At 63.4% G+C, this 81,888-nt stretch carries 77 protein-coding genes, 1 tRNA gene and 5 pseudogenes; 50 read left to right on the top strand and 33 right to left on the bottom strand.

Annotated features, from left to right (window positions below; genetic code table 11):
* Positions 1-92: 92 nt before the first annotated feature.
* Positions 93-467: pseudogene (locus H4P12_RS18920) on the top strand (DNA cytosine methyltransferase); the annotation flags it as partial.
* Positions 468-669: 202 nt separating this feature from the next.
* Positions 670-1,089: a hypothetical protein gene (locus H4P12_RS18915; RefSeq protein WP_246449360.1), complete on the top strand. Its 420-nt coding sequence runs from the start codon at positions 670-672 to the stop codon at positions 1,087-1,089.
* Here the strand turns inward: H4P12_RS18915 and H4P12_RS17420 are convergent.
* Both H4P12_RS17420 and H4P12_RS17415 read right to left on the bottom strand, forming a co-directional pair.
* The gene (locus H4P12_RS17420) at positions 1,068-1,598 is read right to left on the bottom strand and encodes a DUF3489 domain-containing protein (RefSeq protein WP_187794902.1); all 531 of its coding nucleotides are present in this window, start codon (positions 1,596-1,598) and stop codon (positions 1,068-1,070) included. The genes H4P12_RS18915 and H4P12_RS17420 overlap by 22 nt on opposite strands.
* A 97-nt stretch (positions 1,599-1,695) precedes the next feature.
* On the bottom strand, positions 1,696-1,923 hold the full coding sequence (locus H4P12_RS17415) for a hypothetical protein (protein WP_187794901.1): 228 nt from the start codon (positions 1,921-1,923) through the stop codon (positions 1,696-1,698).
* A gap of 258 nt (positions 1,924-2,181) precedes the next feature.
* Between H4P12_RS17415 and H4P12_RS17410 the strand changes: the two genes are divergently transcribed.
* Positions 2,182-2,942, top strand: a protein-coding gene (locus tag H4P12_RS17410; RefSeq protein ID WP_187794900.1) for an IS5 family transposase whose coding sequence is annotated in 2 segments (ribosomal slippage) — positions 2,182-2,509 and positions 2,509-2,942 — 762 coding nt in all. Because the reading frame shifts where the segments join, the coding sequence is not laid out codon by codon here.
* Positions 2,943-3,046: 104 nt separating this feature from the next.
* On the opposite strand, the pseudogene H4P12_RS17405 reads toward H4P12_RS17410, so the two are convergent.
* Both H4P12_RS17405 and H4P12_RS17400 read right to left on the bottom strand, forming a co-directional pair.
* Positions 3,047-8,146 (bottom strand): annotated as a pseudogene (locus tag H4P12_RS17405) (RecQ family ATP-dependent DNA helicase).
* A gap of 393 nt (positions 8,147-8,539) precedes the next feature.
* Positions 8,540-9,724, bottom strand: coding sequence for an acyl-CoA dehydrogenase family protein (locus tag H4P12_RS17400; protein ID WP_187794899.1), 1,185 nt, complete (start codon positions 9,722-9,724; stop codon positions 8,540-8,542).
* 112 nt (positions 9,725-9,836) lie between these two features.
* On the opposite strand from H4P12_RS17400, the gene H4P12_RS17395 reads away from it, so the two are divergent.
* Positions 9,837-10,853 (top strand): AraC family transcriptional regulator ligand-binding domain-containing protein, encoded by a 1,017-nt coding sequence (locus H4P12_RS17395; RefSeq protein WP_187794898.1) that lies wholly within the window; start codon positions 9,837-9,839, stop codon positions 10,851-10,853.
* Between the two features lie 182 nt (positions 10,854-11,035).
* Here the strand turns inward: H4P12_RS17395 and H4P12_RS17390 are convergent, their stop codons facing one another.
* The 8 genes from H4P12_RS17390 to H4P12_RS17360 form a co-directional block, all read right to left on the bottom strand.
* Positions 11,036-11,272, bottom strand: a complete 237-nt coding sequence (locus tag H4P12_RS17390; protein WP_187794897.1) for a DUF6489 family protein — start codon at positions 11,270-11,272, stop codon at positions 11,036-11,038.
* 14 nt (positions 11,273-11,286) lie between these two features.
* On the bottom strand, positions 11,287-12,537 hold the full coding sequence (locus H4P12_RS17385) for a DUF445 domain-containing protein (protein WP_187794896.1): 1,251 nt from the start codon (positions 12,535-12,537) through the stop codon (positions 11,287-11,289).
* Positions 12,534-13,361 carry a poly(3-hydroxyalkanoate) depolymerase gene (phaZ, locus tag H4P12_RS17380; RefSeq protein ID WP_187794895.1) on the bottom strand — a complete coding sequence of 276 codons (828 nt, stop codon included), beginning with the start codon at positions 13,359-13,361 and terminating at the stop codon, positions 12,534-12,536. The genes H4P12_RS17385 and phaZ overlap by 4 nt, the downstream gene beginning before the upstream one ends.
* A gap of 28 nt (positions 13,362-13,389) precedes the next feature.
* Entirely contained in the window at positions 13,390-15,024 is a 1,635-nt protein-coding gene (locus H4P12_RS17375; RefSeq protein ID WP_187794894.1) for an alpha/beta fold hydrolase, read from the bottom strand.
* 9 nt (positions 15,025-15,033) lie between these two features.
* Complete coding sequence (locus H4P12_RS17370) at positions 15,034-15,501, bottom strand: MaoC family dehydratase (RefSeq protein WP_187794893.1); 468 nt, start codon at positions 15,499-15,501, stop codon at positions 15,034-15,036.
* 10 nt (positions 15,502-15,511) lie between these two features.
* On the bottom strand, positions 15,512-16,369 hold the full coding sequence (locus H4P12_RS19300; RefSeq protein WP_223115880.1) for an AMP-binding protein: 858 nt from the start codon (positions 16,367-16,369) through the stop codon (positions 15,512-15,514).
* Positions 16,366-17,148, bottom strand: coding sequence for an AMP-binding protein (locus H4P12_RS19295; RefSeq protein WP_223115879.1), 783 nt, complete (start codon positions 17,146-17,148; stop codon positions 16,366-16,368). Before H4P12_RS19295 ends, H4P12_RS19300 begins: the two co-directional genes overlap by 4 nt.
* Positions 17,149-17,213: 65 nt before the next feature.
* A complete protein-coding gene (locus H4P12_RS17360) occupies positions 17,214-17,594 on the bottom strand; it encodes a phasin family protein (protein WP_187794892.1) in 381 nt (126 codons plus the stop codon).
* Positions 17,595-17,961: 367 nt separating this feature from the next.
* Between H4P12_RS17360 and H4P12_RS17355 the strand changes: the two genes are divergently transcribed.
* Positions 17,962-19,617 (top strand): GMC oxidoreductase, encoded by a 1,656-nt coding sequence (locus H4P12_RS17355; protein WP_223115878.1) that lies wholly within the window; start codon positions 17,962-17,964, stop codon positions 19,615-19,617.
* 23 nt (positions 19,618-19,640) lie between these two features.
* Positions 19,641-21,632, top strand: coding sequence for an alkyl/aryl-sulfatase (locus H4P12_RS17350; RefSeq protein ID WP_187794890.1), 1,992 nt, complete (start codon positions 19,641-19,643; stop codon positions 21,630-21,632).
* A gap of 67 nt (positions 21,633-21,699) precedes the next feature.
* Here the strand turns inward: H4P12_RS17350 and H4P12_RS17345 are convergent, their stop codons facing one another.
* Positions 21,700-23,133: a coniferyl aldehyde dehydrogenase gene (locus tag H4P12_RS17345; protein WP_223115877.1), complete on the bottom strand. Its 1,434-nt coding sequence runs from the start codon at positions 23,131-23,133 to the stop codon at positions 21,700-21,702.
* Between the two features lie 215 nt (positions 23,134-23,348).
* Between H4P12_RS17345 and H4P12_RS17340 the strand changes: the two genes are divergently transcribed.
* Entirely contained in the window at positions 23,349-24,338 is a 990-nt protein-coding gene (locus H4P12_RS17340; protein ID WP_187794889.1) for an AraC family transcriptional regulator, read from the top strand.
* Positions 24,339-24,415: 77 nt separating this feature from the next.
* On the opposite strand, the gene H4P12_RS17335 is transcribed toward H4P12_RS17340, so the two are convergent.
* On the bottom strand, positions 24,416-26,365 hold the full coding sequence (locus H4P12_RS17335) for an alkyl/aryl-sulfatase (RefSeq protein ID WP_187794888.1): 1,950 nt from the start codon (positions 26,363-26,365) through the stop codon (positions 24,416-24,418).
* 256 nt (positions 26,366-26,621) lie between these two features.
* Here H4P12_RS17335 and H4P12_RS17330 point away from each other — a divergent pair, with 256 nt between their 5' ends.
* A complete protein-coding gene (locus H4P12_RS17330; protein WP_187794887.1) occupies positions 26,622-27,215 on the top strand; it encodes a Crp/Fnr family transcriptional regulator in 594 nt (197 codons plus the stop codon).
* A gap of 517 nt (positions 27,216-27,732) precedes the next feature.
* Here H4P12_RS17330 and H4P12_RS17325 read toward each other — a convergent pair.
* The gene (locus H4P12_RS17325) at positions 27,733-28,173 is read right to left on the bottom strand and encodes a MerR family transcriptional regulator (protein WP_036702658.1); all 441 of its coding nucleotides are present in this window, start codon (positions 28,171-28,173) and stop codon (positions 27,733-27,735) included.
* Positions 28,174-28,260: 87 nt separating this feature from the next.
* Between H4P12_RS17325 and H4P12_RS17320 the strand changes: the two genes are divergently transcribed.
* Complete coding sequence (locus H4P12_RS17320; protein WP_187794886.1) at positions 28,261-30,543, top strand: heavy metal translocating P-type ATPase; 2,283 nt, start codon at positions 28,261-28,263, stop codon at positions 30,541-30,543.
* A 345-nt stretch (positions 30,544-30,888) separates the two neighbouring features.
* On the opposite strand, the gene arsJ is transcribed toward H4P12_RS17320, so the two are convergent.
* The 5 genes and pseudogenes from arsJ to H4P12_RS17295 form a co-directional block, all read right to left on the bottom strand.
* Complete coding sequence (gene arsJ, locus H4P12_RS17315) at positions 30,889-32,148, bottom strand: organoarsenical effux MFS transporter ArsJ (RefSeq protein ID WP_343069853.1); 1,260 nt, start codon at positions 32,146-32,148, stop codon at positions 30,889-30,891.
* On the bottom strand, positions 32,145-33,152 hold the full coding sequence (locus H4P12_RS17310; RefSeq protein WP_036702653.1) for an ArsJ-associated glyceraldehyde-3-phosphate dehydrogenase: 1,008 nt from the start codon (positions 33,150-33,152) through the stop codon (positions 32,145-32,147). The genes arsJ and H4P12_RS17310 overlap by 4 nt, the downstream gene beginning before the upstream one ends.
* Before the next feature lie 4 nt (positions 33,153-33,156).
* Positions 33,157-33,996, bottom strand: coding sequence for a metalloregulator ArsR/SmtB family transcription factor (locus tag H4P12_RS17305; protein ID WP_036702652.1), 840 nt, complete (start codon positions 33,994-33,996; stop codon positions 33,157-33,159).
* A gap of 128 nt (positions 33,997-34,124) precedes the next feature.
* Positions 34,125-34,253: pseudogene (locus H4P12_RS17300) on the bottom strand (arsenical resistance protein ArsH); the annotation flags it as partial.
* 241 nt (positions 34,254-34,494) lie between these two features.
* Positions 34,495-36,858, bottom strand: a complete 2,364-nt coding sequence (locus H4P12_RS17295) for a heavy metal translocating P-type ATPase (RefSeq protein WP_223115876.1) — start codon at positions 36,856-36,858, stop codon at positions 34,495-34,497.
* A gap of 100 nt (positions 36,859-36,958) precedes the next feature.
* On the opposite strand from H4P12_RS17295, the gene H4P12_RS17290 reads away from it, so the two are divergent.
* The 5 genes from H4P12_RS17290 to H4P12_RS17270 all read left to right on the top strand — a co-directional run bounded on the left by H4P12_RS17290 (position 36,959) and on the right by H4P12_RS17270 (position 38,908).
* Positions 36,959-37,240, top strand: a complete 282-nt coding sequence (locus H4P12_RS17290; protein ID WP_036702648.1) for a metal-sensitive transcriptional regulator — start codon at positions 36,959-36,961, stop codon at positions 37,238-37,240.
* Positions 37,240-37,563 carry a hypothetical protein gene (locus H4P12_RS17285; protein WP_136650133.1) on the top strand — a complete coding sequence of 108 codons (324 nt, stop codon included), beginning with the start codon at positions 37,240-37,242 and terminating at the stop codon, positions 37,561-37,563. The genes H4P12_RS17290 and H4P12_RS17285 overlap by 1 nt, the downstream gene beginning before the upstream one ends.
* 94 nt (positions 37,564-37,657) lie before the next feature.
* Complete coding sequence (locus H4P12_RS17280) at positions 37,658-38,137, top strand: DUF411 domain-containing protein (RefSeq protein WP_080621549.1); 480 nt, start codon at positions 37,658-37,660, stop codon at positions 38,135-38,137.
* A 3-nt stretch (positions 38,138-38,140) separates the two neighbouring features.
* The gene (locus tag H4P12_RS17275) at positions 38,141-38,596 is read left to right on the top strand and encodes a c-type cytochrome (RefSeq protein ID WP_080621548.1); all 456 of its coding nucleotides are present in this window, start codon (positions 38,141-38,143) and stop codon (positions 38,594-38,596) included.
* 39 nt (positions 38,597-38,635) lie between these two features.
* Positions 38,636-38,908 carry a hypothetical protein gene (locus tag H4P12_RS17270; protein ID WP_036721734.1) on the top strand — a complete coding sequence of 91 codons (273 nt, stop codon included), beginning with the start codon at positions 38,636-38,638 and terminating at the stop codon, positions 38,906-38,908.
* Positions 38,909-38,936: 28 nt separating this feature from the next.
* Here H4P12_RS17270 and H4P12_RS17265 read toward each other — a convergent pair whose 3' ends face one another.
* The 4 genes from H4P12_RS17265 to H4P12_RS17250 are packed head-to-tail and all read right to left on the bottom strand — an operon-like array spanning position 38,937 to position 42,300.
* Positions 38,937-39,587: a L,D-transpeptidase gene (locus tag H4P12_RS17265; protein ID WP_036702644.1), complete on the bottom strand. Its 651-nt coding sequence runs from the start codon at positions 39,585-39,587 to the stop codon at positions 38,937-38,939.
* A gap of 54 nt (positions 39,588-39,641) precedes the next feature.
* On the bottom strand, positions 39,642-40,127 hold the full coding sequence (locus tag H4P12_RS17260) for a DUF305 domain-containing protein (RefSeq protein WP_036702642.1): 486 nt from the start codon (positions 40,125-40,127) through the stop codon (positions 39,642-39,644).
* A 60-nt stretch (positions 40,128-40,187) separates the two neighbouring features.
* Positions 40,188-40,802, bottom strand: coding sequence for a DsbA family protein (locus tag H4P12_RS17255; RefSeq protein WP_036702664.1), 615 nt, complete (start codon positions 40,800-40,802; stop codon positions 40,188-40,190).
* Positions 40,803-40,815: 13 nt separating this feature from the next.
* Positions 40,816-42,300 carry a multicopper oxidase family protein gene (locus tag H4P12_RS17250; RefSeq protein ID WP_080621546.1) on the bottom strand — a complete coding sequence of 495 codons (1,485 nt, stop codon included), beginning with the start codon at positions 42,298-42,300 and terminating at the stop codon, positions 40,816-40,818.
* A gap of 654 nt (positions 42,301-42,954) precedes the next feature.
* On the opposite strand from H4P12_RS17250, the gene H4P12_RS17245 reads away from it, so the two are divergent.
* The gene (locus H4P12_RS17245) at positions 42,955-44,217 is read left to right on the top strand and encodes a tyrosine-type recombinase/integrase (RefSeq protein ID WP_147101066.1); all 1,263 of its coding nucleotides are present in this window, start codon (positions 42,955-42,957) and stop codon (positions 44,215-44,217) included.
* A 56-nt stretch (positions 44,218-44,273) separates the two neighbouring features.
* On the opposite strand, the gene H4P12_RS17240 is transcribed toward H4P12_RS17245, so the two are convergent.
* Positions 44,274-44,870 carry a hypothetical protein gene (locus tag H4P12_RS17240; protein ID WP_187794884.1) on the bottom strand — a complete coding sequence of 199 codons (597 nt, stop codon included), beginning with the start codon at positions 44,868-44,870 and terminating at the stop codon, positions 44,274-44,276.
* A gap of 493 nt (positions 44,871-45,363) precedes the next feature.
* Here H4P12_RS17240 and H4P12_RS17235 point away from each other — a divergent pair, with 493 nt between their 5' ends.
* The 8 genes and pseudogenes from H4P12_RS17235 to H4P12_RS18895 all read left to right on the top strand — a co-directional run bounded on the left by H4P12_RS17235 (position 45,364) and on the right by H4P12_RS18895 (position 50,807).
* Complete coding sequence (locus H4P12_RS17235) at positions 45,364-45,624, top strand: helix-turn-helix transcriptional regulator (protein WP_147101045.1); 261 nt, start codon at positions 45,364-45,366, stop codon at positions 45,622-45,624.
* Entirely contained in the window at positions 45,621-45,884 is a 264-nt protein-coding gene (locus tag H4P12_RS17230) for a hypothetical protein (protein WP_223115875.1), read from the top strand. Before H4P12_RS17235 ends, H4P12_RS17230 begins: the two co-directional genes overlap by 4 nt.
* Positions 45,881-46,315 (top strand): VRR-NUC domain-containing protein, encoded by a 435-nt coding sequence (locus tag H4P12_RS17225; RefSeq protein WP_187794883.1) that lies wholly within the window; start codon positions 45,881-45,883, stop codon positions 46,313-46,315. The genes H4P12_RS17230 and H4P12_RS17225 overlap by 4 nt, the downstream gene beginning before the upstream one ends.
* Entirely contained in the window at positions 46,312-47,322 is a 1,011-nt protein-coding gene (locus tag H4P12_RS17220) for a helix-turn-helix domain-containing protein (RefSeq protein ID WP_187794882.1), read from the top strand. The genes H4P12_RS17225 and H4P12_RS17220 overlap by 4 nt, the downstream gene beginning before the upstream one ends.
* The gene (locus H4P12_RS17215; protein ID WP_187794881.1) at positions 47,319-48,011 is read left to right on the top strand and encodes a hypothetical protein; all 693 of its coding nucleotides are present in this window, start codon (positions 47,319-47,321) and stop codon (positions 48,009-48,011) included. The genes H4P12_RS17220 and H4P12_RS17215 overlap by 4 nt, the downstream gene beginning before the upstream one ends.
* A gap of 407 nt (positions 48,012-48,418) precedes the next feature.
* Positions 48,419-49,671 (top strand): annotated as a pseudogene (locus H4P12_RS17210) (site-specific DNA-methyltransferase).
* 4 nt (positions 49,672-49,675) lie between these two features.
* Positions 49,676-50,185: pseudogene (locus tag H4P12_RS18900) on the top strand (DNA cytosine methyltransferase); the annotation flags it as partial.
* Between the two features lie 202 nt (positions 50,186-50,387).
* On the top strand, positions 50,388-50,807 hold the full coding sequence (locus H4P12_RS18895) for a hypothetical protein (protein WP_246449359.1): 420 nt from the start codon (positions 50,388-50,390) through the stop codon (positions 50,805-50,807).
* On the opposite strand, the gene H4P12_RS17200 is transcribed toward H4P12_RS18895, so the two are convergent.
* A complete protein-coding gene (locus tag H4P12_RS17200; protein WP_166331129.1) occupies positions 50,786-51,316 on the bottom strand; it encodes a DUF3489 domain-containing protein in 531 nt (176 codons plus the stop codon). The two genes, H4P12_RS18895 and H4P12_RS17200, sit on opposite strands and share 22 nt — an antisense overlap.
* 97 nt (positions 51,317-51,413) lie before the next feature.
* A complete protein-coding gene (locus H4P12_RS17195; RefSeq protein WP_187794880.1) occupies positions 51,414-51,641 on the bottom strand; it encodes a hypothetical protein in 228 nt (75 codons plus the stop codon).
* A 124-nt stretch (positions 51,642-51,765) separates the two neighbouring features.
* On the opposite strand from H4P12_RS17195, the gene H4P12_RS17190 reads away from it, so the two are divergent.
* The 9 genes from H4P12_RS17190 (at position 51,766) to H4P12_RS17150 (ending at position 59,954) form a co-directional block, all read left to right on the top strand.
* Positions 51,766-52,359, top strand: a complete 594-nt coding sequence (locus H4P12_RS17190) for a hypothetical protein (protein ID WP_166331127.1) — start codon at positions 51,766-51,768, stop codon at positions 52,357-52,359.
* On the top strand, positions 52,307-54,370 hold the full coding sequence (locus tag H4P12_RS17185; protein ID WP_166331125.1) for a phage terminase large subunit family protein: 2,064 nt from the start codon (positions 52,307-52,309) through the stop codon (positions 54,368-54,370). The genes H4P12_RS17190 and H4P12_RS17185 overlap by 53 nt, the downstream gene beginning before the upstream one ends.
* A 3-nt stretch (positions 54,371-54,373) precedes the next feature.
* A complete protein-coding gene (locus H4P12_RS17180; protein WP_166331123.1) occupies positions 54,374-54,586 on the top strand; it encodes a phage head-tail joining protein in 213 nt (70 codons plus the stop codon).
* Positions 54,587-54,589: 3 nt separating this feature from the next.
* Positions 54,590-56,110, top strand: a complete 1,521-nt coding sequence (locus tag H4P12_RS17175) for a phage portal protein (protein ID WP_166331121.1) — start codon at positions 54,590-54,592, stop codon at positions 56,108-56,110.
* Entirely contained in the window at positions 56,110-57,495 is a 1,386-nt protein-coding gene (locus H4P12_RS17170; protein ID WP_166331119.1) for a S49 family peptidase, read from the top strand. The genes H4P12_RS17175 and H4P12_RS17170 overlap by 1 nt, the downstream gene beginning before the upstream one ends.
* 26 nt (positions 57,496-57,521) lie before the next feature.
* Entirely contained in the window at positions 57,522-57,902 is a 381-nt protein-coding gene (locus tag H4P12_RS17165) for a head decoration protein (protein ID WP_166331117.1), read from the top strand.
* Between the two features lie 79 nt (positions 57,903-57,981).
* Complete coding sequence (locus H4P12_RS17160; RefSeq protein WP_166331115.1) at positions 57,982-59,004, top strand: major capsid protein; 1,023 nt, start codon at positions 57,982-57,984, stop codon at positions 59,002-59,004.
* Positions 59,005-59,010: 6 nt separating this feature from the next.
* Positions 59,011-59,325: a head-tail joining protein gene (locus tag H4P12_RS17155; protein ID WP_166331113.1), complete on the top strand. Its 315-nt coding sequence runs from the start codon at positions 59,011-59,013 to the stop codon at positions 59,323-59,325.
* Positions 59,322-59,954 (top strand): DUF6441 family protein, encoded by a 633-nt coding sequence (locus tag H4P12_RS17150; protein ID WP_166331111.1) that lies wholly within the window; start codon positions 59,322-59,324, stop codon positions 59,952-59,954. The genes H4P12_RS17155 and H4P12_RS17150 overlap by 4 nt, the downstream gene beginning before the upstream one ends.
* Here the strand turns inward: H4P12_RS17150 and H4P12_RS17145 are convergent.
* Positions 59,951-60,916: a hypothetical protein gene (locus tag H4P12_RS17145; RefSeq protein WP_166331109.1), complete on the bottom strand. Its 966-nt coding sequence runs from the start codon at positions 60,914-60,916 to the stop codon at positions 59,951-59,953. The genes H4P12_RS17150 and H4P12_RS17145 overlap by 4 nt on opposite strands.
* A 37-nt stretch (positions 60,917-60,953) precedes the next feature.
* Here H4P12_RS17145 and H4P12_RS17140 point away from each other — a divergent pair, with 37 nt between their 5' ends.
* Positions 60,954-61,373 (top strand): acyl-CoA transferase, encoded by a 420-nt coding sequence (locus tag H4P12_RS17140; RefSeq protein ID WP_166331107.1) that lies wholly within the window; start codon positions 60,954-60,956, stop codon positions 61,371-61,373.
* A 7-nt stretch (positions 61,374-61,380) separates the two neighbouring features.
* Here the strand turns inward: H4P12_RS17140 and H4P12_RS17135 are convergent, their stop codons facing one another.
* A complete protein-coding gene (locus H4P12_RS17135; protein ID WP_166331105.1) occupies positions 61,381-61,755 on the bottom strand; it encodes a thermonuclease family protein in 375 nt (124 codons plus the stop codon).
* 188 nt (positions 61,756-61,943) lie between these two features.
* Here H4P12_RS17135 and H4P12_RS17130 point away from each other — a divergent pair, with 188 nt between their 5' ends.
* The 13 genes from H4P12_RS17130 (at position 61,944) to H4P12_RS17070 (ending at position 74,258) form a co-directional block, all read left to right on the top strand.
* Complete coding sequence (locus H4P12_RS17130; protein ID WP_166331103.1) at positions 61,944-62,882, top strand: phage tail tube protein; 939 nt, start codon at positions 61,944-61,946, stop codon at positions 62,880-62,882.
* A complete protein-coding gene (locus tag H4P12_RS17125; protein ID WP_166331101.1) occupies positions 62,882-63,319 on the top strand; it encodes a hypothetical protein in 438 nt (145 codons plus the stop codon). The genes H4P12_RS17130 and H4P12_RS17125 overlap by 1 nt, the downstream gene beginning before the upstream one ends.
* A 68-nt stretch (positions 63,320-63,387) precedes the next feature.
* A complete protein-coding gene (locus H4P12_RS17120) occupies positions 63,388-63,537 on the top strand; it encodes a DUF7697 family protein (RefSeq protein ID WP_235931379.1) in 150 nt (49 codons plus the stop codon).
* Position 63,538: 1 nt separating this feature from the next.
* Positions 63,539-65,722: a phage tail tape measure C-terminal domain-containing protein gene (locus tag H4P12_RS17115; protein WP_166331099.1), complete on the top strand. Its 2,184-nt coding sequence runs from the start codon at positions 63,539-63,541 to the stop codon at positions 65,720-65,722.
* Positions 65,723-65,737: 15 nt separating this feature from the next.
* On the top strand, positions 65,738-66,364 hold the full coding sequence (locus H4P12_RS17110; RefSeq protein WP_166331097.1) for a DUF2460 domain-containing protein: 627 nt from the start codon (positions 65,738-65,740) through the stop codon (positions 66,362-66,364).
* On the top strand, positions 66,361-67,245 hold the full coding sequence (locus tag H4P12_RS17105) for a DUF2163 domain-containing protein (RefSeq protein ID WP_166331095.1): 885 nt from the start codon (positions 66,361-66,363) through the stop codon (positions 67,243-67,245). The genes H4P12_RS17110 and H4P12_RS17105 overlap by 4 nt, the downstream gene beginning before the upstream one ends.
* Positions 67,242-67,688, top strand: coding sequence for an NlpC/P60 family protein (locus H4P12_RS17100; protein WP_166331093.1), 447 nt, complete (start codon positions 67,242-67,244; stop codon positions 67,686-67,688). The genes H4P12_RS17105 and H4P12_RS17100 overlap by 4 nt, the downstream gene beginning before the upstream one ends.
* A 9-nt stretch (positions 67,689-67,697) precedes the next feature.
* Positions 67,698-71,696: a baseplate multidomain protein megatron gene (locus tag H4P12_RS17095; protein ID WP_166331091.1), complete on the top strand. Its 3,999-nt coding sequence runs from the start codon at positions 67,698-67,700 to the stop codon at positions 71,694-71,696.
* A gap of 20 nt (positions 71,697-71,716) precedes the next feature.
* Complete coding sequence (locus H4P12_RS17090) at positions 71,717-72,793, top strand: DUF2793 domain-containing protein (protein ID WP_166331089.1); 1,077 nt, start codon at positions 71,717-71,719, stop codon at positions 72,791-72,793.
* Positions 72,790-73,077: a DUF6127 family protein gene (locus H4P12_RS17085; RefSeq protein WP_166331087.1), complete on the top strand. Its 288-nt coding sequence runs from the start codon at positions 72,790-72,792 to the stop codon at positions 73,075-73,077. Before H4P12_RS17090 ends, H4P12_RS17085 begins: the two co-directional genes overlap by 4 nt.
* Positions 73,078-73,172: 95 nt before the next feature.
* Complete coding sequence (locus H4P12_RS17080; protein ID WP_166331085.1) at positions 73,173-73,847, top strand: YcbK family protein; 675 nt, start codon at positions 73,173-73,175, stop codon at positions 73,845-73,847.
* Positions 73,847-74,098, top strand: coding sequence for a hypothetical protein (locus H4P12_RS17075; protein ID WP_166331083.1), 252 nt, complete (start codon positions 73,847-73,849; stop codon positions 74,096-74,098). Before H4P12_RS17080 ends, H4P12_RS17075 begins: the two co-directional genes overlap by 1 nt.
* The gene (locus H4P12_RS17070) at positions 74,067-74,258 is read left to right on the top strand and encodes a hypothetical protein (RefSeq protein WP_235931376.1); all 192 of its coding nucleotides are present in this window, start codon (positions 74,067-74,069) and stop codon (positions 74,256-74,258) included. The genes H4P12_RS17075 and H4P12_RS17070 overlap by 32 nt, the downstream gene beginning before the upstream one ends.
* Before the next feature lie 9 nt (positions 74,259-74,267).
* Here the strand turns inward: H4P12_RS17070 and H4P12_RS17065 are convergent, their stop codons facing one another.
* Positions 74,268-75,230 carry an SOS response-associated peptidase gene (locus H4P12_RS17065; protein ID WP_235931375.1) on the bottom strand — a complete coding sequence of 321 codons (963 nt, stop codon included), beginning with the start codon at positions 75,228-75,230 and terminating at the stop codon, positions 74,268-74,270.
* A gap of 111 nt (positions 75,231-75,341) precedes the next feature.
* On the bottom strand, positions 75,342-77,159 hold the full coding sequence (locus H4P12_RS17060; protein WP_187794879.1) for an ATP-dependent nuclease: 1,818 nt from the start codon (positions 77,157-77,159) through the stop codon (positions 75,342-75,344).
* Positions 77,160-77,325: 166 nt separating this feature from the next.
* On the opposite strand from H4P12_RS17060, the gene H4P12_RS17055 reads away from it, so the two are divergent.
* The 4 genes from H4P12_RS17055 to H4P12_RS17040 are packed head-to-tail and all read left to right on the top strand — an operon-like array spanning position 77,326 to position 80,826.
* The gene (locus H4P12_RS17055) at positions 77,326-78,018 is read left to right on the top strand and encodes a hypothetical protein (protein WP_166331077.1); all 693 of its coding nucleotides are present in this window, start codon (positions 77,326-77,328) and stop codon (positions 78,016-78,018) included.
* 29 nt (positions 78,019-78,047) lie between these two features.
* Positions 78,048-79,244, top strand: coding sequence for a helix-turn-helix domain-containing protein (locus H4P12_RS17050; RefSeq protein WP_166331075.1), 1,197 nt, complete (start codon positions 78,048-78,050; stop codon positions 79,242-79,244).
* An 11-nt stretch (positions 79,245-79,255) separates the two neighbouring features.
* Positions 79,256-79,666 (top strand): very short patch repair endonuclease, encoded by a 411-nt coding sequence (locus H4P12_RS17045; protein WP_166331073.1) that lies wholly within the window; start codon positions 79,256-79,258, stop codon positions 79,664-79,666.
* Positions 79,663-80,826, top strand: a complete 1,164-nt coding sequence (locus tag H4P12_RS17040) for a DNA cytosine methyltransferase (RefSeq protein WP_223115874.1) — start codon at positions 79,663-79,665, stop codon at positions 80,824-80,826. The genes H4P12_RS17045 and H4P12_RS17040 overlap by 4 nt, the downstream gene beginning before the upstream one ends.
* Here the strand turns inward: H4P12_RS17040 and H4P12_RS17035 are convergent.
* A complete protein-coding gene (locus H4P12_RS17035; RefSeq protein WP_187794878.1) occupies positions 80,823-81,581 on the bottom strand; it encodes a GIY-YIG nuclease family protein in 759 nt (252 codons plus the stop codon). The two genes, H4P12_RS17040 and H4P12_RS17035, sit on opposite strands and share 4 nt — an antisense overlap.
* A 159-nt stretch (positions 81,582-81,740) precedes the next feature.
* Positions 81,741-81,817 (bottom strand) — tRNA-Met (locus H4P12_RS17030).
* Positions 81,818-81,888 lie beyond the last annotated feature (71 nt).

Genomic DNA, 81,888 nt, shown 5'->3' with positions numbered 1-81,888 from the left:
GAAAGGCCGCATATCGAGGCCTGACACATGACCGTACTCGATCACAGGCTCATAGGTTCAAAAATTCCTTGCATACCGGGAGGCATCCACACATGGGCCATGTCGAGCGGGAAACATATGCCGCGGCCACTCTCGTGGCACGGATGGCGGACGCGGCCCTGGATCAGGCTGTTATCTGGGACGACATTGCCACATTCGACGGCACACCTTGGCGCGGCGCGGTGGATCTCGTCTCTGCGGGCTATCCGTGCCAGCCGTTCAGCGTGGCGGGCAAGCGAAGGGGCGCCGACGATCCGCGCCACCTCTGGCCGCATGTCGCCCGGATCATCGGCGAGGTTGAGCCGCCCTTCGTCTTTCTCGAAAACGTCGCCCATCATCTCCGCCTCGGCTTCCCCGAAGTCGCCAGCGGACTGGTCGGCATGGGCTACAGGCTTGCGGCAGGATTGTTTACGGCGGCGGAAGTCGGCGCACCCCACCGCCGGGAACGGCTGTTCATCCTCGCCATCCGCGAAGGCGACGAACTGGCCGACCCCGCGCGCCTGCTCCGGCACCCGGTCGAGCGGCGGGAACCGGACGGAACTCCTGCGCCTCTGGCCGACGCCCCGGGCCAGCGCCAACGAGAACCGGCAGACCAGACCGACGCCGTCACAGGCGGCAGGCAGGCACGGGATGAACCTTGCGACGACGGCGGCACAATGGCCGACACCACTGGCGACGGACGGCGCGAAGCCGAGCGCGGGCAATCGCAAATCGGCCGATCTGACCCATGCGGCGGGCATGTGGATGACGCCGACGGCGCGGGATCACAAGGACGGGGCGACCAGCCTTGCGAACACGCCGGTGAACGGCCTGCTTGGCCGCCAGGTCCTCACGACGTCGATGGCTGGGCCCGATACCTGCGATCAGCGCCGGACCTTGAACCCGCTGTTCGTCGAGGCGCTGATGGGCTGGCCAGCAGGGTGGACAGGCTCCGCCTCTGTGGCAATGGCGTGGTCCCGCTGGTTGCCGCGCATGCGCTCCGAACTCTGGCGCATCAGTTGCTGGAGGATGGATGAGGCGCCGCCGGATCAGGAAGAACTCAGCTTGTAGACCCGGCCCCTTTCGGTGAGCTTCTCAGACGTCACGGTCAGGCCGAGCTTTTTCTTCAGCGAACCGGAAATGGCGCCCCTGATGCTGTGGTGCTGCCAGCCCGTCGCCTCGGCGATCTCTGCGATACTCGCTCCCTCCGGCGCCTGCAGCATAGCGATCAGCTGGGCCTGTTTCGTGCCGGGACGCTGGGCGGCGGCGATGGCCCCGGGCTTGGCATCCCGCAGGCCCGCCATGGTCCTGACCACCACCGGGTCGATGCCGATGGCGTCCAGTCCGCTATCGGTGGCGATCAGCGTGGTTCCGTGACCATCGCCGGTCTCGCGCCAGAGCGGTTCGTTGCGCCGGAGATTGGCATCAACCTCTTCGATGAAGCCGAGCTTGATCATCTTGCCGATGGCCATCTTCGCCGCCGCACCATGAAGCCCCTCGGGCAACGGCAGGGCGAGATTGCCAGGCCGGGCGCTGGCGCGGTTCAGGATCAGGGTCTGGGTGTCGGTGAGTTTCAGCATCATTGGCTCCTTGCATCGCCGCCGCTGGTTGCGGCTGGCTTCTACGGAGCCGGGCCCCGCATCGCGCGGGGCGTGGCGGGCGCCAGTTGCCAGCCGGTCAGGCGGCGTGTTCGCCCTCGCCGAAGGCAAAATCGCTGATCTGTTTCAGCAGATGGGCCTGATACTCGAGGCTGCCGAGGTCGCTCCAGTTCACCTGATCCGGGTCCGCCCCGAAATGGTCTTCGCTGAAGGCCTGCAGCCGGGCGAGCATGGCGTCAATTTCGGCCTTCTTCGCGATAAAGGCGGCAAGGGCGGCGTCATTGGTGCGGGCGGCTTGGCGGGTCATTTCGGTCTCCGGGGGCTGAGTTTCGTTGATGCAGCATCGCTCGGGGGCGCCCTGAAGTGTAGAGAATTCGGAGCAATAACAGTGCTTTCTGATGCAGATCACCATCATGTTCAGACGGATCCGCGATGCATGAGCGAACGTGCTTATGCGGCTCTGTCGCGCGGGACGATCCAGAAGGCGCGCTAGCTGGTGTGGACTCTTGGGATTCCTTTTTGCTTGGAAGGCTGATTCCATACTCCCGTAGCAGGGAGGTTTGCCATGGGAGCTTTGGAACGTCTGGTCTTGTCGGATGGCCAATGGAATCGGATTTCGGCTTATATCATCGGTGACAGCCGTACACGCGGAAGCAGCGGCCGTGACAACCGGATGTTCGTCGAGGCGGTGCTGTGGATCGTGCGCACCGGCTCGCCCTGGCGCGATCTGCCGGACCTGTTCGGAGCTTGGAACTCGGCGTTTCGCCGGTTCAGCCGCTGGAGCCGCAAGGGTATCTGGTGGCGGATATTCGAGGCCATGTCCGACGATCCCGACTTCGAATATCTGATCGTCGATAGCACCATTATCCGCGCACACCAGCACGCCTCGGGCGCAAAAAAGGGGCTGAAGATCAGGCCATTGGCCGCTCTCGCGGGGGCTTGAGCACCAAGCTGCACATGGCGGTGCGCGGCCTCGGATGCCCGGTTCGCTTCGCCCTGACAGCGGGACAAAAGGGCGACGCGCCCCAAGCCGAGAATCTGATCGCCGGTCTGCCCGCCGAGATCGTCATGGCCGACACGGCCTATGACAGCGACGCCCTGCGCCGGACCATTTCCGACAAGGGCGCCATTGCGGTGATCCCGAACAATCCATCGCGGGCATCGAAATATCCGCTCGACCACGACCTCTACGCCCAGAGGTACCTGATCGAATGTTGCTTTTCAAAGCTCAAGCAATTTCGCCGCGTCGCAACCCGCTACGAGAAAACCGCCAGAAACTACCTCGCTGTCATCACCATCGCCGCAATCGTCCTGTGGATCAGATAACTGTCCACAGGACCTAGAGCGGCTGGCTGGTCCTGTTCGAAGACGGTGGAATCGAACCAACATTGCTTCTGAGACGCCCTCGATGAATCCAGCGCCCCAAAAGCCTATCCGAAGACCAGCTCTGGAAGGACGGCTTCCCATTCGTCGCGGCGGATGCTGCTGTGGTATTGTTCCTCATTGTCGCTTTTGCGCCAGCGGATGACGGCGCCGATTTCACCGCGCAGGAAGGTCAGGCCTTCGGGTGGCGAGAAGGCGCTCGACATGCGGCCAAGCGAATTGCCGTCCCGATCGCGAATGAACCAGCGGCCTTCGTTGCAAATCAGTGCTACCGGGTCGCCGACCTCGCAGGTGGCAATGGCGCCAAGCGAAGGATCGCCATCTCCAAGCCGCCCGGCCCAGGACAGATCGACCAGCTTCATGTCGGGCATGACATATTGCTCGGACCGACCCAGAAGCGCGCTGCAATCGGGCGCGACCTCCCGTCGCAGCAGATCCTCATGCGACGCGAGGAACGGGTGCGCGCCTTCGGCCATCACGGCCAGACTGCGTCGGGCGCGGGTTATGGCGACATAGAACAGGCGGCGCGGGGCATCGGCATCCTCGCCCTTGGACGGTCTGTCCCAGCCGCCGTCCAGAATGATGACACCGTCGAATTCCAGCCCCTTGGCCCGATGCGCGGTCAAGAGCAGCAGCCCCCGCTGCTCGCCCCGAGTGTCGCGCGACCATTCGGCAAACCATTCAATGAGGTCCGGAACGGGAATGGTCTTCTCGGCGATCTCGCGCGCGAGCCCGGCAATGCCTTCGGCGATCAGGCCGGTCCAGCGGTTTCCGGGATGCCGGTTCAGGCATTCCAGTATACCCGCAATTCCCAATCGGGCGGCGGGATCCTCCCTCAGTGTGGCGATGAAATTCTGCATCTCGCGCAGGCGCCAGATATTGGGCAGGCTCTCATTGGCCATCTTGACCGGAATGCCCATGGCCTCGGCATAGGCGCGGACTGGCCCCAGCCCCTTCCAGTCGCGTGAGATGATGGCGGTGCGCGACCAGTTCCATTCATCGGGATCAAGACGAGCCTGGCGCAGTAGTTCATCCACCGCCGCGACGGCCTGCGGCGCCCGCCCAGGCGGGCAATGCAAAAGCTGAACCCGGCCCTGCGCAACCGGATCGGATTGCGCCATCTGCCCACCCGGCGGTAACCGTCCGCGATTGCGGTCAATGCTGATCGCCTGATCCGCCTTCATACGTGAAGATGCTGGCGCAATCGCGCGGTTCGCGGCTTCAATGATGTGGCGGGTCGAGCGGTAATTCTCGATCAGATATTCCGGCCTCGCCCGGTAATCCTCCTCGAACCTGCGGATGAAGCCGACCGAGGCACCGGCGAAGGCATAGATATTCTGATCGTCATCGCCCACCGCAAACAGGCTGAGCCGCAGATCGGGATCCTCCAGCGAGCGCCCGGCGACGGCCGCGATCAACGCATATTCCTCGGGGCCGATATCCTGATATTCATCGACCAGAATCCAGCGATAGCCCTGGATCAGCGCGTCGCGCTGCGCCTCGGCCTCGGCCCTGCTCAGCCCCTCGCCGTTCAATTGCCGCACCGCCTCCATGACGATGCCGTCGAAATCGCGATCATCCCCCGATGCGCCGACGAAACTGGCGCCGACCAAGCGCATCGCCAGTGCGTGGCAGGTCGAGACGGTGACGAAGGCGGCATCGTCACCGATCAGGTGGCGCAGTCGGGCGCGGATCTCGGCAGCGGCGTGGCGGTTATAGGCCAGCACCAGAATGCCGCGCGGATCCTCGCGCCGGACCCGGATCAGGTATGCGATACGATGGACCAGAACCCGGGTCTTGCCCGAGCCGGGGCCAGCAAGCACAAGCACATTGGTCTGCTCGCGGTCATCGGCGACGATCTTCTGCTGGACCGGGTTGCCCAGATCTTCGACGATGGATTTCCACGAGGCGCCGGTGGTCTGGCGCCGCAATTCGGTGCCGCGACCGGGCAGCCATTTTTTCTGAAACGTGTCGCGGTCAAGAACGAAATAATCCTCGGACAGCTTCTGCGCCTTATCGATGGCGGCAAGACCCTGCTCGGCATAGGCCGCCATGACATGGGTCTGGATGGTCTGTTCAGAATAATGTTCTTCCAGCGGAGTGAAATGCTCGACGGTGAAAAGGTCGCGCCCCGGGCGCAGATGCAGGGTCATGGCGGGCCGGAATACCGTCAACCCCTTGCCCAGCGTCACCACCTCCTGCTCGTGCAGCCACAGAAGCGCACGCTCCATCAGCTTGTTCATGTCCTTGACGGCGCCGCGCAGCAAAGCGTCGCCAGTCAGGCTTGCCAGCAGATCGCCCATGGTGGTTTCAACCTGAATATCCTTGCCGCGCGTGCCCTTTGCAACCTTGCCGGTCAGATGCGCCAGCAGCAATTCTGCACCCTGACGCCTAATCTCCGCGGTCTGGTCAACGACCGGCCACGAGCGTTGCAGCCTGACCATCAACGTATTGCGCGAGGCCTTGCGCAGGTGAAGGTTCCCGCGCCCGCCTTCCTGATCGCGACCATCGCGCGCCATGCCGCGCAGCAGCTTTTCGACGATATCGGGCCGCGCGCCGCCATGGCCCCGGTCGCGCAGAGCCTGGCAGGTCTCGGCCAGATGCAGCGGCATCGGTGCGTCGCCATCGGCATCGGGTGCAGTCTCGCGCATCAGGGCGATCAGGTCGGCCTCAAGCTCTGCAGCCTGCATGAAGCGGCTTTGCGAATGCCCCTCCACGCCGACATGGACGAAGACCGTCACCGCCAGATCGTTACGCGCGATGCCAAGCGCCTCCAGATCGGCCATGGCCTTGTTCAGCGCTGCCCCGCTTAGCCCACTGACGCCGGTCAACTCGTCGGTGGAAATCCCCTGATCCGGCGGCGCGTTCATCAGATGGCGCACGATGTCCAGCAACTGCTTTTGCCGCGTGCCAGTAATCGCGGCGCGTTCAAGGATCGCCTCGACCTCTTCCAGCTTGCGAATGCGCAACAAGGACGGAAAGACCTGTACCCGATTTTCCTCGCGGCTTAGCAGCGTTGCTTCCTCCAGCCAGGATACGGCGGTCTTGACGCGAGTATCGTCGGCGGCGCTGTCGCGCTCGAATTCCTGATCGCGCTCGGCGCGGACAATCTCGCCCGAAGTTGCCACGACGTCGCCAGTCTTCGCGGTTTTCTCGTTCAGCCGCCGCAGCGCCTTGAGGATCGCGCCAATCTCGTGCCGCGCCAGCCGCGAACGCGCTGAAAGCGAGAATTGCCGCTCGACATCCTCGCCCGAGAACAACAGCACGCAATCAGCATGTTCGCGGTCGCGACCCGCCCGCCCAGCCTCCTACAGATAGTTTTCCAGTGATCCGGGAATATCGCCATGCACGACCAGGCGGATATCGGGCTTGTCGATCCCCATGCCGAAGGCGTTGGTCGCAGCGATGATCCGCAATTCGCCGATGCGGAAGCGTTCCTGAACGTCGCGCTTGGCCTCGGCCGTCAGCCCGGCATGGAAATGTTCGGCAGCGAGGCCCTGCTGCTTCAGGAATTCCGCCACCCGCTCTGTCGCGCTGCGCGTCGCACAATAAACCACAGCACCCGAGGCCCCCTCGGCCGGCAGCTTGGCCTCGATCACGTCCAGAATATCGGCCAGCTTGGTGCCCTTCTGCGTTTCGCGCACCTCGAAGGACAGGTTGGTGCGCACCGCGCCGCCGTCCAGCAGCAAGAGATCGAGGCCCAGCCGGGACCGAAAGTGCTCGCGGATATCCGTCACCACTTCAGGCCTGGCCGTCGCCGTCAGGCAGAGGACCGGTGCGGGTGGCGCATCGCCCGAGGATTCCCTGATGAACCGGCCGATATAGCGGTAATCGGGCCGGAAATCGTGGCCCCATTTCGACACGCAATGCGCCTCGTCCAGCACCCAGAGCCCGATCTCGCGCTGTTTCAGGACAGACCGCACTGAGGTGCTGCGCAGCTGTTCGGGCGAGATCAGCAGCATCGCCGCATCGCCCATCCGCACCCGATCGAGCGCGTTCTGCCGTTCGGGCATCGACAGCATGCCGTTGATGGTGATCGCCGAGGATATCCCCGCCCGCTCCATCCCCTGCACCTGATCCGACATCAGCGCGACCAGCGGCGAGATGACTACGGTCAGCGCGCCAGTCTTGTCGAACTTGGTCAGCGCCGGGATCTGATAGCAGACCGATTTACCCGTCCCCGTCGGCAGGATGCCGAGGATGCTCTGGCCGCCCATAGCCTCGGAAACGATGCGTTCCTGCAAGGGGCGGCCGGTCTGCGGGTCGGCGGGTTGCGGGCGAAAGGCGTCAAAGCCGAACCAGCGGCTCAGCGCGCGGCCGGGATCACTGTGTTCGCGGCACCAGCTGCAATCGAGACTGTCGCAGGCGGTATCGCGCAGGTCCCGCACGATGCGCGCCGCATCCCGAAACTGCATCCGCACCCAAGGCGGCATGACGGAATCGCCGCCCGCGACAGAGATCCAGGACAGCGCATAGGCGAGCGGCCATCCCAACTTTGGGTCGGCCAGCCAGTCGAAGACTTTTCCAACCCGCGTTTCACAGGCATGTCCCGCCAGCAGCTTGCGGATCGCGTCATGCGCGACGGTCGCAGAGGGCCGGCCAGCACGGCGAACCAGCCTGAACAGGGCGTCAAAACCGGCGGAAGTCTCGCTCCGCGTGGTCAGGAAATGATAGGCGGTCAGCGCGTCGGGCGCTTCTGCGTTCAGCTGTCGAAGGGCCTCAAGCTGGTTGCCCAGCACCTCGAAAACCAGCTGCGCATCCAGTTCCGGGTCGTTCACATGACCTGCCTGCAAGCGCCCGTCGTGATAGTGCTTGACCAGATGGTGATAGGGGTTGCGCGGAAAGGCCAGCGGGTTCAGCCACAGCGTGTCAATCGGTGCTTGCGCCAGCGTCGCCAGCCGGTGCCGCGCCGCCGCCAGATGCGGCAGATCGTGGCGCAGGATATTGTGGCCGATCAGATGATCTGTCCGGCCGAGCGCCGTTTCCAGCCGGTCCAGCGCCTCGGTCAAGGCGCCCCGCCGGGAGACAATGGCCGGGGCATCGTCAGGCCGGACCGCCGCAAGCGCGAATATCTGGGCGGATTTCGGATCGACCTCCAGATCGACGGAAATGCAGCGCCCCAGAAATTCGCGGAAATCTTCATTCATTCAGACGGGCGTCCGGCATTGTTTTAAGTTTATGTTCCCGGTGATCGTCGTGAGAATAGTTGGCGGGGTCAATAGAGTGTGGCTCGGAGACGCAATGGGCATCTTCGTCATCGCCAGTTTCATACTCAATTTAGCCGCGATGCGCTGCCCATCCTGAAAAGCGGTCGGTCAGCCGATTGAACCGCCCCGGGTTTACCGGAGAGTTTCAGATCCTGTATCAACTTGCTCTGCCCGCGCCGTCACAAAGCTGCTCCTCGGACCCCACCTCTCGCTAAGACCTGGCGGGCACAGAACAGTCAGATAACGCGTCGCAACGTGAGGCACCGACCAACGCGTGTAGCATAAAAAGGGCCTGCCACGCATATGACAGACCCACCAGTGCGCTGACCCGGATCAGACGAATGCGCCGATGCCGGTCAATCCGCGACCTACAATCAGGGCGTTGATCTCTCGCGTACCCTCGTAGGAGTAGATTGCTTCGGCATCGGCGACGAAGCGACCGACGTTTTCTTCCAGCAGTATGCCATTGCCGCCCAGCAGTTCTCGCGCCAGCCCGACCGTCTCGCGTGCGGATACGGTGCAATAAAGCTTGGCCAGCGAGGCCGCTTCCTCGCTGCCCTGCCCCTGTTCTTCCAACTGGCTCAGCCGGTGGCACAGCGTCATCGAGGTGGTGACCCCCGCCAGCATCTTCACAAGCTGATCCTGCACCATCTGAAAGCCGCCGATGGGCCGACCGAACTGCTTGCGCTTTTTGGCATAGGCAAGCGCATGTTCGAAGGCACCAAGCCCGCAGCCCACCGCCTCCCAGGCGACGAAGCCGCGGGTCATGCGCAGCACCCGCGCGGTATCGGCGAAGCTGTTGGCACTTTCCAGCTTGTTGGCATGGGGCACGCGGCAATCGGTCAGGGTGATCATGGCATTCTGCACGACCCGCAGGGCGATCTTGTTCTTCATCACCTCGGTCGCAAAACCCGGGGTGCCCTTTTCGACGACGAAGCCCTTGACCTGGCCGTCATCGACATCGCGCGCCCAGATCACGTTGATATCGGCGAATGTGGCATTGCCGATCCAGCGCTTGGCACCGTTCAGCACCCATTCATCGCCCTCGCGCCGGCAGGTCGTCATCAACCCGCCAGCCGCGCCCGATCCGACCTCGGGCTCGGTCAGCCCGAAAGAGCCGATCTTTTCCATCCGCGCCATCGCCGGCAGCCAGCGCTGCTTCTGTTCCTCGGATCCGCAGAGATAGATCGAGCCCGCCGACAAACCGCCATGAACCCCCATGAAGGTCGCGATCGAACAATCGACCCGCGCGATTTCCAGCGCGATGAACCCGTCCAGCAGCGGCGAGCGGCCGCGAAAGCCGTAACCGTGATAGGACGCGCCAGCGATGCCCAGCTTGGCCATTTCGGGGATCAGCTGGCGCGGAAATTCGGCGCGGGTCCAGTAATCGTTGATGATGGGCGCGACATGTTCGGCCAGAAAGCCCCGCAGTTCCGCCAGCAGCGCCTGATCCTCGGCGGGCAGGGTTTCACGCAGGCGATAGAAGTCGCCGGGCCAGTTTTCGGTGGTGTCGTTCATCTTCTCCTCCTTGGTTGTGCCGGCTGTCCGGTCACTGCTGGTTGCGGCATGGCGCGAATTGCCAAGCCTGCGGTGCCGCCCTATCCTTCTCCATCCGGTCTGGGAGGGAGCGGTGAAGACGGGGCGCTATTACGTTCGGGCAACGAAGCTGGCCGGCCTGCCCCAGATGGCGGCCGGGCGGGGCGTCGATCTTGCCGCGCAGATGCTGGCCGTGGGGCTCGATCCGGCGGCGCTGCGACACCCGGAAATGATCATCGACTATCGCGGCTTCCGCGACCTGCTGCATGGCTGCGCGGTCGCCTGGGATCTGCCCGATATCGGCATCCGTATGGCGGATTATCAGGCCATTGACTTTCTTGGCCCGGTGGCGCTGGTGACGCGGATGGAACGGACCGCCCGCGGCGCGCTGAAGGCGATCATCGCCAATCTGGTGATCTACAGCAACGCCACCGTCATGGCGCTGGAAGAAGGTGGCGACACCGCCACGCTGGTCCTGAACCGGCGCGGAGATGCGCCCGACGGGCGCGAGAATGCCGAGCTGATCATGGCCCAGGGCAAGATTGCGCTGGATGCGATTTCGGGGATGCGCCTGCCGCTGATCGAGGCTGCCTTCATCCATGGCAGGGGTGCCTCGTCCCGCGCGGTCGCGACCTTCTTCGACTGCCCGATCCGCTATGATCAGGGGCGGAACGCGCTGATCTTTGACCGCGCGCATCTGGACCGCCCGATCGAGAAAAGCGACCTCGCCTATCACGACCTCATCAGGCGCTATCTGGCTGATACCCATGCCGAGCTTGCAAAAGGTGCCACCGACGCGGTCCGCGCCGAGATCGCCCGGCAGATGGAATTCGGCCAGTGTACGCTGGAAAGCGTGGCCTATGCGGTGCGCATGACCCCGCGCAGCCTGCAACGGCAATTGCGGGGCGAAGGCACGTCGCTGCGCGAGCTGGTCGATGAATGGCGCCGGGATCGGGCGCTGTCGATGGTGACGAATACCCGCCTGCCCCTGTCCGAGATCTCGCAGGCGCTCGGCTATTCCGAACAGAGCGTCTTTTCCCAGGCCTTCCGGCGCTGGTTCGGCAATGCCCCGCAGAAGCTGCGCTCGGGCGGCGCGGCTGCCGATGGTTGACGCCCGGACAGACCCGGCACCATCGCCCCCGAAAGCCAAAACCCCTCCCATCCCCTGCACTGCCCTCCGTTCAGACTGCGCCCCGCCATGCATCCGGCGGATGCAACAAACCTAGCGCGAGCGGTGCGGATCGGCTTGGGATCAGGCGCGAGGAATTTGAGATTGCGCGCCAGGCCCAAGCATCACTTTGTCCTCGCCGCGCCGGTCATCAGGTTGAACAGGCTCTGCATCTGATCGAACCCGGCGCTGCCCGGCATCCATGCCTTCATCATCTCGGCCGGGTCCATGGCCTTGACCGCGCCCAGCATGCGGTCGCGGATCTCGGCCATCATTTCCTCCTGCATGGGCTGGACATCGGGCAGGCCCAGAAAGCTGCGGGCTTCTTCGGGGGTGCAGTCGACTTCGATGGTGACTTTCATGTATTCGCTCCTCCTCAGGTCAAAATGGCGTTCAGCGCGAACAGCGCGCCGCCGATCAGCGCGCCAAGCACCGCGCCATTGATGCGAATATAATGCAGATCAGAACCGATCTCTGCCTCGAAGCGTGCGTTCAGTTCTTCGGGCTTCCAGCCCGCAATGACATCGGCGACGTAATCGGCAATCGCCGGGCGCAGATCGCCGATCACCTGCGCGGCCAGTTCGGCCGTGCGCGCATCCAGCGCCGCGCGGATGGCCGGATCGGCGGCGCTGCGGATGGCGAGGTCACGGATCATCCCGGCCAGGGGCGCAGCGAAGGTGTCGGGGTCTTCGGCCAGCCGGGTCTCCAGACGGTCGCGCAGCGCCGCGCCCAGACGCAAAGCCGCCGCGTTCAGCGCGCCCGACCGGATCAGCACCTCGCGCCCCTCGCCCACGGCGCGGGTCAGGGTGCCATCGGTGGCAAGCTGATCGACCATGGCGCTGAAGGCCTGTTCCAGATCGCGGCGCAGTTCGGAATCCTGCCTTTGCAATTCGTCCAGCAGCGACAGCACCCCGGCCACGACCGCATTGGCCAGCCGCCGATCCACGGCCGAGGCGATCCACCAGCGGCTTTGTGTCTGCACCAGATCGGCGGCGATGTCGCGGTTCTGGTCGATGGCGCGCTGCAACAGGACCAGCACCTCGGCCAATGCGGTGCTGCGCATTCCCTCTTTCACCAGCCTCGCCAGCGCAGCGGCAATCGCCGGATCATGGGCGTCGCTTTCAGCCTGCGCGCGCAGCCAGCGCCGCGACCGGGCAAGCGCGCGTGGCGAGGGATCCTGTTCCAGCAGGTGCCGCATGATCCGCGTCACCTCATGCGAGATAAGCGCCGCGTTTTCCGGGGCGCTCAGCCATTCCAGCGCATAGGAGCCGGGGCGCAACGCGATCAGCCGCACCTGAAGGCTGGCGGGTTCAAGAAAATGCGTCTGGAAGAACTGCCCGACATTGCGCGCCGCGCGCTTCTGGTTCCGGGGCAGCAGCGCGGTATGCGGAATCGGCAGGCCCAAGGGGCGGCGAAACAGCGCCTCGACCGCGAACCAGTCGGCAAGGCCGCCGATCATCCCGGCCTCGGCCATGGACTGAATCAGCCGGGTCAGGCCGGTATCGGGGAGGAAATGCGTGGCGACAAAGATCAGGGCCATCAGGCCCAGCACGCCCGAGGCCAGACTGCGCGTGCGCCGCAGGGCCATCTGCGGCGCGTCGCCCGGTTCCAGACTGGCCGCGGTCATCTGCTGGTCCGGGCCGATTCATGGTCCAGAATGAACTGTTCCACCATGTGCGCCGTCATCTCGGGCTGGGTCAGGATGAACAGGTGGCCGCAATCGACCACCTTCAGCCGGGCATCGGGCAGCCGCTTTGCCAGCAGCCGGCCATTCACCTCTGGCACGATGGGATCGTCGGCGCCCATGACGATCAGCACCGGGATCCTGATCTGCGGCAGCCACAGCCAGCTTGTCCAGCCGGCCCCGGCCAGCAGCTGATACAGATACCCGCGCGAGGTGCCCGGCCGCAGCGCGTCGATATGTTCGGCCAGAAGCGCGCGGTCCAGCCGGAACATGCCGCCATAGATGTCGGGGCCGACCTCGCGCATGTAATCCGGATCGGTATAGCGGCGCGGGGTCGCCATCTTCGTCAGCACCTTGAGATTGCCGGGAACCATGACGAACCCGGCCGAGGTCGCGGCAAGGGTCAGCGACCGGCAGCGTTCGGGGTGGTCGCGAACGAATTGCTGCGCCAGCGCCCCGCCCCAGGACACGCCGAAGACATCGACCGCGCCGATGCCCAGCTGATCCAGAAGCCGGCCAGCCAGCCGCGACAGCCAGCTGAACCGGTAGGGCAGATGCGGCGCGGGCGAGCCGCCGACGCCGGGCACGTCGAAGGTCAGGATGCGCATATGCCGGAAATGGGCGGCGAAAGGCGCGACCGATTCGAGGCTGGCACCGATGCCGTTGAACAGCAGCAGCACCCGTTCGGCATCGGCCGGCCCCATCAGCGCATAGCGCAATTCCTGCCGGCCGATACGTGTGGTCCTGATATCGGTTTTGCTTTCCATCGCCTGCCTCGCTTTCTTCGCAGCGCTCTCAGGCCGCCATCAGGACATAGGTTCCCGGCGCGTCGACGCCCGGCTGATGCGCCTTCGACCCCAGGGTCTTGGGCGCAGCGACCTTCTCGCCGCCGTGACCGGCCAGCCATTCGGCCCAGTGCAGCCACCATGTGCCCTGATGCTCCTCGGCCCCGGCCAGGAATTCCTGCGGCGTGCCGGGATTGGCGCTATTGGTATAGTAGCGCGCCTTGGGATTGCCGGGCGGGTTGATCAACGACTGGATATGACCCGACTGGCTAAGCACATATTGCCATGTGCCGCCCAGACCGTTCGTCGTCAGATAGGTGCCGTCCCAGGGGGTGATGTGATCGCTTTCGCCGCCCAGAACCAGCGTGTCGCAGGTGATCTGGCCCAGCTCCAGCTTGTGGCCGCCGATGGTCGGGCCGTTGCCGCCGGTCAGCCCGCCGAATTCCAGCAGGTCCATCATGTCGCCATGCAGCGCCGCCGGCAGGTTGGTGGTATCGGCGTTCCAGTAGAGGATGTCGAAAGCCTGCGGATCCTTGCCTAGCAGGTAATTGTTCACCCAATAGGCCCAGATCAGATCATTGGGGCGCAGCCAGGCAAAGGCACGTTCCAGATCGCTGCCGCCCATCACCCCTTTCGAGCGCGAGAACAGCCGGGCAAGCTCCAGCGTTTCCAGATTGGCGAACAGCCCCATCGAGGTGTCCTTGTTGCCCGCCACGTCAAGGATCGCGACCAGCACGGAAAAGCTTTCCGCCCGCTTGATGCCGCGCGCCCCCCACAGCGCGATGGTCAGCGCCGCCGTGATCCCGCCCGAGCAGGCACCGACAAGGTTCAGCCTGTCGGAACCAGAGATCTCGCAGGCCACTTCCGAGGCGCGATCCAGCGCCTCGACATAGCTTTCCATGTCCCAATCCGCCTGTTCGGCGGTCGGGTTGCGCCAGCTGACGATAAAGACCTGATGGCCCTGCGACAGCAGGAATTCGACGATGGACCGGCCCGGTGCCAGATCCCAGATATAGAATTTGTTGATCTGCGGCGGGACGATGAAGATCGGGGTCTTGTAGACTTCGGGCGTCGCGGGCTGATACTGGATCAGTTCCAGATGAGGCTCGGTATGAACGACCTTGCCAGCGGTGGTGCCAATATTCTCGCCCACCCGGAACTTCGTCTTGTCCACCATCGAGGGCAGGCCGTTATTGCCCGCCATGTCCTCAACGAAGTTCTGCAAGCCGGCGATCAGGTTGTTGCCGCCCTGTTCCAGCGTCGCCTTCATCGCAGCCGGGTTGCCCCCCAGCGTATTCGTCGGTGCCAGCGCATCGGTGAAAAGATTCGCCACCAGCTTGACCCGCAGCTTGTCGCGGGCGGGCACATCCAGCGCATCGACCCAATTGTCGATGCCGCGCTGCCAGGCCAGATAGGTCTGCATCAGCACCCGATAGCCGGGATTGCTGGCCCAGACCGGATCCTTGAAGCGCTTGTCGCCCTTGTCGGCTTCCAGTTCGGACGCCCCGGCAAGGCTTCTGGCGATTTCCTGATTCAGCGCCATGATGCCGCTCAGCGCGGTCATCGGCTGGCTCAGCATCTTGACGTAGAAGCGCGCGGCCGACTGGGCCAGATCCGTCGCGGTTTCAATACGATTGCGTGCCATTGGTTCCTCCTATCCCATAACCAGCGCCAGCACGTCGCCGATGATCGCGGGCTTTTCCGAGCCCTCGATATTCAGCACGGCGGACAGGCGCAGAAGCTGGCCTTTCGGTCCCTTGTCCTCGATCTCCTTCAGGACAAAGCTGGCGGTGACGCGGGCACCGGCCGGGACGGGCGCAAGGAAGCGCACATTGTCCAGCCCGTAATTGATCGCGCCCGCAGCATCGGCGGGCACGATGCCCGCCTCCTGCACGGCCGAGGCCAGTAGCGACAGCGTCAGAAAGCCATGCGCCACCGGGCCGCCAAAGGGGCTTTCCGCGCGGGCCCGTTCGACATCGACATGGATCCACTGATGGTCGCCGGTGATCCGGGCGAAGTCGTTGATATCGGACTGGCTGATGGTGACGGGTTCGGTCGCGCCGAAATCATGGCCGACGAAATCCTTCAGCGTCCGGGTGCTGTAATTGTTCGGTATGGTCATGGTCACGTCCTCAGCCTTCCGCCAGCTTGCGCAGCTCGCGGCGCAGGATCTTGCCAACGTTGGATTTGGGCAGCGCGTCCACGAAGACGATCTGGCGCGGCACCTTGTAGCCGGCGAGTTCGGTGCGGCAGTGGGCGATGATGTCATCGGCGCTTGCCTCGGCGAAGGGGGCCTTGACGACATAGACGCGCAGCGCCTCGCCGGTCTTATCGCTCGGAACACCGATACAGGCGCATTCGGCGACGCCATGGGCGGCGGTGACGGTGGCCTCGATCTCGTTGGGATAGACGTTGAAGCCCGAGACGATCACCATGTCCTTCTTGCGATCGACGATCTTCACGAAGCCGCCCGCGGTCAGCATGCCGACATCGCCGGTCTTGAAATAACCGTCGGGCGTGAAGGCCGAGGCATTGGCCTCGTCATTGTTCCAGTAACCGCGCATCACCTGCGGCCCCTTGGCGCAGATCTCGCCCGCCTCGCCTTCGGCCACTTCGCGGCCCTCATCGTCGATCAGCTTGATATCGGTCGAGGGGACCGGCAACCCGCAGGTTTCGGTGAATTCGGCGACCGACATCGGGTTGATGCACAGGATCGGCGAGGTCTCGGACAGGCCGTAACCTTCCTTGATATGCTTGCCGGTCAGCGCCTTCCACTTTTCCGAGGTGTCGCGGATCACCGCCGCACCGCCACCGATGGCGACCTTCAGCGCCGAGATATCGACATCCTTCATCGCCGGGCTGGCCAGCAGCAACTGGAACAGCGTGTTCACGCCGGGGATGACGGTGAATTTCGCGTTGCGGATCGCGCCGATGAAAGCGTCGGTGTCGCGGGGGTTCGGGATCAGAATGACCTTCGCGCCGACCGTCATAAGGCATGCATCACCATCAGTCCGAAGATGTGATACAGCGGCAGCGCCATCACCAGCACCTCGCGGCCCGGCTCGACCGCTTCGGGCATATGGGCGGTGAACTGCTGGACATTCGCGACCAGATTGCGATGGCTCAGCACCGCGCCCTTCGATGGGCCGGTGGTGCCACCGGTATATTGGAAGAACAGCGTATCATCGCCGGTCAGCTCGACCGGTTCCAGCACCAGCCCGGTGCCTTCGCTCAGCACATCGGCAAAGCGGACCGCATCCGTCAGGCGTGGATCGCGGGGCGGCGTCGGGATCGCGACCCCGGCGGCATCGCCCAGATCAACCGTGATGACGGTCCTGACCGGGGTTTCGTCGATGATTTCGGCCAGCGTCGGGGTCGAGCCGGCAAAGATGATGATCGTTTCCGCGCCCGAATCCTGCAGCTGGTGGCGCAGCTCATGCGGGGTATAAAGCGGGTTCACATTGACCTGTGCCGCACCGGCGCGGTGAATGCCCAGCATGGCCACAGGAAAGGCGAAGATATTGGGCGACATCAGCGCCACCCGGTCACCGCGCTTGACGCCCAGACGCTGTTGCAGCCAGGCGGCGACGGCATCGGCGGCGCGGTCCACCTCGGCATAGGTCATGGTCCGGCCGAAACATTCAAAGGCGGGCTTGTCCGCATATTCGGCGCAGGCCTTGCTGAACAGCGCGACGGTCGACGGATAGACATCGGCGTCGATTTCGCCAGGCACGCCGGATTCGTAGCTTCTGGTCCACGGGCGATTCATCTTTGCTCCTCCCACAAAGGTTCTGGATTGGCCCGGCCGAAGCTTTCGCCAGCCGGGCCCTGCGATCAGGCCGCCTTGTCCTGCTTCAGCAGCGCGGTGAAGGGCTCGATCACCTCTTCGGTCTTCTCGCGGGTCAGATCGGCAAGTTCCTTGGCCTGCGCGGTCGCGGTCTCGACGCGGTGCTGAACCCATCCGGCCTGCAGTTCGGCAACCTCGCGGATGCTGCGGGCGTCCAGCGTCGCTTTCGCATGCTGCCCGAATTCGGCGACGGTTTCGCGGCCAAAGCCGGCAATGGCGCTGCCAAGGGCGACGATGCCAGAAACATAGGCCTTGCCGCTGGCGCCGAACGCGCCGGAAACGAGGCCCGCATTCGCACGCACATCGCCCAGTGCGGCGGTGACGCGGGTCGAGACCGGGGCTTTGTCGGCGGCTTTCTTCGTGGTCATGATCTCTCTCCAATGGATTCGGTTGTCGATGCGCTTTTTTCGCAGCTGCCGCATTCCTGCGCTTGAGGCGAAGCGATAAAAATTTGAGCTAGCGCGCCAATATCGGCACTGCACGGCATGCAGCCGAGAACTTGGGCGGCCCCGTCGCCGCCTGCATCCAGTCACCGCATATGCGCAACCGTTGTCTGAAGAAGCTGAAGCAGACCAATTTGGCGCGTGAAATCCAAAATCTGCGCGCCTGCGGCAAAGTATCGGCTCAGAAATCGGGCATGATGGCGGGATAGGCCGATGCTGACTGAAGACCACCAGAGGCTTGAATTTACCGAAGCGCCCGATGAGCGGCGGAATAGGCGATGGGGAGATAATCTTGGAGAAATTCGACTGTGACTATCTGATTGTCGGATCAGGCTTCGGCGGGTCCGTTTCCGCATGTCGGCTGACAGAAAAAGGCTATGATGTTGTGGTGCTGGAACAGGGGCGCCGCTGGACGCCCGACAACCTGCCAAAGACCAACTGGAAATTCTGGGACTATCTGTGGAAGCCCAGTCTGAGGCTTCGGGGCTTTCTGAACCTCGCACTGTTCCGCCATGTTCTGATCCTGCACGGCAATGCGGTCGGCGGCGGATCGATTACCTATGCCCAGACCCTGCTGGTGCCGCCCGATTCGGTCTGGAACGAGGGCGATTGGGCCGATCTTGATGATTGGAACAAGGTCATGCCGCAGCATTATACGACCGCCAAGCGGATGCTGGGCGTCACCGAGAACCAGCGGCCATCGGCAGCCGACTGGAAGCTGAAGGACATGGCAAAGGCCGGTGGCATTGAGGACAGCTTTTATCTGACCGATGTCGGCGTCTTCTTTGGTGACGAAGGCGATGCGCCCGGCACTGAATATCCCGACCCCTATTTCGGCGGCGAGGGACCGGCCCGCAATTCCTGCAACAGCTGCGGCGGCTGCATGGTCGGCTGCCGCTATAATGCCAAGAACACGCTGGACAAGAATTACCTTTATCTCGCGGAAAAGCGCGGGGCGCAGGTCCATGCCGAAACGAAAGTGGTGGACATCCGCCCACTGGGTGGCGCCGCAGATGGCGCGCAGGGATACGAGGTGGTTTCCGAACCGACCTGGGGGCGCGGTCCGAAACGGACATGGCGCGCGCGCAATGTAATCCTTGCGGCATCGTCGTTGGGGACGCAGAATCTGCTGTTCAGGCTGAAGGAAAAAGGCTCGCTGCCGCGCATTTCCGATGATCTGGGCAAGCGTGTCCGCACCAATGCCGAATCGATTCTCGGCATGCGCTACCCCGGATCCAAGCAGGATCTCTCGACCGGGATCGCGATCGGATCGGGCATCTATATCAACGAGCATACCCATATCGAGGCGGTGCGCTATCCGCGCGGATCGAACCTGATGAGTGGGCTGTCCACCGTCCTCACCGGCGGCAGGCCGGGCATGACGCGTCCGCTGGCATGGCTGGGCGCATTGGGGAAACTGCTGGTTACCAGGCCGATCACCGGCATGAGAAGCCTGCTGCCGCGGCATTTCGCGAATGAGACGGTCCTATTCCTGGTCATGCAGACCATCGACGGACATCTGGATTTTCGCATGACACGGCCATGGTACTGGCCCTTCATGCGCAAGATGGCATCGCATGGGGACCGGATCCCGACCTTCATTCCCGAAGCCAACGCATTCGCGAAAATGGCCGCTAAGGCGACCGGCGGCGTGGCGCTCAGTTCGATGTCGGAAATTCTGTTCAATGTTCCCATGACGGCGCATTGCATGGGCGGTTGCGGGATGGCCGATACGCCGGAAAAGGGGGTGATCGACCGCAAGAACCGGGTCTTCAACTATGAAAACCTCTATGTGATCGATGGCTCGACGATTTCGGCCAATCTGGGCGTCAACCCCAGCCTGACCATCACCGCGCTTGCCGAACGCGCGATGTCCTTCATTCCAGACCGCGACAATAACACCCGCGAGCTGCCGGAAGCAACTGCGCAGGCAGTCGCCAATTCCTGATCTGAAACAAAAGGGAACATTCAATGAGAAGCTCAATTTCCTGGCTGGCGCTGAGTACGATGCTGGCCTTTGCCGCCCCTTACGCAGCGACGGCGCAACAGCAGCCCGGTCAGGCCACCGAGGCCACGCGCGACGCGAATGCGTCGCTGCGCGAACTTCTGCCATTCGACGACAATCAGGCATTCGAGGATGCACGGCGCGGCTTCCTTGCCCCGCTGCCGTCCGAACCCGTCACGGATGCCGCCGGAGAACCCGCCTGGGATCCCGACAAGTTTGCCTTCCTGCGCGACAGCGCCGCCCCCGATACCGTAAATCCCAGCCTGTGGCGGCAATCACAACTGGTCGAGATCGGCGGCCTGTTCGAGGTGACAGAGGGCGTCTTTCAGGTGCGCAACCTCGACCTTGCCAACATGACCATCATCGAAGGCGAAACCGGGCTGACCATCATCGACCCGCTGATATCGGCTGAAACGGCCCGCGCCGCCCTTGACCTTTATCGCCAGACAAGGGGATCGGACCGGCCTGTTGTGGCGGTGATCTATACGCACAGCCATGTCGATCACTTCGGAGGGGTGCGTGGCATCGTCGATGAGGAAGACGTGCGCACGGGCAAGGTCAGGATCTATGCGCCGGAAGGCTTCATGGAACATGCGGTGGCCGAAAATGTTCTGGCGGGCAATGCGATGGCGCGCCGCGCCTCGTACCAGTTCGGCAACCTGCTACCGGCCGGACCGACCGGGCAGGTCGGAGCGGGCCTTGGCACTACGACCTCGACCGGGGCGGTCACGCTGATCGCGCCGACCAATGTGATCTCGGAAAGCGGGCATGTCGAGGTCATCGACGGCTGGACCTATGAATTCCTGATGGCCAATGGCTCGGAAGCGCCGTCAGAGTTCATTTTTTACATGCCTGAAAAGAAGCTGCTGAACGGTGCCGAAACCGCGTCCCATATGCTTCACAACACCTATACGCTGCGCGGAGCCAAGCTGCGCGATCCGCTTGCATGGTCGAAATACCTCAATCAGGCAATCGCGGCATGGGGCGACGATATCGAGATCCTCTACAACCAGCATCAATGGCCCGTTTGGGGGAACGAACGCGCCGTCGATCACCTGAAAAAGCAGCGCGACATGTATCGATATATCAACGATGAAACGCTTCGCCTCGCCAATCACGGCTATAACAAGGAAGAGATAGCCGAGATGTTCGCCCTGCCCGAGGCGATCGAGAAGAGCTTTTCGAACCGAGGCTATTACGGATCCTACAGCCACAATGTGAAGGGCACCTATGTCTATCACCTCGGCTGGTTCGACGGGAACCCGGCAACCCTGAACCCGCTGCCGCGAACCGAGGCAGCAAAGCGATATGTCGAGATGATGGGCGGTGCCGATGCGGTCATCGAAAAGGCGCGCGCATATTACGATCAGGGCGAATATCGCTGGGTTGCTGAGGTTATCGACAAGGTAGTCTTTGCCGATCCCGAAAATCAGCAAGCAAGGGAGCTGGGCGCCAATGCCCTGGAGCAGATGGGTTATCAGGCCGAATCCGGGGTCTGGCGCAATTTCTACCTGTCCGGCGCCCAGGAACTGCGCAACGGGGTGATGCAGCTGCCCGCGCCGAAAACACTGACCCCCGACACCCTGAAAGCGATGAGCCTGGAACTGTATTTCGATTATATGGCGGTGCGGCTGAACCATCCCGCCGCTGACAGGAAAACCATCGCCCTGAACTTCAGCTTCCCCGATATCGGCGAAACCTATGCGCTTGAACTGGGCAACGGGGTTCTGAACCACACGGCAGATCTTCAGCTTGAAAATGCCGATGCGGATATCACGCTGGACCGTGAGACCCTTGACAGGATCACGCTTGGCCAGATGACGATGCGGGATGCCGTCGCAGATGGGCAGGTCACAATCGAAGGCGATGCCGCCAAGCTGCAGGAGCTGATATCCTATCTGGATGAGTTCGACTTCTGGTTCGATCTGGTGACGCCCAAAACCGCGGGCGCCAACTGATCGCCGAAGCGTCAGGGCTTAACAAGAAACGGGCCGCGCCAGGATCTCTGGCGCAGCCCGACGGCCTTCAGGAACGCCGGGAAAGAACCGATGCGACCCTACGCGCCAAAGGCCCCCATGGCGGGCCCAGCTTCTCGAACACATTGATGAATCCGATCCTGAGAACCGAACGCGCATGGCTGAAGCGGCGAAATCCCTCTTGGCCGTGATAGCCGCCCATGCCGCTGGGCCCGATCCCGCCAAAAGCCATGTCGTCCTGCGCCACATGCAACAGCGTTCCGTTCAGCGTCACCCCGCCCGAGATCGCGCGGCCTAGAATCTTCTCCTGCGTCTCTTTCCGGGTGGTGAAGGCGTAAAGCGCCAGCGGGCGGTCGCGACCCGAGACAAAGGCCAGCGCTTCGTCAAGGTCGTCATAACCGATCACCGGCAAAATGGGGCCGAAGATTTCCTCGCGCATCAGCACCCCGTCCGCGGGCGCGTCGATAACCACGGTCGGCGCGATCTTCCGCCCGTTGCTGTCGCGGATTTCACCGGCGCTCAGCACGGTCGCTCCAGCTTCGCGGGCCTGATCGACGGCCTCGACAAGCCGGCGATAATGGCGGTCAGACACGATCGAGGTATAGTCGGGGTTCTGAGCGATATCGGGATAGCTGCGTCGGGCATGCGCAATGACCGAGGTTGCGAATTCATCGACATTGCGGCGCGGCACCAGCGCATAATCCGGCGCGATACAGGTCTGCCCAGCATTCAGGAACTTGCCGAAGGCGATGCTTCTTGCTGCTTTCTGAAGATTGTAATCCTCGCACAGGATCGCCGGCGACTTGCCGCCGAGTTCAAGCGTGACCGGCGTCAGATTCTCGGCCGCGGCCTGCATGACCTTGCGCCCGACCCCGGTCGAGCCGGTGAAGATCAGATGATCGAAGGGCAGACCGGAAAAGGCCTGCGCGACCTCAGCTCCGCCGGTGACGACATGGACCTCATCCTCACTGAAGGTCCGGGCGATGGTCTGCGCGAGCAGTTCGGAAAAGCGCGGGGTCAATTCCGAGGGCTTGATCATCGCGCGATTGCCGGCAGCAAGAATGTCCACCAGCGGACCCAGCGACAGAAACAGCGGATAGTTCCAGGGGGCTATGATGCCGACCAGGCCCAGCGGCTCGTGCCGGACCCATGCGCGGGCCGGCTGGAACGCGATATCGACATGGCGACGCGACGGCCGCATCCAGCCCTTCAGGTGTTTGCGGGCATGGCGAATGCCGTTCAGGACCAGCGTGACCTCAAGCAGTCGTGTTTCGTCGGCGGACCTGTTTCCGAAATCCTCTGAAATCGCCGCCACATAGGCCGCCTCATTCGCGCGCACCATGTCCCGCAGCTTTTCAAGCCGTTCCTTGCGCTCGGCAAGGGACGGCTCGACACTGCCGCGCGTCAATGCGTGTTGGGCGGCAAATACGCGCCGCATTTCTGTCAGGTTGTGTTCGGTCGCCGAGGGGGAGGTCATGCTCATCTTCGGTCCTTTTTTGCAGACGGGTGATGCCGCGATTATCTCATGCCTGCACCGTATCGACTTTGCCGCACGGGTACCAAATTTGACCTGACGCGCCAAACCGGGGCCAGCCACACCAGCGAGACAGGCGATTGCGGCGTCAGCAGGCGTGATCTATGCTGATTTCATAGGGGGAGGCGCGGGGGTTGGCACGCTTATTCACACGTGCAAGCAAATTGACCGGTATCGCAGATATCGCGCCCGACCGGGGTGATCTGCTGGCACATATGCGGGCGGTCGGAATCGAGGCCGATGCGCTGCGTAAGTCAGATATATCAATAGATTACGCTGCTTTCTGTGCGTTACTGCATAATTGTGCGGTGGCTTGGGACATGCCCGATATCGGTCTGCGCATGGCAGGGCTGCAAGGGCTTGACCTGTTGGGCCCCGTCGCGCTGGTCGTGCGCATGGAACGCACGTTCCGCTCTGCAATGAACGCAATCTGCGAAAACCTGATCATCCATTCTAACGCCATTTTGGCAGTTCTTGAAGAGACGCCGGGAACGGATACCGCGACAGTGGTTCTCGATATTCGCTCTGACATCCCCGATAGCCGTGAGAATACCGAGCTGATCCTGGCGCAGGCCAATGTTGTCATCGACGCAATCGCAGAAATGGATGTCCCGCTTGTCGAGGTCGCATTCCGGCATGCCAAAGGCGCCTCGGCCCCGGCTGTGTCGAAGTTTTTTGGCTGTCCGGTCCGTTATGGCGCTGAACGGAACGCGCTAAGTTTCGACCGGGACATACTCGACCTGGCCGTTCAGCGCAGCGACCATGCCTTTCACACGCTTATTCAGCGCTATCTGATGACCAGCAAAGCTGAGGTCGCATCGAATTTCGTCGACGAGGCGCGGCGCGAAGTTTCCCGGCAGATGGAGCTCGGAACCTGCACGCTTGAAAATGTCGCGCGTGGCCTGAAGATCAGCACGCGCAGCATGCAAAGGCAATTGCGCACCAATAACACGACATTCGGCGATCTGGTGGATGAATGGCGGCAGGACCGGGCACTTTCGCTGGTTCTCAACACGCGCCTTCCCCTGTCCGAAGTGTCGGGCGCCTTGGGTTATTCTGAACAGAGCGTGTTCACGAAGGCATTTCGTCGCTGGTATGGTATCGCGCCGCTACGCTACCGCACTGACAGTGACAAACTGATTGCCGTGCGGTGACCACGGGGCGGCAGCGAGGATGAGTTCCACGCGGACTGGCCGCGTGGAACGGGCTGGCAATTCCGCAGCCTGTCAGATCACGGTGTTACAATGTCGAACCAGAATTCGAATGTATCCAGCAATCCGACAAAATCTTCGACTTTCTGCACATCGCCGTCGACCGATGCAGAGCCGCTCTCGATTGCACCCATCAGCGTTGTCTCGCCAAGGTTGATTTGATCAAGTATCGCACGATCAAGCGTGACAGTGGCATTCGCCGCATCGTCCTGACGTCCCAATGTATAGTTCATCACCCCATTGGTTACGGTCACGACGAACTGTTCATCGACGTCAGGCATGACGAAATTCAGTGCAATTTCCTGGCCGACGGCCTCCGGGTGGTTCAACCTGACCGCCAGATAATCCAGATAGGTTTCAAGCGGCAGGTTTCTGATGATGTCCGGTGACGCGGTCGCGGGTGTGGCCGCCTCGACAACCCCGTCGCGCAATTCCTTCGCACCCGACAGGTAAAAATTGCGCCATGGGCCGCTTTCAGCCTGATACCCCATTTGCGTCAGTGCATCGGCCAGCAGGTTCTTGGCCTCTTCATTTTCGGGCTCCGCGAAGACCAGGTGATTGAGCGCGGTTGCTACCCAACGGTATTCCCCGGCCTCATAGTCAGCGCGCGCTTTCTCTATGACTGCATCTGCGCCACCTGCATATTCGACGAACTTTCTGCCTTCCTCGACCGGAGGCAGTTCATGCAGTTCGGACGGATTGCCCGAGAACCAACCGAAATACAGTTGGTACTGCGCTTTCGCGTTATGGCTGACGCTTCCGTAATACCCGCGATTGAAGAACTTCTGCGCAAGGCTGTCGGGCAGTTCAAGCTGCTCGGCGATCTCCAGCATGGTTTCCCCGGTATTGGCAAGGCGCAAGGTCTCATCATGGATGTAGCGATAGGTGTCCCGCTGCCCCTCCCAAAGCTCGATGATGTGTTCATTACCCCAGGTCGGCCAGTGATGGCTTCCGAAGCTGACCTCGACTTCATCGCCAAAGCGGTTGATCGTATCGTTGATATATTTGGCAAACAGATCGCCCGAACGTACCTTGGCACCACGCAGGGTATAGAGATTATGCAGGGTGTGGCTGATTTCTTCGGCCTGCATCATCGCCTTGAACTTGGGAATGTAGAACATCAGTTCGGCGGGCGCCTCAGCCCCCGGTGTGTTCAGGAAGGTCATCGGAATGCCGTCGATGGTTTCCTGCTGCGGTGTTTCGTCGATGGTGATCGTCGGTTCGACGATGGTCACCTCGCCTGCAGCGGTTGTCGTGCCAAGCCCGGACCCCAGCGATCCTTCCGGCCCCTTCTCGATCACATTGCCATACATATAGGCGGCGCGTCGGCTCATCGTGTTGCCGGCGATCAGGTTTTCGCTGACGGATTCCTCGAAAAACCCTTCAGGAGCAACGACCTGAACGTTGTTGGACTCGATCTCCTCAGGTGTGAGAATCCCCTTCACACCACCGAAATGGTCAACATGGCTATGCGTCAGAATCACGGCTGAAACCGGAAGATCCTCGACATGATCGCGCAGAAGCTGCAGACCTGCCGCCGCGGTCTCGGTGGCTGTCAGAGGGTCGACAATGATCCATCCGGTTTCGCCCCGAATGAAGCTCATCACCGCAAGATCATATCCGCGAACCTGATAGATACCTCCTTCGACGACTTCGAATAGGCCGTGAACAGCGTTCAGGCGGCTCTGCCGCCAAAGGCTGGGATTGGCCGTCGCAGGCGCGTCGCCCTTCAGAAAATCAAACTGCGCGATGTCATATATTACGGTGCCATCGGGTGCAGTGATCTGATCGGCGTCCAATGTCGCGATCTGCCCACGCATTGCGTTGTCAAAATCGGTTTCGTCATTAAAGGGAAGATACTGCTGCAATGCTGCATTTGCGGATTGTGTCGCTTCGCTGGCCTCTTGTGCCTGCGCAACGCTGGCAACACCCACGACAAGGCAGCCTGTCTTCAACAGAATACGGATCATGACTTTGAAACCCTTATGTTGTTATCCAATAAAGCATGCGATCCATACCCAGCCCCAACTGAGGCAAGGATCGTTATCCAGCAGTCGTATTGCTTGATTGTTCGATCAAAAACCTCACCTGATGGGTTTGAGAAAATTGGTAAATGGTTCGGAGGGTGGGGTGCCGAGAGCATCATTGAATGAGGCCATAGAGATTCTGTCCCGGCGTGGCTGGCTCGCGAGTTGTGACGAGGAAGCGCGGTCGCAGTTCATCAGGATGGCACGTCTGCGCATGTATCCGGCAGGTGCTGTTGTATATTTGGAAGGTGACGAGCCCAACGGCCTGTACGGCCTTGTCAGCGGCGCGCTTGATGTGTCCATTCCAAGATCAGATGGATCGGATTTTACCATTCATCGTGCGCAGAGCGGTTTCTGGATTGGCGATCTCGCTACGATCTCTCAGCGGGCAAGACTCGTGTCCATCCGCACAGCCAGCGACGCAACATTGCTGCACCTTGGGTATCAGGGCCTTCAATCGCTCTTACGGAAAAATCCTACCCTTTATCGTGACCTGTATCGGCTGACATATGACAACTTCGCTATGACCAGCCATCTGTTCGCCAGCGTTTCGATGCCTTCGTCAGAAGCCCGCGTGGCATCACGTCTGCTTCTGCAGCTTGCCTGTGCCCCCAACCCTGATGGCAGGGTCATGATTTCCCAAACCGACCTCGCGGAACTCGTGGCACTTTCGCTACCCACCTTGCAGCGCACACTCCGCCGACTGACTGATCTTGGATACATTGAACAACGCTATCGCGAGATACGCGTTTCGAACCGCCCCGGTCTGTTGGAGGTGGTTGGGAGAATCTGAACACGCCGCCTGAAAGGTGCGCGGCTCCCTATACCGGATATCGAGTCTCCGTCGGGTCAGATCTCGTTCCACCCGTCTCCTCAAACGTTGATGTGGCGTTGATGTAAGTGCGCGATTTGTCGATGGTATAATGCTACCACCAATTCATCTATTTGATATATTTGCTAATTTTGGTTGCGGGGGTAGGATTTGAACCTACGACCTTCAGGTTATGAGCCGATCCGGGCTGAAAATTGGAAATCAAACGATTTCAGCAACTTACAAGACAACCGTTTGATTTCTTGCGATTTCCATTCCGGCGTTCGACCGCATTGAGCGGCTTTAGACAGCACAAGCTGCGCGAAAACTGCAGCCAAGGGTTGAGGTGGCGTTGAGGTGAGCAATTTTCAGTACCATCCATTTCGCTAGATGATCACGCAAAACGTGGTCCCGCACGAACGCAGCGACGAAAGTGCACGTTTGACTTGACAGAATTTCGTTCGGCTCACCGCCGATATGCCAATCGATCTGGCTGAGATCAGGTTGTCGCCCCGAGGTCAGGGTAACGATGATCGGTCGCGCAAAGCGAATGGTCGCCCAATGCTTCGATGACGCGGCAGTCCGCTATTTTACCGCCCGCGCATTGCGTCAGAATCCGCTGCAGTTCGACCTTGAGCGCGCCCAGCCGCGCAAGACGACTTTCAACCTCGGCCAATTGCGCGACAACGATTGCATCGGCCGCCGCGCAGGGCTGGCCGGGCTGGTCTGACAGGCTGAGGAGGTCACGGATCGCCTCGAGCGTGAAACCCAGATCGCGCGCGTGCCGGATGAAAGCCAGCAGTTCCAGCGCCTTTTGGCTGTAGAGCCGCTGGTTTCCGGCACTGCGTTCGGCCTCGGGCAAAAGGCCGATCTGCTCGTAATAACGGATCGTCGGCACCTTCACGCCTGTTGACGCCCCCAGTTTTCCAATCGTCAGCATCAGATTCCTCTTGAAGCTCTAGTTGCTAGAGACTTAGGTTCGCGAATCAATGAAGGCAATTCCCCGATCCGGGGCGAGGATAGTGACATGACAACGACAGATCCCAACAGCGGAACGGCCTGCGACTGGACTGTTTCCGGCATGGATTGCGGATCCTGCGCGGCCAAGATCAAGGATGCCGTGACACGTCTGCCAGGCGTCAGCGGCGTTGAAATCGGCATCATGTCGGAACGGCTGCGACTAACGCTGGACGAAACGCAGACCGGCCGCGACAGAGTCGAAAAGGTGGTGAAATCGCTTGGCTATGGAATCACGCCGCGTGCGGCAGGGACGAAGAAGGACTTCGTCATGCCCGTCATGAGCGATTCGTCGGCAGATGGTCATGATCAGAATCATGCCGACCATAGCCATGACCGCAGTGGCACCACCGCAGTGGCGCGGGACGACAGCGGTCATGGCAGCCCAGGCCATGTGCATGACGACCCCGCCGACCGCGGCAAGCGATGGTATCAGACCAGCAAGGGCAAGCTGGTGATCTTCACGGCGATCCTGCTGGGCTCTGCCTGGATCATCGAATTGCTGGCGCCGCAGATCGGCAAATGGGCTTTTGTCGCGGCCTGCCTGATCGGCGTGGCCCCGATTGCGAAACGCGCCTTTGCGGCCCTGCGTCTGGGCCAGCCCTTCACCATCGAAAGCCTGATGACGGTCGCGGCCATTGGCGCGCTGTTCATTGATGCTGCGGAAGAGGCGGCGTTGGTCGTGTTCCTGTTCGCGGTCGGCGAGGTGCTGGAGGGTGTGGCCGCCGGCAAGGCGCGCGATGGCATCCGGGCACTGGCCAATCTGGTGCCCAAGACTGCGCTTCTGCTGGTGAATGGTACAGCGCAGGAAGTACCGGCATCAAGCCTTGCCGTCGGGCAGATGGTGCTTGTCCGTCCGGGCGACCGCATCCCGGCAGATGGCGAGATCGCCGAGGGCACTTCGGGCGTGGATGACAGCCCGGTGACCGGCGAAAGCGTTCCCGTCACCAAGGGTCCGGGCGATCCGGTCTTCGCCGGCTCGATCAATACCGAGGCCGCGCTGCGCGTGACCGTCACCAAGGCCGCCGAGGATAACACCATCGCCCGCATCATCCGGCTGGTGGAAGAGGCCGAGGTCGCGCGCGCGCCGACCGAACGCTTCATCGACCGCTTCAGCCGCTGGTATATGCCCGCCATCGTCACCGTCGCGGCTCTGGTGGTTCTGCTGCCGCCGCTGGCCTTCGGTCAACCCTGGGACACCTGGATCTATCGCGGACTGGCGCTGCTGCTGATCGGCTGCCCCTGCGCTCTGGTCATCTCGGTGCCGGCCTCGATCGCTTCTGCGCTGTCCACGGGCGCCCGGCGCGGGATGCTGATGAAGGGCGGTGCGGTGATCGAGGCGGCGGCCAATGTGTCCCGCGTCGCCTTCGACAAGACCGGCACCCTGACCCATGGGCGCCCGGTGGTGACGGATGTTGTCACCTTCGGCGCGACGACCGAGGCCGAGCTGCTGGCCGTGGCGGCGGGGGTCGAAACCGGATCAAGCCATCCGCTGGCCGTCGCCATCCTGACCAAGGCCGACCAGGCAGGCATCGAAGCGCTGCCGTCACGCGATGCGAAAGCACTGATGGGCAAAGGCGTGGTCGCAACGGTGGGTGACGCCTCGGCATGGGTCAGCTCGCCGCGCTATGCGCTGGAAAATGGCGGGATCGACCCGTCTGACCTGCAACTGGCCACGGCCTTAGAGGAAGATGGCAAGACCGCCGTCGCCGTCTTCCGCGAAAAGACCCCGCTCGGCCTGATCGCCATGCGCGATGAGCCAAGACAGGATGCGGCCGATGCGGTTCGCCAATTGACCGCGATGGGCGTGACTTCGGTGATCCTGACCGGGGACAATCCGCGCACGGCGGCCGCAATCGCTGGCGGGCTGGGCATGGAGTTTCGGGCCGACATGATGCCCGAAGACAAGCTAACCGCGATCCGTGAAATGGGCGGGCAAGGCGGCGTGATGATGATCGGAGACGGCATCAACGACGCTCCGGCCCTGAAGCAGGCCAGCATCGGTGTCGCGATGGGATCGGGCACCGATGTGGCACTGGAGACGGCCGATGCCGCGATCCTGCGCGACCGGGTGACCGACATCCCCGCACTGATCCGCCTTGCCCACACGGCCATGGGAAATATCCGCCAGAACATCACCATCGCGCTTGGGCTGAAGGCGGTGTTTCTTGTGACCTCGGTTCTGGGGATTACCGGTCTGTGGATCGCCATCATGGCCGATACCGGGGCGACGGTTCTGGTCACGCTGAACGCTTTGCGCCTGTTGCGCTTCGATCCCGAGCGCGAGGCGTGACGCCGTGATTTCCGCTTTCGGTTGGGCGGCGCTGACCCTGCTTTCCGCCTATCTCATGCTTTTTTTTCCGGCAATGCCATGGCGGCGCAAGCGGCCGGTCGGCCGGTCTGGCTGTTCTCGTGGGCGAAACGGCGCGACTGTTATGCCGCGCTCGGCTTTCGGGCTGGTTGGCGCTGTTCGACGCCTCAGAGTGCGGGCAGAGACTCGGCTGGCTCAAGACCCCGGCTCGACTGTTGCAGGCCGCCGCCCCGCTGATCTTCGGGACGGCGCTTTCGGTCTGGGGGCTCGGGGCGCTATATGTGACCGCCGGGATCGGCGCGCTGGCCACGCGCGCGCTCCAAGCAATCAAACGAGCCTGAGGCGACGCGCGGCAAGCCAACTGGCAAGCGCCATTACCCCGGCGGTCGCAAGGCAGAGCGGCAGCCCACCAAGCTGAAAACTGACGCCCGAGAGTAAAGTCCCGATCAAGCGGCCCGCAGCGTTGGCCATATAATAGAACCCCACGTCGCGTGTGATCCGCTCGGCCGATCCGAAGGCGAGGATCAGGTAGGAATGTACGGAGGAATTCACCGCGAAGATAAAGCCGAAGACCAGAAGCCCCACGACCAGAAGAATTGTAAGCCAAGGGGCGGGTCCACCCGCGACCAACGCGGCAAGGGCCAGCACGAACGGCACCGGCACGAGGAGACCGGACCAGAAGACCGCCTTGTTGACCGTCTCAGCCTCGGGTTGTCCTTTGCCCCCCAACAGGCGCGGTGCGAAACCCTGCACAACGCCATAGGCGATGATCCAGAGCGCCATGAAGCCGCCGACAAGGAAAAAGGCCTCGCGCCGTCCCTCGGCGGTCCCGTCCGACAGCACCGCCTGGAAATAGACCGGGATGCCCACGACGAACCACACATCGCGCGCCCCGAACAGGAACATGCGCGCCAGCGACAGGCGGTTGACGCGGATGTCCTTCGACCGCCAGCCGGACCAGCTTTCGTCGGATTTCATCCGCCCGGGCAGACCCGCAGGCAGAAACAGCACGACCGCGAGCAAGATCACCGCCAGTACCGCCGCCATGCCCCAGACGGCGGCGTCGAACCCTGCAAGGCCAAACAGCGCCGCACCCAGGAAGAAGCCGAAACCCTTGACGGCATTCTTCGATCCGGTCAGAGCCGCGACCCAGCGGAACAGCCCCCCGTCCTCGGTCGGGGCCAGCAGTTTCACCGCAGATTTCGACGACATCTTGGCCAGATCCTTGGCCACGCCCGAGACGCCCTGCACCGCCATGACGAAGGCGACCGAGGCCGCAACCGACCAGGCCGGGTCAAGCTGCGCCAGGGCGACCAGCGCCCCGATCTGCAGCGACAGCCCGCCGTAAAGCGTCGCCGCCAAGCCGAACCGCGCCGCCAGCCAGCCTGCGGCAAGGTTGGTCACGATGCCCGCGACCTCATAAAGTAGGAAAAGCCAGGCCAGTTGCACGGGCGAAAAGCCAAGCGCGTTGAAATGCAACAGGACCAGCATCCGCAGCGCGCCATCCGACAGCATGAAGGCCCAATAGGCCGCCGTCACCGCCGCATAGGCGCGCAAGGGGTTCGCAGAGGCAGTCACGTCGCTCACATCGCTCCCGCAACCATGCGGGCGATATCGGCCAGTCGGCAGGAATAGCCCCATTCGTTGTCATACCAGGCGTAGATTTTCACCTGCGTGTCATTGATCACCATGGTCGACGGCCCGTCGATGATTGACGAGCGAGGATCATTGGTGAAATCGCAGGACACCAGCGGCCGCGTCTCGAACCCCAGAATGCCCTTCAGCGGCCCTTCGGCGGCGGTTTTGAACAGGGCGTTGACCTCTTCGGCGGTTGTTTCGCGCTCAACCTCGAACACGCAGTCGGTCAGTGACGCGTTCAGCAGCGGCACGCGCACGGCATGGCCGTTCAGGCGGCCTTTCAGTTCGGGATAGATCAGCGTGATCGCGGTGGCCGAACCTGTGGTTGTCGGGATCAGGTTCATCAGGGCGGACCGCGCGCGGCGCATGTCCTTGGCAGGGCGGTCGACGATGGTCTGGGTGTTGGTCACGTCGTGGATCGTGGTGATCGAGCCATGCCTGATCCCAAGGTTCTCGTGGATCACCTTGACTACCGGCGCGAGGCAGTTCGTCGTGCAGGAGGCCGCCGTCACAAGGTTCTGCGATCCGTCGTAAAGATCATGGTTGACACCGTAGACAAGGTTCAGCGCCCCGCCGTCCTTGACCGGGGCAGAGACGACGACCTTCTTCACCCCGGCGGCATAATAAGGCGCGACCTTGGCCGCTGTCTTGAAGACGCCTGTGCAATCGATCACCAGATCGACACCAAGCTCTGCCAGCAGCAAAGCCTCGATGGTCTTCTCATGGGTCAGCCTGATGCGTTTTCCGTTCAACTCCAGCGCACCCTCGGCGGCGGCAACCGGCGTGCGCCAGCGACCATGGACCGAGTCGAACTCCATCAGCAACGCGTGCTGTTCGGCGTCGCCGACAGGATCGTTCAGCAGGACGATGTCGCCACCTGCGCCTGTATCGATAAGGTCGCGCAAGACAAGTTTGCCGATCCGGCCAAGGCCGTTGAGGGCGATACGGGGCATGATCTCAGTCTTCCTTGAGGGCTTCGGTGTCTATGTCGTCGACGCGGTTTTGCAGCGATAGCCGGTTAAGGGTTGCGAAGGGCAAGGAAATGAACGTTTCGATCCTGCGACGCAGCGCACCATAGGTCTGGGCGAATACCAGTGCCTTTTCGGCGTCGGTACCCATGGCTTTTACCGGGTCCGGCAGGCCCCAATGGCCGGTAATCGGCTGGCCGGGCCATGGCGGGCATTCCTCGGCGGCGGATGTGTCGCAAACTGTAAAGACGAAATCCATGACGATGGAGTCAGGCTGCTGGAACTCGGACACATGCTTGGATCGCAAGCTTGAGGTGTCATGGCCATTTCGCTCAAGCACCTCCAGCGCGAAGGGATTCAGCGCAGTATTGGGGCGGGTGCCGGCCGAAAAGGCCTGAAACTTCCCTTTGCCAAGATCGCGCAACAGGGCCTCGGCAAAGATCGAGCGGGCGGAATTTCCTGAACAGATGAAGAGCACGTCGAAGTCGGTATCGTCCATGGCGGGATCCTTCTGAGCCGACAGGGAGGGAGAAATGAGGTCAGGTCGGGCGCGGCCTACGTCTAGCGCGAGATAGTCGATCAGCGCCTCGGTGAGTTGGCGGTTCGCGGAGTAGAAGAGTGACCGCCCTCGCCGTTCGACACTCGCGAGCCCTGCCGACGCAAGGTCCGAGAGATGGTGCGACAGCGTATTGGCCTTCAGACCTAGCGCCTCGGCAATCTCGGTCGGGCGCACGCCACGCGGGGCAAAGCGCATCAGCAGCCTGAAGACGGCGAGGCGGTCAGGGTGACCGAGGGTGGCGAATGCATGGGCGGCGCTGTTTTTTTCCATAATTCCGGAATACAGGAATTAACAATGCTGTCCAGTGAAGTTTTTATGACGCAGCCTGATCGGGCCACTCCATCCATTCGCGCAGGCTCACCCCTGCGGACTTCTGCGTCCACCGGTCGCAGTGTGCACTAGGTCGAGGCCGAGAGATTGACCCGCCGCGTCAGGGCCTCCGCGCTTTCCTTGCGCTCGGAGAAGCGATCAACAGGATAGTCAGCCCGGTCGCGGGTCAGCAGGGTGAACTTCATCAACTCCTCCAGCCACAGCGGCAGGCGAACGGGATGGCGGCCAGTACCGGGATCAAGTCCCCTCAAGTGAGGCGGGAACGGCTTCAATGCAATCGGCGCCGCCCAAATCGAGCGCGACACATGAACTCAACGGGGAGGGGGAAACCTTGGTCAAAGGCCAAGTATTGCAACTATGTCGAGCATAGGCGCCACTGATGGTGGGAGTTTCAGATCTTCGCAATGCTGTCTTTGCAATGTTACATGGCCTGCTGTGTCACAGATCGACCCGTTTCAGCCGTAGCGCGTTGGCGATGACGGACACCGAGGACAGCGACATGGCCGCCGCCGCGATCATCGGCGACAGAAGAAGGCCAAAGATCGGATAGAGCAGCCCCGCCGCCACCGGGATGCCGGCGGCGTTGTAGATGAAGGCGAAGAACAGGTTCTGGCGGATATTGCGCATGGTGGCCACGGCAAGCTTGCGGGCGCGGACGATGCCGGTCAGATCGCCGCCCAGCAGGGTCAGCCCGGCGCTTTCGACCGCCACATCGGCGCCGGTGCCCATTGCGATGCCCACATCCGCCGCCGCAAGGGCTGGCGCATCATTCACCCCGTCGCCCGCCATGGCGACCTTGTCCCCCTTGCCGCGCAGCCCGTCGATCAGGTCCTTCTTACCCTCGGGCAGCATCCCGGCGCGGACCTCGTCGATGCCCAACCGGCTGGCCACGGCCAGCGCCGTGCGTTCATTGTCGCCGGTTGCCATGATCACCTTGATTCCCAGATCATGCAGGTCACGTATCGCCGCCTCGGCCGTTGGCTTGATCGGGTCGGCAACGGCGACAAGCCCCGCCAGCCTGCCATCCAGCGCCACGAACATCGCCGTCTTGCCCTCGCCGCGCAGGCGGTCGGCGGTCTCCTCGCCCGTGTCGCAGTCGATGCCAAGCGACGTCATCAGCGCGTTATTGCCAAGCGCCACATCGCGTCCATCGACCTTGCCAATCACCCCCTTGCCGGTTACGGCCTCGAACTCCTCGCCATTGCCAAGGCTCAGCCCACGCGCCTTGGCACCCTCGACGATTGCCTCGGCCAGCGGGTGTTCGGAGGCGCGTTCCAGCGCGGCGGCGGCGGCCAGCAACTCATCCTCGGGCACATCGCCGAAGCTGGTCACATCGGTCAGTGCAGGCTTGCCTTCGGTCAGCGTGCCGGTCTTGTCGACGATCAGCGTATCGACATCGGCCATCAGTTCCAGCGCCTCGGCATTCTTGACCAGCACGCCGGCCTGCGCGCCGCGTCCCGCTGCCGTGGTGATGGAAATCGGCGTCGCCAGCCCAAGCGCACAGGGACAGGCAATGATCAGCACCGAGACCGCAGATGCGACGGCAAAGACATAGGACGGGCTGGGACCGAAGATCAGCCAGACGACAAAGGCCGCGATGGCGATCACCACCACCGCCGGCACGAAGATTGCCGAGACCCGATCAGCCAGCCCCTGAATCGGCGCCTTGGACCGCCGCGCCCCGGCCACCATCTGGACGATCTGCGACAGAACCGTATCGGCGCCGACATCTGTGGCGCGGATCGCCAGCGTCCCGTTCTTGTTGATCGTGCCGCCGGTCACGCGATCGCCCTGCACCTTCTCGACCGGCACCGGCTCGCCCGTGATCATGCTTTCGTCTAAGGACGACCGCCCCTCGACCACCTCGCCATCCACCGGCACGCTGTCTCCGGGACGCACGCGCAAGAGATCCCCGGCCACGATGTTTTCCAGCGGCGCGTCATATTCGCTGCCATCGGGCAGGATGCGCCGCGCCGTCTTGGGTGCCAGATCCATCAGCGCCCGGATCGCATCGCCGGTGCGTTCCCGCGCCCTGAGTTCCAGAACCTGTCCGACAAAGACCAGGGCAACGATGACCACGGCAGCCTCGTAATAGGTGCCGACCATGCCGCCCATCCGGTATTCTTCGGGAAAGATGCCCGGCAGGAAGGTCGCAAACAGCGAATAGAGATAGGCCGCGCCGACCCCCAGCGAGATCAGCGTCCACATGTTCGGCGAGCGGTTTTTGAAGGAATCCAGCCCGCGCTGAAAGAAGGGCCGCGCCGCCCACAGCACGATGGGCGTAGCCAGCAGGAATTCCAGCCAAGCGGCGGTGCGGTGCCCGATCCAGTCGCGGACCGGAATGCCCACCATCTCGCCCATGGTCAGGATCAACAGCGGCACGGCGGCGGCCACGCTGACCCAGAGCCGCCGGGTAAAATCGGTCAGTTCATGGCTGGGCTCGTCCGAGGGAATCATCGGCTCCAAGGCCATGCCGCAGATCGGGCAGGCGCCAGGTTCGTCGCGGACGATCTCGGGATGCATCGGGCAGGTCCACTGCGTGCCTGCCGGGGCGGATTTTTCGACCTTGACCGCCGCGCCCGAGGCGTAGAACCACGGATCGCCGTCGAACTTCGACTGGCAACCGTCCGAGCAGAAATAGAAGATCTGTCCCTCATAGTCGCGCTGGCGTGCCTCGGGCTTGATCGTCACCTGCATGCCGCAAACCGGGTCGATGGCCTTACCGGGATCAGCCTGTGCCGGTGCGCCACCGTGTGTCCCGTGATCGTGCTGCCTATGCGAATGATCGTGCTTGTGGTCCATGACTCTCTCCCGGCAGATACCTATAGGGGGTATATCAGACTTGCTCTATACCCCTTGAGGGTATAGCACAAGCTGCAGATGTTGAAGTTCGGAGCCCTCCTTGGCGCATGACAAGCAGAACCGAGACGCGATCCTGAAGCGGCTTTCCCGCCTGAACGGTCAGGTGCAGGGCGTGTCGCGCATGGTCGAGGACGGGCGCTATTGCGTCGATATCCTGAACCAGACCGCCGCCATCCGCTCGGCCCTGCGCGGGGTCGAGCGCCTGTTGATCGAGGATCATGCGCGAAGCTGCATGGAAGACGCGATCCAATCTGGCGATCAGGACCGGCAGAGGGTGATGTTCCGTGAGGTGGTTGAATTGATGGACAAGGTGCGCGACTGATGCGGTTCCTGCTGTCGGCCCTGCTTGCTGTCATGCTGGCGGTGACGATGCCGCTGGCCCTGACCGGCGCCGCAACGGCGGAAGCGTCGCAGACGGCCTCGATAGCCGAAACATCCGTGCCGCCGGCCGCGCATGAATGCTGTACCCCACAGCCGGACTCTCAGCATGGCGACTGCACAGCCTGTGCCGCCATCGGCCATGCCGAAGTCACGCCGAACGCGGCCCGTTTGCCACGCCGCATCCGGCACATTCCCGCGTTGCAGGATATGAAATCCGCCAGGCCGCGTTTGCCGCTGCCCCCTCCGCGACCCGTTGCTCTCTGACGCCGCCTGGCCCGATGGGCCTGCAAGCTGATCAATTGCGCCACGAGAGGGGCGAATGCCCCTACGGCGCGCAATATCCTGAAGGACATCAGATATGAGCAATCCCAATTTCTCGCGTCGCGGGGCGATCCTGGCGGTCGCGGCGATGCTGTCGACAACCTCTACCCTTGCCTTTGCCGCCACCGGCTCGGACGAAAAGCCGAACCTGCTGAGCATCACCAAGGACCCCGGCTGCGGCTGCTGCGGCGCCTGGGCCGATCTGGCCATCGAGGCGGGGTTCGAGGTCGAGACGACCGAAACCAGCGATTATGTCGGCATGAAGCGTGACGCCGCTGTGCCCGAAAACCTGTGGTCCTGCCACACGACCCGGATTGGCGGCTATATCGTCGAGGGCCATGTGCCCTTCGCGGCCATCAGGCAGCTTCTGGAACAGCGCCCCGATATTACCGGAATCGCCGTGCCGGGGATGCCCGCCGGATCGCCGGGAATGGGCGGCGGGGTCGAGGCCACCGCCGAGGTCATCGCCTGGGGCGGCATTGCCGGCGATGGGCGCGCCTTTCCGCTGGACGGGTAGCAGATGACGCGCAACGCACTCATCCTCGTCGCAGCGGCCGGTCTGGCCGCTGCGATCCTGATACTATGGCGCGGCAGCGGGGCCACTGAACCATCCACGCAGGATCAGGCCGTCATCGCGCTCGGCCAGCGGCTCTACGCCGAAAACTGCGCCACATGCCACGGCGCCGATCTGGAGGGCCAGCCGGACTGGCAGACCCCGCTCGCAAATGGCCGCTATCCGGCGCCACCGCATGACGAGACCGGCCACACATGGCATCATGCCGACGCGCTTCTGGAACGCATCATCCGCGACGGCACCGCCGCCGTGGTCGGCGATGGCTATGAAAGCGACATGCCCGGCTTTACTGATGTCATGAGCGATGCCGAGATTACCGCCGTTCTGGCCTATATCAAATCCACCTGGCCGGAACGCGAGCGCGCGATCCAGAGCCGCATCACCAAGGACAGCGCGCCATGACCTCCCGGCGCGTCACCACCATAGCCTAGGAGTTTCCCAATGCAGATAAGAACCGCCGCAATCGCCCTGACGCTGCTTGTCCTTGCCGGATGCGCGGCCCAGAGGCCCGATATCGCCGCCGAGGAAGCCTCGCCCTATCCGATCCCGAACGAGGTCGTCGCCATTGCCGGCCCTAACCAGGACCTGACCACGGCGCGCCTCGACCCGGCGGATGACTGCTATTGGTACTACCACGCAGGTCCGGTCGAAACGACGCTGGTGCCGCTGCGGGCCGCGAATGGCAACCAAATCTGCAACGCAAAACCGGTCTGACCCATCAGGATCGCCGGAGGGCAGCAGACTAGCTTATCGCCGTCACGCTGCCTTCCGGTGAATAGAGATAGGCGGTCGAACCGATCTGGACCCGCGGGTAGAGCCCGTTGATATGGGCCATGACCATGCGGACGCAGCCGGAACTGGCGCGGCTGCCGATCGAGGTCGGAAACGGCGTACCGTGAATGCGCAGATAGGTATCGCGGTCGCCGAGGTAGAGGTAAAGCGCGCGCGAACCCAGCGCGTTCTGGGGGCCGGGCTCGACGCCACCCTCAAATTGCGCATAGATCTCGGGCTCGCGCTTGATCATGTTCCGTGTCGGGGTCCAGTGCGGCCATTCGACCTTGCGCTTGATCGTATAGGTGCCCGGCTCATACAGATCGCCCCGGCCGATAGCGACGCCGTAGCGCATCGCCGTGCCACCCTCTTCGATGTGGTAAAGGTATCTTGCCACGGCATCGACATGAATATCGCCCGGCACCAGACCATCATTCGCGACGATCCGCTGCGGCAGGAAGCGCGGATGCAGACCCCAGGGATTGGGGCCACCGGCTTCCACCTCGGCATCCCAGGCGGCCTTCTGCGTCGCGTCGGGCCAGGTCGATGCCATTAACGGATTGGCAGCGGCAGCCGAGAACAGGGCGGTTGTCGTCCGAATGAAATGTCTGCGTGTCAGCATGTGATTGCTCCTCATTTATTTCTAACTTGAGAGAATGTGGTAAATGCAGCGAGTTCAGCGCCCATCTACCTCTGGCGTCGCCGCAGGTCCGCCTTCCAGATCGGCGATCAGCGCCTTCATCTCGGCGATTTCCAGCGTCTGGGCCTCGATGATGCTGTCCGCCAGCGCCCGCACACGAGGATCCGAGATATCGGCACGGGTGGATGTCAGGATCGCAATCGAGTGATGCGGAATCATCGCCTTCATCCAGGCGGTGTCGTCGACCGTTGCCTGACTGCGAACCAGAAACAGGCCGAGGGCAAATGCCAGAATTGAAAGGCCCGCGACGATCAAATTGGCACGCGGATTGCGGTACATCCCCAGCATGAAGGCCAACATGATCAGAGCCATGGCGCCGCCCATATACAGCGCCATCCACATCCGGGTCTGGCTGAAAAAGACATGATCCATCGCCCAGGTGTTCAGATACATCAGCCCGAACATGATCATCGTCGAGGTAGCGATCATCGCCGCGAAACGGCCATAGCTTCCGCCGCTCATGCTTCCGTGGCTCTTGTGTCGATCAGAATGATCCATAGCATTGTCCTTTCTTGAAATTTGTCAGTTCCGGCGCGAGGCCGCGACCAGTTCGGCCAATTCGGATGAAGAAATGGCGCCAAAGCGTGAATCCGATCCGGCGATGAAGGTGGGCGTGCCGACAAGCCCCATCGCCTCGGCCAGCGTATTGGACTGCTGGATATGCTGAGCAATCTCCGGGCCGTTCATATCGCGCTGCAATTGCTGCGTGTCTAAACCCATGGATCGCGCAACACGCAGGACGCTGGCCCTTTCGGCCCGGGGTTTCTGACTCATCAGGGCGCGATGAAAGTCGGCGTAGCGGTCCTGCTTGCGCGACGCCAGCGCCGCGCGGGCCGCGAAAACCGAACCCTCGCCGAAGACCGGCCATTCCCGCATCACCATCCGCAAGCCGGAATCGGCTCCTAACACGGCATCCACCACCGGCATCATCGCTCGGCAGAATTGGCAGTTATAGTCGAAGAACTCGATCAGAGATGCGTCGCCGTCTGGATTACCGAAGATCGGTGCATTCGCGTCGTGCTCAAGCTGCCTGCGGAATTCGGGTGGAAGCGAATGACCAGCCCAAGATAGGCGCGGTGCGATGGCCATCGCCGGTGCGGTAAGGGCCAGGGTCAGGATCATGCGTCGCTGAAACATCATGTCACTCCCTTCACGCCGAGACCGCGAACGTCGTCATCATGCCGCTGGCAAGATGCGGCATGTGGTGACAATGCAGCATCCATTCCGCCGCCTCGCCCGCATCCAGCGCCACCGTGACCATCGACATGGGCGGCACATATACCGTGTCGCGCAATGCACCGGAAAACCGTCTGCCATTGATCGCGACGACCTGGAAATGATGGCCATGCAGATGCATGGGATGACCCATCATCGACATGTTGTGGAACATGATCTCGACCCGCTGACCCGACTTAGCCCCGACGGGCACGCGTTCCTCGAACACGCGGTCATTGATGGTCCAGCGATAGGGCTGCATCTGCCCACCCAGCATCACCATGGGTGATGCATCGGCAACTCGTTCCGTCAGCGGAGCAACGGCCCGCAAGGCGGCTTCCTGCGCAAGGTCAATATCGAATGCAGGTGCCGCATCGTCGGCCATTCCGAGAATGACCGGCACGATGGCGCCAGCGGTCGCAAGGATCAGGCCGGTTCGTTCATGCGCCCCCTCGCGCAGCGCAAGGATTGGCCACGCGCCGCCGCCTGCGGGCAGGTCAATTTCGATATCCAGGCGCTGCCCCATGGCAAGACCGAAGCGCGTCCCCGGCAAAGGCTGCACCGGCTGGCCATCCACCGCCACAAGCCGCCCCGGAACCTCACCGCTGTCGATCCAGAACACCGTGGCAGCAGCCGCATTGATGATCTGCAGCAGGACCCGGCCACCCTTTTCTACCCGCACAACTTCCGGGTCGCTCAAGGTGCGGTCATTCACCAGATAGGCATCGAAATCGAAGTCGTTCAGGTCCATCTGCATCCCGGTCATGCCGGGCATGGACATGCCGCTCATTTCCGACATCCCATTCATGGCCATACCGCTCCCCATGTCATGACCGGCTGGTTGCGACATTTCGGCTTCGGCGGCCTCGTCATGCCCCTTTCCCGAGCGGATTTCGTCCAGCACCTCTTCCGGCGGGCGGAAGGAAAAATCATGCAGGAACATGGTGACCTCTTGCCGATCAACTCGCAGATCCTCAGGGCGGCGGACGATCAGGGGTGCGGCCAGCAACTGCATCTCCTGAATGGGCACATGGCTGTGCATCCAGTGCGTGCCTGCTGCGGCCTCAAAATCATAGGCACGCGTCTCTCCTGGCTTCAGCAGCGGCATCGGCATATCGGGAACGCCGTCCTGCGCGTTCGGCGGGATCTGTCCATGCCAATGAATGATCGTCGGCTCGGTCAGATCATTGGTCAGGTCCAGCAGGAAACGCTGGCCCGGATCCAGAATAAGCCCGGGTGTTCCGTTGCCGTTGATCAGCCCGAAAACCGTGGCGGCGCGGCCATCGATGTCAAGCGTGCGCGTCGTTGCCTGCAATGCCAGCGCGGCTGGCTGAGCAAAGCCTGCGCGCGGGATGGCAAAAGCTGCGGCCATGGCAGCGGATGCGGTCAGAAAGCCGCGGCGATTCAGTGTGCAAGTCATATGAATAATCCATCAGACCCCGTAGGGCGAACCATGTTCGGCACCTTGAAAGGTGCGGCAAGCAAGTGTTCAGATGGATTTCGGAGGGCGGTATCCGGGGCCGACCAGAAGGCCCTCACGTGTCTCCGATATAGAGTGCCATTTCAGCGAATGCTCTGTCTCAACAGGCGCAAGTTGCGCGGCAGCAAGCCAGGGCGTAGATGTGCCGACACATACAATCGCACAGGCATCGGTCATATCGTGCCGAGAGGTTTCCCCCGGAGAGCCGTGCTCATGCCCGCCTTTGTCACCGGGATGGCTGATCGAAGCGACAACGTGATCGGCCGACAGTCCGGCTGTGCCAGCACTTTGCCCATGCTGCGTCACGCCCGCGAACACGAGCAGGACAACAAGCAGAGAATATATCGCGCGGCACATCATGTGGTTGAGTTGGAACCGATGAAACTAGCTTGACAATACGCAGGACAGGCTCTCGTTGCAATTCACGGTTTAATCAACAGAGGGTGTAGGTTTCTCCCTTCAGAGCCATTGACCGGCAGCCCTCCCCCGAGGTTCTGCCACCTTCCGCCTCCCCGCCGGTCTGACCGGCGATGTATGACTTGCCATGCGCGCGAGGCTGAGCCTCATGTGGGATGCAAGTCGGAGGCACTGGGCATGGTGAAGCGATTGAGGTTGAACGAGAAATCGGTGCGCGAGGCGGCACCGGAACCGGGCCGGGACTATCAGATCTTCGACAGTGAGGTGCGGGGATTTGCCATCTGCATCTACCGTTCCGGAAACCGGGCCTTCACGCTGGATTACCGACATGCCGGGCGGCAGCGGCGGATGACGCTGGGGCGATGGCCGGAATGGTCGACGGCGGCAGCGCGGGAACGGGCGAAGGAATTGCGCCGCGACATCGATGCCGGGGGCGATCCGCTGGGCGCGAAGGAAGACGGGCGGGACGCGCCGCGCTTCAGGGATCTCATCGAGCATTATTCCGAGGTGCATCTCCCGAATCTGGCGAAGACCAATGCCTCGGATCAGCGGTCGATGCTGACCAAGCTGGTGGGGCCAGAGTGGAACAACAGGCTCGTCACCGAGATCACGCCCTATGACGTGGAAAAGCTCCTGAACCGAATCGCGGAGGGGCGCGCCCGCCCGCACAAGGCCAAGCCGAACAATCGTGCCCGAAAGCTGCAGGGGGCGAAGCCGACGCCGGTGCGTGCCAATCGTGTCGGCGAGGTGCTGCGCAAGATGTTCACCTATGCGCAGAGCTGGGGCTGGCGCGAGGATAATCCGGCTTCGGGCTTCCGCCGCCGCATCGAGAATCCGCGCGAGCGGTTTCTGTCGCAGGAGGAGATCCGGAAACTGGCATCGGCGCTGGACGCGGCCGAGGATCGCCGTGCGGCGGATATCATCCGGCTCTGCATGCTGACCGGGGCGCGGGTGGGCGAGGTCCGGCAGGCAAGGTTCGAGCATTTCAACCTCGAACATCTCAGCTGGTCGAAGCCCGCCAGCATGACCAAGCAGCGGAAGATCCACAGGCTGCCGATCTCGGACGAAGCGGCTGCCATCGTCCGCCAGCGCCAGCTGCTAGTGCCGCGCGGCTGCCCGTTCCTTTTTCCGGGCGATGTGCCGGGCCAGCCGGTCAAGGAAATCCGCCGCTTCTGGCACCAGATCCAGAAGCAGGTCGGGATCGAAGATGTCCGCATCCACGACCTGCGCCACACTTTTGCCTCGCTTCTGGTCAGCGGCGGTGCCTCGCTGGAAATGATCGGCAAGCTGCTGGGTCACAGCCAGACCCAGACGACGGCGCGCTATGCCCATCTGATGGATTCGCCGCTGCGGGCGGGTGTCGATGCTGTGGCCAGCGCCTTCCGGCCAAAGCCGGTGCTGGTGCATGAAGCCGAAGAACAGGCGCGCAGGAGCGCCTGATCGTTGCTGCGACCGCGCTGGGCGGCGTGATGAATGGATCACGATCACACACCGCTCTATGCATCCTCCTGCAGCGATTTCCAGATCGGCCCCAGCCTGCGCCGAATGGTGCTTTCGTCCGGCACCTCGCCATTGCGGGACTTTTCGGCAAACCACGCCTGCGCATCCGCGATCCATTCGGCCTGCGTCGCCGGAAGGCCGTGGAAATGAACGCGTCTGATCAGGGCGACATAGAGCCCCTCCCAGTCGTATCGTGACGGTGCACCGCCAGGATCGGTCCAGCGGTTCGCCATGCCATTCAGCAGTTCGAACTGATAGACCTCATCGGCCAGAACCATGAGATCGGCCAGTTCGACCTGAATGTGATCCGACGGGTCGGCGATCATAATCCAGCCTTCCTGCCCCGGTATGCGGATACGGCGGATGCTCCGAGAGGCCTGTCCATTTTCCCAGCGCCGGAACATGCTCAGGATATCGGCAACCGGCACGACGACCAGACCTGCCAGCACCTCGCCACCCTGTTCGATCGGTTCAATCGCGGTGACGATGTCGAGCTTGCCGGCAATCGCCCATCCAGCCAGATCGTAGGGGCTGCAATCCCAGCGGATCGTCACCTCCTGAACCGTGAAAAACGCGCGCTGCGGCAATGTCATGATATCTGCTCTCCCTGCTTTCGGCGCCCGGCGGCCCGTGGTTCAGGCCGCTGGCTTCCGGCTCATTGACCCCGCGCCCGGGCACAGCTCCGCCATTCGCGGAGTCACGAGGAACTCCGCGTTGATCGACCGCATCGGGCGTGATTGGGCGGATTTCTTCACCACCGGAGCGCGATTTGGCAAGAACATTTGGCTGTGGAAAACGAACTCTTTGTTCTTGACATGTTCCGGGGCCAGCAACGGCAGAAACTGTTAGCGGCAACCGGCAGAACCGGTTCTGCCGGTTGTGGTTTCGACGGCTTTCGACGGCGTTCAGACCCGGCGCCGAATCACTGTCCTTCGCCCTGAGTTACGCCAAACCCAGCAAAACATGGGGTGGCATAACCTCCGGCGAGGTTACGCCACCTTCCGCCTCCCCGCCGGTGCTTTCGATGTGATTGTTCTTCTCCCCGTCAGCGGCCCGGTCCGGGCGATGCGAGAAGGAGACAAGAGCATGACACAACCCATGAGTGCGGAACCGGTAATCGAGCCGCGCCTGCTGCGCGGCTGGATCAGCCGCTATGACCTGGCACAGGAACTGGGCCTGACGGTCGACACGCTGGGGCGTTGGGAGCGTCGGCGGAAAGGTCCGGCCTGCGTCCGCGCCGGTCGCAAGATTTTTTACCGGATGAGCGTGGTTCAGGACTGGCTGCAGTCACAGGAAATGCCGCGGGTCACCGAAACGAAACCCGGCAAGGCGCGGGGGCGGAAATGAACGTCATGTCCCCGATCCCCGATACCAGCGCCATCAGCGACGTCGATGCGTACTGCCCCGCGGACTGGCCCGCCCAGCGCCTCGCCGAGGCGCGCGGCATTGTCGCCGATTTCGTCCAGCACCCGGACAGCCTGATTATCCTCGCCTGTCGCGCCATCGCCGCGCATAGCCCTGACCCTCGGGAAGGACGCGAGGCGTTGGCACTGGCCGGTCTTCTGATCTGCGTGTCTAAACGCAAACCGAAAGGCGGTACCGCATGACCCGCCGCACACCTGAAGCCGATATCCAGCGCGCCATCGTACACACATTGCGGATCGTCCTGCCCCGCGATGCCATCATCCACCACTCGGCGAACGAGGTCGGGTCGGGCGGCAAGGCAGCCCGCCAGCGCCAAGCGATCCTGACCGGCATGGGCGTCTTTCCGGGCTTCGCCGATCTGATCGTCCTGACCGGTGGTCAGGTGCTGTTTCTGGAGGTCAAAAGCCCCTCCGGCCGTCTCAGCCCGGCGCAGAAGGCCTTTCGCGACATGGTGAAGGCCCAGGGCTTCGGTTGGGCGCTGGTCCGCTCGATCGAGGACGCGCTAGACGCGCTCGCGGATCACGGCATCACCACCCGCGTCCAGGCGCAGAACCCGCGCCGGAGGGCCTGCGCCAGCGCCAACGCCTCGACGTCCCGGAGGACCTGCGCATGAGCCATTTTGCGACCAACTGGGCGATCCTGCAGCGCGGGTTGAAGCCTGCCACCAAGATCGTGCTCTGGCATCTCTGCGACCGTCACAACCCCGATTTCGGTTGCTTCCCGACCCAGGCGCGGCTGGCAACCGATTGCGAGATCAGCCGCTCGGCCCTGAACGACCATCTCCGCAAGCTGGAACTGGCCGGTCTGATCCGTCGCTGCGCCAGCGTCGATCCGGTGACAAAACGCCAGCAGCCGACCCGCTACATTCTGGGGTTCGAGGACGGGTTCGACGATCCGAATTCGGACCCGTCTCCGGAATTCGGACATGGCGATTTCCCGGGTTTTTCGGGCGGTGATCCTGACGGCGAAACACGCCAGATGTCGCCCAATGCAGTGAACCTGTGTCCGGAAACTGGACACGGAGCCGTGTCCAGATTTCGGGCAAAGCCGTGTCCGGAAAATGGCGATTTCCGTGTCCGGAATCCGGACACTAACCCTGTAAGAGAACCATTAAGGGAACCAGTAAAGGAGGAGGAGGACGCGCGAGCGCGCGATGATCGATTTGAGGAGTTTTTCGGCAAGTTGCTCGACGCGCTGGGTTTCGACACCAATGCCGGCCTTCCGGGCTGGTGGCAGGGCTGGCCACCGAGAGAACACGTTCGACGCTGGATCACCGATCTCGGCCTGACAGAAGACCGGATCGTCGCGGTCGCCCGGGACAGCCGCAGCACCCACCCCAATCCGCCGGACGGACCGAGGGCGCTGGACCGGGCCATGGAACGGGCGGCAAGGAACGCCGGGGCCACGAAGCCCGCTGAGGGCGATAAGCGCCGCAAGCGCAGCGGCAAGCCTGCAGACGCGCCACGCGCCAGCATGGACGAGATCGTGGATTTCTACGCCGGGCTGGTGAACGGGGATGGCTACCTGCCCTCCAACGCCATCTCGAACACCGTCCGCAGTGCCATGCTGGAGCGCGGGCTGGTGACGGCCGAACGGCTGCGAGAGCGGGGCGTGGCATGAGCATCTATTCTCGCTTCCCGAACGGGAACACCAGCACCCGCCGCGCGCTGGGCGTCCAGCAGGTGCTGGAATGGGCCTTTCGCACCGAGAAGGCGCGGCTGGAGCTGCCGGAACCTCCCGACCCCGAACGCGACGAAGGTCTGGGCTTCGGCCTCGAATACGTGCTGATGCAGCGGGCCGCGCTGGGCTGTCGCATCGACGGGGGCCGCTACAAGCCGGACAGCTCCGCCCACGAGGATGCCGAGGTCATCGCCGCCTGCGTCGCGGGCCTACCGACGTCGCTGGGCGGCACTCGCATGGCGATCCGCATCGCGGAACTGACCCGGGCTGGGATGACACCCGACTGGATGCCCGGCGCTGTGCCGCGCTGCGTGCCGGTCGAGATGAAGCGCAACCAGCATGGCGAACGCTCGATCACCATCCCGGTCGGCACAACGCGTGTGCTCTCGCGCGGCAAATGGCGGACGGTGGAACTGCGGGCCTGCCCGGTCACCTGGTCACCGCATCCCGACCAGATCGCCGCCGCGCATCGGCACTACGAGCACTGGTGGCTGGCGCTGGACTGGGTGCGGCAGGGTCTGCGCGACGGCGGCATGCTGCGAAGCATCGACGTCACCGATGCCATGCCGAAACGGCAACCGTGGGCGCGCCCGACGGGCCACGAACAGATCAGCAACAAAACAGTTTGACATTCGTGCCCGGGTTGACTCATAACCCAAGCATCGAAGACGAGCGCCCGGAGAACAGACCTTCTCAGGCGCTCTTCCGGTCAGATCCTCCAGCCCTACCCCTGTGCAATGGTTCCTCCCCGGCGCTGTCCGTATTCGGGGGGGCGCAGCGCGGAAGTTTTCCAGCGTCAGGCGTTTTCACCGGGGAATCCAGGCGGAATCCACCTGAGCCACACGAGCGCCGTTTCGATCAACAAAACAAGGCCTTAAGAACCTTCGCGGGGTGGATTCCTGCTGGATTCCGAGGTGGATACCGGAAGCCACTTCGCGGAAGCCAGGACCGGGATCCAGCACGGCGGAAGCCAGCGGAATCCAGGCGGGATCCACCCGGCCCGAAGCCACCTAAAACCACAGGACGACCCTGCCCCATGGACCTCGCCTTTGCGCCGCGCCAGATCGAATTCTGGCCGATCGAGCGCCTGCGCCCCTATGCCCGGAACGCGAAGATGCACGGGCCCGATCAGGTGGCGCGCATCGCCGCCAGCATGGCCCGCTTCGGCTGGACCGTGCCATGCATGGTCGGCGACGATGGCGAGCTGATCGCGGGCCATGGCCGCGTGCTGGCGGCGACGGAGCTGGGCCTGAATGAGGTGCCGGTGATCCGGCTCGGGCATCTCGACGAGGCCGAACGCCGGGCCTACCGCATCGCCGACAACAAGCTGACCGAACTCGGCGACTGGGACGAAGCGCTGCTGCGCGACGAGGTGGCTGGCCTGCTCGCCGATGACTTTGACCTGTCGCTGCTGGGATTTGCCGAAGACGAGCTGGAGGCGCTGCTGCAGGATCCGGATCTCGGCGATGACGGCGCCGCCGAGGGCGAAGGCGATGTCCCGGAACCGCCTGCCGAACCCGTCTCGGTGCCGGGCGATCTCTGGCGGCTCGGGGCCCACCGGCTGATCTGCGGCGACAGCACGTCGGCCGATGTGGTTGCAGAGCTGCTGGGCGATGTCCGCCCGCTGCTGATGGTCACCGACCCGCCCTATGGGGTGGACTACGACCCGGCTTGGCGCAATGCCACGGGCGCATCGGCGACCAAACGCACCGGCAAAGTCCTGAATGACGACCGGGCTGACTGGCGCAGGCCTGGGCGCTGTTTCCGGGCGATGTCGCCTATGTCTGGCACGGCGCGCTGCATGCCACCACCGTCGCCGACAGCCTGATCGCCGCCGGGTTCGATATCCGCTCGCAGATCATCTGGGCCAAGGACCGGCTGGTCCTCAGCCGGGGCGATTATCACTGGCAGCACGAACCCTGCTGGTATGCGGTGACGAAACGCGGCAAAGGCCATTGGGCCGGTGATCGCAAGCAGACCACGCTGTGGCAGATCGCCAATCGCGATCAGGATGCCGAGACGGTGCACGGCACGCAGAAGCCGGTCGAATGCATGCGCCGCCCGATCCTGAACAATTCCAGCCCCGGACAGGCCGTGTATGAACCCTTCATGGGTTCCGGCACCACGCTGATCGCCGCCGAGACCACCGGCCGGGTCTGCTACGGCATCGAGCTGAACCCCGCCTATGTCGATGTCGCCATCACCCGCTGGCAGAACCTGACCGGGCAATCCGCCATTCTTGATGGCACCGACAAAACCTTCGACGACCTGACCGCCAACCGACGCTGAGACCATGAATGACCTGGCTTTACCTGCCCTCGGACGCTGTTCCGGGGCCGACGACACCTGCCTCTTCGGGCTTTCCCTCTGTTCAGGCGCGGGCGGGATCGATCTCGGCCTCACCCTTGCCCTGCCCGGATACCGAGCTGTGGGCCATGTCGAGCGGGAAACATATGCTGCGGCCACTCTCGTGGCGCGGATGGCGGACGCGGCCCTGGATCAGGCTGTTATCTGGGACGACATTGCCACATTCGACGGCAAGCCTTGGCGCGGCGCGGTGGATATCGTCTCTGCGGGCTATCCGTGCCAGCCGTTCAGCGTGGCGGGCAAGCGAAGGGGTGCCGAGGATCCGCGCCACCTCTGGCCGCATGTCGCCCGCATCATCGGCGAGGTCGAGCCGCCCTTCGTCTTCCTTGAAAACGTCGCCCATCATCTCCGCCTCGGCTTCCCCGAAGTCGCCAGCGGACTGGTCGGCATGGGCTACCGCCTTGCGGCAGGATTGTTTACGGCGGCGGAAGTCGGCGCGCCCCATCGTCGGGAACGCCTGTTCATCCTCGCCATCCGGGAAGGCGACGACATGGCCGACCCCGCGCGCCTGCTCCGGCACCCGCTCAAGTGGCGGGAACCGGACGGAGATGCTGCGCCTCTGGCCGACAACCCGGGCCAGCGCCAACGAGAACCGGCAGACGAGACCGACGCCGTCGCAGGCAGCGGGCAGGCACGGGATGAACCTTGCGACAACAGCGGCGCAATGGCCGACCCCGCTGGCGACGGATGGCAACAAGCCGAGCACGGGCAATCGCAAATCGGCCGATCTGACCCATGCGGCGGGCATGTGGATGACGCCCACGGCGCGCGATCACAAGGACGGGGCGACGACGCTGGCGAACACGCCGGTGAACGGCCTGCTTGGCCGCCAGGTCCTCACGACGCAGATGGCTGGTCCCGATACCTCCGATCAGCGCCGGACCTTGAACCCGCTATTCGTCGAGGCGCTGATGGGCTGGCCAACAGGGTGGACAGGCTCCGCCTCTGTGGCAATGGCGTGGTCCCGCTGGTTGCCGCGCATGCGCTCAGAACTCTGGCGTATCAGCTGCTGGAGGATGGATGACGCGGCGCCGGATCAGGAAGAACTCAGCTTATAGACCCGACCCCGTTCGGCGAGTTTCTCGGAGGTCACGGTTAGGCCCAGCTTCTTCTTCAGCGATCCGGAGATGGCACCGCGAATCGAGTGGTGCTGCCACCCCGTCGCCTCGGCGATCTCGGCGATACTCGCGCCTTCAGGGCGCTGCAGCATAGCGATCAACTGCGCCTGTTTCGTGCCGGGGCGCTGGGCAGCGGCGATGGCTTCGGGCTTGGCGTCCCGCAATCCCGCCATGGTCCTGACCACCACCGGTTCGATGCCGATGGCGTCCAGCCCGGCCTCGGTGGCGATCAGCGTCGTGCCGTGCCCGTCACCGGTCTCGCGCCAGAGGGGCTCGTCGCGCCGGAGATTGGCCTCGACCTCTTCGATCCAGCCGAGCTTGATCATCCGGCCGACGGCCATCTTCGCCGCCGCGCCGTGCAACCCCTCGGGCAGCGGCAGGGCGAGATTTCCCGGCCGTGCGCTGGCCCGGGTCAGGATCAGGGTCTGGGTGTCGGTCATTTTCGTCATGACGGGCTCCGTGCATCGCCGCCGCAGGTCGCGGTCGGCTTCTACGGAGCCGGGCCCCGCTACCGGCGGGGTTCAGCGGTCGATATCCGCAGTGGCGTCAGGCGGCGTGTTCGCCCTCACCGAAGGCAAAATCGCTGATCTGCTTCAGCAGGTGGGCCTGATATTCGAGGCTTCCGACGTGACCCCAGTTCACCCGCTGTGGATCGGCGCCGAAGTGGTCCTCGCTGAAGGTCTGCAACCGGGCCAGCATGGCGTCGATTTCCGCTTTCTTCGCGATGAAGGCGGCAAGGGCGGCGTCATTGGTGCGGGCGGTCTGGCGGGTCATGTCGGTCTCCGGTGCAGCGTTTCGTTGATGCAGCATCGCTCCGGGGCGTCCTGAAGTGTAGAGAATTCGGAGCAATAACAGTGCTTTCTGATGCACATCACCATCATCTTCGGACGGGTCTGTCATGCAGGGCATGAGCGAGCGGGCCTTTGCCGCCCATGCCGGGCTGTCGCGCGGAGCGATCCAGAAGGCGCGGAAAAGCGGCAGGCTGGTCTTGTTCGCCGATGGCTCCATCGATGCGGCGGCGTCGGACGCCCGGCGCGCGGCCACCACCGATCCCGACCAGCAGAACCGGTCCAAGGCTGGCACGGCGCGGCAGGCGGCGGTGCCGGACAGACCGACCCGCCCCGCCGACAGTCTCGCCGCCCCGTCAATCTCCGGCCCGGGCGACAGTTCCTCCTATCTGAAGGCCCGGACAGCGCTGACGGTCTATCAGGCACAGGAACGCCAGATCGCCATCCAGAAGAAGAAGGGTGTGCTAGTCGACCGGGCCCGGGCCGAAACGCTGGTGTTTCGCCTCGCCCGGCAGGAACGCGATGCCTGGGTGACATGGCCCGCCCGTGTCGCCGCGATCATGGCGGCGGAATTGTCGGCCGAGATGGAAAAGACCACCGGAGAAGCGATCAGCATCGGTACCGGGGTGCTGCAGAGGGTGCTGGAAGCCCATGTCCGAGACCAGCTCACCGCCCTCGCCGAGCTCAAGGTTTCTCTTGAATGACGAGGATGGGAGCGATGATCACAGCCCCGACCTGAGTTTCGACGGCGCCGAGGATGTTCTGCGCGCCTGGTCGCGCGGCATCCGGCCCGATCCCGATCTGACGGTGTCCGAATGGGCAGATAAACACCGTTGGCTGTCATCGCGCGCTGCTGCCGAGCCCGGGCGCTATCGCACCGCCCGCACCCCCTATCTGCGCGAGATCATGGACGCGCTCTCGCCCGGTCATCCGGCACAGCGGATCAGCTTCATGAAGGCCGCGCAGGTGGGCGCCACGGAAGCGGGCAACAACTGGATCGGCTTTGTCATCCATCATGCGCCGGGACCGATGCTGGCGGTGCTGCCGACGGTCGAGATGGCCAAGCGTGCCTCGCGCGGTCGCCTCGATCCGCTGATTTCGGATTCGCCTGCGCTCAGGGAACGGGTCAGCCCGGCGCGGTCGCGCGATGCCGGGAATTCGATGCTGTCCAAGGAATTCCCGGGCGGCATTCTGGTGCTGACCGGGGCCAACAGCGCGACAGGCCTGCGGTCGATGCCCGCGCGCTATCTGTTTCTGGACGAGATCGACGCCTATCCGCCCTCGGCCGACGAAGAGGGCGATCCGGTGACGCTGGCCGAGGCCCGCAGCACCACTTTCGCCCATCGCCGCAAGGTGTTCCTGGTCTCGACCCCGACGATCCGGGGGCTGAGCCGGATCGAGCAGGAATTCGAGGCCTCGGACCAGCGGCGCTATTTCGTGCCCTGCCCGCATTGCGGGGCGATGCAATGGCTGGAATTCGAACGGCTGCGCTGGGAGAAGGGTCGGCCGGAGACCGCCGCCTATGCCTGCAACAGCTGCGAGGCGCTGATCGCCGAGCATCACAAGACGGCGATGCTGGAGGCAGGCGAATGGCGGGCAACAGCAGTCGCCGCCGATCCGCATCATGTCGGCTATCACCTTTCGGCGCTTTATTCGCCCATCGGCTGGAAGAGCTGGGAACAGATCGCGCGGGAATGGCTGGCGGCACAGGGCAATGACGAGATGCTGCGCGCGGCGCGCAACACGCTCTTGGGCGAGACCTGGGTCGAACGCGGCGAGGCACCGGAATGGCAGCGGCTGGCCGACCGGCGGGAAGTGTTCGCGGCGCAGATCCCCGAAGGCGGTCTGTTCCTGACCGCCGGGGCCGATATCCAGAAAGACCGGTTCGAGGTCGATATCTGGGCCTGGGGGCGAGGACTGCAGAGCTGGCTCGTCGATCACATCGTCATCCCCGGCGGTCCGGACAGCCCGGCGGCATGGGCCGAACTGACGAAGCTTCTGACCCGCACATGGCAGCATGCCAATGGCGCGGTGATGCCGATTGCCAAATTGGCCATCGATACCGGCTATGAGGCGGCGGCAGTCTATGCCTGGGCGAGGGCACAGGGGTTCGAACAGGTCGTGCCGGTCAAGGGGTTTGAGGGCTTCAACCGTGCGACGCCGGTTTCCGGGCCGACCTTCGTCGATGCGACCGTGGGCGGCAAACGCCTGCGGCGCGGCGCCCGGCTCTGGTCGGTGGCCACCGCCACTTTCAAGATCGAGACCTATCGATTTCTGCGGCTGGAACGGCCCACGGACGAAGAACGTGCGGCGGGCCAGCCCGATCCGCCGGGGATGATCCATCTGCCGGACTGGGCCGACAGCGAATGGCTGAAACAGCTGGTCGCCGAGCAGTTGGTCACGGTCAGGAACAAGCGCGGCTATGCAAGGCAGGAATGGCAAAAGCTGCGCGAACGGAACGAGGCGCTGGATACCCGCGTCTATGCCCGCGCCGCCGCCTGGATCATGGGTGCGGATCGCTGGGACGAGCGGATGTGGCGGCAGCTGGAGGAACAAGCCGGGGTGGCACCGCCAGTAGCGGATGCGGGTGGCACGGCTGCGAAGGCCGATGACCCGTCCGTGCCGACAAATGGCCCGCCTGCCCGTCAGGCGGGCGCCCCGCCAACCACACCGCGCCGCAAGCGGCAGACTTACACACCGCGTTTCATGAGGTGAGAGATGGACATCGACCGGATGCGGGCGCTGCTATCAGCCCTGCAGGAAGCCAGGTTCAGCGGGCTGCGCAGCGTCAGCTATGACGGCAAGACCCTGACCTATGGATCCGATGCCGAACTGGCATCCGCCATCGCCGATCTGGAAGCCCGGATTGCCCGCGCCGCTGGCACCAACCGCCGTCGGCGCTGGGGCACTGTCGCCACGAAGGGGCTTTAATCCATGACGTTTGACGGTATCCGCCAGCGTCTCGGCGCGATCATCGGCGGGTTCGATGCGGCGCAGTCACACCGACGCCTGCGCGGGTTCCGCGCCAGCCGCGCCCATGTGAACACGCTGATCGCGGGTGCAGGCGAGACCATCACGGCCCGCGCCCGCTGGCTGGCGCGGAACAACGGTTATGCCAGCGGGGCGGTCGAGGCTTACGCCAGCAATGTGGTCGGCGACGGGATCAAACCGTCGTCCTCCATCGCCGATGCCGCGCAGAAAGAGGCGCTGCAGACACTCTGGCTCCGCTGGACCGACGAGGCCGATGCCGAGGGGCTGACCGATTTCTACGGATTGCAGCGCCGCGCCGCGCGAGAACTGTTTCTGGCAGGCGAGGTGTTTCTGCGGCTACGCCCGCGCAGACCGGACGACGGTCTGTCGGTACCGCTGCAGCTGCAGATGCTGCCCTCGGAGATGCTGCCGATAGACCTGAACCGCGAACTGCCGGGCGGCGGGGCGATCCGCCAGGGCATCCAATTCGACGGCATCGGGCGGCGCGTGGCCTACCACCTTCTCCGCCGTCATCCGGGCGACATTACCGATCCGGGGCTGGTGGGCGAGACGGTCCGCGTGCCCGCCAGCGAGATCATTCACGTCCTTGACCCGGTCGAAGCCGGACAGCTGCGCGGGGTGTCGCGCTTCGCGCCTGCCATCGTGAAACTCTTCACCCTCGATCTCTATGACGATGCCGAGCTGGAGCGGAAGAAGACGGCGGCGATGTTTGCCATGTTCATCACCTCGCCCGCCCCGGAAACGCCACTGGAACCGGCAGATGAGGATCTGGAAGTCGAACCCGGTCAGGTCGTGCGTCTGGATCCGGGCGAGGATGTCTCGACCCCCGCGACGCCGGATTCCGGATCGACCTATGAGCCCTTCCAGTACCGGACGCTGCTGCAGATCGCCGCCGCGCTGGGCATCCCCTACCCATACCTGACCGGCGATGCCGCACGCGGCAACTTTTCCAACACGCGCGTGGCATTGCTGGATTTCCGCCGCCGGGTCTCGGCGATCCAGCACAGCGTCATCGTGCATCAGCTCTGCCGACCAGTCTGGCAGCGCTGGATGGATCTGGCCGTGCTGTCCGGTGCCATCGACTTTCCCGGCTATGATCGCGACCGGCGGGCATACCAGTCCGTCAGCTGGCTGCCGACGCGCTGGGACTGGGTCGATCCGATGAAGGATGCCTCGGCCGAGATCCTGCAGATCGAGGCGGGCCTCAAATCCCGCAGCCAAGCGATCTCCGAGCGCGGATATGACGCCGAACAGGTCGACCGCGAGATCGCAGCGGAACGCAAGCGCGAAGCAGCGCTGGGCCTCGACTTCCGCCGCCCCGGATCGCCCGCGCAAGGGCCGAAGGGCGAGGCGGCTGGTGATGGCCGCGACACCAGCGACGGCAAGGACGATGACGAAGACGGCGCCACCGACCCTGATGATGACACCGACGATGACGATGCCAATCCCGGGGAGGACCGCTGATGCATCATGCCCAGATCGCCCAGCGCGCCTTCGACACCCCGCTGATGATTGCCCCCGCCAAGGCGCTGGCCTTTCTCTCTAGCCTCGGACCCCGCATCACCGGGCAGGAAATTCGCTTTGACGGCATGACGGTCGCCGAACCCGATCAGACAGCGGCGCGGCAAATCGCCTGCGCCTCGCTGATCGGCGGCGATCTCGCCCAGCGCCATGGCAGCGATGCAGATGCACCCTTCCCCGTCGTCGACGGCGTTGCGGTCATCGCCATTGCCGGAACGCTGGTCCATCGCGGCGCCTGGATCGGTCAGAGCTCCGGGCTGACCTCCTATGAGGGGCTGGCCGCCCAGATCGATGCGGCGGTCCATGACCCGGCCATTCGCGGTATCGCGCTGGAGATCGACAGCTTTGGCGGCGAGGTCGCCGGGGCCTTCGATCTGGCCGACCGCATCCGCGCGGCGCGGACCAAAAAACCGGTGCACGCCTTTCTCGCCGAACATGCGCTCTCGGCAGGCTACGCGCTGGCCTCGCAGGCGACCCGCATCACCCTGCCCCGCACTGGGGCGGCGGGCAGCATCGGCGTCATCACCATGCATACCGACATGTCCGGCATGCTGGCCCAGAAAGGCGTTGCAGTAACGCTGATCCATGCCGGGGCCAGAAAAGCCGATGCCAATCCCTATGCCGCCCTGCCTGATGGCATCCGCGACCGGCTGCAGGCCGAGCTGGAGGATCTGCGCATCCTCTTCGCCGAGACCGTCGCCGCCGGGCGCGGGACAAAGCTCGGCAAAGATGCGGCACTGGCCACCGAAGCTGCCATCTTCCGGGGCGCTGCGGCGCTCAAAGCCGGTCTCGCCGATGCCGTCGCCGATCCCCGCGCCGCCTTTCGCGCCTTTGCCGACAGTCTCAGCCGCCCGGCTGTCCGGATCGGCCAAACGCCGACGCGCCAGACCCTTTCACCACCCCGAAACCAAAAGGAGATGATCATGAGCAATCAGACGGATGAAGATGCCCGGACACCGGACCAGCAAGACCCGCAAGCGGCAGTGCCCGGTGCAACCGCCGCGCCGACGGAAGAGCAACCGGCAGCGGAACCGTCCACGCCCGGCACCGCACCGGCTGCCGCTCCGACCGATGCCGACGCCATCCGCGCTGAAGCCGCCGAAGTGGCGTCGATCTGCGCCCAGGCGGCACAGCTCGGCGTCACCCTGGACGCCGCCGATGCCGTCCGGCGCGGGGTGAACCCAGACGCCCTGCGCGGCCAGATCCTCGACAGCCTCGCGGCCAAGAGCGATGCCAGCGGCATTCTGGCCAGCGCACCCGCGCCCACGAACAAGCCGAGCCCGCTCGTCGCTGCGGCCCGCAAATCCGCCGACAGCGCCAGCCGCTGACAGCCTGACACCTTCCGGAGACCAAGATGCCCGTCTTGACCCAACCGCCCAGCATGGGCGATGCGCTCAAATATGAGCTGAACCCCAATTATACCCGCGAGACCGTCACTCTCGCCGCAGGCACCGAATACCCGGCTGGCGCGGTTCTCGGTCGCATTACCGTCAGCGGCCAATACACCTTCGCCAGTCATGGCGGCAGCGATGGCGCAGAAACCGCCCTCGGCATTCTGCTCTATCCGGTCGACACGCGCCTTGCGGATGCCACCGGCATTCTGCTTGCCCGTGGACCGGCGATCCTGTCGCGTGACGCGCTCTTCTACGATGGCAGCGTCGACGACGCGGCCAAGATCGCCCTGAAGCAGACCGAGCTGACCGCGCTGGGCATCGTCATCCGCGACAGCGCCTGACCGGCTGCGGCTGCGGCTGCGGCTGCGGCTGCGGCTGCGGCGCCTTCTTTCTTATCCTCCTTCCCGACAAGGCTTCCCCATGACCATTATCCGCAATCCCTTCGATTCCGGCGGCTATTCGCTGGCCGAGATGACCCAGGCCATCAATATCCTGCCGAACCTTTACACCCGTCTCGGCGAACTCGGCCTCTTCCGCTTCGAGGGCGTCTCGCAGCGCAGCGTCATCATCGAACAGATCGAGGGCGTGCTGAACCTCTTGCCCTCGGTGCCCCTGGGCGGTCCGGCCACGGTCGGCTCGCGCGAAGGCCGTGCCATGCGCAGTTTTGCCCTGCCCTGGATACCGCATGACGACGTCATTCTGCCCGCCGATATACAGGGCGTACCGGCCATCGGCGCAGGCGACGAAGCCGATCCGCTGGTCGCGGTGATGACCCGCAAGCTGACGCTGATGCGCCGCAAGCATGCCCAGACCCGCGAATATATGGAGATGAACGCCCTGCGCGGCATCGTAAAGGACGGAGCGGGCACCACCCTCTACAATTACTTCACCGAATTCGGCATCGCGCAGATCAGCGTCGACTTCGTGCTGGGCACCGCTGGCACGAACGTTCAGGGCAAGGTCCGCGAGGTGCTGCGCGCCGTCGAGGACAGTCTGCTGGGCGAAAGCATGTCGGGTGTCCACGCGCTCGTCAGCCGCGAGTTCTTCGACAAGCTGATCGCGCATCCGAAGACGGAGGAGGCCTACAAGTTCTATGCCGCGACCGGGGCCCAGCCGCTCCGGCAGGATGTGCGGCGCAACTTCCCCTTCGCGGGGATTTTGTTCGAGGAATATGCGGGTGCTGTGACGCTTTCCACGAAAGCCGCCGAGCGGCTGGTTCCGGCAAACGAAGGCATCGCCTTCCCGACCGGCACCATGGACACGTTTACCACCTATGGCGGTCCGGCCAACCTGCTGGAAACCGCCAATACCATCGGTCTGCCGCTCTATGCCCGCCAGCATCTCGACCCTAAGGGCCGCTGGATCGATCTGATGACCGAAGCCTCGATCCTGCCGGTCAACAAGCGGCCCCGGCTGGCGATCCGGCTGCACACATCGAACTGACCGATCATGAACGCCTTCAGCGCCGCAATGGATCGCATCTTCGGCCATCCGGACATGAGCACCTCCGCCGTCTGGATGGCAGCCGGGACCAGCGAAGAACGCCCGATCCGGCTCATCCGCCGCGCGCCGGATCGGATCGCCGAGTTCGGATCGGCGCGGATCCTCTCAGAAACCCTGACTGCCGATATCCGGGTCAGCGATCTCCCCGATCCCCGGCCCGGCGATCTGATCGTCATCGGCGCGGAGAGCTTCGCCATTCAGGGCGAGCCGGTCCGGGACCGGGACCGGCTGATCTGGACCGTGGAACTGGTGCCTGCATGAAGCTGAAACTCGATATCGATCCCGATCTGGTCGCCATGATGCAGGCCGAGATCAGGGCGGGCGAAAGGGCCGTGACCGGGGCCATGCGCGAGGCAGGCACAGGCCTGAAAACTGCATGGCGCGGGCAGATCACCGGGGCAGGACTGGGACGGCGGCTGGCGAATTCGATCCGCAACGCCATCTATCCGAAGGCCGGAGAGAGCCTGAACGCGACGGCGCTGGTCTGGTCGAAGGCCCCGGTGATCATCAGCGCCCATAATGCCGGGCCGCTGATCCGCTCGCGCGATGGGTTCTGGCTGGCGATTCCGACCGAAGCCGCCGGGAAATCCCTGCGCGGCGGGCGCATCACCCCCGGCGAATGGGAGCGTCGCACCGGGTTGCCGCTGCGCTTTGTCTATCGCAGGCGCGGGCCGAGCCTGTTGGTTGCCGAGGGGCGGCTGAACACGAAAGGTCGCGCGGTGGCATCCAGATCGAAGACCGGGCGCGGACGTGCCACCGTGCCGATCTTCCTGCTGGTGCCGCAGGTCAGGCTGCCAAAGCGGATGGATCTGGCAAGGGAGGCGGAAAAGGCGGCGGATGGGGTGCCGGGGAGGATCGTCGGGAAGTGGGTGGAGGGGCGGCTTCACTAGATGCCCATCGCGCTTGTAATCGCTTTGGCCGCGACCGACGTGCCAATCTTCGTTGCAACATCAAGGGTCCATTTGCCAGCAGCCTGCAGGTGTCGCAACGCGCCAGCCCCGTCATTCTTCTGAGCGGCTTCTTCTGCTGCTGCGACCGAAGCTATTGCTTTATCGTGCTCGATTGTTGTGCCTTCCGCCTTAAGGGCCATCCTGAGCTGCCGCAATTCTTCAGCTAATTGCGGCAGGTCTACATCGGATGACCTTTGGTTCCATATTTGCTGGAAGGTGTTGTTCTCAGCGCGCGAATTCGGTCCAACAGCGCCCGCCTGGCCCGTTTGGTAATGATCGCCCATGTTCATTGACTCCATGAAGAATTGTTGGACAACGTGTTGTTGGCCGTCTCTCAGCAGGTATTCATAGGCATCAGGGTGTGCGCCGTAGCCCGTTGTACTTTCGTCCACGTATTGAGCTGCATAAAAATCTTCTGCGGATACTACAAAACGAACTTCAAGACCGAAATCGAACGATCCATGCGATGACCTGCACTCGAGGTAGAGCACAAAACGTTTCCGCTGATCATCTCTGTTCACTGATTTTTGGTATTCTCGTCCGGATCTAAGATCGAAGAAGCGGACACTTACAGGGATAGCATGCTCTGGAAGTGAAACTGCGTAATAACTTAGTCGACCTCGTTCGGTCAGAACTCCGCGCCACGAAGTATTAAACTCGTACCCTCGCTCTGTGACCCTGTAGCGGCTGGCGGTTAGTTTTCGCGCTGAGCATTCAGCGAAGCCTTCCGAAAATGCTCTTTCCTGCTTCCTATCCAAAAAATGAAATGGTCCAGATCGAGGCTCGTCATACTCATCTGCGAATGCCACGGTAACGTGGTCACCAGAGCCTGCCTTCATCTGGAAGGAACGAAGCTCGCCTCCCAAGTCGAGTTGCTCAACTATGACTACTGAAACATCCATGAATCACCTCCGCAGAATGCATGCCAAGAGATAATACATGCCCACCCCACGCGAAACCATCCTCGCCGCGCTGCACGCGCGGCTCTCGGCGCTTCCCGCCACCGCCCTGCGCGGCGATGTCCTACCCGAACGCCTCCCGGCTGATGGCCTTCTGATCCTGCGCGATGGTGATCCGGGCGAGCCCGAGGTGACACTGTCCCCTCTGAGCTATCACTATCAGCACCGCACCGAGATCGAGGCGATGGTTCAGGGCACCGGCCGTGATGCCGCTTTCGACGCCCTCTGCGCCAGCATCGGCGCGGCAATCGCCGCCGACCGGACGCTGGGCGGGCTCTGCGACTGGGTCGAGGCTGAAGCGCCCCGACCGGTCGATCTTCCTGTCGAGGGCGCGGCGAGCCTGAAGGCAGCGGTGATTCCTGTGATGCTACACTACACGACCGCAGACCCGTTGGCGTGAACGGCGCTCAGCAGGTGCCGTAATAGTTGCCCGAGAAACGGCAATATTCCCGCGCGGTGCCACTGGCGATCATCGTCGCCGCGATGTCGCGACCGTCCGGCAACCAGCATTGCCCGACGATGCGCCCGTAGCGGTCGACATCGCGCATCCGGCACTGAACAGACCGCCCGGAGACGAGGCCCGCCAGTTGCGCCGTCGCGGTCGACCCGCCCGCCCGGCCGATCTCCGGTGCGTCGAGCCCCCAGACCCGGATGCGGGTGCGTTGCCCGTTGATCCAGAAGGTGTCGCCATCGACAACCCGGGTCACCTGCCCGGCAAAATCGAACCGTGATGGCGTCGCGGGTGCCGCAACCTCGGACGGCACACATCCCGTCAGAACCATGGCCACTATGACCGCGAGGGGCGCCCGCTTTCCAAACAACCAACCTGCGCCTCGAAGCAATCCCAACACCACCATCGCACCTCTCACAAACCGTATCCCACCACCGGCCCATTCTGCGGCGCAGCGCCCGGACCCGCAACCGCGCGCCGCAAATCACCTTAACCTGACACCGACCGAAAGGACATTTCATGGCACGAGCCCAGGGGGCGCGGGCGCAGATGGCGCTTGCGTTCGAGACCGTCTATGGCACGCCGCCGATTGGCGGCTTTACCAAAATGCCGTTTGCCAGCACCACGCTCGGCGCGGAGCAACCGCTGCTGAATTCCGAACTGCTGGGCTATGACCGCGATCCGCTGCCGCCGATCAAGGATGCGGTGACGGCCGACGGCGATGTCGTCCTGCCGATCGATGCCGAAGCGTTCGGCTTCTGGCTGAAGGCGGCGTTTGGAGACCCGGTCACCACCGGCACCGGGCCCTGGACGCATGAGTTCCGCTCGGGCGCCTGGACGCTTCCCAGCCTTACCATCGAGACCGGCATGCCCGAGGTGCCGCGCTATGCGATCTATTCGGGCTGCGTGCTGGACCAGCTTAGCTGGCAGATGCAGCGCTCCGGTCTTCTGACCGCGACCACGCGCCTGGTCGCGCAGGGCGAGACGGTCGGGACCGTCAGCAATGCCGGAACCCCTACCCCCATCGACCTGAAGCGCTTCGGCCATTTCAACGGCGCGATCACCCGCAACGGCGCGGCATTGGGCAATGTTGTCTCGGCCCAGATCAGCTATGCCAACAATCTCGACCGGATCGAGACCATCCGCGCCGATGGCCGCATCGATGGTGCCGATCCGTCCATTGCGGCCCTGACCGGCTCGATTGAGGTCCGGTTCTCGGACAGCACGCTGGTGAGCCAAGCCATCAATGGCGAACCCTGCGAGTTGGATTTCTCCTATGCCCTGCCCTCGGGAGAGAGCTTCAGCTTCACCGTGCATGCTGTCTATCTGCCCCGCCCCCGGATCGAGATTTCCGGTCCGCAGGGCGTGCAGGCAACCTTCGACTGGCAGGCCGCGCGCGACAGTGCGCTGGGCCGCATGTGCACCGCCACCCTGATCAACGACCGCGAGGAATACTGATGCTGACACTCGACCTGACCAACGAACCGCGCTGGCACGCGCTGGCGCCCGGCGTCCGCGTGCAGCTGCGCCCGCTGACCACCGCGCTGATGGTCGCCACCCGTAGCGATCCGGATGTCGAAGCAGTGCCGGACGGGACCATCGACGAGACCCGCGCCCTGATCTTCGCCAAGGCGCTGGCCCGGCGCGCGGTGCTGGACTGGGAGGGTGTCGGCGACGCCGAGGGGAATGCCATTGCCCCCAGCCCGGATGCCATCGACGCGCTTCTGGATATCTGGCCGATCTTCGAGGCTTTCCAGCTGGTCTATGTCTCGAAGGGTCTGCTGCTGGAACAGGAAAAAAACGTCTCCGCGCCCTCGCCGAATGGTCTTTCGGCGGGGGCGACAGCTACTGCGCGGCCTGCACGCAAAGCTGCGAAGACTGCCCGTCGCGGCTGAACCAGCCGCTGACCTTCGAGGGCTGGCAGATCTGGGATCTGGTCGGGCGGCTTGGCGGTCAGCTGCGGGTGCTGCCGGGCGCAGTGGTCGGCTGGGATCTGAACGCGGCGCTGGGGCTGGCAGCGGCGCTGGGCATTCCAGCCCCGGCAGCCGCCGAACTGCTGCCCATCATCGAGGCGGTGATGGTGCGCAAGATGAACGAACAGATGGAACGATGAGATGGCAGAAAAACGCGTCAGCGTCCGCCTTGCGGCAGTGGGCGGACGACAGGTGCGCGCCGAGCTGGAAGGTGTCGGCGAGGCCGGATCGCGCGGCTTCGGGCGGCTCTCACGCGATATGGAGGCGGCGAATGCCCGTATGGCCGGGTTCACCCGCAAAGTCGGTGTGGCAGCAGCCGCTGCGGTCGCCGCCGCCACTGCGGCCGGGATCGCCATGGTCCGGGCCGGACTCCAGACGGTGGATGCGCAGGCCAAGCTCGCGCAATCCCTCCGCACCACAGTCGCCTCGATCCAGACGCTGGAGCGGGCAGGAGAACTGGCAGGTGTGTCGATGTCCGGGATCGAACAGGCAACCAAGGATCTGACCCGGCGGCTGAGCCAGGCGGCAGCGGGCGGAGGTCCGGCGGCGGACGCGCTGGCGCGGCTGGGTCTGACGGGCGCTGACCTGCTGGCCCTTCCGCTGGATCAGCGCGTCGGCGCGATCAATGCCGCCATTGCCGAGTTCGTGCCGGTCGCGCAACGTGCAGCCGTGGCGGGGCAGTTGTTTGGCGAAGAAGGCTCCATCGCCATGTCGCGCATTGACACCGCCAGTTTGCGGCAGGCGACTGAGGATGTCCGGGCTTTCGGGGTCGTGGTTTCCGAGCAGGATGCCGACCGGATCGAGCGCACGAATGACGCCATCTCGCGGCTGGGCCTGGTCTGGCGCGGGTTGTCGAACCAGCTGGCGGTGGCCGCCGCACCTGCGTTGGAAGCCGTCGCCGACGCAATGGCGGCGCTGGCCAGCCGCACCGGCCCGCTCGGCATGGCGATCTCCGGGATCTTCGACCAGATCGGACGTCTGTCCACCTATGCGGCCAGCTTCGCGGGTTTCATGGCCGGCCGCTGGGTCGCAGGGCTGGCGGCAGCGGCACTCTCCGTCCGGGGCCTCGCCACAGCACTGGTGGTGCTGCGCGGGGCGCTGATCCGCACCGGCATCGGCGCATTGATCGTCGGCGCCGGGGAACTGGTCTATCAGTTCACGAAGCTGGTCAACGGCGCGGGCGGCTTTGGCAATGCCATGGCGCTGATGGGCGATGTGGCCAAGGCCGTCTGGGAGGGGATCAAGGTCACGGTCATGTCCTTCGCCGATGATTTCCGGGCCATGCAATCCGAGATCGAAGCGATCTGGACCCGGCTGATGGCCTTCCTCGCCGGGAAATGGGCGGATTTTCTGGGGATGATCGCGCCCACCTTCAACAAGGTGGCCGAAGAAATCGGCTCCGATACCCGCATCGACGTGTTCGAGGCGCTAGGCCGTGCCTCGATGCTGGAACATGCGGCCAGCAATTCGGCGCATATGGCGGGGCGCTATCGCGACCGTGCCAGTTCCAGCCGAGCCTCGGCCTTCGATGGCGTCGGTCGGGCGATGGATGCGCTGCGTGCCGCGATGTCGGGCGGCGAGGATGATGCCGGTGGCGCGGCGCTGGACGTGGCGACGGAAGCCGCCGGGCATTACGAGGATGCGCTGGGCGGGGTCGAAACGGCTGCCAGCGGCGCGGGCGCAGCGGCAAAGGATGCCGGGGCCGCTGGCAAGGAAGCGGCGGAAGAGGCCAAGCCCGCGACCGAGGCCACGGCGACCGGCTGGAAGGCCGTGACAGAGGCGCTGTCGGACTACGCGAAGAAGGCAAAGGATATCGGCGCCGATATCGGACAGGCGCTGGTGGGCGCATTCCAGAGCGCCGAGAACGCCGTTGGGGAATTCGTGAAGACCGGCGAACTCGATTTCCGCGATCTGGTGACCTCGCTGCTGGCCGATCTCTCGAAGCTGGCCGCGCGGCGTTTCCTGCTCGGGCCGATTGCCAATGCGCTTTCGAGTGCGCTGGGCGGCGCGGGCGGGATTTTCGCCAGCATCATGCATACGGGCGGAATGGTCGGTGCCACAGGTGCTGGCCGCATGGTTCCGGCACTCGCCTTTGCGGGCGCGCCACGCATGCATGCTGGCGGCATGGTCGGGCTGCGCCATGACGAGGTGCCCGCGATCCTCCAGCGCGGCGAGCGTGTGCTCTCGCGCCGCGAGGCGCAGGATCACGGCAAGGGCGTCACAGTCAACATCCATGCGCGCGACGCCGAGAGCTTCCGGCAGTCCCGCACCCAGATCGCCGCCGATATCGCCCGTGCCGTCTCGCTCGGCCGGCGCGGATTGTAAGAAAGAGATCAGAACATGGCATTCCACGAAGTCCGGTTTCCGGACACGATCAGCCGCGGCGCGCGGGGCGGACCGGAACGGCGCACCCAGATCGTCGAACTGGCAAGCGGCGACGAGGAGCGCAATGCCAGCTGGGCCAATTCGCGCCGCCGCTACGATGTCAGCTACGGCATCCGCCGCGCCGACGATCTGGCGGTGGTGGTGGCCTTTTTCGAGGCGCGGAACGGCAGGCTTTACGGCTTCCGGTTCAAGGACTGGGCGGATCATCGGTCCTGCCTGCCGTCGCAGACTCCGTCGCCGATGGATCAGCAGATCGGCACCGGCGATGGCGTCGCGACCGCGTTCCAGCTGGCAAAGCGCTACGCCTCTGGCGGCCAGTCCTGGACGCGAACGATCAGCAAGCCGGTCGCGGGCACCGTCCAGATCGCCGTGAATGGCGTGCCACAAGCTGGCGGCTGGTCGGTCGATCACAAGACAGGCCTGATCAGCTTCGAGACCGCGCCCGCCACCGGCATCGCCATCACCGCCGGGTTCGAATTCGACGTGCTGGTCCGCTTCGACAGCGACGTGCTGGACGTCACGCTGGATATCGAGCGGCTGGGATCGATCACCTCCATTCCGCTGCTGGAGATCCGGCGATGAAGAACATCCTGCCCGCATTGCAGACCCATCTCGACAGCGGCACCACGACACTGGCCTGGTGCTGGCGCATCACCCGCGCCGATGGCACAGCTTTCGGCTTCACCGATCACGACCGGGTGCTGATGTTCGACGGCACGGAGTTCGAACCGGAAAGCGGGCTGACGGCCAGCGAGATCAGGTCGGGCGCGGACCTTTCGGTCGATGCGCAGGATGCGGCAGGCGCGTTGCGCTCGGACCGGATCACCGAGGCCGATATTCTGGACGGGCGCTGGGACAATGCCGAAGTGGAACTCTGGCGGGTCAACTGGCAGGCGCCATCGGAAAGGGTGCTGATGCGGCGCGGCGCCATCGGCCAGATAAGGCGCGGGCGCCATGCCTTTGTGGCCGAGGTCCGGTCGATGTCGCAACTCCTCGGCCAAACCGTCGGGCGGACCTTTCAGGCCAGCTGCGACGCCGCGCTGGGCGATGCGCGCTGCTGTCACGATCTGGAGGATCCGGCTTTTCGCGGCGCGGGGACCGTCATCGACAGCCTGCGCGACCGGGCGTTCACCGCCTCCGGACTCGGTGGGTTCGCACCCGGCTGGTTCCGCTTCGGCACGCTCACATGGACATCCGGGCCCAATGCCGGTCGCCGCGCGGAGGTGCTGGCCCATGACCGCAGCGATGGGATTGCGGTGCTAACATTGCTGGAAGCGCCGATCCGCCCCATCGGCGCGGGGGACGGCTTCACGATCCGGGCGGGCTGCGACAAGCGCATCGCCACTTGCGGCCAGAAGTTCGGGAATGTGGCGAACTTCCGGGGCTTCCCGCATATTCCCGGTCAGGACACCATTCTGCGCTATGCCTCATCGGACGGTCGCCACGATGGCGGTGTGCTGTGACCCGGTCGCAAACCGATGGGGCTCCGGACCGCATCATCGCCACCGCGCGCGGCTGGCTTGGAACGCCCTATCACGATCAGGCGAGCCTCCGGGGCGTCGGATGCGATTGCCTCGGGCTGGCGCGCGGCGTCTGGCGCGAGGTCGTGGGCGACGAGCCTTTTCCGATCCCGCCCTATAGCCGCGATTGGGGCGAGACGGGCACCCGCGAAGTCTTGGCCGAGGGCGCGCGGCGGATGATGATCGAGTTATCCGTCGCGGATGCCGGGCAGGGTGCACTGGTCCTCTTCCGCATGAGAACGGATGCCATCGCCAAGCACGTCGGAATTCTCACCGCGCCCGACCGTTTCATCCACGCCTATGAGCGGCTTGGTGTGATCGAAGAACCTCTGACGCCTTCTTGGCGCCGCCGCATCGCTTTTGCCTTCCTCTTCCCCAGCATTTGAGACTTTTTCATGGCAACATTGGTATTGGCCTCGGTCGGCGCTACGATTGGCGGCGGCTTCGGCGGCGCGATCCTCGGATTTTCCGGTGCTGCCATCGGCGGCATGATCGGCTCCACCATAGGCGCGGCCGTGGACAGCTGGATCGTCTCCTCGCTGGCCCCGGCCCAACGAATCGAAGGCGCGCGGCTCGACAATCTGCGCATCACCGCCTCGACCGAGGGCGCAGTGATCCCGCGCATCTTCGGCCGCATGCGCATGGGCGGGAATATCGTCTGGGCCACGGATTTCCGCGAGGAGACCCGCACCAGCCGTCAGGGCGGCGGCAAGGGTGGCGGACCGAAGGTCGAGACCACGGAATATCTCTATTATGCATCCTTCGCGGTCGCCTTATGTGAAGGCGAGATTACCGGCATCGGGCGGATCTGGGCCGATGGCAAGCCGCTCGACACCTCGGGACTTACCTGGCGCTGGTACCCAGGCAGCGAGACGCAACAGCCCGATCCATTCATCGCCGCCACGATGGGCCCAGAGGCCACGCCCGCATATCGCGGCACCGCCTATGTCGTCTTCGAAGATCTGCCGCTGAACGATTACGGCAACCGCCTGCCGCAGCTGAGCTTCGAGGTCTTCCGGCCGCTGGCCGATCCGGATACCGCCGAGGGGCTGACCCGTGCCGTGACGCTGATCCCGGCCTCGGGCGAGTTCACCTATGCCACCGAGCCGGTGCGCAAGACCACGGGCGCCAAAACCAATGTCTTCGGCCACAGTACCGGCGGCACGACCTCTACCGAGAACCTGAACGCCATGCCCGGCAGCCCGGACATGATCGTGGCGCTGGACCGGCTGCAGGCCATGGCGCCGAAGGTCGAAAGCGTCAGTCTGGTCGTGGCCTGGTTCGGCGATGATCTGCGCTGCAGCCATTGCGCCATCCGGCCCGGCGTCGAGGTCGCCGAGAAGTTGAGCAGCCCCTGGACATGGTCCGTGAATGGCGTCAGCCGGGCCGATGCCCATCTCGTCAGCCGCGATGGTCAGGATCGTCCCGTCTATGGCGGCACGCCGGCGGATTTCGCGGTGGTGCAGGCAATTCGGGAGATGAAGGCGCGCGGGCTGCGGGTGACCTTCTATCCCTTCATCCTGATGGATATCCCGCCGGGCAACACTCTGCCGGACCCCTATTCGGACAACGCCGCCGGGACGGGTCAGCCCGCATTCCCCTGGCGTGGACGGATCACCTGTTCGCCCGCCGCCGGTCAGGCAGGCAGCGCCGACAAGACGGCGACGGCCGGAGATCAGGTTGATGCCTTCTTCGGCAGTGCCAGCGCGGGCGACTTTACCATTACCGGTGATGATGTCCGATGGACAGGCGACCCGAGCGACCATGGTCTGCGGCGCATGGTGCTGCATTACGCCCATCTCTGCGCGGTGGCGGGCGGGGTCGATGCCTTCCTGATCGGTTCAGAGATGCGTGGACTGACCACGATCCGTTCGGAATTGAACAGCTATCCGGCCGTCGCTGCCTTCCAGGCGCTGGCCGCTGATGTCTGCGCCATCCTCGGGCCGGGCCCGAAGATCAGCTACGCCGCCGACTGGTCGGAATATTTCGGGCATCAGCCGGGCGACGGCAGCGGGGATGTCCATTTCCATCTGGACCCGCTCTGGGCCGACCAGAACGTCGATTTCATCGGCATCGACAATTACCTGCCGCTCTCCGACTGGCGCGACGGCTTCGATCATCTGGACGCCCAAGCTGGCTGGCCTGCCATTCATGACCGGACCTATCTGCAGTCCAATATCGCGGGCGGCGAAGGGTTCGATTGGTTCTATGCCTCCGAGGCCGACCGCGCGGCGCAGGTCCGCACCCCGATCACCGATGGTGCCCACGGAAAGCCATGGGTCTTCCGGCCCAAAGATCTGCGCTCATGGTGGTCGAACCGGCATTTCGACCGGCCGGGCGGCGTCGAGGCCGCGACACCGACGCCGTGGGTGCCGCAGTCAAAGCCGATCCGCTTCACCGAACTCGGCTGCCCGGCCATCGACCGCGGCACCAACCAGCCGAATGTCTTCTACGATCCGAAGTCGTCGGAGAGCTTCGCGCCCTATTTCTCGCGCGGCTGGCGCGACGATGCCATCCAGCGCGCCTATCTGGAGGCGTCCTATCTCCATTGGGGCAAACCAGCGAACAACCCGGTCTCCGCGATCACCGGCCAGCGCATGGTCGAGGTCTCGGAATGCGCGGCATGGACCTGGGATGCCCGCCCCTATCCCTTCTTTCCGGCCCTCAGCGACGTCTGGACCGATGGCGCCAATTGGCGGCTAGGGCACTGGCTGACCGGGCGGCTGGGCGCGGTCTCGCTCGCGGCCCTCGTCCGCCATCTCTGCGGGCGCGCCGGACTGCCGGAAAGCCGCATCGATGTCTCCGGCCTCTGGGGCGCGGCCGAGGGCTACGCCATCACAGCCCTCGAAAGCCCCCGCGCCTCTATCACCACGCTGGCGCGGCACTTCGGGTTTGACGCGGTCGAGAGCGAGGGCGTCATCCGATTTGTGATGCGCGGCCGGGCACCGGTTGCCACCATCGCCCATGACGATCTGGTCGCGGGTAATTCGGACGGCGAACCCATCGAGCTAACTCGCGCCCAAGAGACGGAGCTGCCACAGGCGCTGAAGTGGCAGGTGGCCCGGGCCGACGAGGATTACGATGCCGCTCTGGTCGAGGCCGCGCGCATTACCGTGGATACCAGCCGCATCGCCTCGGAAAGTTTTCCGATGGCGGTGCCGCCGGAAGAGGCCGAACGCCGCTGCCGTCGCGCCCTGCAGGAGGCCTGGGCGGGCCGCGAAAGCGCCGTGTTTCGCCTTCCGCCCTCACGGCTGGCGCTGGACCCGGCGGATGTGATTGCGCTGACCCACCATGGCCGGGTGCAGCAGTTCCGCCTGACGGCCGTGGCCGATGCCGAAGCACGCGGCATCGAGGCTGTGCGGCAGGACCGCGAGGCCTATGACCTGCCGCCCGGCGCCGAACGCCCGGCAAAACTGCCCCGCGCCGTGACCTTCGGGCCGCCGGAGGTCATCCTGCTCGATCTGCCGCAGCTGCACGACGACATCCCCGCGCATCAGCCGCTGATCGCCGCCACCGCAAAACCATGGCCCGGCGCGCTGGCAGTGTATCGCAGCGCGGGCAATGACGGGTTCGAACTAGTCGCCACCGTGCGCCGCCGTGCGAATCTCGGCCGTCTCGCCACCGACCTCTGGCCCGGTCCAACATCGCGTTTCGATTTCGGCAATGTCCTGATCCTCGATCTGGCGAGCGGCCAGCTGGAAAGTGTTAGCGATCTGGCGCTGTTTGGCGGTGCCAACGCGCTGGTCGTGGAATCCGCCCCGGGGCGCTGGGAGATTGTCCAGGCTGGAAGTGCCGAGCTGATCGCGCCGGGCCGATATCGTCTGAAACGACTCCTGCGCGGACAACGTGGCACCGAACAGGCCATGGGCAATCCCACCCCGGCCGGGGCGCGGGTGGTGATGCTGAACGAGGCCCTGACGCCGCTGCCGATCCCGAAAGCCCATCTCGACATACCCTTCAACTGGCGCATCGGTCCCGCCCGCCATCCGGTCAGCAGCGACACCTTCACCGCCATCAGCTTCGCACCCGAGGGCGAAGGACTGCGGCCGTTCTCGCCGGTCCATGTCACCCAGCCCTGGCGCCAGCCGCATAGCCCTGGCGATCTGACGATCCGCTGGACACGGCGCTCCCGTGCCCTCGCCGCCGATAGCTGGCAGGGCATGGAGGTGCCCATGGCGGAAGAACAGGAAAGCTACGAGGTCCGGATCATGGACGGTGCGGCCGTCAAACGCACGCTGACGAGCAATGCGTCCTCGGCCCTCTACACCAGTGCCCAGCAGATCGCCGATTGGGGCGCGTTGCTGGCGCCGGCCGACAGCCTGACCATCCGCATCTGTCAGTTCTCTGCCCGTATCGGGCGCGGCACGGCACGAACGACAACCCTCCACCTCTGATCCTGAAGAGAGACATACGCATGTCCGACAGCACGACGAACCTGCTGCTGCCCTATCTGATGGCGGCGCAGGCGCAGAAACATATCACCCATAACGAGGCCCTGCGTCTGCTGGACGGGCTGGTCCAGCTTTCGGTCAAAAGCCGGGGCCTGACCGCGCCACCCGCCACGCCTTCAGATGGCGATCGCTATATCGTCGCCTCGGGCGCGACCGGCGGCTGGGCGGGCTGGGATCTGAACGTGGCCCTCTGGACCGAGGGTGCCTGGCTGCGCCTGCCGCCGCGCGCGGGCTGGCGGGCATGGGTCGAGGGTGAGGCGGTCCTGCTGGTCCGGCATGGCGCGGGCTGGCAGCCGATGGTCCCGACCGCCTTCGACGATCTGACACGGCTTGGTATTGGCATGGAAGCCAGCGCGGGTTCCCCCTTTTCGGCCAAGCTGAACAGCGCCCTCTGGACAGCCCTCTATGCGGCCGATGGCGGCAGCGGCGATCTGACCCAGACCCTGAACCGGGAAACGGGTACGGACGATGCCGGGCTGATCCTGCAGACCGGGTTTTCCACCCGGGCGCTGATCGGGATGTTCGGATCGGACAAGCTGCGCATCGCGGTTTCGCCCGACGGGTCCAGTTTCCGCGATGCGCTGGGCGTCGATCCGGCGACGGGCATTGCCGACCAGCCGAACCTGCCGCGCTTCAAGGCTTATACGAATTACGACAATTACGTCGGCACCGATACCTGGACCACCCTCGGCATCAATGTCGCCGAATACAATGATCAGGGCTGCTTTGACGCGGGCACCAACCGCTTCGTGGCGCCGGTCGCGGGAACCTATCTCCTCGGCGCCTCGCTGTTCTTCAAGATCAATGCCAGCGGCAACGCCCGGATGCGCGGGCGGCTGGTCCTGAACGGATCCACGGAAATCCGGGGCTCGTTCGGCGAGGTTTCCGGTGCGCATGTATCCGAGGCGACCGCCCTCTGGCTGCAGACCATGGTCGCGCTGGACGCGGGCGATACCGTGACGCTGCAGGGCAGCTTTCGCGCGGCGGATGGGTATTTCGCCGCCAATCACACCACTTTCTGGGGAGCGAAGATCGGATGACACCCAAACGTCTCGATGACATGCTGCAGATGAGCGAGAGCGAATTCGAGGAGCTGCTGGCCCGGGCGGCGCAGGAAGGCGCAAGACGCGCCCTTGTCGATGTCGGGCTCGATGGCAGGGAAGCCGCCCTCGATATCCGCGACCTGCGCGCACTGCTGGAGGGCATCCGCCTGATGCGCCGCACCGCTGCCCAGACCGTCATTCGCATACTGACGGCAGGGCTGATCCTGACACTGCTGGCCGGACTCGCCCTGAAGCTCAAGCTCTTCGGCGAGGGCGGCTGAGCCGCTGGACGGTAATCGCCGCCGCACCCCCCACAACCCCATTCACCCCATGGCCCGCCATCCCGGCGGGCCCTTTTCATATCCGGAGGATCCTCATGACCACCCGCTTCTATCGCCATTGGCGCGACGTGCCGAAAGACAGCTGGCGCTGGCCGAACTTCTCGCCCGCCGAGATTGCCTGTCGCGGCACCGGAGCGATCCTGATCCATGAGGCGGCCCTCGACCGGCTGCAGGCGCTGCGCAGCCGTCTCGGCAAGCCGCTGATCGTGAACTCGGCCTATCGCAGCCCCGAGCACAATGCCCGGGTGCGAGGCGCCAAACGCTCCAAGCACCTTGAGGGCACGGCCTTCGACATCTCCATGGCCAATCACGATCCGGCGGTCTTCGAGAAGGCCGCGCGAACCGAGAACTTTCTCGGCTTTGGCACCTATCCCCGATCCGGCTTCATGCATATCGATCTCGGCCCGGCCCGGCGCTGGGGCGAGCCGTTTCCCACCCGCGTCATCCCCTTTGCAGAGGACCAGCCACCCGCGCGGGAACATCTGGCGGACAGCCGCACGATGAAGGGCAGCGGGGCGGCAGGACTGGCAACCGTCGGCGCAGCGGGCATCGAACTCGCGCAGGACACGCTCAGCGATGCGCAATCGGCGATACAGCCGCTGATCCCCTATCTCGACACCCTGCGCTGGGCCTTCATCGCCCTGGCACTGGCCGGGATCGGCCTGACCGTCTGGGCCCGGCTCGACGACTGGAACCGAGGGCGGCGGTGATGTGCGCCCTTGCCGCGCTGATGGCGTCGCGCTGGGCGCGGCGGCTGGCCATCGGGATTACGCTGATCGGCGCGGTCCTTCTTTTCGCCCTCAACCTTCGGCGGGCCGGTGAAACCGCCGGTCGTCATGCCGAACGCCTGAACCAGATGGAGCGCCAGAATGACATCCAACGCCGCATGCTGGAGGCAGCCAGCAACCGCTCTCGCCATCGCGACGAGCTTGCTGAGCGCCTGCGCGACGGGCGGTTCTGATCCGGGCGGCGCGGCCTGCCCGCCGGTCGTGGGTTACGATCAGGCCACGCGCGACAAGGCGGCGGCGGAGCTGGAGGCGCTGCCCGAGGATGCCGCGCTGGTCGGGATGATGGCGGATTATGCCGTCATGCGGGCGCAGGCTCAGGCGTGCGCTGGCTGATCGCCGGTGTCACGACGCCTCGGCCGGGGCATCCACCAGCGCCAATGTGCCATCCGGCATCGGGCGTTGCAGCTTGCCGGCGATTTCGATTGGTGCCGAAAGCCACGTCTCCCAATCCCGGGGATCGGTCAGGAGGACCGGCATGGCGTTCGGATGCACCGTTTTGACCTCGGCATTGGGCGCGCAGGTCAGAAAGGCATAGAGATCGTCGGTGGTCTCGCCATCCTTCACCTTCCGGACCGACTTCCAGCCCCTGACCTCGATGCCGGCGAAGAACATCGGCGTTTCTGCTTCCGACGGCGCGAACCACTGATTGCCGCCCTTGATCGGTTCGGCAAAGGCTGTGACCGGCACCAGGCAGCGATGCGCCGGGCCCAGCCAGCGCCGCCAATGCGGTGAGGTCAGGTTGCGGACATTGGTAACGCCCGGATCCCGCTGGGTCTTCAAAACCGAGGGCGGCGATGGCATCCCCCACCGCGCCTTCACCAATTCCAGCGAAGCACCATCATGGCGGATGATCGGTGCCAACTGATCGGGATAGACCTTGCCCGGTGCGACATTGCCCGCGCGGTCGGTCATGGTCAGACCCTTGAAAAGCTGGCGCATCGCCTCCTGCGTGGTGGTCTGATTGTAAAGGTTGCACACGGTATCGTCGTCCTCGGAACGGCCAAAGGGCAGATAGGGTGAACTGTAGCTCGGCAGGCATGTTCTGTCAGCCAGTTCCAGATCCGGAAAGGCGGTCAGGCAGGCGCTGGCCGCATCCGGCTCACGGAAGTAAAGCGCGATCCGGTCCCGCGTGCCGCCGCGCCCACCGCCATGCCAGGCATAGTTGCCTCGGCCGATCCGCGTCGCCAGCCACTCATGCAGCGCGTCGGACCGTCGGCCAAAGCCCATCTCCGGCACGCAAATCAGCACCCGGACCGGGAAGGCCGAATCATCGATTTTGGCTTGAGGTGTGCTGCGGCGCGTCATGATCGAAACAAAGCAAGAACATGGACTATGTTTCAAGGGCCACGACAACCTGCATGAACATATAAGGTCGCTTCGATGATACGGCGTACGCTCAGGGGGTAGTACAGCACGCTATACAACACCAAGAAAACTGAGCGCTTCGCGCAGTACAGGCTCAAAGTTAGCCAGTGTCTCCCGACATATCTCGTCGTTTTGCTGACAAAGGCGCCTAGCGGTCGAAATCTTATATTCCGACGCGAAGTCTTCTTTTACCAGATAAGCCCAATCTGCGGCAAGTTCGGCTTCAAGGGTTGTCTCGCCACGCAGAATCCTGCTTACCAGTTGCGGGTGACACACCTTAGCGGGATCGCGACTGGTCAGACAGTTCCGATCGCGTGCTTCAGTCCAGATATCTGCCGGATATAGCGTCTCCAAGGACGCATAGATGTCAAAATGAGCAGCCCGAGCCGCAGTAAGGTTGGCTGGTGCAGGGTAAACTAGACACTTTGCTGATTTCGTATTTTCAGGCTGCTTGTTGAACTCTTTCTTTGCGTGCATAGCGTCACCATCAACAATGCCTATTGCCTTGGGTCTATCAGGATGATGTTTATGTTGCGAACGCCAACCAACCAACATGTCGATCACATAGGTGTGCCCGGCACCGTCTCGCTTTGTCTCGAAACGCACTTTGTCTACTGCGTTCGGAAAAAACACCTCGAGCGCTCTTTGAAGAATTAGCTTATCGCTTTCGCCTTCGACAAAAATCCTTGAGCAGTTCTCCTGAGCCAGCCGGGCAGCTGTGGCCTTCGCTTCCTCTTGCTGTCGAACTTGCGCAACCAACTCAGTGATTCGTGGCCCCAGCATCGCCAGAGTGCCCAAGCTTTCATCGATGCCTTTCGCGTCGGTCTTAGTGACGGTGCCATCAACATCTCTCGTGCGCGTCACGAAGTGCAAAGCGATCTTCTTATCTTGCTGACCAAGATCGTAAAATGCCGGCGAATGAGTTGTAAGTAAAATCTGTGCTGTCCCAGATTTCGCCAGGGCATTTAATTCATCTGCGAGCTGGACAGCACTGCCGATTTCAAGATTGTTTTCGGGCTCTTCGTACGCCCAAACGCTGCTGATTGGCTGCCCACCACGCCTCAACAGCGCGGCCTTCTTCTCTGCCATAAAACGAAGGATCAACGGGATGTGACGAGCCTTGATGCCGTCACCACGATTGTTCAGGGACACGGCCTTTTCACCGCTCAGAAAATCGAGCCGCTCGAATATATGATAGAGGTCTCTCGGCAATGCCAAGCGGGTGTCGATACCCAGTGAAGCCGAGATGCTGGCGGTCAGCTCATTGAGGTGTTCACCGATCGACTGCTCGAAAGCTGTGCTGGATTCGTGGAAAGAGCGAGCAGCGACCTCCGATATGATTCCGTAAATTCTGCCGCGAAGGTCATCGAAGTATTCGGAATCCTTGATGGCGGGAACATACTCAAATTCTATCTTGCGAAGGAGCGCATGTACGTTCGATTTTTCTGAGATTTTGACATCCTCACGGACCTCTTGGCCACGCTTACCTTTCTTGATGCGTTGGCCATAATAATCATACTCTTCGCTCCACAGACCATCCTCACGCCAGCGTTTTGTCCAAATAATTACATGGCCATTTGTTGCGTGGTAGGTAGCCGGCAACGCAATCTCCAACCGGACTACAATTTCTTTCGCCTTCCGCACCCGCACTGGCGCAAAGAAATTGTAGTCCTCACTGAAGGAAAACTCGACACCCGGATTCGTCTCGTCGTTGAAGAAGAGATTGAGTGCTCTCAGGATATTGGATTTTCCACAATCGTTCTTGCCGACAAAGATCGCCAGTTGCGCGAGATCCGCGTCGATTGATTTAATTGATCGAAAGTTCTCGATATGAATTGACTTGATTGTCGCCGCCACCGCATCCCCCAAGCCTGTCGCTCCGGACGAGGCAGTTCAAAAGTTGGGCATCTCACTCCGCCCTTGTCGCTATGCTTAGAACAGCTAACCGACCACGCCAAGCTAGGATTATTGGCCGCTTCGGCAGCTCCGCAAGAGCGCACCCGATGCTAGATCTCCACTTGATAACGCAAAATAAATGGTGCAATATCCCGAAAACAACAAACAGGGCGCCGCCTTGACTGATGATCCCATTGCACGCCTTGTTCAGGCTTGGCCCGAGACATTCTTCCGTTCCCTGGCGGAAGAGATTGATGCCGCATTCGCTAAGGCCCACAGTCTGACGGCAGAGAAGATAGCGCCCCCCGAGCGCCGTGGCGCCTTGGGGCAGTTGCGGCATTTCCTGTCCGAGGATGGCTTTCGTAGCGCTGGCAGAGCCGCCGGCCTCATTGTTCATGTGCCCGACACCTCACCAAAGGGCGGCTGTTACTCTGTGGTTGAGCGCGACGGAAACTTCATGATCCGTTCCAATGTGCTTTCTCATTGCGGCCAGCCGCGACCGACAAAATTCCGGCGGCGCTGGAGCACGTTGAACGAGTGGCTTAGCCCTTGGCAGATTGATCTTTTCGACACGGATCGGCCGCAACCGGCCCAAGATAACATGTGCGCGATGCTGGTGGTCACGGCATCTAAGAACGGCAATCCGATGCTCCCGGCCTTCGTGGGCATCGGAATTCCCTCTCACGATCTGTCAACTTGGATCAGGCTGGCTTCGATCGAGGACATCATCGCGCTCTATAACGCCCCTGCGGAACAAAAGGACGCTCCGGTCGATATCGCGGATCGGGCGGTTCCCAAGCTCAAGCGCAGGAGGCCTTCGGAGCTGGGCTGAGCCCTGCTTCGAACACTGGAGGACAAGATATGAAGACTGGAACGCCGGGCTTCCAAGCGAAGCGATTGGTGGACGCAAGGGATTCGAGGGGACTGACCCAGATCGCCCTTGCCGAAATGATAGGCCGGAAGAGCTCCGCGATCTCGAGATGGGAATCCGGCGATCATTCGCCGGAGCCAGATGCGTTGGATGCTCTTGCCACAGCGCTGCGGCTGCCGGTGTCATATTTCCTGCGCTCGGAGTTGGAACATGGCGCGCGGCCGATGTTCTTCCGGTCCCTTTTGTCGAGTACGACCCAAGGGGAACGGAAGCGCGCAAGGGTCCGACTGCGCTGGGCGCAAGACATTTCGGCCGAACTTCAGGAATGGGTGGATCTGCCGGGTGTAGATATTCCGTCGATCGCGGCAAAAGATCATCGGGATATTCGCGATGAGGACATCGAGGCGGCCGCGCTTGAGTGTCGGGCCCGCTGGGGTTTGGGCCTCGGGCCGATCAACGACCTGCTGCTCGCGATTGAAAATGCCGGAATCGTGGTCGTCCGCGAGGAAGTTGGTACATCGAAGATGGATGGCGTGTCGAACTGGTCTGATCTCGACAATCGTCCATACATGCTGATCGCGAGCGACAAGGCGACTGCGGTTCGATCCCGCATGGACGCGGCGCACGAACTTGCACACCTTGTGCTTCATCGTTTCATTCCCTCGAAGAGCCTGAATGGATCTGCTGATTTCAAGGAAATCGAGCGGCAAGCCTTCCACTTTGCGGGTGCGTTCCTGATGCCTGCGGAAACCTTCTCGGCCGAGTTATGGACGCCTTCGCTGAACACGTTGCTTGCCCTCAAGGAGAGGTGGAGGACTTCGGTCGGAGCGATGATCAAACGGTGCGTGAGCCTCGAGATTGTTGAAGGCGAATACGAGCGTCGACTTTGGAAACATTATAGCGCGCGGGGCTGGCGGAAGAGCGAGCCCCTTGACGATACGCTGATCGCTGAGGAGCCACGCCTGCTCTCGCGCTCCATCAGGCTCCTGTTGGATGAAGGGGTCAGGACGAGAGCGGACCTGATCGCCGATTTCCGACTCGCAGAAGCCGACGTTGAGTCTCTCTGCGGTCTACCAGTCGGATTTCTATCCGATGCGAAGGCTGAGATTGTCCCATTTCCCGCCTTGAAGACGAAGACGCCCTCGGCAGCCACCCGGGACAATGTTGTGCCATTGAAACCCAGCTAGGAGTGTCCATCATGGACACCCTTAGCCCTTTACAGCGCAGCGAGCGCATGGACCGGATTCGGGGCCGTGATTCCAAGCCTGAGATGATTGTCCGTCGGCTGACCCACGCGCTGGGCTTTCGATACAGGCTTCATCGACGAAACCTGCCCGGCAAGCCAGACTTGGTGTTTGCGTCACGTCGCAAGGTCATCTTCGTTCACGGATGCTTCTGGCACCGTCATCCCGATCCCGCTTGCAAACTGGCGCGCATGCCGAAGACCAAACTGGACTTTTGGGCGCCGAAATTGGAAAACAATCGCAAACGGGACGAGGCCAACCTCGCTCGGCTTCGGGATCTCGGCTGGCAAACCCTCGTCATATGGGAATGCGAGACCGGGGATCGCGGGGCACTAGAGGCAAGGATCGAGGAGTTCCTGAGATGATGAAATCGGTTGAACTCTTTGTCGGCGCGGGAGGCCTGGGAATCGGCGTCAGTCAAGCCGGGTTCACGCCCGCCGCGGTCATGGATTGGGATCGCTGGGCATGTGACACGCTTCGCGAGAACAAGGAGCGCGGCCTGGACCTTGTCCGGGACTGGCCTCTCCATGAATGTGATGTCCGCGAATTCGACTTCGGAGTGGTGGAAGGCGAAATTGACTTGGTGACCGGCGGACCTCCCTGTCAGCCTTTCTCGATGGGCGGTCGGCATCGCGCGTTTCTGGACAGCAGGGATATGTTCCCGCAGGCGGTGCGGGCCGTGCGTGAGCTTCGGCCACGAGCCTTCATCTTCGAGAACGTCAAAGGCCTGACCCGCTCGAGTTTCGCGAACTACCTCGAGTATATCCGGCTGCAATTGACCTATCCCGAGGTGACGGCGAAGAAGGACGAGGAATGGCTGGTCCACCTTGCCCGCCTTGAGGACTATCACACGCGCGGCCGCTACAAGGGCCTGCGCTACAAAGTAATGCTGCGCGTCCTGAATGCGGCGAACTTCGGCGTCCCACAGCGCAGGGAGCGCGTCTTCCTCGTCGGTTTCCGTTCCGACACGAGTGTGGAATGGCATTTTCCCGCCCCAACTCACTCCAAGGAAGCGTTGCTCTGGGAGCAATGGCGCGAAGAGACCTATTGGGATCTGCATCGCGTGGCGAAGAAGGACCGACCGGATGGTGGCGCGGCCAAGGCACGCGCGATGAAGTTGGAGCGAAAGCCGAATGGTCTTCGCTGGCGAACCGTCCGGGACGCGATCTCTGATCTCCCCGATCCGGAGTTGGCGCCCGGTTCGGCCCGGAAATTCCACGATCACAGGTTCCAGCCAGGCGCCCGTTCCTATCCCGGCCACACGGGCAGCCCTCTGGACGAACCGGCAAAAACGCTGAAGGCGGGCGTGCACGGCGTTCCCGGTGGCGAAAACATGCTCCGTCGACCGGATGGATCGATCCGCTATTTCACCGTCCGTGAGAGCGCCCGTCTGCAGACCTTCCCCGACGACATGACGTTTCATGGGTCATGGACGGAAACGATGCGCCAGCTCGGTAACGCCGTGCCCTGCCAACTCGGCCGCATAGTCGCCGAGGAAGTGAAGGAAAAGCTGCTTCGGGCTTAAATTGGCATGCCGTGCGTATAGGCGCGGTTTTCCTTGTAGAGGATCAAGTGGCTGGCGAAATAGGTCGCCTGCCAGCCATGCGGTAGCGCGCCCAGGACCAATTGCATTGCCTGACGCGCGGTGATCGGGCCGACAGGAACCGTCAGCGGAACGCCCGGCATGTCGGGGTGAGGACGGCTGCGGAACGAATGGCTGCCCTTCGCACCGGGCTCCAGCTCATAGCGCAGCGTATAGGGCAGGCCCAGCTTCAGCTGCATCAGCAGATCGTGCACCGTCGTCGGACCCGCGACCAGAAAATCGAGCGGCAGATCAATATTGATCGGAAACCGCGCATCGAACCCTTGAGGCGGTTTCGCCGTCGTTTCGCGTTGTCGGCCCGGATCGTTTGACCCGAAGCCGGAGCCATTCCAATCGGTGCGATAGTGATTGATCAGTTTGGACTCGATGTCCATCGCGGTCAGAACAAGGATTTGCGCTGCCTTGAACTGGACGTCGGCCGGAACGATGTTGTCGCGCTGTTCGAACTTGGCGACGTGACGGGTAAGCCGTGTTCGCAGGCCAGCTTCTGCATCGGTCTTGCCGACGTAATGAACCTGTCCCTGGTGAATCAGAAGATATACGCCTTGCGCGTCGGGAAGAAGCTGGGCAGCCGCGCGCGTCAGTGGCTCTCCCTCCATCTTGTCGAGAATGGGAATCAGCTGGTCAAGGACGGCACCCATCAGGTCCAGTTCGAATGCAATAAATCCGTCTGCCAAGCTCAACCCCGATTCCCCGTTTGCCATCAAACGAGTATCACGCTGGCCGACATTGCACACCCTTCTCTTCAAACGTTGATGTGGCGTTGATGTAAAGTCGCGCTTGTGATGCCCGACTGTTTCAGTCGGCATGTAAGCGTTTGATTTGTGGTAATTTTTTGGTTGCGGGGATAGGATTTGAACCTATGACCTTCAGGTTATGAGCCTGACGAGCTACCGGGCTGCTCTACCCCGCGACAGTTTGCGCATTGGTGTTGCGCGTGACGCCGATCTGTTTGGTGATTGGCGTTTTTTCATCGTTTCAGAG

Origin of the sequence: Paracoccus amoyensis, from assembly GCF_014490725.1 — a bacterium.
GTDB classification, from domain to species: Bacteria; Pseudomonadota; Alphaproteobacteria; order Rhodobacterales; family Rhodobacteraceae; genus Paracoccus; species Paracoccus amoyensis.
Note: the sequence above shows the minus strand (reverse complement) of the source record. Positions and strands in the feature narration are given on the sequence as shown.

Excerpts from the sequence above, each read along its gene's own strand:
- H4P12_RS18915 (WP_246449360.1), top strand. The coding sequence starts at position 670 with ATGAACCTTGCGACGACGGCGGCACAATGGCCGACACCACTGGCGACG.
- H4P12_RS17420 (WP_187794902.1), bottom strand. The coding sequence starts at position 1,598 with ATGCTGAAACTCACCGACACCCAGACCCTGATCCTGAACCGCGCCAGC.
- H4P12_RS17415 (WP_187794901.1), bottom strand. The coding sequence starts at position 1,923 with ATGACCCGCCAAGCCGCCCGCACCAATGACGCCGCCCTTGCCGCCTTT.
- H4P12_RS17400 (WP_187794899.1), bottom strand. The coding sequence starts at position 9,724 with ATGAACGACACCACCGAAAACTGGCCCGGCGACTTCTATCGCCTGCGT.
- H4P12_RS17390 (WP_187794897.1), bottom strand. The coding sequence starts at position 11,272 with ATGAAAGTCACCATCGAAGTCGACTGCACCCCCGAAGAAGCCCGCAGC.
- H4P12_RS17385 (WP_187794896.1), bottom strand. The coding sequence starts at position 12,537 with ATGACCGCGGCCAGTCTGGAACCGGGCGACGCGCCGCAGATGGCCCTG.
- phaZ (WP_187794895.1), bottom strand. The coding sequence starts at position 13,361 with ATGGAAAGCAAAACCGATATCAGGACCACACGTATCGGCCGGCAGGAA.
- H4P12_RS17375 (WP_187794894.1), bottom strand. The coding sequence starts at position 15,024 with ATGGCACGCAATCGTATTGAAACCGCGACGGATCTGGCCCAGTCGGCC.
- H4P12_RS17370 (WP_187794893.1), bottom strand. The coding sequence starts at position 15,501 with ATGACCATACCGAACAATTACAGCACCCGGACGCTGAAGGATTTCGTC.
- H4P12_RS19300 (WP_223115880.1), bottom strand. The coding sequence starts at position 16,369 with ATGACGGTCGGCGCGAAGGTCATTCTGATCCCGAACCCCCGCGACACC.
- H4P12_RS19295 (WP_223115879.1), bottom strand. The coding sequence starts at position 17,148 with ATGAATCGCCCGTGGACCAGAAGCTACGAATCCGGCGTGCCTGGCGAA.
- H4P12_RS17360 (WP_187794892.1), bottom strand. The coding sequence starts at position 17,594 with ATGACCACGAAGAAAGCCGCCGACAAAGCCCCGGTCTCGACCCGCGTC.
- H4P12_RS17350 (WP_187794890.1), top strand. The coding sequence starts at position 19,641 with ATGAGAAGCTCAATTTCCTGGCTGGCGCTGAGTACGATGCTGGCCTTT.
- H4P12_RS17345 (WP_223115877.1), bottom strand. The coding sequence starts at position 23,133 with ATGAGCATGACCTCCCCCTCGGCGACCGAACACAACCTGACAGAAATG.
- H4P12_RS17335 (WP_187794888.1), bottom strand. The coding sequence starts at position 26,365 with ATGATCCGTATTCTGTTGAAGACAGGCTGCCTTGTCGTGGGTGTTGCC.
- H4P12_RS17330 (WP_187794887.1), top strand. The coding sequence starts at position 26,622 with ATGGCACGTCTGCGCATGTATCCGGCAGGTGCTGTTGTATATTTGGAA.
- H4P12_RS17325 (WP_036702658.1), bottom strand. The coding sequence starts at position 28,173 with ATGCTGACGATTGGAAAACTGGGGGCGTCAACAGGCGTGAAGGTGCCG.
- H4P12_RS17320 (WP_187794886.1), top strand. The coding sequence starts at position 28,261 with ATGACAACGACAGATCCCAACAGCGGAACGGCCTGCGACTGGACTGTT.
- H4P12_RS17310 (WP_036702653.1), bottom strand. The coding sequence starts at position 33,152 with ATGCCCCGTATCGCCCTCAACGGCCTTGGCCGGATCGGCAAACTTGTC.
- H4P12_RS17305 (WP_036702652.1), bottom strand. The coding sequence starts at position 33,996 with ATGGAAAAAAACAGCGCCGCCCATGCATTCGCCACCCTCGGTCACCCT.
- H4P12_RS17295 (WP_223115876.1), bottom strand. The coding sequence starts at position 36,858 with ATGGACCACAAGCACGATCATTCGCATAGGCAGCACGATCACGGGACA.
- H4P12_RS17285 (WP_136650133.1), top strand. The coding sequence starts at position 37,240 with ATGCGGTTCCTGCTGTCGGCCCTGCTTGCTGTCATGCTGGCGGTGACG.
- H4P12_RS17280 (WP_080621549.1), top strand. The coding sequence starts at position 37,658 with ATGAGCAATCCCAATTTCTCGCGTCGCGGGGCGATCCTGGCGGTCGCG.
- H4P12_RS17275 (WP_080621548.1), top strand. The coding sequence starts at position 38,141 with ATGACGCGCAACGCACTCATCCTCGTCGCAGCGGCCGGTCTGGCCGCT.
- H4P12_RS17270 (WP_036721734.1), top strand. The coding sequence starts at position 38,636 with ATGCAGATAAGAACCGCCGCAATCGCCCTGACGCTGCTTGTCCTTGCC.
- H4P12_RS17265 (WP_036702644.1), bottom strand. The coding sequence starts at position 39,587 with ATGCTGACACGCAGACATTTCATTCGGACGACAACCGCCCTGTTCTCG.
- H4P12_RS17260 (WP_036702642.1), bottom strand. The coding sequence starts at position 40,127 with ATGAGCGGCGGAAGCTATGGCCGTTTCGCGGCGATGATCGCTACCTCG.
- H4P12_RS17255 (WP_036702664.1), bottom strand. The coding sequence starts at position 40,802 with ATGTTTCAGCGACGCATGATCCTGACCCTGGCCCTTACCGCACCGGCG.
- H4P12_RS17250 (WP_080621546.1), bottom strand. The coding sequence starts at position 42,300 with ATGACTTGCACACTGAATCGCCGCGGCTTTCTGACCGCATCCGCTGCC.
- H4P12_RS17245 (WP_147101066.1), top strand. The coding sequence starts at position 42,955 with ATGGTGAAGCGATTGAGGTTGAACGAGAAATCGGTGCGCGAGGCGGCA.
- H4P12_RS17240 (WP_187794884.1), bottom strand. The coding sequence starts at position 44,870 with ATGACATTGCCGCAGCGCGCGTTTTTCACGGTTCAGGAGGTGACGATC.
- H4P12_RS17235 (WP_147101045.1), top strand. The coding sequence starts at position 45,364 with ATGACACAACCCATGAGTGCGGAACCGGTAATCGAGCCGCGCCTGCTG.
- H4P12_RS17230 (WP_223115875.1), top strand. The coding sequence starts at position 45,621 with ATGAACGTCATGTCCCCGATCCCCGATACCAGCGCCATCAGCGACGTC.
- H4P12_RS17225 (WP_187794883.1), top strand. The coding sequence starts at position 45,881 with ATGACCCGCCGCACACCTGAAGCCGATATCCAGCGCGCCATCGTACAC.
- H4P12_RS17220 (WP_187794882.1), top strand. The coding sequence starts at position 46,312 with ATGAGCCATTTTGCGACCAACTGGGCGATCCTGCAGCGCGGGTTGAAG.
- H4P12_RS17215 (WP_187794881.1), top strand. The coding sequence starts at position 47,319 with ATGAGCATCTATTCTCGCTTCCCGAACGGGAACACCAGCACCCGCCGC.
- H4P12_RS18895 (WP_246449359.1), top strand. The coding sequence starts at position 50,388 with ATGAACCTTGCGACAACAGCGGCGCAATGGCCGACCCCGCTGGCGACG.
- H4P12_RS17200 (WP_166331129.1), bottom strand. The coding sequence starts at position 51,316 with ATGACGAAAATGACCGACACCCAGACCCTGATCCTGACCCGGGCCAGC.
- H4P12_RS17195 (WP_187794880.1), bottom strand. The coding sequence starts at position 51,641 with ATGACCCGCCAGACCGCCCGCACCAATGACGCCGCCCTTGCCGCCTTC.
- H4P12_RS17190 (WP_166331127.1), top strand. The coding sequence starts at position 51,766 with ATGCAGGGCATGAGCGAGCGGGCCTTTGCCGCCCATGCCGGGCTGTCG.
- H4P12_RS17185 (WP_166331125.1), top strand. The coding sequence starts at position 52,307 with ATGTCCGAGACCAGCTCACCGCCCTCGCCGAGCTCAAGGTTTCTCTTG.
- H4P12_RS17180 (WP_166331123.1), top strand. The coding sequence starts at position 54,374 with ATGGACATCGACCGGATGCGGGCGCTGCTATCAGCCCTGCAGGAAGCC.
- H4P12_RS17175 (WP_166331121.1), top strand. The coding sequence starts at position 54,590 with ATGACGTTTGACGGTATCCGCCAGCGTCTCGGCGCGATCATCGGCGGG.
- H4P12_RS17170 (WP_166331119.1), top strand. The coding sequence starts at position 56,110 with ATGCATCATGCCCAGATCGCCCAGCGCGCCTTCGACACCCCGCTGATG.
- H4P12_RS17165 (WP_166331117.1), top strand. The coding sequence starts at position 57,522 with ATGCCCGTCTTGACCCAACCGCCCAGCATGGGCGATGCGCTCAAATAT.
- H4P12_RS17160 (WP_166331115.1), top strand. The coding sequence starts at position 57,982 with ATGACCATTATCCGCAATCCCTTCGATTCCGGCGGCTATTCGCTGGCC.
- H4P12_RS17155 (WP_166331113.1), top strand. The coding sequence starts at position 59,011 with ATGAACGCCTTCAGCGCCGCAATGGATCGCATCTTCGGCCATCCGGAC.
- H4P12_RS17150 (WP_166331111.1), top strand. The coding sequence starts at position 59,322 with ATGAAGCTGAAACTCGATATCGATCCCGATCTGGTCGCCATGATGCAG.
- H4P12_RS17145 (WP_166331109.1), bottom strand. The coding sequence starts at position 60,916 with ATGGATGTTTCAGTAGTCATAGTTGAGCAACTCGACTTGGGAGGCGAG.
- H4P12_RS17140 (WP_166331107.1), top strand. The coding sequence starts at position 60,954 with ATGCCCACCCCACGCGAAACCATCCTCGCCGCGCTGCACGCGCGGCTC.
- H4P12_RS17135 (WP_166331105.1), bottom strand. The coding sequence starts at position 61,755 with ATGGTTCTGACGGGATGTGTGCCGTCCGAGGTTGCGGCACCCGCGACG.
- H4P12_RS17130 (WP_166331103.1), top strand. The coding sequence starts at position 61,944 with ATGGCACGAGCCCAGGGGGCGCGGGCGCAGATGGCGCTTGCGTTCGAG.
- H4P12_RS17125 (WP_166331101.1), top strand. The coding sequence starts at position 62,882 with ATGCTGACACTCGACCTGACCAACGAACCGCGCTGGCACGCGCTGGCG.
- H4P12_RS17115 (WP_166331099.1), top strand. The coding sequence starts at position 63,539 with ATGGCAGAAAAACGCGTCAGCGTCCGCCTTGCGGCAGTGGGCGGACGA.
- H4P12_RS17110 (WP_166331097.1), top strand. The coding sequence starts at position 65,738 with ATGGCATTCCACGAAGTCCGGTTTCCGGACACGATCAGCCGCGGCGCG.
- H4P12_RS17105 (WP_166331095.1), top strand. The coding sequence starts at position 66,361 with ATGAAGAACATCCTGCCCGCATTGCAGACCCATCTCGACAGCGGCACC.
- H4P12_RS17095 (WP_166331091.1), top strand. The coding sequence starts at position 67,698 with ATGGCAACATTGGTATTGGCCTCGGTCGGCGCTACGATTGGCGGCGGC.
- H4P12_RS17090 (WP_166331089.1), top strand. The coding sequence starts at position 71,717 with ATGTCCGACAGCACGACGAACCTGCTGCTGCCCTATCTGATGGCGGCG.
- H4P12_RS17085 (WP_166331087.1), top strand. The coding sequence starts at position 72,790 with ATGACACCCAAACGTCTCGATGACATGCTGCAGATGAGCGAGAGCGAA.
- H4P12_RS17080 (WP_166331085.1), top strand. The coding sequence starts at position 73,173 with ATGACCACCCGCTTCTATCGCCATTGGCGCGACGTGCCGAAAGACAGC.
- H4P12_RS17075 (WP_166331083.1), top strand. The coding sequence starts at position 73,847 with ATGTGCGCCCTTGCCGCGCTGATGGCGTCGCGCTGGGCGCGGCGGCTG.
- H4P12_RS17065 (WP_235931375.1), bottom strand. The coding sequence starts at position 75,230 with ATGACGCGCCGCAGCACACCTCAAGCCAAAATCGATGATTCGGCCTTC.
- H4P12_RS17055 (WP_166331077.1), top strand. The coding sequence starts at position 77,326 with ATGGTGCAATATCCCGAAAACAACAAACAGGGCGCCGCCTTGACTGAT.
- H4P12_RS17050 (WP_166331075.1), top strand. The coding sequence starts at position 78,048 with ATGAAGACTGGAACGCCGGGCTTCCAAGCGAAGCGATTGGTGGACGCA.
- H4P12_RS17045 (WP_166331073.1), top strand. The coding sequence starts at position 79,256 with ATGGACACCCTTAGCCCTTTACAGCGCAGCGAGCGCATGGACCGGATT.
- H4P12_RS17040 (WP_223115874.1), top strand. The coding sequence starts at position 79,663 with ATGATGAAATCGGTTGAACTCTTTGTCGGCGCGGGAGGCCTGGGAATC.